Raw genomic sequence first — 81,774 nt, forward strand, 5'->3', positions numbered from 1 at the left:
TTCGTGTACTTCACGGCTTTGCTCATGTACGACTGCCAGGTCTTACCGGAGATCGTCGCACCGTAGATCTGGCCGCGGACCTTGCCCTTGCTGTTCTTGCGCCAGTCGCGGGTGCCGCTGGGGTCACCGGTCCACACGGCCGTCGACAGGGTCTTCGTGAAGCCGAGCAGCCAGGTGTGGCCGACCTCGAAGTTCGTCGTACCGGTCTTCGCGCCGGCGGGAACCCCGATGCCGAGGCTGCTCGTCGTACCGCCGTTGAATGTCTGCGACAGTGCATAGGCGACGCCGCGGGCGACGTCCTTGTCGAGCACCTGTTTGCAGCCCTCTCCGGGGACGTCCATGTTCTTGCCGTTGCGGTCCTTGATCTCGAGGATCGGCTTCGGGCCGCAGAACTCTCCGTCGTTGGCAAACGTCGCGAACGCGGCCGCCATCGCAATCGGCGTCGTCTCGGTCGTACCGAGGATCGACGAGGGCGAGAGCGCCTGGATGAATCCGGAGTCGTCTGCCTGATCGAGCGGTGCGCCGCTGCCGTAGCGGATGCCGAGATCCATCGCGGTGTTCATGATCTCGCACATGTTGAGCTGGTTGCCGATGGCGGCGTATCCGGTGTTGACGGACTTCTTGGTCGCCTCGAGCACGGTCATCGAGCCGTTGCCGCCGCCGTCACCGGCGTTGTTCGGATCCCAGTCGCCGCCCATCGCCGGACAGCCGCTGTACTTCCACGAGCTCGCCGGGAAGTTGCGCTTCGTCGCATTCACCGTCGCGTTGAGGCTCTTGCCCGACTTCAGCCAGGTCGCGAGCACGAACGGCTTCCACGTCGATCCGACTTGGAACCCACCACCGCCGTTGTGCTTCTTGTCGACGGTGTAGTTGATGCTCGTCTTGGTGTTCTTGTCCTTCTCCTCCACTTCCCCGACCGTGTACTCACGGTTCTCGGCCATGGCGATGACCTCGCCGGTGCCGGGTTCGACCGTCACCAGTGCATGGCCGGCACCCGAGGGGTCACCGACGGGGACGCGCTTCTTGACCTCTTTGTCCGCGATCTTCTGGATGTCGGGGTTGAGGCTCGTCGTGATCGTCAGACCGCCGCGCTGGAGGAGCGCCAGACGGTCCTCGACAGTCTCGCCGAAGGACTCGTCGTTCTTGATGACATTGGTGACGTAGTCACAGAAGAACTCCGCGTTGTTCTCAGCAGCGACACAGCCGTTCGGGGTCTCCTGGAGGTTGAGGTCGAGGCCGGTCTTGACCGCTTCGTCGTACTCCGCCTGCGTGATGTGACCGTACTTGAGCATCTGTCCGAGCACGACGTTGCGCCGTTCGAGCACAGCGTCGGGGAACCGCTGCGGGTTGAACGCCGACGGGTTCTGGACGATGCCGGCGAGCATCGCCGACTGCTGGATGTTGAGGTCCTTCGCGTCGATGCCCCAGTACCGGTAGGCCGCGGCCTGGACGCCGTAGACGTTGGGCGAACCCGAGTAGTTGTTGATGTTGAGGTAGCGGTTGAGGATCTCCTCTTTGCTGTACTTGTTCTCGACCGCCACGGCGAGTTTGGCCTCACGGAGCTTGCGTGCGTAGCCGGCGGTGCCCTCCGACTCCTTCGCGGCTGCGACGCCTTCCTCGTTCGACTCCGCGTTGGCGTTCTCCGCCAGCACGTTCTTCACGTACTGCTGAGTCAGCGTCGAACCGCCCTGCGTCGTCGAGGAGACCATGTTGTGCACGGCCGCGCGGGCGATGCCCTCGAGATCGATGCCGCCGTGGTCGAAGAACCGGTAGTCCTCCACGGAGATCGTCGCGTCCTGCATCGGCTGCGAGATCTCGTCGAGAGGCACCTCGACGCGGTTCTGCCAGTAGAAGTCGGCGATCTTCGAGCCGTCGGCGGCGAGCATCGTCGACTTCTCGCCGAGGTCGCGCTCCTCGAGGGTCGCGGGAAGGGCGTTGAAGATCTCGACCGCGCTGTTCGCGCTGGCGGTGGCGACACCGACTCCGGGAATGGCAAGACCGGCGGCTACGATTCCAGCCACCGCGCTCACCGCGACGAACTGGAGGAAGGCCGCCATCTTGGTCGGTTCAGCATTTGACTCAGGAGACACCATGAAACCAAGTTTAACCAACCGCAGATGAGCGCTCACTCAAAGAACGGTGAAAACCCTAGGGTCGGGGCACCAGGGTGAGCAGTGCGACTTCCGGTGGTGAGGCGAAACGCACCGGTGAGAACGGTGAGAACCCGAGACCGGCGGAGATCTCGACGGTTGCATCACGATATGGGAACACTCCGCGCGCCCGTGTCCGATCGAGGTCGCAGTTCGTCACCGGCGCGCCCCAGAACGGGACCCGGATCTGGCCGCCGTGGGTGTGTCCGGCCATGATGAGGTCGGCTCCCGCCGAGGCGAACGCTTCCAAGGTTCGGGAATAGGGGGCGTGCGTGACGCCGATCGTCAGCTCTGCGGCCGGATCGAAGCGGGGGAAGACCAGTTCGCCGTCGGCGTCGATGCGGATCCGGTCACGATCGATGTGGGCATCGCCGAGCCCCGCGAAGCCGATGCGGGTCCCCCGGATCTCCAGGACCGCCTCGGCGTTGTCGAGGAACACCCACCCGTGGTCCTCGAACCCGCGGACCAAGGACCTGACGTCGAGGTCGGGCTCGGTGCGGTGCTTGACCTCCGAGGGCGAGCGCAGGTACTTCGCGGGATTCTTCGCCTGCGGGGAGAAGAAGTCGTTGGATCCGAGGACGAAGACGCCGGGCACGTCGAGCAGGCCGTCGAAGACGTCGAGGACGGTCGGCACGATGTCGGCGGAGAGGTTGTCTCCGGTGTTGACGACGAGGTCGGGCTCGAGTCTCGTCAGACCCGCCACCCACGCGGCCCGATGCCTCTGCCACGAGGTGAGGTGGAGGTCGGCGACGTGGAGGATGCGGATCGGCTCGGCACCGGCCGGCAGGAGCGGCAGGGTGTGGCGGCGGACGGTGAAGAGGTGGGGTTCGATGCCCGCTCCCCAGATGCCGGCGGCCGCGGGGACGGCGAGGGCGCCGGCGACAAGTGCGCGTTTCTTCATTCGCCCCAGTCTAGGCGCTCGCCGCGGGCTCAGCCGACGGCTGACCCCGTCCCGCCCGGGCGACCCGCCGGCGGTGCAGCGACGTGAGGCGCCGGTGGCCGATGACCCGGCAGACGAGGTAGATGAGGAAGGAGATCGTCGTGACGAACGGGCTGATCGGGACCACGGGTGAGCCGAGGGCGATGAGGATGCCGCCCACCGAGGCGGTGACCGCGAAGATCACACTGAGCACCGGGACCCACACCGGCGACGCCGAGACCTGGGTGGCCGCGGCGGCCGGGGTGATGAGGAGGGCGAGGACGAGGAGGACCCCGACGATCTGGACGCTCAGGGCCACGGCGAGCCCGAGGGTGAGCATGAAGACGATCGTGAGCACGGAGACGGGCACCCCCTTCGCCCGCGCGACCTCGGGGTCGAGGCTGGCGAAGAGGAGCGGGCGCCAGACGAATGCGAGGACGGCGAGGACGATGAGCGCACAGACGACGAGCGTGGTGATCTGGCCCGGGGTGATCGCGACGATCTGCCCGGTGAGCAGCCCGAACTTGCTCGCCGAGCGGCCGTCGTAGAGGGCGAGGAAGAGGATCGCCAGGCCGAGTCCGAAGGGCATGAGCACACCGATGATCGCGTTCTTCTCCGAGGCTCTGGCCCCGCCGACGCCGATGATGAGCGCCGCGAGGATCGACCCGACGATCGACCCGGTGACGACGTCGAAGCCGACGAGGAGGGCGAACGCAGCGCCGGCGAAGGAGAGCTCGGAGATCCCGTGGACGGCGAAGGGGATGTCACGGGCCATGACGAAGACGCTGATGAGGCCGCCGACGACGCCGAGGAGGCCGGCGGCGATGAGCGAATTGGCGAGGAGGGCGACGAGTTCGCCGTAGTCCTCGAAGGAGAACAGGCTGCCGACGATCTCGGTGACGGTCATCGGTGCGCTCCTCGGCTCGCGCCGGCACCCGTGTGCGCCGCAGCACCCGTGTCCACGGTCTCGCCACCGGCATGGTGGCCGGGGTGGACGTGGTGGTCGATGCACTCGTCTTCGCCGCCGACGACGATGAGGCGTCCGCCGACGCGGACGACCTCGACGGGTGAGCCGTAGAGCCGGGTGAGCGATTCGGTGGTCATCACCTCGGCGGGGGTGCCGATGAGGAAATGCCCGCCGACGATGTAGAGGACCCGGTCGACGTACGACAGGATCGGGTTGATCTCATGGGTGACGAAGAGGACGGCGGCATTGCGCGTCTCACGCTGTTCGTTGATGAGACCGGCGACGACCTGCTGATGGTGCATGTCGAGGGAGAGCAGGGGTTCGTCGCACAGAAGCACCGAGGGATTGCTCGCCAGCGCCTGTGCGACGCGCAGCCGCTGCAGCTCTCCCCCGGACAGCGTGCCCGCCGGGGCGTCGGCGTAGGCGGTCGCGCCGACGGCGGCGAGGAGTTCGTCGACGTGCTTCCGCCGCTTCCTCGATGGCCACCCCGGCCCCCAGCGGTAGCCGTCGATGCCCATCCGCACGATGTCGCGGCCGCGCATCGGGGTGTGCGGGTCGATCCCCCGCTGCTGCGGGATGTAGCCGATCGCCGGGTTGCCCGCGTGGATCGGCCGCCCGTCGATCTCCGCGCTGCCGTGGTGGAGCTGATGTTCGCCGAGGAGGACCTTGAGCAGCGTCGTCTTCCCCGTCCCGTTGGGGCCGAGGACGGCGAGGAACTCTCCCGGCGCGACCTCGAGGTTGAGGTCGTGCCAGAGCACCCGGTCGCCGAAGCGCAGCTCGGCATCGTGGAGTTCGATGACCGGTGCCTGCTTGACCTCCGCACCGTCCCCGCCGGCCGGAGGCGCGCCCGGTGCGGTGAAGATGCTCTGCGGCAGGGCAGCCGTGTTCGTCTCAGGGTTCATCAGTGATCGTGTCCTTCGAGTGCCTGGGAGATCCCGTCGATGCTCTCCCCGATCCAATCGGTGTACTGAACGCCTGCGGGCATCGTCTCGGCGAGGTCGACGACGGGGACGTCCGACGCTTCGGCTGTGGCCTTGAGCTGTTCGGCCTGCGGCCCCGCTGCCTGCGTGTTGTAGCCGAGGAGGACCGCTTCCCGCGAGGAGATCTGCGCCTCGGCGTCTTTGAGCACGAGCGGCGGCACATCGTTGCCCTCCTCGACGGCGGCGAGGAACTCCGGACTCGTGATGTTGACCAGTCCCATGTCGTCGAAGAGCCACAGCGGGACGGGTTCGGTCGTCGCGACCTTCTCGCCCCCGTGAGCGGTCCTGACCGCGTCGATCGTCGTCTCGAGACCGCCGAGCTGCTCCTTGTAGGACTCCGCGTTCGCGGCGATGTCGTCCTTGCTCTCCGGCAGGGCCTCACCGAGGTGGACGGCGACATCGTCGACGAGCCTGACCATCGTCGGCACCGAGTACCAGAGATGCTCATTGAACTCGCCGTGGTCGTGGCCCTCGTGGCCGGCCTCGGGGTCGCCTTCGTGGCTGTGGCCGTCGGCATCATGACCCTCTGCTTCGGTGTGCCCGGCGTGCTCGCCGCCCGCAGATCCATCCTCACCGTCACCGTGCGAGTGGGGTGCGCTGCCGACGTCCTCGGAGCCGGGCAGACCGGAGATCGCGACGACGTCGATGATCTCCGGTGTCGCGTCGGAGGCCTCGAGCATCGTCGTCATGAAGCTGTCGTAGCCGCCGCCGTTGATGACGACGAGGTCGGCCTTGGAGAGTCTGAGCCGATCCCTGGTCGTCGCCTCATAGGAATGCGGATCCTGGTTGGGGTCGTCGATGATCGCGGTCACGGTCGCCGCATCGCCGGCGACTTGGGAGACGATGTCGGCGTAGACGTTCGTCGAGGTGACGATCGAGAGTTCGCTCGATCCCGTGGCTGATCCGCCGCCGCACCCGGCGAGCAGCAGCCCGGTGGAGAGCAGGATCGCCCCGCTGCGGAGGGGAAGACGGGACAAGCGCATGGCGGGCCTTTCGGTTGCAGATGAGCGTTGCTGTCGCTCACACTACTCAGCCGAAGGGCCCGCCACTAATATAAATATTTATATATAGCAACCTGTTTATGCGTCAGCTCAGGTTGCCGCCAGCGCCCGCCGGGCGCTCTGCGCTCAGGCCGCCTGGGACGCGAGCTTCTCGGCGAGGAGCGCCGCGATCTGCACGGTGTTGAGCGCCGCGCCCTTGCGCAGGTTGTCGTTGGAGACGAAGAGCACGAGCCCTTTGCCCGCGGGCGCGGACTGGTCGGCGCGGATGCGCCCGACGTAGCTCGGGTCGTTCCCGGCCGCCTTGAGCGGGGTGGGCACCTCGTCGAGGACGACACCGGGGGCGCTGCTGAGGATCTCCGTCGCGCGTTCGGGGGTGATGTCCCCGTCGAACTCCGCGTGGATGCTCAGGCTGTGCCCGGTGAACACGGGAACGCGCACGCACGTGCCGGCGACGAGGAGGTCGGGAAGGTCGAGGATCTTCCGGCTCTCGTTGCGCAGCTTCTTCTCCTCGTCGGTCTCGAGCTCACCGTCGTCGACGATGCTGCCCGCCAGCGGCAGGACGTTGAAGGCGATGGGCTCGACGTAGTTGTTCGGCGCGGGAAGGTCGACGGCACTGCCGTCGCGGGTGAGCTTGCGGGCATCGGCGACGCCGGCTTCGAGCTGACCGGCGAGCTCCTCGACACCGCTGAGACCCGAACCGGACACCGCCTGGTAGGTCGCGACGATGAGGCGCTTGAGCCCCGCCTCGGTGTCGAGGGCCTTGAGCACGGGCATCGCGGCCATCGTCGTGCAGTTGGGGTTCGCGATGATCCCCTTGGGCACGGTATCGAGGGCGCCGGGGTTGACCTCGCTGACGACGAGGGGAACCTCGGGGTCCGACCGCCACGCCGAGGAGTTGTCGACGACGATGACCCCGGCCGCGGCGAAGCGCTCGGCCTGGGCCCGGGAGGTCGCTCCGCCGGCGGAGAACAGGGCGATGTCAAGACCGGTCGGGTCCGCCTCGGCGGCGTCCTCGACGACGATCTCACGGCCCTGGAATTCGACGACCTTGCCGGCCGAACGCGCCGAGGCGAAGAGGCGCAGGGTGTCGATCTCGAACCCGGGATCATCGGCGAGGAGGTCGAGCATGACCCCGCCCACCTGGCCGGTTGCCCCGACCACTCCGATTGAAACGCTCATCGTCCTGTCCCTCCGTAGACCACTGCTTCGTCTTCGTCACTGTCGAGTCCGTACGCCGCGTGGGCGGCACGGACGGCGTCGTCGAGCAGGTCGGCCCTGGTGACGACGCTGATGCGGATCTCCGAGGTGGAGATCATGTCGATGTTGACCTGGGCGTCGCTGAGCGCCTCGAAGAGCGTCGCGGTCACGCCCGGGTGGGAGCGCATGCCGGCGCCGACGACGGAGAGCTTGCCGATCTGGTCGTCGTAGCGGACCTGGTCGAAGCCGATCTTCGCCTTGGCGGCATCGAGGGCCTCGATCGCCTTCGACCCGTCCGTCTTCGGCAGGGTGAAGGAGATGTCGGTCTTGCCGGGCTCCCGGGTGGAGATGTTCTGGACGATCATGTCGATGTCGATCTCCTGGCCGGCGATCGTCTTGAAGATCTCCGCCGCCTTGCCGGGGATGTCGGGCACACCGACGATCGTGACCTTGGCCTCCGAGCGATCGTGGGCGACACCGGAGATGATTGCCTGTTCCATGGTGGACTCCGTTTCTGATTCCGCTGCCTTCGCACTGCGTGCCGGCAGAAATGCTTCGGGGACGGGCGAGTCGGTGACCCAGGTGCCCTGTTTGCGGGAGAACGACGAGCGGACGTGGACGGGCACGTCGTAGCGGCGAGCGTATTCGACGCAGCGGAGCATGAGGACCTTGGCGCCCGAGGCGGCCATCTCCATCATCTCCTCGAACCCGATCTCGTCGATCTTGCGCGCTGTCGAGACGATGCGCGGGTCGGCGGTGAAGACGCCGTCGACGTCGGTGTAGATCTCGCAGACATCGGCGCCGAGCGCGGCTGCGAGTGCGACGGCGGTCGTGTCCGAGCCGCCGCGACCGAGTGTCGTGATGTTCTTCGCCGTCTGGCTCACTCCTTGGAAGCCCGCGACAATGGCGATGTTGCCGTCGTCGAGGGCGGAGCGGATGCGGCCGGGCGTGACGTCGATGATCCGCGCCTTGCCGAACTGCTCATCGGTGATGACTCCGGCCTGCGATCCGGTGAACGACTGCGCCTCGAAGCCGAGGTTCGCGATCGCCATCGCGAGCACGGCCATGGAGATCCGCTCACCGGCGGTGAGCAGCATGTCGAGCTCGCGGGCCGGCGGCAGCGGAGAGACCTGCTGGGCGAGGTCGATGAGGTCGTCCGTGCTGTCCCCCATCGCCGACACCACGACGACCACCTCGTGGCCGGCTTGTCGGTATTCGACGATGCGTTGGGCCACCCGCTTGACCGACTCGGCGTCGGCAACGGAGGACCCGCCAAACTTCTGGACGACAATGCTCACTGAAAGTCTCTTCCTGTTCGCGTATGCGGACTGCGCCGGTCGTTGCTGTCGCGGTGCCGATGCCCGCGATGATGCTCGTACGTGCAGGCGGCGTCGGCGAACCGGCGTCCCCACCATTGTAGGAGGTGGGTCCCACCGACAGCGGGGGTGCCCGTCATACAGACAGTCGTCTCAACTTTCGGGGTGACCGATTCCGCGGAGTCGGTGGCTTCTGGAGACGGGTGCCCGACGCTCTCGATCAAGCGCGAACGCACTTCTGGGGTGTTCCTCCGGCCGACAAGTGCTCGCCGGCTTGATCGAGGCATCGATCCGGTGGGTCAGTCCCCCGCCGAGGTGACGGTGAAGAGATCGCCGGGCTGGCAGTCGAGCGCGGTCTCGCGGACGTCGCCGCGGCGGGATCTGCTCAGTCGATCTCGCGGCGGCCGGAGAAGGCGCGGCCGAGGGTGACCTCGTCGGCGTACTCGAGGTCGCCGCCGACGGGAAGGCCGGAAGCCAAGCGGGTGACGGTGACGCCGAGGGTGCCGAGCAGACGCACAAGGTAGGTGGCCGTCGCCTCGCCCTCGAGGTTCGGGTCGGTGGCGATGACGACTTCGTCGACCTCACTGTCCTGAAGGCGGGGCATGAGCTCCTTGATCCGCAGGTTGTCGGGTCCGATGCCCGCCATCGGATCGATCGCTCCACCGAGGACGTGGTAGAGGCCACGGTACTCGCGCGTGCGCTCGATGGCGACGACGTCCTTGGGCTCTTCGACGACGCAGATCATCGTGCGGTCGCGGCGCGGATCCTGGCAGACCGTGCACTCGGCCTCCTCGGAGACGTTGCCGCAGATCTCACAGAAGCGCACACGCTTCTTCACCGCGCTCAGCGCCTGAGCGAGCGCGTTCACATCGCCGGAGTCGGCTTGGAGGATGTGGAACGCCAGCCGCTGGGCCGACTTGGGCCCGATGCCCGGGAGCTTGCCGAATTCCTCGACGAGGTCCTGGAGGGCACCTTCATACACTGCGCTCATACGTCTCTCTCATCGATGATCTCTCCGCCGAGGACCTTGGCGATCACCGAGACCCCGACCTGCGGGGCGTCGGAGATGTCGAGGTCCGTCTCCGGATCATACTCGTCCTCCATCGACCTGGAGGACGGGGGTTCCGGGGCGGTGTCGCGTTGCGGAGCGAAGCCGCCTGGCGACCCGCTGGTGGGCGCGCCGCCATCGCCGCGCGAATTCTGCGCGACCGCACCGCCGGTGTCCATGCCATGGCGTTCGGCGATCGCGGCGAAGCGGGATTTGAAGGGCTTCGCCGCAGCAGACGTTCCAGTCGCTCCTGTCGGGGCCGGCTCGGGAATCGAACTCGGTGCCGATTGGCCCGCGCTGCCCTGACCGCTGAAGTCGACATCGGGATCGGCGTACGCGCCGAGGTAGTCGAGGTCGTCGTCCTCGGGAGGAGGCACGACGACAGCCCCGACGTCGACGGCACCGCTGCCGGCACTCGTCGAGTCGACGTCCGCCGCTGCTGGACCCGACTGCTGCGGAGCATCGTGCCAGACGGGTTCTTCCCAGCGCGGTTGGACGTACTCCATCGGTTCGTCGCCCGACTCGTCGTCGGCAGACGTCGAGGCACCGATCCCTTGTCCGGTCCCTTGTCCGGACACGGCAGAGTGAGTCCAACCCGCGGTGCTGCTCTCATCGGCTCGCGAATCCGTCGCGGCGTTCGTCTCGACCTCTGACGACGCTGCTTCTCCGACAGCTGAGTCGCCGCCGTCCGGGGCGCCGGTACCGGTTCCCGTCGAGGACGGTCCGAAGAAGTCCTCATCGGACAGGTCTGGGACGACGATGTCGGAGTCGGCCGGGGCAATGTCGGTGTCGACGGGAGCGGCACCGGCGTCAGGGTCAGTCGGAGCGGAATCAGACTGATCGGACACGGAGTCGACGCTTCCGGTCGACCCGTCAGCGGAGGGTGCCGCGGGGGCCGAATCGGCGGCGTCCTCTGCCTCGGCAGAGTTCTCCGAGGCACCCGGTTGGGCCGGTGATTCCCCCTCCTCGTCGTCGGAGGACCAGGGGCCCTGCGGCGAGTCGCCGGTCTCCCAGAACTTCTCGTGGTCGACCTGGGGTTTGTCGACCTCACGGGTGCCGACGACGGCGGCGACCTCCTGCGGGCTCGGCCGCCGGAAGTCAGCGCTCGGCCCGCGATTGCCGCCGGTCGGATTCTGGCCCGGTCCGGACGGGTCATGTCCGCCCGAGCTGCCACCCTGGTTGCCGCCGATGCGTCCGACGTCGCCGATGTCGATGCGCGCCTCGATGCCGAGGACATCGTTGATCGCCATGGCGAGCTTCGCCGCGTGATCGCGCTGCTGGAACCCCTGAACCGAGCCAGCGTTGTTGAAGCCGAGGTAGACGACGCCGTCGGCGAACGACTGCGGGATCGCATTCGCGGCGATGATCGCGCGCGTCAGGCGGCTGCGCTTCTCCACCGCTGCGAGGATGCTCGGCCACGCACGACGGATCGCTTCGATCTCTCCGCCGATGCCGCCGGCTCCGGCACCTGATGCCGCCGGTGCCGAAGTCGCTGAGCTCTCGTCAGCGGCCGGGTCGGGACACTGGGCATCAGGGTGCGACGGACGATCGGCAGACGGCGACGTGGGCCGAGGATCGGACGAACGTTGCTCGCCGGCGTCGCCCTGTCGAGTGGACTCCGACGAATCAGAGCGCTGACCGTGGCCGGGACCCTGCGGACCCGGGTGTGCATGCATCGGCTGCGAGTCCTGCGGTCGCTGTCCAGCCGACTGCTGCGGTTGTCCCTGTCGCGGGTCCGCAGATCGCGAGTCGACAGGTCGCGAATCCGTGGGCCGAACGTCAGTAGGCCGCGCGTCGGCAGGCCCGCGCTCGGTCGGCCCATGCCCGGTCGGCCCATGTTCGGCAGGCCCATACTCGGACCGCCCGTGCTCAGACGGCTCATTCGGCCCGGGACGCGGTGAAACGCGATGATCCGCATCCGCCCGGCTGTCCGCCCCGGCACCGCTCGAGTTGCGAGCCTCTTCCGCTCCCGGAGCAGGACTCTCGGACGCGAAGCGTTCAGGAGCCGAGTTTCCGGCAGGACCAGAATTCCCGGCAGGAACCGAGTTCCCGGTAGGACCAGAGTTCCCGGCAGGGACCGACCCCGGTGCAGGACCGGACCCACCGCGAGGAGCGTAGTCCCCCGCCGGGGCGTCATTGAGCATCGATTCGGCCGCCGCAGCGATCGCAGTGAGCTCGTCGAAATCGTCAGGGGCGGAATCCGTGACCGATCCAGCGCCCTGCGCCGACCCGCCACCACCGGCGCCGGCCGGTGCACCACCCCGGCCGCCATCGACCGGCGCACCGCCCTGACCACCAGGACCGCTCTGGCCACCGCCGACCGGTGCACCAGCACCCTGACCGGCAGCCCCGGCACCCGGACCGACCGCCTCGGCGGGGATCTGCGGAACAGCTTGCGGCACCGCCCCACCCGACCCGGAGGCGGACATGCCGATCCGGCGCTCCATCCGCTCGACGCGGCTGAGCACAGCGTCGCGGCTGCGGGTGGTGGCGGGAAGAAGGATACGAGCGCAGATGAGTTCGAGCTGGAGCCGCGGCGAGGTCGCCCCCGACATCTCCGTCAGCCCCTGGTTGAGGATGTCCGCGGCACGGGAGAGCTCGGCCTGGCCGAACCCGCGCGCCTGCAGAGTGAGGCGCTCAAGACGGTCCGGGGGCACCTCGGGCAGGAACGCATGCGCGGCCTCAGGAGCGGCATGGATGACGATGAGATCGCGCATCCGCTCAAGCAGATCCTCGACGAACCGCCGCGGATCCTGCCCCGATTCGATGACGCGCTCGATCGCCCGGTAGACGCCCGCACCGTCACCGGCGGAGAACGCGTCGACGATGTCGCTGAGCAGGGAGTCCGGCGTGTAGCCGAGCAGCGCCACCGCCGTCGCATAGTCGACGCCGTTGGGCCCCGACCCCGCGATGAGCTGGTCGAGCACGGACAGGGTGTCACGCACCGACCCACCGCCGGCACGCACGACGAGCGGCAGCACGCCCTTGTCCACCTGGACGTTCTCCCGCGCGCAGAGCTCTTCGAGATAGTTCCCCAGCGCTTCGGGCGGCACGAGCCGGAACGGGTAGTGGTGGGTGCGCGACCGGATGGTCCCGATGACCTTCTCGGGTTCGGTCGTCGCGAAGATGAACTTGATGTGCGGCGGCGGCTCCTCGACGATCTTGAGCAGAGCGTTGAAGCCCTGTGAGGTCACCATGTGCGCCTCGTCGAGGATGAACACCTTGTACCGGTCGCGGGCCGGCGCGTAGATCGCGCGTTCGCGCAGGTCACGGGCATCATCGACGCCGTTGTGGCTGGCTGCGTCGATCTCGACGACATCGAGCGACCCGGGTCCGCCGTTGGCGAGGTCGCGGCAGCTCGGGCACTCACCGCACGGAGTCGGGGTCGGCCCCTTCTCACAGTTGAGACAGCGCGCGAGGATCCGCGCCGAGGTGGTCTTTCCGCAGCCGCGCGGCCCCGAGAACAGGTAGGCATGATTGATGCGACCGCGTTCGATCGCGGCCTTGAGCGGCTCGGTCACATGCTCCTGACCGATGACCTCGTCGAAGGTCTCTGGGCGGTAACGTCTGTACAGTGCGGTGGACACAGGACAAGCCTAATGCCACCCCCTGACACAGGACACGGCCGTCATCGTCGACCGGTCACCCGCCCCGGTCCCCGTTGTGACCCTGGCCCCATGTCGGGCACGATAGTGCGTATGACCGACGCCGTCTCCCCGCCCGAGGACTCCGATCCCGCCCGCACCTTCCGGATCGGGCACAAGGAGCGCGACGAGGCGATCGAGATGCTCCGCGAAGCCGCCGGGGACGGTCGGATCACCGTCGATGAGCTCGACGAGAGGATGGAACTCGTCCAGCGCGCGAAGTTCCCCATCGACCTCGATGAGGTCCTCTCCGACCTCACGACCCAGTTGCCCTCGGAGCGCTATCGCCCCCGCACCGAGGTGGCCCGCCGGACCCTGCCCTCCGCACCGGCCCGCCGGACCTCGCCGCATCAGCAGACCCGCGGCTGGGACCCGTCCGATCCGCTCGTCGTCAAGGCGACGTGGGAGTCCGAGCACCGCCGCGGCCGCTGGCAGGTCCCGCCCTACATCCGAGCCGAACCGTCGATGTCGAACATCGAACTCAACTTCCTCGAAGCCGACACGACACTGGAGGCGATCGACATCGAGGTCGTCGCCGGGATGGGCTCGCTCATCGTCGTCGTGCCCGAGGACTGGGCCGTCAACGTCGAGGACCTCTCGAAGTCGTGGGGTTCGGTCAAGACTCTCGTCGACGCGGTGCCCACCGGACGGGCCCCGACCGTCGTCGTCGGCGGGTCGATCGGGATGGGCAGCTTCCGCGCCCGGTACGCGAACTTCTTCGACCGCCGGCGATTGGCCAAGTGATGCCTCCGGGACTCGGCGCCATCATCTTCCTCACGATCGCCATCGTCATCGTCTTCAGCGTGGGCTTCTTCCTCGTCCACCGGGTGATGACGAAGCCGGGCATGCACATCGGCTCCCGCCTGCCCAAGGACGGTCACGACGGCGAGCAGCGCCCCGGAACGGGCCCCCAGCACCCAGGTCCCCAGCACCCGGGCCCGAGGAGTCGCTGACACGGCAAGGACATTTGCCCGAACACCCCATCTGACCGGGGATGACCCTTGCAATGGCACGCGTCACATGATGCACTCATTGCATGGCTGAGCTCATCGTGACCCGCCTCGACGCCGACGACGCCGACGGTCTCAGGCAGTGGCTGACGATCATGCGCGAGGGCTACACGGACGACCGGAGCGCCGTGTGGTGGCAGAGCGAGGAGTCGATGCTCCTCCAGTTCTCTCAGCCGCGCACCGACAGGACGGACATCGCCCTCACCGCCCGCCTCGGCGAGGAACTCATCGGCGGGGCGGAGATCACCCTTGTCGCCGACTCCCCCGCCCTTGTCGAACTCACCGTGCTCCCCGCTCACCGGCGCCAGGGTCACGGCACGACGATCGCCGATGCGGTCGATGAGATCCTCCGCGACTCCGCGGCGACGGTCGTCCAGACGGAGACCTACACCCCGGCCGGCATCGCCTTCGCCGAATCCCGCGGCATGCACGTCGGCAATGCCGAGCAGCGTCTGCTCCTCGACCTGCCCGCCTATCTCGACGCCGACGCCAACCGCTACAAGTCCCCCACGAGATCGACTCCCGACATCGGTCCCGCCGACCCCACCGAGGTCCACCCCGACCCCGACTGGTCGATCGTCTCGTGGATCGGCATGTGCCCCGAGGAGCTCGTCGAGGCGTGGGCGACCCTGCGCAAGCAGATGGACGAGGACGTCCCCCTCGGCGATCTCACCCGCACCGACCACCATGCCGACGTCGCCGCGATCCGCAGCCACGAGGAGCGGATGGACGAACAGGGCTGGGTCCTCGTCAGCTCGATGGCGGAGATGACCGGTGACGAGCCCCTGGCCGTCGGGTACACGGAGATCATGGTCTCGCGCCACGCCCCGGAGATCGCCGTCCAGGAGGACACCCTCGTCGACCGCGCGTACCGCGGCCGCGGCATCGGTCGGGCGCTGAAGATCGCGAACCTGCGCCAGCTCCACGACCTCCCGGAGGCCGCCGCGGTCCGCTGGCTGCAGACGTACACGGCCACGGACAATGAGGCGATGCTCGCGCTCAACGACGAGCTCGGTTTCGTCGTCGCCGACACGATGACCGCTCTCGAAAGCCCGGTTGTCGATTAGACTGAACCTGACCGCACCGGCTATCGAAGCGAAGCAGGCTACCGTGTCCTCCTCCAACGTCATCATCATGATCGTCGTCTTCATCATCGTCGTCATCGTCACGATCCTCATCGTGCGGTCGCGGGCGAAGAAGGCGCAGAGGGAGCGCGAGGCGCGGAACTCTGCCCCGAGCACCCCGCGCGACCCCTTCGCCGCCGACCAGAACACCGGCGGTGACCCCGCCCAGATCAAAGCCGGCGACCTCCTCGAGTTCGGCAACGAGAAGTACTTCGTGCGCGGCACCCTGCGGATCTCCGAGGGCGGCTACGACTGGGCCGAGCACTTCTTCCAGTCCGACGACTCCGCGACCCGCCTGTGGCTGACCGTCGAGCACGACCCCGACCTCCAGGTCTCGCGCTGGCGCGACCGTCCCGACCTCGACATCGAACCGACGTCGAAGTCGATCACGATCGACGGCACGGACTACAGCCTCGTCGAACACGGCACCGCCTCCTACCGTTCGGAGGGCACGACGGGTCTCAACGAGAAGGGCGGCCTCGACTACGTCGACTACGAATCCCCCGACGGGAAGCTGCTGGCGTTCGAGCGCTTCGACCACGGCCGCTGGGAGGTCAGCACCGGCGAACCCGTCCCCGTCGGCTCCTTCACGATCTACTCGAGCAGCTGATGAGCCCGACCGCCCCGCACGTCACCGTCGACGTTCCCTTCGCCGACACGAGCGCCGACGACCTCCGGTTCTCCCTCACCCGTCCGCGGATCGCGCCGCTGGCCAGTGAGATCGTCGACCTCGAGCCAGCGGGCGTCACCGGTGCGGGGCTGCGGCTCGAGCTCCACGTCATCGGCTCCTCGCATCAGGTCGTCCTCGCCACCGCGGACCGTGACCTCCTCATCGAAACCTTCGCGTGCCCGCCGGCCCAGGTGCCGGCTCAGGCGCCGACCACCGCGACGACCCCGCCGACGTGGGATGCCCCCGTGCGGACCCGTGGTGCGTGGGCCGGGCTGACCCGCCATGAGTTCCGGTGCACGCGCACCGCGCATCCGGCGGAGTTCCGCACCTCCGTCGCCGAGGTGCTCGACCGTGTCCGCGCCCACGACCGTCACGTCATCGCCCGGTTCCCCGGCGACCGCGATGCGCTCACCGCACTCGCGCTCACGACCGCCGACTCCAGACACCTCGCGTGGGAGACGTGGCACGTCTACCCGCAGCACTCGGAGATCGTCCGCACGACGACCGCGCTCACGGGCGCACCCGAGCCGGCGACTGCCTCGGCGGGAGGTGGACGGTGATGTCGAACAATCCGAACATCTCCACCGGCGGCGGCTCCTTCGACTTCGACGCCGAGCACAACCGCGGCAACCGGTTCGACAACGGGCCCGGCGGCAACGGGCCCGGCGGACGGTACGGCAACGGCCCCGGCGGCAACGGGCAGTTCGGCAACGGCCCTGGCGCCAGCGGCCCTGGCGGCGGGAACTCCGGTGGGGGCTCGGGGAGGAAGCCGCGCCGTTTCGGCTGCGGCGCCGTCATCGGACTCGTCGTCGTCCTCCTCCTCGTCGCGATGATGTTCCAGAGCTGCGGAAGCAGTTCGGGCGGCGGCAACTGCGGGGACTACGACCGCGTCGACAACCAGTACGTGGAGAACCCCGGCGAGGGCGACTACGTGAAGAACGGCGACAACTACGAGTACGTCGGATGCGACGCCTCCCGCTCCGGCGGCGGCGGATTCTTCTTCTTCCCGTTCTTCTTCGGCGGTGGAGGCTCGGGCGGAACTGGGTCGAACTACGGGGACGGCTCGAACTTCCGCGGCGGCGGACCGGGGTCGGGCAAATGAGCGGCCCGACGCCGAGGAGCAGCATGACGCCGGTCCGCCCCGGCAGCTGGAACTGCCCCGGCCGGTGGAACCGCCTCGGCCAGATGATCAGACAGCGACCGAACCAGCGACGACAGCACCAGGAAAGGCAGCCATGATCCTCGACATGCTCCTCTACGAGACCGGGGTCGTCCTCGCGTATGCCGCGAGCGGAATCCTCCTCATGTTCGTCGGCTACTTCGTCGTCGACCTCCTCACCCCGGGCAAGCTCCACGTCGTGCTCTGGGAGCAGAAGTCGCCGAACGCCGCCGTCCTCGTCGCCTCCGACCTCCTCGGTGTCGCGATCATCGTCATCGCCGCGATCCGCGCGAGCGCTGACGACCTCGGCGCCGGCATCGTGACGACGCTGCTCTTCGGCATCATCGGCATCATCCTCATGGCCGCGAGCTTCCTCCTCATCGACGCCCTCACCCCGGGCAAGCGCGGGGAGATCGTCAACGCGAGCACCCTCCACCCCGAGGTGTGGGTCAACGCCTCGGCGCACATCGGCATCGCCGGCATCATGGCCGCCGCACTCCTGTGACCTCGGGCTCGCCGACTGCCGAGCCCGGCACGGGCACTCCCCGCAGGACACAACCGCGTTGAGCACGACCGCACCGGCACCGCTGACACTCCCGCTGCAACCGGGGCCTGCCCGCTTCTTCGTCCTCCTCGCCGTCTTCATCTGCGCGAGCTGCGGGATGGTCTACGAGCTCGCGCTCGTCGCACTCGGGTCCTACCTGCTCGGCGACACGATCGTCCAGGCCTCGATCGTGCTCGCCGTCATGGTCTTCGCAATGGGCATCGGCTCGCTCGCGACGAAGCGCCTCACCCGCTTCGCCGCGGTCGCGTTCGCCCTCATCGAAGCCGCACTCGGCATCATCGGCGGCCTCTCCGTCATCCTCCTCTACCTCGCGTTCGCCTTCGCCGACGTCTACACGGTGGCGATGGTCGGGCTCGCGTTCCTCATCGGAGCGCTCATCGGCGCGGAGATCCCGCTGCTCATGGAACTCGTCCAGCGCATCCGGGCGCAGCGGGCCTCGAGCGCGGTCGCGGATCTCTTCGCCGCCGACTACGTCGGCGGCCTCGTTGGCGGACTTGCCTTCCCGTTCGTCCTCCTCCCCCTCTTCGGGCTGACGAAGGGGGCGCTCGCGGTGGGCATCACGAACACCGTCGTCGGCATCCTCATCGTCCTCTGGCTCTTCCGCGCCGAGGTGGCCCGCCGCACCCGGGTCCTGCTCGCCGGCCTCCTCGTCTTCATCGTCGGCGGCCTCACCGTCGTGTGGGTCTTCACCGACGACATCGAGGTGACGGCCCGGCAGCGCCTCTACCGCGACCCCATCGTCGTCTCCGAGCGCACCGACTACCAGGAGATCGTCGTCACCGAGTCCCTGCGCACCGGTGACACCCGCCTCTACCTCAACGGCGACCTGCAGTTCGCCTCGGTCGACGAGTACCGCTACCACGAGTCTCTCGTCCATCCGCTGATGAACGGGCCCCGCGGCAATGTCCTCGTCCTCGGCGGCGGCGACGGACTCGCCGTGCGGGAGATCCTCAAGTACCCCGACGTCGAGACCGTCACCCTCGTCGACCTCGATCCCCGCGTCGTCGAGCTCGCCCGCACCTCGCCCCACTTCACGGCCTCGAATAAGAACTCGCTCGACGATCCGCGGGTGACGACGGTCGCCGCCGATGCGTTCACGTGGCTGCGGGAGACCGAGCACCCGGCCTACGACGCCGTCATCGCCGATCTGCCCGACCCCGACGACGTCGCCACCTCGAAGCTCTACAGCGTCGAGTTCTACGGGCTCATCAAGCAGGTCATGGCTCCCGGAGCCCGCCTCGTCGTCCAGGCAGGGTCCCCGTACTTCGCCCCGGAGGCGTACTGGGGAATCGGGCAGGCCGTCACCGAGGCGGGACTGGCGACGACGCCGTACCACGTCGATGTGCCGAGCTTCGGCGACTGGGGCTACTTCCTCGCCGCGGCTCCCGGGGATGCCGGCAGCAGCGGCAGCCTGGCGGGGACCGACAGCGGCACCGGGCCGACCGTCGCCCTGCCGGCGGATGCGCCGCCGGGCCTGAGGTTCGCCACGCCAGAGGTGCTCAGCGCTTCGACGACGTTCCCTCCCGACCGCGACCGCTCCTCGGTGAAGAACGTCGAAGCCTCGACCCTCCTCCACCCGAAGGTCCTCGACCAGGAGCGTGGAGCGTGGGTCGGGTACTGAGTGCAAGGTCGGGTGCTGCGCGCGGGGTCGGGTGCTGTGCGCGGGGGGGGCTGAGACGTGGCCGGGTCCTGAGCACGTGGTCAGGTGCTGAGCACGAGAGAGGGCCCGCGCCCGGTCGTGGTGACCGGGCGCGGGCCCTCTGCTGCGGTCGCGGCTGCGACATCATCGCAGCTACGACATCATCGCAACGATCATGCTGATTGAGACGCCGAGGACAGCGCCGACGACGGCGATGCCGATGAAGACGAGTCCGAGGATGAAGCCCCACTTGCCGAACTCGTTGTCGCCGAAGCCCGCCTCCTTCGAGGCGCGGCGGGCCATGTACCCGGTGACGATGCCGATGGCCGGGCCGATGAAGTTGAAGCCGATGAACGTCGACAGGGTCGCGACGAGCGAGATGATGCCGAGCACCTTGCCCGGATCCTCTGCCGCCCGCTGGGCCGGGTAGAGCCGATCGGCGTAGGGCTGATCGGGATGCGCGTATGACCCCTGGGCGTATGACCCCTGGGCGTATGACTGGGGTGCGTCGGGCTGCTGCGGGTAGGCCGACTGCCGGTCGGGATCGGTCTCGTCAGGCCGGACTCCCAGCCGGCCGGCTCCGGTCGGGTCGAATCGATTGTCGGGTTGGGGTGCGACCGGTGTGCTCATCGCGGGTGCCTCTCTCGTGTGGTCCGAACTCCAGGCTGATGACTTCAGCCTAGGAACGACCCGCGACGACGGGAATGGACATACCCGCCGACCTCGGCGGGGGTTTTCCCCCGGTCGAATCCAGCGGGCGCATCCGACAAGCTCATCCAGCGGGTGCCCGGCCGGCGGATCCGGCAGGCGCCCGGCATCTACCTCTTCGGGCGGCACACCACCGGCACCGCACCCGCGGTTCGCCCCGCCTCGGCGAGCCTCAGCGCACGTCGACGAGGGCGTGGTCGGTGCGGCCGAGGAGCCAGAGGAGAATCTCGACGGGCTCGCCGGTCACCGTCGTCGTCTCTCCGCGGCCGGCGGCGTGGGTGCCGAAACCGGGACTGACGATGACGGTGCGGCCCTTCGCCTTCGCCGCGTACGGCAGGGGCGCGAACCGGGCCTGGGCCCACACCGTCGCGTTGTCCTTCCGGGAGAGGCGGCGGGGGAACCATTCGAGTTCGGCGCGACGGATGTCCTCATGGTGGACGAGGTACTCGGTCGTGTTCATCACCGAGCCGACGCCGGGCCAGGCTCCCGGGGTCCACTTCGGCGGGGCGGCGACGAGACCGAGCAGCTCCGAGTACGGCATCGACGCGTAGTCGCGCTCCTTGTCCTCGAGCCTGCCTTCGAACGCGGGCACCATGATTCCCATGGCGGCGACGGGTTCGCGTTCGCGGATGACGAGGTGGGTGGCGAGGTCTCTGGTCGTCCACCCCTCACAGAGGGTGGGCGCGTCCTCACCGGCGGCGCGGGCAGCGGCAACGAGGCGCAGTCGTTCTGCGCGAGCAAGACTGGTCATGGTGGCAGTCTGTCACTGACTCATTGGATTTCTCTGGACGCCCACTCTCTGACGAAGTCGGTGACCCGGGAGATCGAACGATAATCGGCAAGGTCGTCTCCCCTGGTGGGGCCGTCGGTGACGATGACGACCGGCTTGCCCTCCTTCGCCGCCGACCGCACGAAGCGCAGCCCCGAGAGCACCGCGAGCGACGATCCGAGGACAAGGAGACCCGCCGCCGAATCAGAGATCCGGTTCGCCTCCGCGACGCGATCGGGCGGGACCGCGTCGCCGAAGTAGACGACATCGGGTTTGAGCAGGCCGCCGCAGATCGGACAGTCGAGGACCCGGAAGTGCGCGGTCTCCTCGAGGTCGACGTCACCGTCGGGCGCGGTCTCGACGTCGATCGGGTCGATGCCGGTGAGCGCGATGAAATCGCGGTTGAGCGCGGTGAGCTCGTCCTGCACCCAGTCGCGGTCGAAGGTGTGGCCGGTCTTCAGACACACGACTCGGTCGAGGCTGCCGTGGAGGTCGATGACGGGACTCCGACTGCCGACCTCCCGCGCCGCAGTCTGGTGGAGACCGTCGACGTTCTGGGTGATGATGCCGGCGACCGGCAGGCGGGCGAGCGCGAGATGGCCGGGGTTGGGATCCGCCCACTCCATCCGCGGCCAGCCCACCCAGGACCGCGCCCAGTAGCGGGCGCGCTGCTCGGGTGAGGAGAGGAAGTTCTGGATCGTCATCGGCCGGCGGGGCGCGGCATCGGGGCCGCGGTAGTCGGGGATACCCGAATCCGTGCTCATTCCCGCCCCGGTGAGCACCGCCCAGTCGCCCGGGTCGTACCCGGTGGTGAGGACGTCGATGATCTCGGAATCGGTGTGGCTGGCCACCGGACGGGTGCGCCCGCGCAGCGGATCGACGATGACTGCCATGGTCTCCTCGGTCTCCTTGCTCATTCTCTCTCCCCAGTCCCCGCTGACTGCGTCTATCGTGGCCGTATGGTCAGCGTACTGCTCGTTCATCACTCACCGTCACCATCGACGCAGAGAATCGCCGAGGCGGCCGAGGCCGGACTGCGCCTGCCCGAGCTCGGCGACATCGCCGTCACCGTCAGACCCGCCCTCGAGGCCACCGTCGACGACGTGCTCGCCGCCGACGCCTATGTGCTCGGGACGACGGCGAACTTCGGCTACATCTCCGGGGCGCTCAAGCACTTCTTCGACACCACGTATGACGCGGTGCGCGAGCCCACGGCCGGTCGGCCCTTCTCCTACTGGATACACGGCGGCTATGACACGACCGGCGCGGAGACCGCGATGACGCAGATCACGACCGGGCTCGGCTGGGCGCTCGTCTTCGATCCGCTCGTCCTCACCGGCGCGGTCGACGAGGGGCATCTCGAGACCGCGACGGAGCTCGCCGCGACGGTGGCCGCCTCGGCGCTCTGAGATTGTTTCGAGAAACTACTTTCCAATATGGAAAGTAGTTGGTAGGGTGAAATCACTTCCACCGGAAGTCGACGGTCATCCCGTTGGATCAGGATCAGTGATCGCACCGAAGGAGTTGCCATGACCACGCCCACCCCGCAGCAAGCCACCGACCTCCTCGCCCAGATCGACTCGACGCAGAAGCAGGCCCGCAGCACCGATGCGTGGCCGCTCGTCCTCTTCCTCCTCGTCATCAGTGCCGCGGCCTCGATCGGGCTCGTCGGGATGGCGCTCATCGACGATTCGACGACCCAGCTCACCTTCCTCGGGGCGAGCGCCGCGTGGCTCGCCGCCGCGCTCGTCGTCTACCTCGTCGCGGCCCTGAGCTGGAGCCGCCGGTCGACGCTCCTGCTGGTGACGTGGCTGCCCGTCATCATCCTCGCCTTCATCGCCGGGGTGATCGCCGACAGCTTCACTGCGGGATCGTGGGTGACGGTCGCGGCCGCCGGAGTCGTCTGGGTCGCCGGCATCCTCGGGGCTCTCATCGGACTGCGCCGGTGAGGCGCGCAGAGACGAATGAGGAGACCACGATGACTCCCTCCACCGCCCCAGCCGACGGCACCGGAGCCGATTCGGAGTCCGCGACCGAGGAGACGATCCCCCACCTCGGCGAGACCCTCTCCCGGATCGATCCGGACCTCGGGAACCCGACCCGGCTCGGACTCGTCGCCAGCCTGAAGAACCGGGATCGCGCGGAGTTCAAGCTGCTGCGCGATTCGCTCGGGGTCTCGGACTCGGTGCTCTCCCGGCACATCACGGCACTGGAGAAGGCCGGCCTCGTCGAGGTCGCGAAGGGCTACGTCGGCAAACGGCCGCGGACCTGGGTCTCGATCACGCAGGACGGCGCGGCCCGCCTCGACGGTCACGTCGAAGCGCTGCGCGAACTCGCCGGCGGACGCTGAGCGCGCACCTGTCAGCGTCACTTCCCCTCAGTGCGGCGGCGGACGATCTCCGTGATCCAGATCGGGGCGAACGGCGAGGTGCAGTTCGGCGGTGTCGGATAGTCCTTGAGCACTTCGAGGCGCTCGCCGATCTCGAGCGCGCGGTCCCTGAGCTCGGGGTTCTCGATGCCGATCGACGCCAGCGTCTCGTTCATCGCCCACTGCAGGCGCTCGGGCGCCTCCTTCATCTCGGCGTCGATGACGTCGAGGAGGCCCGGCAGGTCGAGGCCCTCGGGATCCTTCGCCACCCGCTCCGAGGTCAGAGCCCATCCGGCCGACGCCAACACCGGATCGGAGTCGGCCATCCACGTCGTCCGCAGCGCCTCGGCGTGCTTCGACTTCTTGACGATGTAGTTGACGAGCCACCCGTGGACCTTCGGGACCCGCGACTCACGGAGCATCCCGTCGAGCTCGGCCTCGTCCCAGCTGCGCGGACGCATGATGAGGATCGCGACGAGGCGGGCGGCGGTGTCCCCGGTCGCCCACAGCTCGGCGGCGAGGTCGTCGTTCTTCTTCAGCTCCTTCGCGATGCCGCGCAGTTTGGTGAGGTTGACCCCGTGGTCGTCGCCGTGCCGCTCGTTGATCGCCCGCGCCTTGGGGTCCTCGAGCTCGGCGAGCTCCGCCCTCACCCCTGCCACCGTCGCCTCGACCATGTCGTCCCCTCACTGTCGTTCCCCTTGCCGCGCACACTCATTCTGCCCCACACCGCGATCGCTGTTCTTTCCCGCACCGCGGTGACCGCGCGTGTTCGTACTTCGTCGGCGATCCGTCAGTGCGCGTCGTCGCCGAGGTAGGGCCGGACTTCGAGCCATTCGTTGATCGGGGCACCCTGGAAGCCGGGGGCCGCGGAGAGTTCGGCGGCGAGCGCGAGCGCGCGGTCCCAGTCGGCGACGTCGATGATCATCCACCCAGCGACGAGGTCCTTCGACTCGGGGAACGGGGACCTGACCTCCGGGGTGAGGTCCGGCCCCGAAGCCCGGACGAAGGCGCCCTCCGGCGACAGCGCCGCCGAGTCGACGAATTCGCCGGATTCACACAGCCGATCGGCGAAATCGTTCATGTACTGGACGTGGGCATCGACCTCGGCGGGCGTCCACTCGTCCATGGGAACGAAGTCGATGTACTCCGGCGTCCCCCGGTAGTGCTTGAAGATCTGGTACCTGGCCATCGCTGGCGCCTCCTCCGGTCACGGGAGCGCCGGACCACCTCGGCGAGCCCGATCTGCGCCTTCCCACCTCCCAGGGTAGGCCCGCGTCCCGGGAATGCGCTTCGGGCATGCGTCGTTGAGGACAGTGCAGGGCTCAGCCTGCGCCACGGTCCCGACCGCGAGCGATTCCCACCACTTGAGGAGTGCAGCATGACCAAGCGCGTCCAGTACGACAATCACGGCACGACCGACGAACTCTCGGTCGTCGACGTCGAGTCCCCCACGGTCGGCCCGGGACAGGTGAGCGTCCACGTCCGCTTCGCCGGCCTCAACCCCGTCGACCTCGCGATCCTCTCGGGCAGCTTCGGATCCGGCAGCGGCACGCGGGGCCTCGGCATGGACTTCTCCGGTGTCGTCGCCGAGGTGGGTGAGGGCGTCGAGGACTACTCCCCCGGCGACCTCGTCTTCGGCGGCGTCCCCAACCAGTCGGAGGCCGACTACGTCCTCGTCAAGGATCCCGGCAAGCATCTCAATAAGATCCCCAAGGGTCTGGGCACCGATGTCGCCGGCGGCCTCAACGTCGCCGGGAACACCGCGGTCGCCGGCATCCGCGCGATCGCCCCGCAGGCCGGCGAGACGATCGTCGTCTCCGGCGCCTCGGGCGGGGTCGGCATCATCGCCGCCCAGCTCGCCCTCGGCCTCGGCGCCCGTGTCATCGGCACGACGAGTCCCGGCAACGTCGAGCTGCTCGACGGACTCGGCATCGACGCCGTCGAGTACGGTCCCGGGCTCGAGGAGCGCCTGCGGGAAGCCGCCCCGAACGGCATCCAGGCCGCGTATTCGACGCGCGGCGAGGATGAGATCGAGATGCTGCTCGGCCTCGGCGTTCCCGCCGCGCGGATCAACTCGATCGCCGCCGGCCCGCAGGTCGCCGACAAGTTCGGCGTCCACACCGACGGCCAGGCGAAGGCCCGCCGCGAGGATCTGCCCTGGCTGGCGATGGCGATCGCCTACGGCCACGTCGTCGTGCCCATCGGCGGGGTCTTCGGCCTCGACGACGTCCGCGCCGCCTACGGGTTCCTCACCGACGGCCACCCCGTCGGCAAGGTGCTGCTGCGGATGGAGCCCAAGCCCTTCACCGCAGAGCAGACGGACTACCTCACGCAGTGACGTCCGACGCCGGGGCGCGGTCCGCGGGCACACGCGCGGACCGGACCCCGAGTCGTCTGCGCCCATAGCCGATGAGCGCGACCGCGATCGCGACGGGCCAGACGAAGAACGGGATGTAGCAGGCCAGCAGAACGGCCCGCTCCCCCGCGCTCATCCCCTCATCGGGCGTCCACCCGGGGACGATCCCGGTCCAGGCGAGGACGAACTTCACGAGCACCGACCCGATGAGCCCGAGCAGGACCACGGTGCCGATGCCGCCGACGATGAGCGGCACCAGCGGTGGGATCGTCCTCCCGCCGAGGCGGGGCACCCACCGCGGGACGACCTCGCCCCACGGCCGGATGAGTCCGAAGCCGGCCACGGCGACGAGCAGCGTGAGCACCTCGAGGCCGAGGACGTAGACGACGGCGCCGGCGGAGAACCGCACCTCATCTGCGAGGCCGAACCCCACATCGACGCCGGCGAGCAGCGCGATGCGCCAGGCCACGCTCGGCAGCGGGAGCACGAGCGCGCCCCAGCCGGCGATGCGTGCCCAGCGCGGTATGCCGCGGTTCTGTGGCTCCCAGGTCCGTGGCTCTCGGTTCCGTGGCTCCCAGGCCCGTGGCTCGCGGGCCTGTGGCTCGCGGTTCGCCAGTTTTAAATTCCTCGTTCTAAAACCCATGCTCTAAAACTAGCTATGATCGGATGCCATGGCAAGACCCGCGCGCTTCTCCGATGACGACATCCTCGACGGAGCCGCCCATGCGCTCTCCGTCCACGGCCCCCGGGCGACGATCGCCGACGTCGCCCGGAGCATCGGCGGCCCCACAGGCTCGATCTATCACCGCTTCCCCTCGCGTGACGATGTCTTCGCCCGCCTTTGGCTGCGGTCGATCGGCCGCTTCCACGTCGGCCTCCTCGCCGCGTACGACCTCGAGGATCCGCACGAGGCCGTGCGGGCCGCGGCACGGCACATCCCGGCCTTCTGCCGTGCCCACCCCGAAGAGGCGCGCTCGATGCTGCTCTTCCGTCAGTCGGCACTCGCCGCCGACGGTCCGCTCGGCGTCCGCGACGACGCCGCGCACATCAACGACGACATCGACGTGGCAATGGACGGCCTCCTCACCCGGCGCTTCGCCGACCCGACACCCCACCGGCGCGAACTCCTCTCGACGGGAACGCGCCTGGCCCCCTACGGCATCGTCCGCCCCTTCATCGGCACAGCGATCCCCGACTGGGTCGACGACGCCGTCGCCGCCTCCGCTGAGGCGATCGTCCGCCTCGGCGATCCCACACCCTGACCGGGCCGCCGCGGATCGCGCGCTCTGCCCGACCGCGCAGATCACGCACCCTGGCCCAGCTGCCGCCGTTCGGAATGTTCTCTCAGGGTCAGGCGGTTGAATGGGGACAACCCGAGTTGCGTCAAAGAGCAGCGATCGGGTCGACCGGCACCGAGCCGGCCCGTGTCCGACAGCAATGCATGAGAGAAGGAGAGCCACCATGGCCGTGTCCGACAAGAAGATCGCATTTCTGCTCACCAACGGCGTGGAGCAGGTCGAGCTGACGAGTCCGCGGACGGCACTCGATGAGGCGGGTGCGACGACCGTGATCATCTCGCCCGCGGAGAACACCCTGCAGGCGATGGAGAACGATTGGGACCACGGCGACACGTTCACCGTCGACGTGCCCGTCGCCGAGGCGAACGCCGATGACTACGACGCGCTCGTCCTGCCCGGCGGCACGATCAACGCCGACACCCTGCGCACCGATGACGACGCCGTCGCCCTCGTCAAGGCGTTCTTCGCCGCCGACAAGCCGGTGGCCGCGATCTGCCACGCCCCGTGGATCCTCGCGCAGGCCGGCCTCGCGAAGGACCGGAAGCTCACGTCGTTCGAGTCGACGAAGGTCGATCTGGAGAATGCGGGAGCCGACTGGAGCGACTCCGAGGTCATCGTCGACGGCAACCTCATCACCTCCCGCAACCCCGGCGATCTCGACGCGTTCAACGCCGCGATCGCCGATGCCCTCAAGTGAGTCGGCTGGCGGATTGAGTTGAGGATTGGGCTGAGGCGTCTGCCTCGGCGCGCGAACTCCCCGGGACCGCGGTTCCGGGGAGTTCGTCTGCGTTTCACCTCGGTGTGTCCGTGGCCGCGCCACCTGCGCATATGATCATCACATGCGTGCTTCCTCCACCGGGCGTATGCCGTCCGGCGTCCTCTCCTGTCTGCTCACTGTTCTCCTCGTCGCCGTCTCCGGTGCGCTCACCATTGGGGTGCCCGAACCGGCCGCGGCGGCCTACCCCACCGGCGGCGGCATCGGTGCGATGCACCGCTCGCTCGGCGGGGACACCGGACGGCTGGGCCCGGCGGTCGGTCCCGAGCGCTGCACGCTCAGGGACGGCGGGTGCTACCAGACCTTCAGGGCGGGCACGATCCATTGGACGAAGGCGACCGGGGCCCACGCGACGTGGGGCGCGATCCGCACGGCGTGGCAGCAGTCGGGCTGGGAGAACGGACCACTCGGCTACCCGACGAGCAACGAGTACCGGGCGGGATCCGTGACCCGGCAGGACTTCGAGAACGGGCGCATCACGTGGACGAGCGCCGCCGGGGCGAAGATCGAACTGACCACGGCGCCGTCGTCGTTCACCCTCAAGGGTGCCGGCTTCGGCCACGGGGTCGGGATGAGCCAGTACGGGGCCCGCGGGATGGCCGCCGCCGGCAAGAGCGCGACGCAGATCCTCGAGCACTACTACAACCCGGCGACGGTCACGCAGACCTCGGCGAACGCGAACTCCGACATCACCGTCCAGCTGCTCGCCGGGGAGAAGTCGGTGACGCTGACCCCGTCCGCGGGCCGTCTGCGGGTCAAGGTCGGGCGCACGACGGTCGAGTCGGGGTCGGCGATCACCGTTGAGCGGACGTCGTCGGGCACGGTCAGGGCGAAGGTCGGGGGTCAGTCCTACGAGGGTTCGTGGCTGACCGTCGAGTGGCAGAACACGCGGTACTGGTCGGGGTCGCAGGCGACGACGGTCGCGGTCAGCCGCGCCCAGTCGGGGTCGACGGGGACCTATCGGCACGGGAAGATCGAGGTCCGGCAGCTGAAGGGCGCGCTCAACGTCCTCGGCGTCATGCGGACGAACTCCGAGTACCTGCCGGGCATCGCCGAGGTCCCCGCGTCATGGCAGTCCCCCGCGCTCGAGGCGCAGGCGATCGCCGCCCGGACGTATGCCTACCGCAATCTGGGGCCGCTCAAGGCCGAGTGCGCGTGCAATGTCTACGACGAAGTCACCTCGCAGCACTTCAAGGGCTGGGCGCACGAGAACGCCCGTGACAGCGGACCGTGGCGCAGGGCCGTCCAGGCCACGCAGTCGGGGTCGGGGGCGAACGTGAGGAACGCGAAGGTCGTCATGTACAAGGGCGCGCTCATCGATGCCGTGTACTCCTCGTCCTCGGCGGGGACGACGAACTCCGCCGCCGAGGTGTGGGGCAGCGATGTCCCCTACCTGCAGTCCCGTGACGATGCGGCGTCGAAGGCGAAAGCCGCCGGCAACCCGAATGCCTCATGGACCGTGACGCCCTCGCAGGCGGCGATGGCGAAGGCCTTCGGGCTGCCCGACGTTGCGACGGTGTCGCTGACCCGGACGAAGGCGGGGCTTGTCACCTCCGCAAAGGCGACCTCGACGAAGGGAGCGACAGCGACCCGCACCGGCGCCGAGCTGCGCAGCGCGCTCAAGCTCAAGTCAGCGTCGTTCACCATGGGGTGAGCAGAGGGCTGCAGCAATCCCGGTGCCTGGCGGCCCGCAGAGTCCGCTCCGGAGCGCTCACGCTCCCGAGCGAACGCTAATGTGCACGCCTCCCTGCGGGCCAAAAGTTGAAACGCAGGCGACCAGTCGTGGGGCAATCTCACTTCTGCCCGACATCTGCCCCGTGTCGCGCAATCGCCCCACCACTCGCAGCGTGTCGCCGCACCGACATCGCGTGCCGCTGCAACGATGCCCCGTGTCGCGCATCCGCCCCGGCACGCAGAAGCCCCTCACCCGAAACTTCCCAGGTGAGGGGCTTGCGCTTGCTGGCGGAGGATAGGGGATTCGAACCCCTGAGGGCGTTAACCCAACCCGCGTTCCAGGCGAGCGCCATAGGCCACTAGGCGAATCCTCCGCGGATCAGCTTATCGGAGTCGTGACCGCAATGCGAAATCGCCGAGGCCCAGTGTGAACCATCACACGACCCGCAGGTGAACAGGCCAGTCAGTCGGCGACGACCCGCAGGTGAACGGGCCCGTCAGTCCGCGACGGCACGCAGGTGACGGCCGCGCACATCACCGTGCGCACCACCGCGAACAGGCTCATCAGCCGCGGCAGCGCGTGCCCGCTCGTGTTCGGCGACGACCTCGGCGCGCTTCTTCTCGATGCTGCCGTCCCGGATCCACCCGTGCAGCGTCTCCAGCCGCGCCCGGGTCACGGAGTCGACCGGCAGGTACACCGACAGCGTCAGCCGCTGGTTCTCCTGCGCGATGAGCGTGGCCATCGTGAGGTTGAGCGTGCCGACGTAGGGATTCTCGACGACCTTCGTCCGACCCAGCCGCCGCCCGACATTGCCGGAATCCCACAGCGCCCGGAAGTCGGGGTACCGGCTCAGCCGCTCGAGCAGCGGACCCCACTCGGGGTCCTCGAGCGACTCGGCGTAGGCCGCCCGCATCTTCGCCACGAGCAGTCGCTTGTGCTCGTCGAGCGGCTGGAAGATCGAGGCCCACTCGGGGTTCTCGTACGCTTGGATGACGCAGTTGCGGTCGGCGGGGGCCACCTCGGCGAGATCGGTCGTGAGATACCGTTCGACCTCGTTGTACGCCCGGATCGTGTACGTCGGATCGGTGACCATCGCCGGCAGCGGAAGCACCTCGTCGAGCATCATCCGCAGCTGTTCGCCGACCTCCGAGTCGCCGGGATTCGTCGCCCGATCCGGGTATCCGCCGAGGAGGAAGAGATGCGCGCGCTCCTCCCTGTCGAGCAGCAGCGCCTCGGCGATCGCTTCGAGCACCGACTCGGAGGGGTGGACCTCCCGCCCCTGCTCGAGCCACGTGTACCAACTCGTGCCGATGTTCGCGAGCACCGCGACCTCTTCGCGCCGCAGACCCGGCACCCGCCGCCTCGTCCCCTTCGCCAGCCCCACATCGCAGGGCCGCACCCGATCGCGCCGCGACCGCAGGAACCGCCCCAGCTCACTTGTCCTCTCCTGTGCCATGCCCTCATTCTCCGCCCACTCCCCCGCCCGCATCCAGGTGGCGCGACCACCACCATGACCACGCCCTCCCACCCTGGTCACCACGACCGAACAATGGGAGCATGAGAATCTCTCCCGGTGCCGCCACGGCAGAATCGAGTGCTCCCGTCCACAACGACAACCCCGCCGAGGCGACCGCCCCGACCGCATCAACGGCGCAGCCGCCGTCGCGCCCCCACCCGACCGCGACCTCCGAGACCGAGGCGACTCTGTGGCCGCTGCACGTCGGCGCGTTCCTCGCGACCTACATGTTCTCCGTCTCGAACATCGCGATCCCCGCCGTCAAGACCGACCTCGGCGCCGGGGACTCCGCCTCCGCTCTCGTCGTCGGCCTGTTCTCCGCGTCGTTCGCCGCCGGGCTCATCCTCAGCGGCCGCATCGGCGACCGCTTCGGCCGGCGTCGCCTCTTCACGATCGGCACCGCCGCCCTCGTCATCGTCTCCCTCGCTGTGGGGCTCGCGCCGGGGACGGCCGCGCTGCTCGTCGCCCGCACCGGGCAGGGCCTGGCCGCGGCCCTGATGATGCCGCAGATCCTCGCAAGCATCCAGCACGCCCTGGCCGGTGCGGCCCGGCTGCGGGCGATCAGCCTCTTCGGGGCGTTCTCCGGGGTCGGCACCGTCAGTGGTCAGGTCATCGGCGGCGGCCTCATCTCCCTCTTCGGCGCGGCGTGGGGCTGGCGCGCGGCATTCCTCAGCTGCGCCGTCGTCGCCCTCGCCGCGTTCCTCGGCTCGCTGAGGCTCACCGAGTCCCGGACACCTCATCCGGTGCCGCTCGACGTCCTCGGCGCCGGACTGCTCGGCATCGGCATGCTCTGCCTCGTCATCGGCCTCGCCCTCGGTCCGGTGACCGGGTGGCTGCCGCTGCCCGCGATCCTCCTCGTCACGGCCGTCCTCGCCCTCGTCGCCTTCGTCGCCTGGCAGGCCCGCGCCGAGGCGACCGACCGCCATCCGCTCATCCCCCCGCAGGTCGTGCGCATGCCTGCGGCATGGGTCGGCATGATCATGTCGTTCGTCTTCTTCGGCGGGTTCGGCACCTTCTTGTACAACTTCGCGCAGACGAGCCAGACCGGTCACCACGACCCCGCCTACATCTCCGGGCTCACCCTGGGCCTCTTCGCCGCGGCCTTCCTCCTCACCTCGCTCGCCGTCCCCCGCGTCGTCCGGCGGCTCACCGGCCCGGGCACGATGCTGCTCGGCACGCTGCTCCAGGTCATCGGCCTGCTCGGGGTGGCCTGGGTGGCCGCGACTGCCGGCGAGGCATTCAATCTGTGGATCCAGCTCCCCTCGCTCTTCCTCGGCGTCGGTCAGGCGCTGCAGTTCGGTCCGCTCGTCGGCACGGTCGTCAGCGCCGTGCCCGACCGGGTGGCGGGCCTGAGCGGCGGGCTCATCGCGACGATGCAGCAGGCGGGCATCGCCGTGGGAGTCGCCCTCCTCGGTGCGCTCTTCCATGCGGTGGCTGCCGGCTTCGGCTTCGACACGGCCTTCGCGGTCGCGAGCCTCGCCCAGGTCGGGATGAGCGTGATCTTCGGCTTCGGCGCCCTCGTCCTGCTCCGCGAGGCGCGGCGCTCGCTCGCGGTCTGAGCGTTGCGGCCGGACTGCTGGAGGCCGGACTGCAGGAGGCCCGGCAACTCGGGCTGGACACAGAAGACGCCGCGAGCCCGGACCGATCGTCTCGGTCCGGGCTCGCTGAGCTCATCCGGCGCATGCCTCCAGTCACCGGGCGCATGGCTCCAGTCACCGGGCGCCTGGCTCCCGCCGCCCGCTACGCCCTGATCGCGTCGATGATGCGCACTCGCATCGCCACGAGCGCGGGGACGAGTCCGGCGAGCGCCCCGATCCCGATCGACACGAGCATGCCGACGACGACGGCGGAGAACGGCACCTGCGGGGTGACCACGCCGTCGAAGAGCAGCTGCCCGATGATCGGGGCCTTGAGCACGAGGACGGCGATGAGCACGCCGATCGCCCCAGCCACCGTCGTCGCGACGACGCTCTCCATCATCACGGAGAAGAAGATCCGCCGGCTCGTCGCGCCGAAGGACCGGCGGATGCCGATCTCCCTGATCCGCTGCTGGATCGTCACCATCGAGATGTTGATGAGCCCGAGCATGCCCATGAAGAGGATGAGGATGCTGATGGCGAGCAGGACGTTCTGCACAGGGCCGAGGGCACCGGCGGCATCCTCGGCGAAATCGCTGCGATAGCTGTCGATGGTGTACCCGGGAAGCTGCCGCTTGAGGTCGGAGGTGACCTGCTTGCTCAGTTGCTGCGCGACGTCCGGGGGCAGCCACATCTCGAACTCGGTGGGACGGGAGACCGACGGTCCGAACTTGTCGGCCTGCGCGCTGAGGGCGTAGAAGGTGCCGATCTCCGCATAGCTCGGGCTGGCGACCGACCCGATGACGGTGGCCACTCCGGCCTGATGCCCGGGCAGGTCGACGGTCGCGGGAAGCGCACCGGCGTCGAGCCCGTACTGGTCGAGGAACTCCTGATCGGCGACGATCGCCGGGGCCATGTTCTCGGCGTCGGCGGCGGTGAACCATCTGCCGTGCTCGACCTGCACCCTGTGCATGACCTCGTAGTCGGCATCGACGATGGTCAGCGTCGCGTCGATGCTGCCCGTCGGGCTCTGCAGCCGCAGATCCGACTGCCCGGTGGCCGACACGTAGTCGATGCCGAACCGGCTCTGGGTCTTTTCGATCGCCTCGGAGATCTTCTCCGCGTCGGCCGCGCTCGTCTCGCCGCTGGGACTGATCACCGAGAACATGTACGTCGAATCACGTCCGCCCGAGCGCTCGAAGTCGTCGACGAGCCCCTTCTGCATCATGTTGCCGAAGCCGACGACGAGGGTGAGGCCGCAGACGGCCACCCCGATGCCGATGAGCGACATGAGGACGCGGACCTTGTGGACGCGCAGCTCCTGCCAGGCCTCGACGATCGAGGCGAGGAATGCTGAGATCATCGGGCACCTCCTGTCGCGGACGCACCGGAGAGCGTCTGCGCCGTCGCCCCGTCGAGGATCGCCTGGAGTTCGCCCCGGTGGAGGGCGAAGCGGCGGGAGGCCATGTTCGCGATGCTGAGGTCGTGGGTGATCGTGATGAGCGCGGCTCCCGACTCGCGGGTGATGCCGTCGAGGAGGCCCATGACGGTCTTGCCGGTCTCGACGTCGAGGGCGCCGGTCGGCTCATCGGCGAGGACGAGCTTGGGCTGACGCACCAGGGCGCGCGCGATCGCAACCCTCTGCTGCTCACCGCCGGAGAGCCGGTTCGGCTTCGACTCGATCCGGTCGCCGAGTCCGAGCCGCTCGAGCATCTCGGCAGCGATCCTCCGCCGGTTCCGGAATTCGCTGCCGGTGCCGTACATGAGCGGCGCCTCGACGTTCTCGACGGCGGTGCGGCCGGGCAGGAGGTTGAACTGCTGGAAGACGAAGCCGATGTCCCGGCCTCGCATCTTCGCCGCCCGGTTGCGGGGAATCGACTGCACCGGCTCCCCGTTGAAGTCCATCTCCCCTGCCGTCGGCAGGTCGAGGAGGCCGAGGATGTTGAGCAGCGTCGATTTGCCGGTGCCCGAGCGTCCGACGATGCCGATGTGCTCACCCGGCCGGACGTCGAGGTTGATGTCGGAGAGGATCGTCAGCAGCTTGCCCTCACCGATGGGCACGGTGCGGGCGACGTGGCGCAGGGAGAGCAGGGGCGCCGAGGCGGCCGTGGCCTCCTCTGGTCCTGGTGCGGTTCCGGGCGGGGCTGGGATGTCTGGCGTCGTCCCCATCAGAAGGCGAACTCTTCGCCGCCGGACATGTCGTCCTCGTCCTCGGGTTCGGTGCCGGGAACGAATTCCTCGATCTCCTCACCCTCCTCGAGTCCGGACTTGACCTCGACCATCGCGCCGTCGTTGAGGCCGAGCTCGACCTGGCGCTCCTCCTGGCCGCCGTCCTCGGTGACGACCCAGACCGTGCCGGAGTCGGTGACTCCGCGCACCGCGGTGACGGGGACGACGAGGACGTCGTCGGCGCTGCCCGCCTCGACGGTCATCGTCAGGGCGAGTCCGTTGTAGACCGTCTGCTTGTCCGGGATGCCGCAGATGAGCTTCGGTCCGTCTCCCGAACCGGCGGCTCCGGTCCCGCCGTCCTCGGGCATGGTGCCGTCCTCGGCACCGGCGTCCTCAGGCTTGGGCGCGCTCTTGACCGAGGCTCCCTGATCGAGGCGCAGTGCCGTGCAGTCGAAGGGCTCGGGGCCGTCGGTGATCGCGATCGACGCGGTCTCCGGGAGCTTCGGCACCCGGTAGAGGTCGACGGCGGGGATGTCGGCCTGGGCGGTGAAGGAGTCCTTGAGCAGCTGCGTGACCTCGGTCTCCGAAGTCACGGTGTCGTTCTTCTCCACCGCGAAATCGCCGACGGTGCCGTCGTCGGGAGCGACGACCGTGTGATAGCTCGGCTTCGGTGCCGGGGCTGCGGGAGCCTCCTGCCCGTCACCGGCGTCGGCACCGTCACCGGCGCCCGCCTCGGCGGGCTGGCCTTCGCTTCTCACCTGGAACAGCTGGGCGCCCTTGAGCACCTCGTCGCCGGGCTGGACGAAGAAATGATTGACGGTGCCCTCGCGTCCGGCCTTGACGGCGGTCGGCTTGTCGACGGCGATGGAGCCCTTGAGCTCGAGGGTGTTGGCGATCGATCCGCGTTCGGCGAAGACCGAGGAGCCGACCGGCTCACCTGTCGCTGAGGCGGCGTCAAAGCCGTCCTCGGGCGCAGGCTTGAACGCGATCCAGGCGAGGATCGCGGCGATGACGACGAGGACGAAGAGGAAGGCGCTGGGCAGGATGACGCGGCGGAAGATCTGCATGGTTCCTTAAACGGAGGGGATCGAGGATGGGGATCGACGGGAGGGACACTCCACCCTAAGCAGAGGTCACACCATCTGCAGTCGCGGCGGGGTCACGAGGTGATAACACTGTGGTCTCGGCCGGTGACGTCGCCCACATGTGGGGCGGCGGAAAAGTTTCCCGAAGTTTTCTCCGCCACCCTGTCGATCCGCCCTAGGCTTGTTCGACGTAGTGCATGAGAGGGTCTCGACCGGGACTCTCCGAGGTTCATCTGACTGCAAGGAGTCATCATGAAGTACATGCTCATCATGCGGGCCGTCGACCAGGCCGCCGTCGACGCCTTCGAACAGGCCGACTTCGACGAGGTCATCGCCGCCATGGGACGGTACAACGAATCGATGATCGAGGCCGGTGTCCTCGCCGACGGCGCCGGACTCACCGATGCCTCGGAGGGCGCGGTCGTCGACTTCAGCGAGGACGATCCCGTCGTCACCGACGGACCCTACGGGGAGCTGCGGGAGCTCTTCAACGGGTTCTGGATGGTCGAGGTCTCCTCGCAGGAGGAGGCCGTCGAATGGGCCAAGCGCGCACCGTTGGGCGCCGGCTCCCAGATCGAGGTCCGCCGCGTCACCGGTCCCGACGACTTCCCCCAGGACAACGAATGGGTGCAGAAGGAACAGGAGTGGATCGCCGAGGGCCGGCTCGCCGGGAACTGATGTCCCCACCGGAGTCCACGGCGCCGACTGCCGGCGGTGCCGACCGCGACCACCGGAGAACCGCCGAGGCGGTGGCTCGGGTGGTCGCGGCGACGTGGCGGATCGAGGCGGCGAAGATCATCGCGTCCCTGACCCGCCATGTCGGCGACTTCGGGTTCGCCGAGGATCTCGCACAGGAGGCCGTGGCCGAGGCGCTGAGCGCGTGGCCGGATGCGGGGATCCCCGCGAACCCCGCCGGCTGGCTGATGACCGTGGCCAAACGGCGGGCGATCGACACGTGGCGGCGGCAGGAGCGCTTCGCCGAGCGGATCACCGCCCTCGGAGAGGATCTCGAGGACGAGCAGGAGACGGCGACCACCGCCCTGCCGTGGGATCCCGACGCCATCGACGACGACGTCCTGCGCCTCATCTTCATCTCGTGCCATCCCGTGCTCTCCCGTGAGGCGCAGCTCGCGCTCACCCTCCGGGTCGTCGGCGGCCTGACGAGCGAGGAGATCGCCCGGGCGTTCCTCCTGCCCGTTCCGACGGTCCAGCAGCGCATCGTCCGCGCGAAGAAGGCGCTGGCCGCCGCCGAGGTCCCCTTCGAACTGCCGCCGGCGAATGCCTGGCCGAGCCGGATCACCGCGGTGCTCGCCGTCCTCTATCTGATGTTCTCCGAAGGCCACGTGGCGACCGCGGGACCGGACTGGATGAAGCCGGCGCTGTCGCTCGATGCCCTGCGACTGACCCGCATCACCGCGGGCCTCCTGCCGCGGGAGGCCGAGGTCCACGGACTCGTCGCCCTCATGGCGCTGACGGCCGCGCGCTTCCCCGCCCGGATCGGGCCCGACCGCGAACCCGTCCTCCTGGCCGACCAGGACCGCACGCGCTGGGATCGGTCGCTCATCCGCCTCGGCGAGGCCTCGCTGACGACGGCCCTGACGCTGCGCGAGACCCGCGGGACGTACACGCTGCAGGCGGAGATCGCCGCCGTCCACGCGCGGTCGCCGACGCTCGCGGACACGGACTGGGAGCGCATCGTCGCCCTCTACGGCGACCTCGAACTGGCCGCCCCTTCGGCGATCACGACGCTCAACCGGGCGATCGCCCTCGCTGAGGCCCACGGCCCCGAGGCGGGGCTCGAGTACATCGACGACAGGGGCGTGACATCGGCCCTCCCGCGGTTCCACCATGTGCCGAGCGTGCGCGGTGAGCTCCTCGCCCGGGCCGGACGCAGCGCCGAGGCGGTGGCCGAGTTCGAGCGGGCCGCCGCGCTGACGACGAACGACCGGGAGCGGGAGGTGCTGCTGGCGAAGGCGCGCCGGTGGCAGTGATCGACCTCGCACGCGCTCATTTTGTCCGCAGCCCGCGCTCTCGCCTAGACTGGTCGGTGGCTCCCCGTGCGGCGTCATCTTGTGAACTCCCCCAGGGCCGGAAGGCAGCAAGGGTAAGCGAGCTCTGGCGGGTGCACGGGGAGTCCTTCGATTCCCCTCCACATCACGATTCCACAACTCCCTGACACACCGATTCCCCAGGTGAGAGGCGATAAGCGGAATTCCGCGCGGGCTTTGTCACGCATTCTCAATACTTTCGTGATTTCGCATCAATAGCATTGATCGCACTCCCCTTTCTCCTGTCGAACGAGGTTCCCTGTTTTGTCACGCACGAAGATCTCCGGGGCGATCGCCACCGTCTCCGCTCTGGCCCTCCTCGCCGCCTGCACCCCATCGAGTTCCGACCCCTCGGACACCCGCGACGACGCGACGTCCGCTGAGGTCTCCCCCGCACCGGAGTTCCGCATCGGCACCGTCGCCGATGATGCCGGAGAGGCGGATGACTCCGCCGAGGCGTCCGCCTCCCCGACCGCGACCGACGGTCCCGTCGGCGAGACCGCGCCGACGGGTGGCGACATCGACGTCGACGCCGGCAAGCGCCTCGTCCTCAGCGTCGACGGTGCGGTGCTCAAGGACGTCAGCCTCGTCGATCCCGACCACCCGAAGATCGCCGTCGACCCCGGCACGTTCGTCGACGCCGCCGGCGCGGAACTCGAGACCGATGACCAGCCGACCGCCGGCGGGCTCACCTCGACCGAGGAGGACACGGACGCGCCGTCCCCGGCGGCCACCTCGGCGCCGGAATCGTCGGAGAGCCCCACCGCTGACTCCGGAGGCGACGCCGAGAACACCGTGACGGCCCCGGACAGCGCGGCGGGGTGGACCTCGGACTTCGATCTCGTCGCCGACAGCACGTACGAGGTGAGCGCGACGGCGACGACGCCCGACGGCAAGGACCACGACTTCGAGGCCACGGCCACGGTCGCCGCGTCCGACGCTGAGCCGATGACGATGCGCACCGTGCTCTCCGACGACCAGACCGTCGGGGTCGCGGCGCCCATCATCCTCACCTTCGGGTCGACGGTCGCGAAGGAGTACCGGGACGATGTCGAGCATCGACTCTCCGTCGACGTCACCGACGAGGACGGGAAGAAGCGCGAGGTCGAAGGGTCGTGGGCGTGGCTGCCGAACGATCCGGAGTCGCGTCTCCACTTCCGTCCGAAGGAGTACTGGCCCGCGTATTCGAAGGTCTCCGTCGACGCGCCGGTGAAGAACGTGCCGATGGCCGACGGCCGCGTCGGTGCCAACGATCTCACCCTCGATGTCGAGATCGGCCGTGAGCAGGTCACCGAGGCGAGCGCGAAGACCCACCGCATGACGGTCACCCGCGACGGCAAGGAGGTCATGGACTTCCCGACGTCGCTCGGCTCGGCGAAGGCGCCGTCGTACAACGGCACGCATGTCGTCATGTCGAAGCACGCGAACTACACGATGACCTCGGCGCGCTGGGGCTACACGACCCCGGTGCAGTGGGCCGTGCGGATCCACAACAACGGCGAGTTCGTCCATGCCGCCCCGTGGTCGGCCGGCGTCCAGGGCTCGCAGAACGTCTCCCACGGGTGCATCAATCTCACGACGCAGCGGGCGAAGGAGTACTACGACTCGGCGATCTACGGGGATCCCGTCATCATCAAGGACTCCTCGGTCGATCTGTCGACCGAGGACAGTGACATCTCGGACTGGGTGTACTCCTGGGACGAATGGAAGAAGCTGAGCGCGCTGAACTGATGTCCGACGACAGCACCGCAGACCGCGCGTTCCGACTCGAGTTCAGCACCCGTTTCGGCACGATGTGGGCGATGTCGGGAGCCTCGGTCCTCGAGGGCCGGATCGCCGGCTACCTTCTCCTCGACTCCTCCGGCGGCGTGACTGCGGCCGAGCTGACCGAGGCCCTCGGCATCAGTGCGGGCACCGTGTCGACGGCGACCCGCCGCCTCGTCGACTCCGGCTTCGTCCGCAGGGCGCGCCGTCCGGGGACCCGGGCGGACCGGTTCATCATGGACGAGGATGTGTGGGCGGGCTTCCTCGAGCGTGAGTACACCTACCTGCGCGCCCAGCGCAGCCTTGCCGCCTCGGCGCTCGAGCGCGTCACCCCGGGCACGGACGCCCATGCCCGGGTGACGAACATGCACGACTACATGTCATGGCTCATCGACGACGTCGATCTCGCCGCGGCGTGGGAGACGCACAAAGCCGCGCTCACGCAAGCGCGATCCCCTCGAGCTCGACGAGCTGGCCGGGCACCGCAAGCCGACTGACCTCGAGCATCGTCGTCGTGGGCGCGACGCCTGCCGCGGCGAGGCGCCCGGCGAGCTCTCCGTAGTGCGGGAAGAGTCCGTCGATGTCGGTCGTGTGGACATTGAGCTGCACAAGATCGCGCAGCCCCATGCCCGCCGCGGCCAGGACGGCTTCGACATTGTCGAGGCTGAGGCGCAGCTGTGCGGCGATGTCGCCTTCGTGCTGGGGTCTGCCCTCAGCGTCCATGGCCGTCTGGCCGGAGATGAAGAGGGTGCGGGCGGGTCCGGTGACGAGTTCGCCCTGGTTGAAGCCGAGCTCGGTCGACCAGGTGACGGGATTGACTGCCGTGCGGTCCATCGTTCCTCCTTGACGTGGGTGTGAGGACGCCGTGGTCGACGCCCCGTCCCTCAAGGCTGTCGGACAATCACGACATCTCCTGTCAGGTATTCGCATAGAGTGACGACATGCGCGCGGACCGGCTCGTCTCCCTCGTCCTCCTGCTGCGGCAGCGGGGCCGACTGTCCGCGCAGACACTCGCCCGCGAACTCGAGGTCTCGACGCGCACGGTGCTGCGTGACATCGACGCGCTCTCCGCCGCGGGCGTGCCTGTCTATGCCGAGCGGGGTCGGCACGGCGGCTTCTCCCTCCTGCCCGGCTTCCGCACCGAGCTCACCGGCCTGCGCCACGACGAGGCGCTCGCGCTGCTCGCTGCCGGACTCCCCCGCGGCGAAGAGCTGTTCGGACTCGCTCAAGCACTCGGGTCGGGGATGCGCAAACTCGTCGACGCGCTGCCGGAGAGCCACCGCTCGCAGGCGACCACGGTGACCGAGCGGATCCTCATCGACCCCGACATCGACCTCCTCGCCAGACCCCGCGCATCGGAGGAGGTGCCGGCCGAGGTGCTCGAGTCCGTGCGCCTCGGGGTGCTCCGCGGCCGCAGGCTCCGGATTCTCTATCGGCCGTCGGGGCGCTCCCCCACCAGACCACCGAGGTGGCGCATCGTCGATCCGGTCGGACTCGTCTCCGCCCGGGGTCGGGGCTATCTCCTCGCCCTGACCGGCGGTGAGGATCGGACGTACCGACTCTCGCGGATCGAGGCCGCCGAACTCCTCGCCGAGGCGGCCGACCGTCCTGAGACCGTCGATCTGCCGGCGCTGTGGCGCGAGCGCAGTGAGCGCTTCCGCACGTCCGGCGACATCGTCGACGTGACGGTGCGGACGACCGGTGCCGGCGCCGCGGCCCTGCGTGCAACGGCGATCGACCTCGGCGACGTGCGACCGGTCGAGCAGAGCACGGTCGCAGGCGGCGAACTCGACCTCGACGTGACCTTCCAGGATGCCGAGCACGCGATCTGGGCGCTGTGGCAACTCGGGCCCGACGCCGAGGTCATCGCCCCGGACGAACTCCGGGACCACCTCGGCGATCGGGCCCGAGCGATGGCGGCGCGCTACCCTACTTCTGCACCTTCTCCACGGCGGCGTCGATCATCGGGACGTAGCGCTCGAGCGCCCAGGGCACGGTGAGCGGGTTGATGATCGAGGACGCGGTGACGAACGACTGGTCCTCCGGGGCGACGACCGCACCGGCCTTGATCGCGGGAATGTTCGCGTACACGCTCTGCGCCTCGATCTCCTTGCGGCTCGCGGGATCCGAGTAGAACGTGAAGATGAGGTCGGAGTTGTTGAGCTTGTCGGCGTTCTCCAGACCGATGAGCGCGGAGTCGGTGCCCGGCGCATCGTAGTCGGCGCGCAGCTCCTCGGCGACGGGATCGGGGGTGAGCCCGAGCGCCGAGACCATGGCCACGCGCTGCTCCTGCGGGTAGAAGACGCCGAGGGTGCCCGGGCCGTCGTTGTAGATGAAGGAGAACGTCAGATCCTTGTACTCGTCGCGCTTGGCGCTGTCGAGCTGGCTCTGCACGTCCTCGACGAGCTGCTGCGACTCCTCTTCCTGCCCGAGCGCCTTGCCGATCGTCGTGATCTGGTCGTCCCATTCGATCGTCCACGGCTGCTCGGGGTAGGCGACCGTCGGGGCGATCGCGTCGAGCTGCTCGTACTGGTCGGCGGTGATGCCCGACCACGGGGCGAGGATGACATCGGGTTCGAGCGAGGCGATCTTCTCGACGTCGAGCTCGGTCGCGCCCTGGAACTGCTCGGGCAGTTCGTCCCCGCGCTCCTGGACGGCCTCGTAGATCCACGGCATGTAGCCGGTGTCATCGCTGCCCCACGCGTACTCCTCCATGCCGACCGGTGTCTTGCCGAGAGCGATCGCGGTCTCCGTCGACCCCTGTCCGAGCGTGACAACGCGCTGCGGCTCCTCCTCGATGACGGCTTGGCCGAGTGCGTGCTCGATCGTCACCGGGGTGAAGTCCGAGGACGCGGTGGCCTCGGACGCCGAGGAGTCTGTGCTGCATGCGCTCGCGGTGAACGCGAGTGCGACGATGGTGCCCGCGGCGAGTGCCCGGCGCGCAAATGGAATCGACATCCCTGCCCTTTCGACAGTGGTGGACCGCGACGCGGTCCGCGTGTTTGACAAGGACAGCCTAACTTAAGTTTTCAAGAGAATTGAAACCCCAGCCGCCATCGACTCAGCTTTTTGCCAGCTGACCCCCGGATAATCGTGCTCAGCCGTTGCCACAGTCTCTTTCGGAAGGAACATGGACGACTATCGAAGTCCCGGCTGGGACATCACTTCGCACCACACACGACAACTTCATCCTGCAGAGGCAGGTGGCCGACGATGACCTGGCTGCTCTCTCTGCTCATCGGCCTCCTCGTCGTTCTCCTCATCACAGTGGCCACCGGCTACTTCGTGGCCCAGGAGTTCGCCTACATGGCCGTCGACCGCTCCCGCCTCGCGGCCCGATCCGCTGGAGGCGACCGCGCCGCTGATCGCGCGCTGGGCATCACTCGCCGGACCTCCTTCATGCTCTCGGGCGCACAGCTCGGCATCACCGTGACGGGTCTGCTCGTCGGCTACGTCGCCGAGCCGCTCATCGGCACCGCCGTCGGCGAAGCCCTCGGCGGCACCCCGATCCCGACCGGCACCGGCGTCCTCATCGGCACCGTGCTCGCGCTCCTCGTCTCGACGATCATCCAGATGCTCTTCGGCGAGCTCTTACCGAAGAACCTCGCGATCGCCCGCCCCGAGGCACTCGCCCTGTGGCTGGCTCGCTCGACCTCGATCTATCTGGCGGTCTTCGGGTGGCTCATCAAGATCTTCGACGCCTCCTCGAACGCTCTGCTCAAGGTGCTCGGGATCGAACCCGTCCACGACGTCGATCACGCCGTCAACCGGCGCGATCTCAAGCACATCGTGGCGGAGTCGCGGGAGAGTGGCGACCTCGTCGACGAGGACTCCCTCGTCCTCGACCGCATCCTCGACTTCCCGCAGCAGACCGTCGACCATGCGGTCGTGCCACGCTCCCGCGTCGACGTCATCGACGAGGGCACCCCGCTGCGCGAGATCCGTGCGCTCATGCAGACCGGGCACTCCCGCTATCCGGTGCTCTCCGACGACGACGAGGTCATCGGCACGATCGACCTCCTCGACGTCATCGCCGCCGACCCGGACGCGGACCTCTCCTCGCTGATGAAGGATCCCGTGTTCGTGCCCGAGTCGCTGCCGCTGCCCGACGCCGTCCGGGTGCTCACCGACAACCACGCCCAGATGGCGTGCGTCGTCGACGAGTTCGGCGGCTTCGCCGGCGTCATCACGATGGAGGACCTCGGTGAGGAGATCGTCGGCGACATCGTCGACGAGCACGACGCCGTCGTCGAGGAGATCGTCGAGACCGTGCCCGGCCGCTGGTCGGCACCCGGCGTCATCCCGCTCGACGAGGTGGAGCGTGCCCTGCAGCGCGAACTGCCGGAGACGAGTGCGCAGACCCTGTCCGGCCTCGTCGTCGAACACGCCAAGGGCTTCCCGGAGGTCGGAGACCGCTTCGAGATCCCCCTGCCGATCGATCCCGGTGACCTCGCCGGTGCCGAACCGCCTGTCGCCGAGGTGCTCGCCGCCGAAGTCGTTGAGGTCGATTCGCACGTGCCCTCCCGCCTGACCGTGACCATCGAGGAGGCCTCATGATGAGCAACCCGTGGGTCGTCGCGGCCCTGACCATCCTCATCATCGGGCTCAGCGCGTTCTTCGTCGCCGTCGAGTTCGCCCTCATCGCGGCCAAACGCCACCGTCTCGAGGACGCCGCCCCGACGAGTCGGTCGGCCCGGGCGGCCCTGCGCAGCTCGACCGAGCTCTCGGTGCTGCTCGCCGGCTCCCAGCTCGGCATCACGGCGTGCACCCTCGCCCTCGGTGCGATCACGAAACCGGCTGTCCACTACTGGATCACCCCGATCGCCGAGGCGGCCGGCCTGCCCCTGTGGCTCGCCGACGTCATCGGGTTCGTCCTCGCGCTCGTCATCGTCACGTTCCTTCACCTCGTCGTTGGTGAGATGGCGCCGAAGTCGTGGGCCGTGGCCCACCCGGAGCGGTCGGCGATCATGCTCGCCCTGCCGATGCGGGCGTTCATGTTCGTCACCCGGCCGCTGCTCATCGCGCTCAACAACGCGGCGAACTGGTGTCTCAAGCGCGTCGGCGTCGAACCCGTCGACGAGGTCGACCAGACCCACAACCCGGACGATCTGCGGCAGCTGCTCCAGCATTCGGCGCAGGCCGGGACCCTCGAGAAGGACGATTCGGACTCCCTGCTCAGCGCTCTGGCGCTGTCGAAGCTCACGCTCGACGACCTCGTCGCCGGGCACGGGGCACCGACGGTCGTCGGTCCCGGAGCCACCGCCGGGGACGTGCGCAGCGCCTCGCACGAGAAGCGGCACCGCCGCATCCTCGTGCGATCGGAGGAGAACGGACCCCCGACCCACATGGTCCACGTGCGCGACGTCCTCATGCTCGACGACGCCGATCCCGTCACCGAGGCGCTGCGCCCGGTCACCGTGCTGCCGGGCACGATGACCGTCATCCAGGCGTTCGCCGTGATGAAGGAGGAGGGCTCGCAGCTCGCCCTCGTCGAGCGCGCCGACGGTTCGCTCGGTGTCGTCACCGCCACCGACGTGCTCCGCTACCTGCTCTCCGCGGGCGCCGACTCGACCGTCGCTGATGCGCCGACGAAGTGAGCCGGGCTCGACGAAACGAGTCGGCCGTGGTGCCGTGAGTCGGCCGCGGTGACGTGAGCTGAGTGGTGGATTCCGCTCGAGATCGACGTGATTGTCGAGCGGAATCCACCTCGGGGCGCCTCCCGCGATCCCGCCCCGGTCGTCTGCTCACAGCGGAAAGCCTCGCGAGCGGTCGATCGTCGGCCTAGGCTCACAGCATGGACGACCATCGCGCCCCCGTGACCCCGCCCCGGCTCTGGCGTGAGACCCTCGGCCGCGTGCTGCGGGTGCGGCGCACAGAGCTCGCGCTCACCCTCGCCGCCGTCTCGAAGCTGTCGGGAGTCTCCACGCAGTATCTCTCCGAGATCGAACGCGGCCTCAAGGATCCGTCCTCGGAGGTCATCGAGGCGATCGCCGCCGTCCTCGGCCTCTCCCTCCCTCAGGTACTCGTGCTCGCTGCCGCCGATCTCCAGGCCGGCTCGCTCCAGCTCGCCCGCCTCACCCTCGCCCAGACTCCCACGCGTCACGCTCCCGCACCCGCGCGCAGCTCCGGCCAGGCGCAGCTCTCACTCGCAGCCTGAGGTCGTGAATCACGGCGAACCTCCAGCACGCCGACCCCGCCCCGCGACCAACCTGCACGGCCCGCCGCGCCCCCTCACACGATCTGGTCGACGATCCCGAACGCCTTCGCCGCGGTCGCGTCGAGGACGAGGTCACGGTCGAGATCGGCGTGGATCTGCTCGGGGCTGCGCCCAGTGTCGGCGGCGAGCATCGCCTCGACCTCCCGGCGCTGCCGCACGATCTCGTCGGCGGCGACGATGAGGTCGGGGATCGTCCCCCGCGCCCCGTCCGCGTGCGGCTGGCGCAGGACGACCCGGGCGTGGGCGAGCATCGACCGCTGCCCCGCCTCTCCTCCGGCGAGCAGCACCGCGGCGTCGGCGACCGCCTGCCCGACGCACGTCGTCGCGACCGGCGCGGACACGTGCGACATCGCGTCATAGACCGCCGTCATCGCGGTGAGCGAACCGCCCGGTGAGTTGATGTAGAGATGGATCGGCAGCTCCTGACTGGCCGCCTCGAGGTGGAGGAGCTGAGCGATGACGGTGTTGGCGACGCCGTCGTCGATCGGCACGCCGAGGTAGATGATCCGATTGCCGAGCAGGTGCGAGTAGACGTCGACGATCTTCTCGGAGTTCCCCGACCGGTCGACGACATGGGGGATCGTGTACTGGCTCATCACCGGACCCCGTCCGCTGCGAGTCCGCGCGTGCGCCCTGGTCCCAGCGGCGCGAAGAGCTCGGACGAGGCGGACACGACCCGGTCGATGAACCCGTACTCGACGGCCGCCTCGGCGGAGAACCATTTGTCGCGCAGGGAATCATGGAACACCTGGTCGAAGGTCTGCCCGGTCGCCTCGCTGATGCGGGTGAGGACGGAATCGCGGACGTCGCGCAGGTCCCCGCCCTGGAGTTCGATGTCGGCGGCCGCACCCCCGATCCCCGCCGACCCCTGGTGGAGGAGGATCTTCGCGTGCGGGAGCGCCAGGCGCTTGCCGGGCGTGCCCATCGTGAGGATGAACTGCCCCGCCGAGGCGGCCCACCCGAACGCGATCGTCACGACATCGTTCGGCACGGCGGCGATGACATCAGCGATCGCGTGCATCATCGGCACCGACCCGCCCGGGGAGTTGATCCAGAGGAAGATGTCGGCGCTCGGGTCCTCGGCCGAGAGGAGGATGAGGCGGGAGGCGATCTCCATGCCGTTGTCGTCGCGCAGTTCGCCGTTGAAGACGACCGAGCGATGGGCGAAGAGCATGCGCTGGGATTCGGGGACGGGGGTCACGGTGGGGACGTCGTCGTTCTCGTCCCAGACCGGTGGAGCGGTGAGTGTGAACATGTCCCCACGATGACAGCGCCGAGGCGGTCGCCGACAAGGATTCTGCCGGGAGCGGATCGTGCCTGCCGTGGGCAGACGCGCATGCTATCGTCGACAGCGCAGGAACTGATGTGGGAGGCGGGTGCGATGCTGAGTCTGTGGATGGCGATCCAGCTCATCGTCGTCGTGCTCAGCGCCGATGTCGACGCGGTGCTTCCGCAGTCGCCGGCGCATCTCCTCGTCCTCGTCCTCCTCGGAGCCGCGTTCCTCACTCCCGTCGGGGTGTGGGCGGCGAGTGCGCTCGTGCGCGTGCTCTCCCTGGCCCCGCACGGTCCGTGGACGCGCCGTGAGCCCTCGGCGGTCCGCGACTTCCGCATGCCGGCCGAGCCCGGCACCCCGGGCACCGTGATGGCCAGAGCGCCGTCCTTCGTCGTCTCAGCCCACGCCTGAACGACGGATGCTCTGACGGGACGGCCCTGCCAGCGTTGCCCTGTTGGCACGGCCCCGTTGCCCCACCTCGGCGCTGTCTCCTACTCCCGCCTCCGCGCGGGAGGGCAGCAGATCCATTCCTCGTTCAGGTGACGACCCCACCCCTGTGCCCGAGCACTGTCGCAGTGCTCGTGCACGCCGCGTGAGCTCGGTTCCGTGCCCACGCGGACGAACGAAGGACACCGTCTGTGAACATCTACGAATTCCCACCCATCAAACTCCTCGTCTCCGGCGCGTACTGGCTCGTCACCGCGCTCAGCGATCTCCTCGCCCCACTCGCCGGTGAGAGCAGTGCGGCGATCGCCGTCATCGTCCTCACCCTCGCCGTGCGCACCCTCCTCATCCCCGTCGGCCTCTCCCAGGTCAGGGCCGGCATCACGCGCAAGCGCCTGGCCCCGAAGATCGCCGAGCTGCAGAAGCGGCACAAGGGCAACCAGCAGGTCATGCAGGAGAAGCTCATGGAGCTCTACCGGGAGGAGAACGCCTCACCGTTCGCCGGCTGCCTGCCGGTGCTCCTGCAGATTCCCGTGCTCATGGCCGTCTACGGCCTCTTCGTCCAGCCGACGATCGGCGGTCAGGCCAACGAGCTGCTCGGGCACACGCTCTTCGGGATTCCGCTGAGCTCGAGTCTCGTCGGACTCATCGGCGCAGGCGAGCTCACCTGGGTCGCGGGCGTGCTCTATGCCGGGCTCATCGTCGCGATCGCCGTCGTCGCCGCGCTCTCCCGCCATCTGCTCATGCCGCAGCCGACCGCCTCGGCGACCGACTCCGCGAACCAGCTGCCCGGCGGGGTCGACCTGTCGGGGATGACGCGGATGCTCAGCTTCATGCCGTTCCTCACCGCCGTCTTCGCCGCGTTCGTGCCGCTCGCCGCGACCCTCTACCTCATGACGACGACCGCGTGGACACTCGTCGAGCGGATCACCATCAACCGCGCCCTCGGCGTCGACCACACGGGCGCCCCACGTGAATAGAAGCTGAACCGGAGGGTTCAGCAACGGTCAACCTGCCGGACAGCTGGGCTCCGTCGGGTCAACCTATCCTGTCGCCATGGTCAATCGACGCACACTCATCACGAGGGCCGGGATCGGTGCCCTCGGGGCCTCGCTCGGCGCGTCCCTCGGCGCCGTTCCGGCGGCCGCGAAGCCCAACGGCAAAGGACAGGGCAACAGCACAACGTTCAACGTCATCTCCGACATCCAGGGCGATCTCAACGATCTCGGGGTCGCCCTCGACGATATGGCGACGACCAATCCGGGCAGTGCCGGACTCGCGATCGCCGGAGACATCACGCCGCGCGGATACGACTTCGAATACGCCGATGTGCAGAAGCGCATGGACAAGCACTCCCACCCGGACACGGTGGCGTGGGCGATCGGCAATCACGAGTTCTACGTGCCGAAGTACAAGGATCCGAACACGCTGTCTCAGGACACGTGGCCCAACGGCGTCGTCGAAGACTCGCTGTTCAAGAGCTTCTACAACTTCGCCGGACGCAACTCGATCTTCGAGGAGTTCAGCTTCGGCGGGATTCCCGTCCTCGCGATCGGCACGGAACGCTACATGCGGTACCACGACGAGAAGCTCTGGGACGAAGTGTGGATGAGCGACGCCCAGTTCAACTGGCTCGACGATCGGCTGAAGTATTGGAACCAGCGCAGCAAGCCGATCATGATCATCACTCACCATCCGCTGCCGAACACGGTCTCAGGGACGAGGAACTCCCTCTACCTGTCCGACTATCTGCAGTCCGATCGCCTTCTCGACGTGCTCGGTCCGTACCGGAACGTCTTCCTGTTCTCCGGACACACGCACTGGGACCTCGACCTCTCCGACTGGTACACCCGCCGGGTCGTCGCCTCCTCGGGCAACCTCCAGGGGTTCAATGTCTTCAACACGGGAGCGATCGAGACCGGTTACACCGACAACGGCAAGGGCGGCGAGCAGACGGTCGCCGGTGGGTTCAATCAGGGGCTGCAGGTCGAGGTGACGAACAAGACCGTGACGGTGCGGGCTCGCGACTTCGGGAAGAAGGCGTGGCTCAAGGAGATCACGGTCCCCCTCGACTGACCGGGTGCCGCGCCCCACGGTCCCAGCCAGCGCCCTCAAGGCCCTGCTCAAGGCCTGCGCAGACACAACAACGCGGTGATCCGACATATACGCTGTTAGCAGAGGGCGTATATGTCGGATCACCGCGTCGAAGAGGGCGGCGCCCCGCGCCGGCGGCCGGTCAGGCCGCCAGCGGAGCCGCCTCGGTGCGAGGAGTCACCGTGAGCTGTCCGTCGACGACGGTGACGTCGACGGTGCCGCCTTCGGCGACGGCTTCGGTGACGAGGATGTCGGCGATCCGGTCATCGAGCTCGCGCTGGATGACGCGGCGCAGCGGACGCGCACCGAACTCGGGCTCGTAGCCCGCCTCGGCGAGCCAGTCCATGGCGTCCCCGGACACCTCGAGCGCGATGCCCTGCCGCGAGAGCCGATCGATCGACTGCTCGAGCTGGAGCCCGACGATCTCCCGCAGCTGCACCCGATCGAGCCGGGTGAACATCACGGTGTCGTCGATCCGGTTGAGGAACTCCGGCCGCATGACCTCCTTGAGCCGACCCATGACCTTCGCCTTGAGGTCCCGCTCGGTCACCGTGGCGTCAGCCGAGGTGAAGCCCAGCGGCGTCGACGCTCCGATGAACTCGGAACCGAGGTTGGACGTCATGATGATGACGGTGTTGCGGAAGTCGACCGTGCGTCCCTGACCATCGGTGAGCCGACCGTCGTCGAGAACCTGGAGGAGCAGGTTGAACGCGTCCGGGTGCGCCTTCTCGACCTCGTCGAGGAGGATGACCGAGTACGGACGGCGCCTGACCTGCTCGGTGAGCTGACCGGCCTCGTCGTAGCCGACGTACCCGGGAGGGGCGCCGACGAGACGGGACACGGTGTGCCGCTCCCCGAACTCGCTCATGTCGAACCGGATCATCGCCGACTCGTCGTCGAACAGCGTCGACGCGAGCGCCTTCGCCAGCTCCGTCTTGCCCACGCCGGTGGGGCCGAGGAAGAGGAAGCTGCCGATCGGGCGTGCCGGATCGCCCATCCCGGTCTGCGACCGGCGGATGGCCTTCGACACTGCGGACACGGCGTCGTCCTGACCGACCACGCGAGCGTGGAGCATGTCCTCGAGTCCCGCGAGCCGGATCTTCGTCTCCTGCGTCATCGACGAGGCCGGGATCCCGGTGGCCCGGGAGACGACCTGGGCGATCTGCTCGGCGTCGACGACGCCGTCCTCCCCGTCATTCGCCGAGGCGGTCCTCGAGCTGAGGATCTCCTCGAGCCGATCGGTGAGGTGGGAGATCTCGTCGCGGATCTCGCCGGCCCGCTCGAAGTTCTCGGCCGCTATCGCCGAGTTCTTCTCCGCCTCGAGCTCGCCGAGCTCGGAGCGCATCGCGGCCGTGTCGACGACGGGACCCCGCTTGAGCGAGAGCCTGGCGCCGGCCTGGTCGATGAGGTCGATGGCCTTGTCCGGCAGGTACCGGTCGGTGATGTAGCGGTGCGAGAGCTCGACGGCGGCGCGGATCGCCTCGGCGTCGTAGGTGACACCGTGGTGCTCGGCGTACCGATCGGCGAGTCCGGCGAGGATCGTCACCGCGTCCTCGATGTTCGGTTCGCCGACCATGACCGGCTGGAAACGGCGAGCGAGCGCCGAATCCTTCTCGATCGTGCGGAACTCACGCAGCGTCGTCGCGCCGAGGAGGTGGAGATCCCCTCGGGCCAGGCGCGGCTTGAGGATGTTGCCGGCGTCCATCGAATTCGATTCGCCGCTGCCGCCGGCCCCCACGAGGGTGTGGAGCTCGTCGACGAAGACGATCGTGTCGCCGTCCTCGGCGATCTCGTCGAGCGTCTTCGTCAGACGCTCTTCGAAGTCACCGCGGTAGCGGGTGCCAGCGAGCATGCCGGGCAGGTCGAGGGCGATGACCCGCTTGCCGAGAAGCTGCGCGGGGATGTCACCGGATTCGATGGCCTGTGCCAGTCCTTCGGCGATCGCCGTCTTGCCGACGCCGGCCTCGCCGATGAGCACGGGGTTGTTCTTCGTCCGGCGGGCGAGGATCTCGATGGTCTCCTCGATCTCCGTGGCGCGGCCGATGACGGGGTCGAGCCGGCCTTCGGCGGCGAGCGCCGTGAGATCGGTGCCGAACTTCTCGAGCATCGACTCCCCCTCACCGGACTCGGGAGACCCGCCCTGCGTCTGCTTGGCCTCAGCCGCCTGGGCGCCGGCCTGCAGGGTTGCCTGCGTGACCCCGGCCTGGGCGAGGATCCGCCCGGCGGGCATCTCCTGGTTGAGGACGAAGGCGAAGAAGAGGTGTTCGGGGTCGATGTAGGTCGAGCCGAACGCACGGGCGACCTGGTAGGCGTCGAGCAGCGACTTCTGGGCGGCGCCGGTCAGTGTCGGGGCGCCGTCGGTCTCGCGTGCCTCGGCGGATTCGGGCAGGCGCTCGTCGATGGCCCGGGCGATCGCCTCGGGGTCCGCGCCGACCTGGCGCAGGGACGCCGAGCCGTGCTCGGACTCGACCATCACGCGCAGCAGGTGGAGGGCGTCGACCTCCTCCTGCCCGCGACGGCGGGAGTACTCGGCAGCGCCATCGACGACTTCGCGCGTGCGCTTGGACAGCAAACGATTGATGTCGACGGAACGGCCCTGCCGTGGTGTGTTCTGACCCTGCAGGTAGCGGGCGAGGAACTCGTCGAAAGAGCCTTCGCCACCACTGGAAGGTCCGAAGAAGTTAGCCAAAACGGTCTCCTTTGGAAGTTGAGCCAGGGTGACTCATGTACGTCTGTTTGACTCAATCAACGAGAATCCTCCCGGGGTTATTCCCCGCCCCTCCCCGGCGTGACGGACGTCTCGATTACCCACGGGAACCAAAGCTCTGACCAGGGGTTTCACCGGTCGCGGCGAGCCTGCCGGTCGGCCGCGCGATGGCTGCGACCGGTGACCGGCCGGGATCCGACCACCTCGGCGAGGCCGATCGGAGGCATGCCCACGTAGATCGACTCCGCGCCGGCCACCGGGTAGGTCTCATGCCACACGCCGACGGCCCGCGGCGCATTCCGCGCGCGGCGGTTGAACGCCGACCATGCGGGCCGATGGGACGACTGCGGATCGGAGGCGTACGCATAGAGCTTCTCGAGCGAACTCCAGTACTGCACCGTCCACGGACCGCGCGGGTCGGCGATCAACTGGAATCCGAGCAGTCCGGAGTCGGGGTCCTGCGAGAGTTCGCGGAGCATCGGGGGCATCGCGCGGAACACGGGCAGCCAGAGATCGGGGCGCCACCACTGGCGGATGCGCATGCCGATGTGGAAGACGACGAGCTCGTCGTCATAGTCATGGGTGAGTCGAGTCGTCGTCATCGTGAACTCCTGAGCTATTGGATACTTTCACTCTCCAATTTTGGATAGTTATACTTTCCAATGTCAAGGGGTCGAAGGCCCGAATCATTCGGAAGAAGAATCGGACGAGAGAAGGAGGACTCTGTGCGGATCTCCGAGCTGTCACGGCGCAGCGACGTGCCGGTGGCGACGATCAAGTACTACCTGCGGGAGGGACTGCTGGCGGCCGGCGAGCGGACGTCGGCGACGCAGGCGGTCTACTCCGAGGCGCACGTCGACCGTCTCGAGCTCATCCGCGCCCTCCTCGGCCCGGCCCGACTGAGCATCGAGGCGGCCAGACGCGTGCTCGGCGTCATCGACGACCCGCCGGAGACGTTCTCCGAGGTGCTCGGCGCGGCACAGCACGCGACGATGCCCGCGGAGTCCCACCGTCCGACCGGCTCGTCCCGTGAGACAGACTCATCCCGTCAGACTGGTTCGTCCCGTCAGACACGCTCGTCCCGTCAGGGGCCTGAGGGAACCGCCACCGAGGCGGCCCTCGACCTCATCGCCGAACTCGGGTGGACGATCGACCCCGACAGCGTCGAAGTCGACCAGCTCGCCACGGCGCTGCGGGCTCTCGATGCGGCGGGCATCGACCTCATCGACGGCGGCCTCGCCCGCTACGGGCGCACCATCCACGACCTCGCCGAGGCGGAGGTCGACACCGTGCCCACCGCCGAGATCGACAGCGCCGTCCGGCAGGCCGTGCTCGGCACACTGCTCCTCGAGCCGGTGCTCCTGGCTCTGCGCCGCCTCGCCCAACAGGACGTCGCGATCAGACGGTTCAGGGAGGGGTGACCGCGACTCCCCACTCGCTGTCGATCACGGCCAAACCCACTACCCCTGCGACGGCCAGCCGTTGGGCGTGCAGCCCGACAGACCTTTCGTCTGCTGCTGCATGAGCGGGGCGGTCTCCCCCGAACCCGGGCACGATTCGTGGCCGTGACCGAGCGCGTGCCCGACCTCGTGGTTGATGAGGTACTGCCGGTACTGCGTGATGTCGTCGAACTCCGGGGTCGCGCTCACCCAGCGCTTGGCGTTGAGGATGACGTTCGGGCCGTTGCGGCACGAGAGCTTCCCGAGCGTCTTGAGCGGCAGGCACATCTCATCGACGGTGTTCGGGCTCGCGATGCTGATCATCGCGTCCTGCCCCGAATCGACGAGTTCGATCGACACGTCGTCGATGTCCTGCCAGCCGCGCTCGTCCTGGAGGGTCGCGATGATGAAGTCGGACGCGCCGTCGACGTCGATGGGCAGATTGTCCTCGACGCGGACGGCGACCGCGAACGCCTTGCCGCCCTGGCGATTGGGCCCGACCTCACCGGCCGGGCGCGCCCATTTCCCACTGCCCTGCATCTCGATGTCGCCTTCCGTCACGCCGACGGCACCGGCCGAATCCCCGCCGGGTCCCGTGGCCGTCGGTCCCGGGAGATCGGCCGGATCGGTCACCGACGGGGCCGCGATCGTCTCGACCGCCTGCGGCGTCGGCCGGGTCTCGTCGGCCTCCTCGGGCGCGCATGCGCTCATCGCCGTGAGCAGGACAGCGACGACCATCGCCGAGGCGGCGCGACCGATCCGTGCAGCGCGCGGTCTGCGGCCGGTGGGGGTGAGGGGCGGAATCACACCTGCGAGTCTAGCCGCGGGTCCCCCGTCTCCGCCCGATCGCGCAGTGATCGGAGACGTCGCGGTGACGTGGGACCACGCGCTCAGAACCTCAGCTCCACGCCGGGCCCGCGCAGCCGCGCCCGCAGACGACGCTCGGGCCCGGCGACCACCTCGGTGTCACCGGTGCCGAGGACCTCGAGCAGCGCCCGCGTCGCACCGACGTCGGGCGACTCGACGACGAACTCGAGGAGGTCGAGCGAGGGCAGAGCCGCCTCGGCGGGATGGATCGAGTCACCCCAGTCGATGAGGAACGGCTGGATCCCCTCCTGCGGGAGCGGGGACCGGGTCGTCAGCTGCCAGGCGAGGAGGTTGCCCTCGGCGGTCTCGCGTGACATGTCCCTGACCTCGCCGACGTCGATGCCCGCGGCGCGCGCGGCGGCGAGCGTCGCGGCCATCGCCGGCGGGTGGATCGCCCACGTGCGCAGGGTCGGGACGGTCGCGAGATGCGCGTCGAGCGGCAGCGTGCCGTCGGCCGGAGCCTCCTGCTCGGGATCGGGTCCGAGGATCTCGAGATACGTGTGCGCCCCGCCCGTCCAGCCGACCGGCGCCAGCCCGATGAGGAAGTTCGCGGTCCCGCGCCCCGGATGTCGACCGCCGGGCACGGCCCGCACTCCGGTGGCCCGTTCGATCTCCGCGACCGCCGCGGGCAGGTCGGGGACGGTGACGACGAGGTGGTCGAGGTGGGCGGGGATCAGAGCAGCCATGTGCCACCGGGTCCTTCCAGTCGGGCGTGGAGAGCATCGGCCTCCCCCGCTTCGACCTCGATTCTCGCATCGAGGGCAGCGAGCACGGCGCGGGTGTCCGCGAGCTGAGGACTCGTCGCCCAGAACTGGGCGAGGGCGACGGTCGGCAGCGCCCGGCTCGCCGGGTGCGGGGAGTCCAGCCAGTCGATGAGGAAGGGCTGGATCCCGCCGAGCGCGAGCGGAGTCCGTCGCGTCAGCCGCCACCGCAGCGTCTCACCGTCCGGTGTCCGGCGGGACATGTCGACGACCGCGCCGAGGTCGACGGGCGGATCCGTCGCCTCCGCGGCGACCGCGACGGCCCGGTCGAATCCCCGCGGGTGGATCGCCCACCGCTGCACGAACGGTGCGGTGACTCCCGCGAGAGCCGAGGGCAGGGCGGGTGCCGTCGGGTCCGGTGCCGTCGGGTCCGCGTCGGCAGCAGGATCGGGGCTCTGCTCGGGGTCGGGCCCGAGGAGCTCGAGGTAGCTGCGCGCGGCCCGGGTCCCGGCGATGTCGAGGCCGAGGAGCGCGTTCGCGGTGCCGCGCCCGGGGTGGACACCGCCCATCACGGGCCTCACTCCCAGAACAGCCTCACATTGCTCAACACTTTGCACGAGATCCGGGACGGCGATGACGAGGTGATCGAAGGTCGCAGGCAGAAGCATGTCTCAATGTTAAGCCACGAATTGACAGCCGTGACGGGGATGGGATTGACTTCAGGGCATGGAGACGACCACCTGGGGCGCGCCGTGTCGAATGCCGATGTGCGCCGACGCGGAATCGATTCACCGCGTCGATTGTTGAGCTAAACAGCTCGTGCCTGGCCGCGGTGCCCGCTCTCGCCGCAGCCCCGTTGAAACCGTCCCACCTGCTCGAAGGATCCCACCACCATGACGGACCTCCGTCCCCCGCACCGCGCGACCGGTGTGCCTGGCGCCCGCCTCGGCGCAACCACCCGGCGCAGCGTGCTCGGCGTCGGCCTCGGCCTCGGGGCGCTCGCCGCACTGAGCGCCTGCACCCCGACCGACACCGATCCGCTCACCGACGGTCCGCCCGTGAACGGCGGGGTGCTCACGTACTTCGAGCCGCAGACGTGGACGCTCCTCTACCCGCCGTCCGTCGGGTTCTACCCCAACGGCGGGATCATGAACAACATCTCCGCCCGCCTGCTCTGGCAGGATCCCGAGACTCTCGAGCTCTTCCCGTGGCTGGCGACCGCACTGCCGGAGATCAGCGCCGACGCCACACAGTTCACGTTCACCCTGCGGCAGGGCGTCACGTACTCCGACGGGTCGCCGCTGACGGCGGCGAACGTCGCGAAGAACTTCGACCTCTTCGGCCGCGGCGACGAATCGCGCACCCTGCCGGTGTCCGAGCAGATCTCGAACTACGACCGCGCCGAGGTCCTCGACGACCGTCGCGTGCGCTTCCACTTCACCGCCCCCTCCCCCGGCTTCGCGCAGGCGACGTCGACGATGAACGCCGGCCTCCTCGCCGATTCCACCCTCGACCTCGACGCCGAGGGCTTCGGACCGGGAAGTGCGACGAAGATCCACACGGCCGGCCCCTTCCGCATCACCGCCGAGACGATCGGGACGAAGCTCTCCATCCGCGCCCGGGAGGACTACGACTGGGCGCCGCCGCACCTCGAGCACCAGGGACGGCCGTACCTCGACGGCATCGACTACCTCGTCAACAATGAATACTCGGTGCGCATCGGCGCGGTGCTCTCCGGTCAGGCCGACGGCGTCCGCGACGTCCAGGCCCCCGACGAACCGCGCGTGACCGAGCAGGGGCTGCGCCTCTATGCGAAGGCGACGAACGGGATCAACAACAGCATCAACTTCCGCTTCCGCCACCCGCTGCTCGCCGACATCCGCGTCCGGCGGGCCCTCATCGCAGCGATCGACCGCCAGGAGATCGTCGACAAGCTCTTCACCCCGAACTACCCGCTCGCCACGGGACTGCTCGCGCAGGGCGCGATGGGCTACACGGACCAGACCGGAGCCTGGGTCTACGACCCCGCCGCCGCGAACCGCCTCCTCGACGAGGCGGGCTGGGCCGAGCGCGGAGCCGGCGGCTACCGCGTCAAGGACGGACAGGTCCTCGCACTCACCGTCAACACGGCGCTGCCGCAGCCGCGGTCGAACGAGGTGCAGACGCTCGTCCAGCAGCAGCTGCGCCGCGTCGGGGTGCGCCTGTCGATCAATCCCGGCGACCAGGCGAAGCAGACGCTCGACGCCCTCGACCTCGACTCGATCCAGATCTACCACTCGATGGTCGCCCGGGCCGACTACGACAACCTGCGATCGAACTACGCCTCGGTCAATCGGGACGTCTTCCTCAACGCCGTCGGCCGTGACGACGCCGCGGACGATACCGTCGACCCGGAGATCGACCGCCTCCTCGACGCCCTGGCCTCCGAACCGGAGACCGAGCGTCGCCAGGCCGCCGCCGAGGCGGTCCAGACCTACCTCGTCGACCAGGCCTACGTCCTCCCGTTCTTCGAGGAGCCGCAGGTCTTCGCCTTCCGCCGCCGCGTCCGCGGCTTCACCACCGAACCCGTGGGCCGCCCCGACTTCTACAGCACCTGGATTGCGAGCTGATGATGATCGACGTGAGATATCTCTGGCTGCGGCTCGGGCAGGCCGTCCTCGTCCTGCTCCTTGCCTTCACCGCGGCGTTCGTCCTCCTCTCCGTCATCCCCGGGGACGGGGTGACCGCCCGCTTCGCCGATCCCGCACTCGGGCTCTCCGCCGACCAGGTCGCGGCGATCCGCGCGGAGACCGGGGCGGACGAACCGCTGCTCACCCGCTACCTCATCACTCTCGGCGGGTTCCTCACCGGGAACTTCGGCTTCTCCGTGCAGACGGGAGCCGCCGTGTCGACGATCGTCGCGGCCGCCCTGCCCTCGACGCTCGCACTCGCCGTCTCCGGCTTCCTCACCGCGGTCGTCCTCGGCGTGCTCATCGCGGTGTTCGCGACCTTCGGCCCGACGACCGGCCCCCGGGCGTGGGTGCGCCGGGTCCTCGACTCCGTGCCGAGCCTCTTCATCTCGATCCCCGTGTTCTGGCTGGGGATCCTCCTCATCCAGGTGTTCTCGTTCCAGCTCGGCCTCGTCTCCGTCGTCTCCCCCGGCCCCGCCGAGGCGCTCGTCCTCCCCACGCTCACCGTCGCCGTCCCGCTGTCGGCCCCGATCGCGCAGGTCCTCATCCGCTCGATCACCGAGGTCAAGGCCGCGGGCTTCGTCAAGGTGACGGCCGCGAAGGGGGCCTCCGAGCTGTGGATCCTCGTCCACGCCGTCGCCCGCAACGCACTGCTGCCGGGGCTGACGATCGTCGGTCTGATCTTCGGCGAACTCGTCGCCGGTGCCGTCGTCACGGAGACCGTGTTCGGCCGCAACGGCATCGGCCAGATCACCGCGCAGGCGGTGACGAACCGGGACAATCCGATCCTGCTCGCCGTCGTCGTCCTCGCCACGCTCGGCTACGTCGTCATCAACCTCATCGTCGACCTCCTCTACCCCGTCGTCGACGTCCGCCTCCGACGCGGCCGGACAGCCGCCTCGGCGCGGGGGCTGCGGAGACCATCGCAGGCGGCATCGCAGGCAGCACCGCAGACGATGACACGACAACGGACACCCGACGACCGGACGAAGCAGGCCCTGGCGGCGAGCGCGAGCAGCGTCGGCGTCGACCTGGACTGGGGTACTGACGATCACGGAACACGGAAGGCGAGGCCATGAGCTTCATCTCGAGTCTCACCCGCACGAGCCTCAACCGACCGACCGGTGACGGCGCCGGTCCTGACGGCACCGGACCCGACCGGTCCCGCAGCACGCGGCTCCGGAACAGTCGGTTCCGGACTGCGGGCACGGTCATCGGGCCGGCGACCGCGGTCTCGGCCCTCGTGCTCCTCATCGCCGTCGCCTGGGCGCTCGTGCCCGGTCTCTTCACGCAGTACGACCCCAACGACGGCGGGGACACCGCCGCCCTGCTCGCGCCGAGCGCCGACCACTGGTTCGGCACCGATCAGACGGGCCGCGACGTCTTCGCCCGAGTCGTCTACGGCGCCTCCCAGTCGCTGCTGGCGGCCCTCATCGCCGTCGGCGTCGGGCTCATCGTCGGCACCGGGATCGGGCTCATCGCCGGCACACGCCGCGGCTGGGTCGATGACGTGCTCATGCGCGCCGTCGACGTCCTCCTCTCGATCCCCGCGATCCTGCTCAGCCTCTCGATCGTCATCGTCCTCGGCTTCGGCACGATCAACGCGGCGATCGCGGTCGGCGTCACCGCGATCGCGCAGTTCGCGCGTCTGACGAGGTCGGAGGCGGTGCGGATCAACACGAGTGACTACGTCGCCGCGGCCTACGGGTCCGGCGGCACGTACTGGTCGGTGCTCGGGCGCCACATCCTCCCGAACTCGATCTCCCCGGTCCTCACGCTCGCCGTCCTCCAGATCGGCTCGGCGATCCTCCAGATCTCGACGCTCGGCTTCCTCGGCTACGGCACCCCGCCGCCGACCCCGGAATGGGGTCTCATCATCGCCGAGGGCCGCAACTTCGTCGCCACCGCCTGGTGGCTGACGGTCCTGCCCGGCCTCGTCGTCATGGCCGTCGTGCTCGCCACCCACCAGATCGGCACCACCCTGCGAAAGGTCACCTCATGACCCTCTCGACCGCTCCCGCTGCGGCCTTGCCGGCTCCCGCCGGAACCGCTGCGCTGCTCGCCGTCCGCGGCCTCACCGTCGACTACTCCCGCCGAAGCGGTCCCGCCGATCCCGCGGTCGACGGCGTCGATCTCGTCGTCCTTCCCGGTGAGACGACGGCGGTCGTCGGCGAGTCCGGGTCGGGCAAATCGACGACGGCGAACGCCGTCCTCGGACTCCTCCCGGAGACCGCGCGGGTGACCTCAGGAGGGATCCGCCTCGGCGACATCGATCTCACGACGCTGTCCCGGCAGGGCTGGCGCGGGGTGCGCGGGGCGCAGATCGGGTATGTGCCGCAGGACCCCGGGAACTCACTCAACCCGCTGCAGACCGTGGGGACCTCCGTCGCCGAGGCGCTGCGCATCCACAAGCGGGCAGACCGCCGTGCCGCCCGCGCCCAGGTCATCGACCTCCTCGAGCGTGTCGGCATCGACCGGCCCATGATGCGCGCCGATCAGTATCCGCACGAGCTCTCCGGGGGCATGCGCCAGCGGGTGCTCATCGCGGCGGCGATCGCGCTGCGGCCCCGGCTGCTCATCGCCGACGAACCGACCTCGGCGCTCGATGTCACGGTGCAGAAGCGCATCCTCGACCTCCTCGACGAGCTGCGCGCGGAGACGGGCATGGGTGTCCTCCTCATCACCCACGATCTCGCGGTCGCCGGTGAGCGGGCCGACGAGGTCGTCGTCATGCGCGCAGGCCGCGTCGTCGAGACCGGCACGGCTGCCGACCTCTTCTCCCGCCCCGCGGCCGACTACACCGCCCGACTCCTCGCCGACGCCCCTGCGCTGCAGGCACGGACCGGACTCCGGGACCGGGTGGCCCGCGCTGTCGGTGAGCCTGGGGATGCCGGTGCGGTTGTGGGCGCGGATGCGGATGCTGACACGAGCACGGGAGGCGAGAGCCCCTTCGTCGCGGTCGAGGGACTCACACAGATCTACGCCCGCGGGGACGACGCTCCTGGGGAGAACGGGGCTGCTGTGGAGAACGGGTCTGCTGGTGAGAGCGGGAGTGCCGGGGAGAGCGGGACTGCCGGCCGCCTCGGCGAGGTCATCGGGGTCGAGGACGTCTCGCTCACGGTCGCGCGCGGGACGACGCACGGCATCGTCGGGGAGTCCGGGTCGGGGAAGACGACGACGGGCCGGGCGCTCGCCGGGTTCCTCACTCCGCAGGCCGGGACGGTGCGGATCGGGCAGATCGATGCCGCTGACCTCGGCGTCGGCCGGGACCGCCGGGCGAATCTGCGGAGCCTGCGGCGGACCGTCCAGCTCGTCCACCAGAACCCGTACTCGGCGCTCGACCCGCAGCAGTCGATCGGGGCGATCCTCACCGAGCCGCTGCGGAACTTCCGGATCGGAACCCGGGCCGAGCGCGGTGCACGCGTTGCCGCGATGCTCGAGCGGGTCGCACTGCCGTCGTCGTTCCTCGATCGGCGGCCGCGGGAGCTCTCGGGCGGGCAGCTGCAGCGCGTCGCGATCGCCCGTGCGCTCATCGCCGGACCCGAGCTCGTCGTCCTCGACGAGGCGGTCTCCGCCCTCGACGTCACGGTGCAGGCGCAGATCCTCGACCTCCTCGGACAGCTGCAGACCGAGCTGGGACTGACGTACGTCTTCATCTCACACGACCTCTCAATCGTGCGCCAGATCGCTGATACCGTGTCGGTCATGTCGCGCGGACACCTCGTCGAGAGCGGTCGGACGGAGGACCTCTTCACCCGACCGCAGACCGCCTACACGCGCTCGCTCCTCGACGCGATCCCTCGACCGCTGGGCGTGCCGACCCCTGCCGCCGCAACGTCCACTGCACCGGTCACTGCAGCGTCCACTGCGCCGGTCACTGCACCGGCCACCGCCACGACAGAAAGCTGAGACACCGATGACTGAGAACTCTGCGACTGAGAGCCCTGCGACTGAGAGCTCTGCGACTGAAAACCCTGCGATCACCGACGCCGGTCCGACGCTGGGATTCTTCACCCGCCTCCTCGAGGACGCCCCCGCTGACCAGCGGTATCGCTTCGCGCTCGAGCAGATCGAGCAGGCCGAGCGCTTCGGGTTCGGCACGGCGTGGGTCGCCCAGCACCACTTCTCCGCCGCCGAGGGCGGGCTGCCCTCCCCGCTCGTCTTCCTCTCCCACGCCGCTGCGCGGACGGACCGGATCCGGTTGGGCACGGCGATCATCACCCTGCCGATGGAGAACGCGGTGCGCGTGGCCGAGGACGCCGCGGTCGTCGACGTGCTCGCCGGCGGACGGCTGGAGATCGGCCTCGGCTCGGGCGGCAATCCCCGATCGTTCCCGGCCTTCGGGACGACGTTCGATGACCGGCGCGAGGTCTTCGCCGGCAACCTCGCGGCCCTGCGCACGCTGCTCGCCGGCGACGCGCTCGAGACCGGACATCTCCTCTATCCAGGACCGGACCATGTTGGGTCTGCGGGTGGATCGTCCGAGTCGGCGGGCAGGTCTGCCTTGGATGGGTCACCGACCCGGCGCAGGCTCAGCGATCGGCTCTGGCAGGCGACGTTCTCCGCCGGAGGGGCCGGTGCTGCGGGAGCGGCCGGCGACGGTCTCATGCTCTCGCGCACGCAGCCGCGGCCGGGCGACAACCTCGGGGCGAGCCTCGATGAGATCCAGCTGCCCGTCATCGACACGTACCTCGAGGCGCTGCCGGCAGGTGTCGCACCGCGGATCCTCGCGTCGCGGACCGCTGTCGTCGCCGATGCCGAGGACCTGCCCCGCCTCCGCGAGCTCACCGAACCCGCGCTGCGAGCCGAGGCGGACCGGCTCGTCGGATACGACACCTCGGGGCTCACCCTCGACGAGCTGCTCACCGCGACCGACACCTACCTCGGCACGCCCGAGCAGGTCATCGAGCGGCTCGCTGCCGACCGGGTGCTCGGGCGGGTGTCGGATGTCAGCTTCCAGGTCCATTCGGTGCCCGCGACGAACGCGCACACCCTGCGCTCGATCGAGCTGCTCGCCACCGAGGTGGCCCCCGCCCTCGGGTTGCGGGTCGACGGGGCGGATCCGGCGGAGTCCGCGGGGGTCGCACAGGCTGTGGGAATCGCAGAGTCTGCTGGGGTCGCGCCATGACCGACATCATCAACACGCTCGCCGGCATCGCCCCCGGTGACCCGCTCGATCTCGTCCGCGACCACCGTGCGCAGGCGAAGGAGAATGCGCAGCTGAGCTTCGAGGCGCTGCTCGAACCCGAGGACCCCGGCGACTTCTCCCACCGCGATCGCTACGTCGTCGCCGCGTTCACCGCGGGGCTGATCGGGTCGAGCACAGGTGAGGAGTTCTACCGCGATCTGCTCCGCGACGAGGACGAGGCCGCCTCGTGGGCCGTGGCGGAGCTCCTCGACGAGGTCGTCGTCGACCTCGATGCCAGCGGTCCCGTGCGCGGTCCCTTCGGGTCCTACGGTTCTGCGGCCCTGGCCGGGGAGAGCGTCCCCGGACCGGAGCTCGTCGTCGACGCGAAGTCACGGGAGACGCTCGGACCGGTCACCTCGGCGGCGCTCGAGTTCGCCCACCTGCTCGTCCTCCATCCCCGCGATGCCGGGCCGGAGGATCTCGTGCGGCTGCTCGCGGCCGGCTGGGATGAGGACGGGATCGTCACGCTCGCGCAGCTCGTGTCGTTCCTCAACTTCCAGATCCGGCTGAGCGTCGGACTGACCGCGCTCTCGCACGCGCCGGCGGCGGCCGAGGAGCAGGTTCCACTGCGGCCGCTGACCGCCGCGGAGGTCCCGGATCGGGGCACCGCCTCGGCGCCTGATCGGAGCTCTGCCACCGGGAAGGAATCCCCGGACATCGCCGAGGCGCGCGCCCGGGTGAACACGTATCCCGGCCTCAAGCGGCCCGAGGTGTTCCAGCAGGCGGGGCTCGGGTGGGTGCCGTGGATCGCGCCGGTCGCCGAGGCGGATCTCACCGAGACTCAGCGCGATGCCCTCATCGAGGCGGGACGGGCGAAGAATCCGTACTTCCGTCTGCTCGCGCGGGATCCGGCGGCGCTGCGGGCGCGGACGCTGACGGATCTCGACATCTTCTTCAACGTCAGCGACGGGGTCGGGCGGGCGGAGCGGGAGCTCGCGGCGACGGCGGCCTCGCGACTCAACGGGTGCCTGTTCTGCGCGTCGATCCATGCTGATCGCGCGACCGAGGAGTCGGGGCGGCGGGACCTCGTGCAGGCGCTGCTCGATGAAGGGACGGGGACGGCGTCGCGCCTCGGCGATCCGGTGTGGGATGCCGTCGTCGATGCCTCGGTCGCGCTCAGCCTCACGCCGTCGGCGTTCGGACCCGAGCGCGTCGGTGCGCTGCGCGCGGCGGGCCTCGACGATGCGGAGATCGTCGATGTGCTCGGCGGTGCGGCGTTCTTCAACTGGGCGAACCGGCTGATGCTCTCCCTCGGCGAGCCCGAGCTCATCGCGCCGGGGAAGTAGGGCGCGAGGGCAGGGCGCGCGAGACCGGCGCGTGTCAGGCGTTGGGCTGGCAGCTCACGCGACGTCCATGAGCGTCGAGCGAATGAGGAAGCGGTTGCCGGTCGGCGATTCGACGCTGAATCCGCTGCCGCGGCCGGGGACGACGTCGACGGTGAGGTGGGTGTGCTTCCAGTACTCGAACTGCTCGGTCGACATCCAGAAGTCGATGCCCGAGGTCGTCGCCCCGTTCGCGTCGGGTGCGGGCAGGGGCAGGTCGAAGTGGCCGAGGAGGACGTCGGCGTCAGAGGTGATGAAGTCGCCTTCGGGGAAGCACATCGGCGAGGACCCGTCGCAGCAGCCGCCGGACTGATGGAACATCAGCTGGCCGTGCTTGGCGACGAGGTCGCCGAGGAGGTCGACGGCGGCCTGCGTCATCGCGACCCGCGACTTCGACTCCCCTTCGATCGTCGGCGCGGAGTCGAGGACCGCGGCGGACGTCTGCTCGGGCGTCGTCGACGTCTGTTCGGGGGTATCGGTCATGGCACTCCTTCGTGCTTGGGCTGCCCGGGCGGTGCGGCCCCGCAATTCTTCCAGTGGGCTGCTCACTCTGACGTGGGCTGCTTGCCGTTCTGCCTGAACCTCTTCGGCCCGCGCGGCATTCGACAGGCTTCATTCCACACTATGCCGCTGAGCGCTGCGGAACAACAGGACTCGTTCGACAGCTGAATATCGTGCGGCGCAGCTGGATGCCGTGCGGCGCAGGGTGCAGTGGAGAATCTGCGCTCGCAGCTGCGCCGACCTCCGGCACGAAACTGAGACATCCCGGGGTCGGTGAGGGCCTGCGGGCGAGCGCCCAGTTTGCTTCCGATTGCACAATTACCAGGCTCGCTTGAGGGGCCTGATAATTCCGCCACAGCCCCCGGGTTCGACGGCACGCCCGCGCGCACCCAGACCGCCCCACACGACCTCTGGACACCCCGTCACCACACCCCTCCAGGGCGATCTTCCACCGACCGAGAATCACTGAGCTATTCGAAATGAATGAATTCTCTGTTCTAACTGGTTTCGAACTAACCGTTGACTTCAGATGTGATGTGAACTACACTGTTGTCATCAGCCTCGCTGAGGTGGGAAGACAGGTGACCAGCCGTGGAAGACACAACCGAATCCGCTCTTTCCGCGGACGAACCTGGCCGCACACCGTCACGCATCGACATCGATCCCTCGTCTCCGTACGCCGAGGCCGTCGCCTTCTACACCGCCAGCGATCGGGCCCAGATCACGGCATTCGAGGTCACAGCGAAGCTCTTCCTCGCCGATGTCATCGCACACCTCAACCTGCTCAATCCCGACCCCGACCGGCCGTACGAGCACGCGAGCTTCTCCGAGACCGTGCGTCGATTCGCCAAGAGCGCCGGCTGTACCGCCGACTGGGACACTGCCGACGACACCGAGGATGCTTCCGCAGGGAAGCCTGGGACCGCCTCGGCGACCCTGCCCGGATTTCCCCGTTTCCGGCCCACGCAGACCTTCAACGGCTGGGTCCACATGCATTCCCACTCCGAAGACATCGCCGAGCTCACCTCGATCCTCGGAACCACCATCGGCAGCACGTACGCTCACGTCACACACGCGATGACGCTCGTCCACGGGCTCCCCAAGTTCCATACCCGCTGCCTGGCCGGAGAATTCACCATCGAACACGTCATCGCCGCGACCCGTCAGTGCGAGAACGTGCACTTCTCACTGCTGCCCGTCATCGACGAATACCTGTGCCAGCGGCGCCCGGATGTCACGATCCAGACCTTCAAGAAGTCACTGAGCATGAAGATCGGCATCCTGCAGCCGCCCGAGGACCGCACGCAAACGGCACACGAGCGGCGGCGCGTATCTCTCACGACGAACCCCGACGGCAGCGCGTGCATGATGCTCACCGGATCCTCTGCCGAACTGCAGGCCTGCTACCTGCGCATCGAGGCATTCGCGAAGGCGATTCGCAATGGCAATACCGCCGCTTTCGCCGATCAGCTGCCCGAGGGTGCCTGCCTCGACGATCTGCGCGGCATCGACGCACTGATGTTCGACATTCTCACCAGCAGCGTTCCCCAGCTGCGCATTCAAGTGCGGGCCCGGGACACCGAAACAGGGTCGACGACGACTCGTGACATCCCGCTCGACCTCGAGAACGTGCAGACAGTCGATGACATGGCTGCCGCGATCCACACGGCGATCGGCATCGACTCTGCGGACGGAATCGACTCTTCGAACGGCATGAGTCCTGCGGCCAGCACTGTCTCCGCGGCAGGCAATGAGGGGTTGTCCGGCGAACCGGAGAAGAACGGCACCGCCGAAACCGTCGGCTCCGGCGATTCTGCCGCCCCACTCACCATTGGGGACAACGGGACCGCCGCCCACCTCGACCCGACGTCGAACGATCGGAAACGCGAGTCCTCGACCGGAATCCGGATGACGCGCCTGGACGGCATCGAGTGCGACGAGCAGGGGCGAGTTGCGTTCTCCCTCGTCCTCGTCAGCCCGACGGCCCCGTACTGGTTGGCAGGGCAGGCGCGCATGATGATCACCGTCCCGTGCATGAGCCTCATGGGCGATTCCGATCTGCCCGGCACCTTCTCCGACGGCACACCCGTCCCCGCCGACACCGCCCGAATGATCGCAGGGAACTGCTCATCGTGGATGCGGATCCTCACCGACCCTGCCACCGGCACTCCGATCGATGCGAAAGCCACGTCGTACTACATTCCCGAAGGCGTCCGGAACACACTGGTCTCCCAATGGCAGTGGTGTTCCATGCCCGGATGCCGCAGGCGCGCCGAGTCCTCCCAGATCGACCACATCATTCCGTTCAACCACGACGATCCCGCCGCCGGCGGGCTCACAGTCTTCGGCAATCTCCACCCGATGTGCGAGCAGCATCATCAGGGCAAAACGGATGGCAGGTACTCGGTTCGGATGAACCGCCCCGGAGTGTTGGAGTTCACGTTCGCCCACGGGACACGTGTGACCACAGTCCCCGGGGAGAACCCTGTCAACGCCGAGAACGCCCGCCTCATCGAGACTCATGGGGACGCTGTTTCCTCCGATCATGCAGCCTCCTTCGACCATGCCGGCACTTCCGAACGTGAAGCTCCTGACCCCAGCCCGCCTCAGGCGGACTCGACTGCCCCAGAGCCCGGGGAGGTGCGGATCTCCAGGGATTGCCCGGGACCGGCCGCAGACAGAGGATCGCCGGGATGGACGAAGCGCACGAGTTCGATTCAAAGGAAGAACCCCGCGAAACAGGAGTGGGTCTGGGACAACGGCGAACCTCCGCCGTTCTGAACCACCGTCATTCGGAACCACCGTCATTCGGAACCACTGTCGTTCCGAACCACTGTCGTTCTGGATCACTGCCGTTCTGGATCACCGCTGTTCTGGATCACCGCTGTTCTGGATCACCGCTGTTGTGAACATCCGCCCCGAATCCGAACCCCCTCGAGTCCCAGCCTGCTCACGTCCGGAATGATCGAACAATTCAGGCCCGCAGCGTCGCGACGACAGAGATCTTGACCGATTCAGTTCGGCCCGGACCCGGCAAGGCGTCGGCGCGGACCCGGCAATGCGTCAACCCGACCCCGCCGACGAACATGCACCCGGCGCGGCACGGACCCGACCCGACCCGGCAGATTAGCGTGGACCCACCCCACCGATAGGCAGGGTCCTGCCCGGCCGACAGATGACTCCCGATCTCACGAATACCGCAGCCCTCCGCTATCGCGCGTCGGTTCGATCCTCCAGCACCCCCTTCGCACCGAACCGCTGCCGGTAACCGGTCGGAGTCAGACCGGTCTCGCGGTGGATGAGCCGACGCAGCGTCGTCGGATCGTCGTAGCCGACCGACCGCGCGATCGCCTCGAAGGTGTCACCGGTCGTCGCGAGGGCATGGTTGGCCCGCTCAACCCTCAGCCTCTGAACGTACTGCGTCACGGTCATCCCCGTCGCCTGCTTGAAGCGACGCTGCAGGGTCCGCGGGTGCGTCGACGTGACCGCAGCAAGGCGACTCAGCGTCAACGACGACCCGAGCTCTCGATCGATCGTCTCCTGCGCGAGCAGAACCACCTCGTCCTGATGCGCCGTCGACGGCAGCTGGGCCATGTACGGCAGCTGCTCGGTCCGCGGCGCATCGGCGAGCATGAACCGCGACGTCCGGATCATCATGCTCGGCCCGAAGAGCGCCTCGACCAACGACAGTGCGAAGTCGAGCCACGCCATGATCCCCGCGGCCGTGATGACATCGCTTTCGTCGATGACCATCCGGCTGGCATCAAGGCGCACGCGCGGAAACCGCCGCGCGAACTCATCGACGAATGCCCAATGCGTCGTCGCCCGTCGATGATCGAGAAGTCCCGTCTCGGCCAGCACGAACACCCCCGCACACAGACCGCACAGCACCGCCCCGTCGGCCCGCTGCGCCAGCGCCCAATCGCGCAGAATCCCGGACTCCCCCATGAGCTCAGGCGCCACGAGACTCGGTGGGAAGATGACATGGGTCGGAGCATGCGGCGTCCCCGGATGCGAATCGAACGTGCACGTCACCGCGTCACCGGTCCACTCCCAATGACTCACCCGCACGCGCCGCTCATCACCGCCGAGCAGCTCGAGCTGCTCATTCGTCACCCGGAACACATCGGTCAGCCCATAGACCGCCGCCAACTGGCAGTCACCGTAGCGGACAACAGCGATCTCCGGACTCCGCCTGTCGCGATCTCCCTGGTACATGTCGTTTGTGACCATAGCGGAATGATATCCCCGTCCATAGGCTGAATGCACAGGTCGGCTTGCAGCATCCACCCGCCGACCCCGTCGCCCACGTGGACCCGGCACTGACGACCACGATGACCCGGCGCCGTCGATGACAACGAAGGAGCATGATTCCCATGACCGAGATCCCCCAGCCCGTCACCCCGTATCTCGAACCTGAAGCCAAGGACCTCGCCGAGGCGACCGCACCGCATCCGCGCATCTACGAAGTCCCGCCGGAGGAAGGCCGCAAGATCCTCCTCGACCTCCAGAGCGGCGAGGGCGTCGAACGCCCGGATGTCGACGAGGAGTGGGTCGACGTCGACGCCGACGAATGGGGCACCGTCAAGACCCGGATCATCCGCCCCAAGGGCGCGACCGGCGACCTCCCCGTCCTCTTCTACATCCACGGCGCCGGCTGGGTCTTCGGCGACGACAAGACCCATGACCGCCTGTTCCGCGAGCTCACCGTCGGCGCGAACGCCGTCGGTGTCTTCCCGGTCTACGACCGCGCCCCGGAGAAGAAGTACCCGACCCAGGTCGAGCAGAACTACGCCGTCGGCCAGTGGGTCGCCGCCAACGGCGCCGACCACGGCATGGACACCTCGCGCATCGCCGTCACCGGCGAATCCGTCGGCGGTGACATGTCCGCCGTCTTCGCCCTGATGAACAAGGATCGCGGCGGCCTCGAGCTCAAGGCACAGGCCCTGCTCTACCCGGTGACGAACGCCGACTTCGACACCCCGTCCTACATCCAGTTCGCCGACGACTACTACCTCACCCGCGACGGCATGAAGTGGTTCTGGGACGCCTACACCACCGACGAGGCACAGCGGAAGGAGAAGTACGCCTCACCGCTGCAGGCCTCACTCGAGGACCTCAGGGGACTGCCCGAGGCTCTCGTCATCACTGACGAGGCCGACGTGCTCCGCGACGAGGGCGAGCAGTACGCGAACAAGCTGCGTGAGGCCGGCGTCCCCGTCACCTCGATGCGGGTGGCCGGCATGGTCCACGACTTCCTGCTCCTCGACAGCCTGCGCGATACGAAGGCCGCGAACCTCGCCCGGGCCGTCGCCATCGACTTCCTCCACAACGCCCTCCACGAGGAGGCGAAGCCCTTCACGAGCTGACCCGCGAGCACGCCAGTCGCGAGCTGAGGGATGAGCCTCTGTCTCCGACGAACGAGCACGAGGGCGGGCCGCCGGCCCGCCCTCGTTGCTAGGCTCGTGTCATGAGCAGCGAACTGAGCCCCGTCCTCCGGCTCATCCCCTATCTCCTGGCCATCACGGCGATCGTCGTCGTCGGGATTCCGGTGGGCCGCGACGTCGACTGGGTGTTCCGGATCCTCATCGGCGCCGTCGCGTACTTCGCGACCTTCTACCTCAGCCGGTTCGTCATCGAGCGTCTCGTCTCACGGGGGAACAGCCTCGGCGAGGATGACGATGACACCCCGACCGGGCACTGACCGCCGACTGAGCCCTGACCTCAGTTCACGAGCCCTGACCTCAGTTCACGAACCCTGACCGTCTACCGACCCCGACACCAGCAGAGTCAGCCGCCCCCTATTTCCTGTCCTGGGCGGGGATGACGACCTTGCGGATGACGATGAGGAACGACGCGGCCACGGGCACGGCGACCACCGCGCCGAGCACCCCGCCGAGCGTGCCGCCGGCGATCGCGGCGATGATGACGAGCGCGCCGGGCACATCGACTGCGGCCTTCATGATGCGGGGGCTGAGCAGGTACGCCTCGACCTGCATGTAGATGAGGTAGTAGATGCCCGCCGCGATGCCGAGTCCGGGCGAGACCATGAGGCACGACGCGGTGATGACGATCGCACCGGAGATCGGACCGATGAGCGGGATGAGCGAGGCGAGGAACGCGACGAACGCGAGCAGCGCCGGCAGCGGTGCCCCGATGATCGTGAGGAAGATCGCCGAGCACACGCCGTTGATGACGCCGAGGGACAGCTGCCCGAGGACGTAGCGTCCGATCGATCGGGTGACCTCCTCGGTGACGGAATCGACGGTGTCGCGCGAGCTCTTCGCCACGAGCGAGAGCATCGCCGACTTGATCGTCGGCAGGGTCACGGCGAAGTAGATCGTGAGGATGACGACGATGATGACGCCGGTGAGGAAGCTGAGGATCCCCGCCCCCACGGATACGACGCCGCCGCCCACGGACAGGACGTTCTTGGGATCGGAGACCCACGAGCTCACGCTCGCGAAGATCGCGTCGAGATCGACCGAGCCGGTGAACCGCCTCTCGAGTTCGTTGACCCACTCCGTCGTCGACAGTCGGGAGATGATTCCCGGCAGATCCCCGATGAACTGCTGGATCTGCGCGATGAGCGTCGGCGCGATGAGGAGGATGATCCCGGCGACGACGAGGATGAAGGCGAGCACCACGGCGATGACCGATAAGGTCCGCGAGAGCTTGCGCGCCACGAGCCACTGCACGATCGGATCGAGCCCGAGCGCGAGGAACAGCGCCAGCCCGATGTAGATGATCACCGTGCCCACCGACTGCAGTGCAGTGATGAGCGCAATGGCCAGACCGACGCCGAGCGTGCCGGTGAACCCGACGCGGAAGGCGCTGGTGATGGGGAGAGATGCGCTGGTCATGCGCCCCAGTCTAGCCAGGAGCCATGCGCTCAGCCGCCGCCACGCGTTAGGATCGGAGGCGAAACCTGAGAAGACCATCAAGAAAGCGAAACGTCGACGATGAGTTCCGAATCCACCGCCATCGATGTCTGGGACTCCCTCCTCGACCCACAAGGCGACTTCTCACTTCCCGACTTCACCGCGGTGACCGCGGAGTCCCTCCTCACCGCCGCCGAGGCGGCCACCTCCTTCGCGCTGTCCGAGGTCGACACGATCGTCGCCGACGAGGCGGACCCGACGTTCGCGACGACGACCGTCCGCTTCGAATCCGCGACCGTGCCGATGGCCCGGCTCGCCGCCCTCGTCCGCACCGTCGAATCCAACCACCTCACCCCCGACCTCACCGACGCCGTCGCCGAGGTGTGGGCTCGGCTGTCGGCGACCCGGACCGCGATCCTGCTCAGCGTCGACCTCTTCCACCGCATCGAGCAGGTCCCGACCACCGACCTCAACCCCGAGGACAAGCGCCAGCAGGAGCTGACGATCGAGAACTTCGTCCGCGCCGGAGCTCGCCTCGGCGACGAGGAGCGCGAGCAGATGGCGACGATCGAGGCCGAGCTCACCGCGCTCTCGACGTCCTTCTCCCGCGCGCTCGGCACCGACACCCGCGAGCTCGCCGTCCACCTCGGCGAGGCCGCCCAGCTCACCGGCCTGAGCGAGGACCAGATCGCGGCCGCCGCCGCCCGTGCCGGCGAGCGCGAGGTCGACGGCTTCCTCCTGCCGCTCAACAACTTCACCCAGCAGCTCGTCCTCGGATCCCTCGACGACCCCGCCACCCGAGAGCACGTCCTGACGAACTCGATGGCCCGCGGCTCCCGCGGCGGCGACGGGGACACCCGCACCCAGGTCGCCGACATCACGGCCCTGCGCGCCCTGCAGGCGAAGCTGCTCGGCTACCCGTCGTACTCCTCGTACGCGATCGACAACCAGACCGCGGGCGGTCCCGACGCCGCCGCGGACATCGTCTCCTCCCTCATCGCCCCCGCGAACGCCCAGCTCACCGCGGAACTCGACACGGTCAAGGACCGCTACGGACTCACCGAGGTGGCCCCTGCCGACGTCATGCACTACCTCGCGAAGTACCGGGCCGACGAATTCGGGGTCGACCCCGACGAGGTCGCGCAGTACTTCGAATTCGACTCAGTGCTCACCGACGGCGTCTTCCGCGCCGCCACCGGTCTCTACGGCATCACGTTCACCCGGCGCGACGGGATCGTCGGCTGGCACGACGACGTCATCGCCGTCGAGGTCACCGATCTCGGCGGACGCACCCTCGGCCTCATCCTCATCGACCCCTTCGCCCGTGACACGAAGCGCGGCGGCGCCTGGATGGACCAGCTCGTCCCCGCGTCCCGGCTGACTGGCCATCTGCCGGTCGTCACCCTCTCCCTCAACCTCGCCAAGCCCGGTCCCGGTCGACCCACGCTGCTCTCCCCCACCGAGCTGACGACCCTCTTCCACGAGTTCGGCCACGTCCTCCACGGTCTCTTCGCGAACTCGACGTACCCGTCGACGGCCGGCACCTCGGTGCCCCGCGACTACGTCGAGTTCCCCTCGCAGTTCAACGAGATGTGGCGCTTCCACCCGCAGGTCCTCCCCCACTACGCGAAGCACGTCAACACGGGCGAGCCGATGCCGCAGGACCTGGTCCAGGCGCTCATCGACAGCGAATCGTTCGGGCAGGGATTCTCGACGATCGAATACCTCGCCGCGGCGATGCTCGACCTCTCCTGGCATTCGCTCGAGGCCGGCGAGCACATCACCGACGTCCTCTCCTTCGAATCCGAGGTCCTCGCGGCATCCGGGTTCTCCCCGCTCGTCCCGCCGCGCTACCGCACGACGTACTTCGGCCACATCTTCGCCTCCGGCTATGCCGCCGGCTACTACTCGTACCTCTACTCCGAGGTCATCGCCGCATGGGTGAGCGAATGGTTCGAATCCCAGGGCGGACTCAATCGGGAGGCCGGTGAGGCGTTCCGCGAGGCGATCCTCGCCCCCGGCTACTCGGTCGACCCGATGACGGCGATCGAGCAGTTCTTCGGCGTCCGCCCCGACGTCGCCCCGGTCCTGCGCCGCCGCGGACTCGCCGAACCGGTGACCGCGGACGAACGCGACTCCGCGGCGGACGCTGAGGCGCACGCAACGGCCCCAGCCGCCGACACTGCCTCTGGCGCCGACACTGCCGACCCTGGCGCAGCTCCGGCCGCCTCCGACACTGCTGCGCCCCCGGATCCGAAGCACCATGCGAACAACACCCGCATCGCCGAGATCCTTGAAACCCACGGCATCGTTCCCCGCGTCCGACTCTTCGATGAGGCCACGCCCACGGCCGCCTCGGCGGCGGAGAAGGTCGGGGTCGAGGTCGGGGCGATCGCCAACAGCCTGATCTTCTCCGCCGGAGGCGACCCGGTGCTCATCATGACCTCGGGCGCGCACCGCGTCGACACCGACCACGTCGCCCGCCTCATCGGCGTCGACGCGCTCGACCGGGCGGACAAGGACCTCGTCCGGGCCGCCACCGGGCAGGTCATCGGCGGTGTCGCCCCGGTCGGCCACCCCGCCCCGATTCCCACGTACATCGACGTCGCCCTGCGCGGCTACCCGGAGCTCTGGGCCGCCGCGGGCACCCCGAACTCGATGATGCCCCTGACCTACGCTCAGCTCGTCGACCTCACCGGCGGGAAGGAGATCGACGTTGTCGCAGACGAATCCTGAGCAGGATCATCTCGACCAGCCGAGCCACCGCCTCGCCGCCTTCGCCTCGTCCCGGGGTCGCTACTATGCGATCTTCCTCGCGGTCTTCTGCGCGGTCCTCATCATCTCGAACATCTCGGCGACGAAGGTCATCGGCTTCGGCCCCATCGTCACCGACGGCGGAGCGTTCCTCTTCCCCATCGCCTACATCCTCGGCGACGTCATCAGCGAGGTCTACGGCTTCAGAGCCGCCCGCAAGGCCGTCATCACCGGTTTCGCCCTGCAGATCCTCGCGACCTTCGTCTTCTGGCTCGTCCTCATCTCCCCGCCGGGACCCGGCTACGAGAACCAGGACGCCTTCGCCGCCGTCCTCGGCTTCTACCCGCGCATCGTCGCAGCCTCACTCGCCGGGTACTTCGTCGGCCAGCTGCTCAACTCCTACGTCCTCGTCGCGGTGAAGAAGCGGATGGGCGAATCGAAGCTGTGGGTCCGGCTGCTCACCTCGACCGGCGTCGGCGAGTTCGTCGACACGCTCCTCTTCTGCACGATCGCCTTCGCCGGGGTCATCCCCGGCTGGGACTTCGTCAACTACGTCGTCGTCGGCTTCGTCTACAAGGTCGCCGTCGAGGTCATCCTCCTGCCGGTCACCTACCGGGTGATCACGGTCGTCAAACGCCACGAACCGAGCTACGGGCAGCCGGGTGACGGGTCACCGGGTCACGCGTAGTAGCGGCCGAGCACCTCGGACTCGAGCTCGGCGAAGCGGCCGTCCTCGATCGCCTGCCGGATCTCGGCGACGAGGCTGACGACGAAGTGCTCGTTGTGGATCGTGCACAGCGTCGAGAAGAGCATCTCCTTGGCCTTGTAGAGATGCCGAAGGTACGCGCGGGAGTAGTTCTCGCACGTGTAGCACGTGCACTCGGGGTCGAGCGGCCCGAAGTCCCGGCGGTACTTCGCCCCGGTGAGGTTGTAGCGTCCGTCGCGGGTGTAGATCGCGGCATTGCGCGCCACCCGTGACGGTGAGACGCAGTCGAAGGTGTCCGCACCGGTGCGGATCGCTTCGAAGAGGTCGTCGGGCTCGGAGATGCCGAGGAGGTGCCGCGGCTTGTCCTCCGGCAGCTCCTCGCACACCCAGCGGATGATCGTGCCGAGGTTCTCCTTCTCCAGGGCCCCGCCGATGCCGAACCCGTCGAAGTCCATCGCACCGAGGTCACGCGCGGCCTTGCGCCGCAGATCCTCGTACTGCGCTCCCTGGAGCACGCCGAAGAGCGCCTGGTAGGGCCGGTGGGTCCGCTCGGCGGTGAGCCTCCGGTGCTCCTCGATGCAGCGGATCGCCCACAACCGGGTCCGCTCGAGCGAGGTCTCCTGGTAGCCGCGGGTGTTGACGAGCGTCGTCAGCTCGTCGAAGGCGAACATGATGTCGGCGCCGAGCTCATGCTGGACGCGCATCGAGACCTCCGGGGTGAAGCGGTGCATCGTCCCGTCGAGGTGCGACTTGAATGTCACCCCGTCGTCGTCGACGTTCGACAGCCGCTCCTTGCCCACGGCGATCGCATCGTCGTTCTGCTCGCCGGTGACCTCCATCGAGATGACCTTCTTGAATCCCGCACCGAGGCTCATCACCTGGAAGCCGCCGGAATCCGTGAACGTCGGGCCGGGCCAGTTCATGAATCGGCCGAGACCGCCGGCCTCGTCGACGATGTCCGAACCGGGCTGGAGGTAGAGGTGGTAGGCGTTGGCGAGGACGGCCTGCCCGCCGAGGGCCGCGACGTCCTCGGGCTTGACGGCCTTGACCGTGGCCTTCGTGCCGACCGGGATGAAGGCGGGGGTGCGGATCTGCCCGTGCGGGGTCGTGATGACGCCGGTGCGCCCGCCCGTCTCGAGCCGAGTGCCGACCTCGAAGCCGAACTGCGAACGGTCGTTGATGGGCGCTGTCTCAGATGCTGCGGGCGATTCGATTTCGGTCACCCGCCAAGTTTAACTGGGTGGATGGCCCCGACCGTCAGCGCCGTCCTCGACGGCTCCTCCCCTCCCACCGTCCTCGACGGCGGGCTCGGCACCGCCCTCGAGGCGCGCGGGCTCGACCTCGACCACGACCTGTGGTCGGCGGCCCTGCTGCGTGAGAGACCGGAGATCCTCGCCGAGGTGCACGCCGCCTTCGCCGCTGCCGGTGCCCAGGTGCTCACGACCGCGAGCTATCAGATCAGCCCGCTCGGCCTCGCCCGCGCGGGTCTCTCACCGGCCGCGGGGCGGGCGCTCATCACCGACAGCGTCGCTGTGGCCAGGGAGGCAGCGGCGAGGGAGGCCGCGGCAAGGAAGGCCGCGGCCGGCGCGGCGCTCATCGCCGGCTCGGTCGGACCGTACGGGGCCGCCCTCGGCGACGGCTCGGAGTACACCGGCGACTACCGGCTCACCGCCGGCGAGTTCGCCGCCTTCCACCGTCCCCGTATCGACGCTCTCGTCGACTCCGGGGTCGACGTCCTCGCGCTCGAGACGCAGCCGTGCCTGCCGGAGATCCGGGTCCTCGCCGAGCTCGTCGACGCCCACGCCGTGCCCGCCTGGCTCACGGTCACCCTGTCCGATGACGGCACTCACCTGCCCGACGGCACCCCGCTGTCGGCCGTCGCCGAGGCGGTCGCGGGCACCCCGCTGATCCGGGGCCTCGGCGTCAACTGCGTCCGCCCGTCTCTCGTCGCCCCCGCGCTCGCGGCGCTGGCCGCGGCCACCGACCTGCCGCTCATCGCCTATCCGAACTCGGGTGAGACCTATGACGCCGCGACGATGAGGTGGACGACCGGGGCCGCGACTCCGGCCGCGTGGCCCGTCGCGACGTGGACCCGCCTCGGCGCCCGCCTCATCGGCGGCTGCTGCCGGACGACCCCGGACGACATCGCCGTCCTCGCCGGCCGGCTCAGAGCATCTTCCCCGGGTTGAGGATGCCGAGCGGGTCGAGCGCGTCCTTGATCGCGCGGTGCATCCGCACCGCCCCGGCATCGAGCTCCCGGCCCAGCCACTCGCGTTTCAGGTAGCCGACCCCGTGCTCGCCGGTGATCGTCCCCCCGAGGTCGAGGCCGAGCTGCATGATCTCGGCGAACGCCGCCTGCGCCTGCGCGACCATCGCCTCGTCCCGGGCGTCGAAGACGACGCTCGGATGCATGTTCCCGTCCCCGGCATGACCGGCGGTGGCGACCTCGACGTCGTACGTCTCGTCGATGAGCCGCAGCCGCCGGAAGAACTCGCCGAGGCGGGACCGGGGCACGCAGACGTCGTCGACGAGCTCCCCGCCGCCGATCCCAGTGGCGTACTGCTCCATCGCCGGTGCCACGGCCCGCCGGGCGGCGACGAGGAGGTCGCTGTCGGCGGGATCGTCGGAGACGACGACCTCGGTGGCCCCGTGCGCGGTCGCGATCTCCGCGAACCGGGCGAGCTCGGCCCGGCCGTCAGCGCCCGGGGCATCGGATTGGACGAGGAGGAGCGCACCGGCGTCGGCGGGCAGACCGAAGTCGCCGTAGGCGTTGATCATCGCCATCGTCGCCCCGTCGAGGAACTCGAGCATCGACGGCGCCGCCCCGGCCGCCATGAACGCCGAGACCGTGGCCCCGGCCGCCTCGGTGTCGGGGAAGATCCCGACCCCCGTCACCGGTGCCGGCAGTGCCGGGGTGAGTCCGAGGGTGATCTCGACGATGACGCCGAGGCTGCCCTCGGAACCAGTGAAGAGCGCGGCGAGGTCGAGGCCGGCGACCCCCTTCGCCGTCTCCCGGCCGAGGCGGGTGAGCGTGCCGTCGGCGAGGACGACGGTGAGTGCGCGCACGTAGTCCTTCGTCACCCCGTACTTGACACAGCACATGCCCCCGGCGTTCGTCGCGACGTTGCCGCCGATCGTCGAGATCGCCACCGATCCGGGGTCCGGCGGGTAGGCGAGCCCTTCGGCGGCAAGCGCCACTTTGAGGTCGGCGTTGATGACCCCGGGCTGGACCCGGCAGAGCTGGTTGACGGAATCGATCTCGAGGATCTCCGTCAGCCCCGCGACATTGAGCAGGAGCGCCCCGTCGACGGCGTTGGCACCGCCGGACAGACCGGTCCGCGCTCCCTGGGTGACGACGGGGATGCGGTGCGCGGTGGCGAAGCGCATGACCGCGACGACGTCGTCGACGGTGCGGGCGCGGACGAGGGCGAGCGCCTCCCCCGCCGGACAGAAGAGGGCCCGATCGGAGCGGTAGCCGTCGACGACATCGCGGTCGGTGACGAGCGCCCCTGGGCTCAGCTGCGCGGCGAGGTCGGCGAGCTCGGGCATCAGCGGGCGGCGAAGTCCGCGGCGACGGCACGCACCCGGTCGAGCGCCTCGTCGGCGCCGATGCTCACGCGCACCCCGCCGGCCAGACGGCGGATCGCCACGGCCTGGGCGCCGCACGCCTCTTCGAACGCCTCGGCATCCTCATCGCTGAGCGCGATCCACACGTAGTTGCCCTGCGCATCGGGGACGTCGAACCCGAGGGCACGCAGGTCGGCGGCGAACTGGTCGCGGGTGGCCGCGACCTCCTTGGCCCGGACGAGGACCTCATCGGTGCGGGCCAGCGACTCCGCGGCCGCGGCCTGGGCGGCGGCGGTGACGCTGAACGGAGCGACGACCTGACGCAGCGCGGTCGCGATCTCCGGGTCGGCGACCCCGTAGCCGACGCGCAGGCCCGCGAGCCCGTGCGCCTTCGAGAACGTGCGGGCGAGGACGAGGTTGGGGTACTCGCGGAAGGCCGCGAGCCCGTCGACCGCCTCCGCGTCGGTGGCGAACTCCCAGTACGCCTCGTCGAGGGCGACGATGACGTCGCCCGGGACCTCGGCCATGAAGCCCTCGAGCTCCGCGGTGCGCACGGACGGTCCGGTGGGATTGTTCGGCGAGCAGAGGAGGACGAGACGGGTCGTCTCGTCGATCTCCGCGAGCATCCCGGCGAAGTCGTGCCGACCGTCGGGCAGGAGGGGCACGGCCCGCTTCTCCGCCCCGCGGGCGGCGGCGAGGATCGGGTACATCTCGAACGACGGCCACGGGTAGACGACGGAGGTGCCGGCCTCGAGGGTGATGTTCGTCAGCGCCGAGAGGATCTCCGAGGCCCCCGCCCCGGTGACGACCTCGGACGGGTCGACGTCGAGGTAGGCGGCGAGATCGGCGACGAGACCCGTCGACTTCGGATCGGGGTAGGCCGCCGGAGTCTGCGTGGCCGCGACGACGGCGTCATGGACGCCCGGCAGCGGTGAGAGGTGATTCTCGTTCGACGACAGCTTGTACGGGGTCAGTCCCGGGGCGTCGGCCGGGGGCTTGCCCGGCTTGTAGGGCGGGAACTGGGACAGCGCATCACGAAGGAGGAATCGTTTCGACATGGTCTTATCGTGACACACGCAACAGGCGCAGGGCACGGCGGGGACGAAGATGGCCCTGCAGTCACGTGATTCTGCAGGGCCACCGGGGATGAGTCGCGGACTCGAGGGGCATCCGGACTCGGTGGGTGGTCGCCGCCGGATGCGAAGCGGCCGTGGGTGGCGGCCCCTTCTGCAGAAGTAGACCCGCGGGAGGCGCCCTTCGTTCGCGAGATCGGGTGAATTCTTCGTCACAGCCGCAGCTGCCGGCGATCACTGGCGTCCTGCCGACGGCTCCAGACATCCTGCCGACGATCGCACGTGAGCGATTGTGGGATGGCAGTGGGGAAACTAGAATATTCAATCAGCGCTTCCCCGCTTTCCGCGCCCGCCGCCGACGCTGCGCCCTCCCCGTGAGCAGCGACGCCCTGATCCCCACCCGAGGCAGAGAACCGATGTCCGACCCCAGGATTCCCGACTCCGCTTCCGACGACCCGGAATCTGCGGCACGCAAGGCCGAACACGACGCCGAATACGACTCAGAATCCGCCGCATCCGCCGCGGAGGACCCCGAGGCCGCGGAGCGCGAGGCCGCCGACGCCGAGCTCTGCACGGTCATCGTCGACCGCGGTCCCGATTCCGAAGCCGGTCGCCGCGCATTCGCGCAGCTCTACGCCCGCCACCGCCTGCCGGCCCTCCACTTCGCTCTGCGGCTGACGGGCGACTACACCCGCGCCGAGGATGCCGTGGCCGAGGCGTTCGCGAAGATCTGGCGCGCGTGGGGCAACGGCGCCGGTCCGCAGGAGTCCTTCAAGTCCTACCTCATGACCGCGGTGCGCTCGGAGTCGTTCCGGCTCACCGCGATGACGGGGGCGACGACGACCGTCGAACCCGACGTGCTGGCGTTCCTCGCCGGCGGCACGAGCCGGGACCATGCGAGCGAGGTCTCCGAACGCGACCAGCTGGGCCGCGCCTTCCGGACTCTGCCGGCGACGTGGCAGACGGCGATCACGCTCATCGACATCGACGGCACCCCGACCGCTGCCGCCGCGGAGTCGCTGGGACTGTCGGTCAACTCGTTCCATTCGCTCCTCCACCGCGCCCGGGAGGGTCTGCGGACGGCGTACCTGCAGGAGCATGTCGAACCGGCGAAGCCGTCGTGTGCGGAGTACTCCTCGGAGCTCGCGCGCTACGTCCGCAATCAGCTCGGCATCAAACGCGGAAAGTCGGTCGAGACGCACCTGCGCCACTGCCGCTACTGTCGCCGCCAGTCCGTGCTGCTGACGAAGATCAACACGAAGCTCGGGGCGTGGCTCACCCCCGCCGTCCTCGCCGGCGCTCTCATCGAGTCCGAGCAGTTCCCGGAGGCTCTCGCTGGAGCCGCCGGCGGTGCCACCGCGCCCGACGCCTCTGCCGCGCAGAACTCCGAGACCGTGTTCTTCAGTCCGGAGTCGGCCGGCGGTCAGGGAGGCTCGTCGGGCACAGGATCCGGGTTCGCCCTCGGCCTCAAGATCGCCGCGGCCGTCGTCATCGCGACGGCGGCGATCGCCGCGGGCGTCTGGGCACTCAACCCGAACCGGGGCACCCCGGAGGCCGAAGGGCCGACGTCGTCACCGGTGCAGCCGGAGACCGGCCTGACCGACGACGACCTCGGCGATGATGTGCGCTCGCCGGCGGCACCGCCGGAGGCCGGGTCTCCCGACGCCGAGGATCCCGCGGGCCCCGACGACGAGGGCCCCCGCAACGCGGCTCCGGTTCCGGCGCAGCCGCGGGTCCCGGCGCCCCCGGCCCCGGGAGAGCCCGGCGGGCCGAACGCGGAACCGCCGGCACCGCGCGACCCCGGCCCCGGCAACCCGGGTCCTGGAGATCCCGGTCCCGGCGATCCAGGCCCAGGAGACCCCGGCCCCGGGGAG

75 protein-coding genes, 1 tRNA gene and 1 other RNA gene are annotated in these 81,774 nt (G+C 68.9%); 42 read left to right on the plus strand and 35 right to left on the minus strand.

The window, feature by feature from the left end; genetic code table 11:
* The 9 genes from FFS20_RS06240 to FFS20_RS06280 all read right to left on the minus strand — a co-directional run.
* Nucleotides 1–2,093: transglycosylase domain-containing protein (locus FFS20_RS06240; RefSeq protein WP_249356704.1), on the minus strand; the 2,093-nt coding region annotated here is incomplete at its 3' end.
* A 55-nt stretch (nucleotides 2,094–2,148) separates the two neighbouring features.
* Complete coding sequence (locus FFS20_RS06245) at nucleotides 2,149–3,051, minus strand: metallophosphoesterase (protein ID WP_137825059.1); 903 nt, start codon at nucleotides 3,049–3,051, stop codon at nucleotides 2,149–2,151.
* Between the two features lie 10 nt (nucleotides 3,052–3,061).
* Nucleotides 3,062–3,976, minus strand: coding sequence for a metal ABC transporter permease (locus tag FFS20_RS06250; RefSeq protein ID WP_137825060.1), 915 nt, complete (start codon nucleotides 3,974–3,976; stop codon nucleotides 3,062–3,064).
* The gene (locus FFS20_RS06255) at nucleotides 3,973–4,938 is read right to left on the minus strand and encodes an ABC transporter ATP-binding protein (protein ID WP_249356705.1); all 966 of its coding nucleotides are present in this window, start codon (nucleotides 4,936–4,938) and stop codon (nucleotides 3,973–3,975) included. Before FFS20_RS06255 ends, FFS20_RS06250 begins: the two co-directional genes overlap by 4 nt.
* The gene (locus FFS20_RS06260; protein WP_137825061.1) at nucleotides 4,938–5,999 is read right to left on the minus strand and encodes a zinc ABC transporter substrate-binding protein; all 1,062 of its coding nucleotides are present in this window, start codon (nucleotides 5,997–5,999) and stop codon (nucleotides 4,938–4,940) included. The genes FFS20_RS06255 and FFS20_RS06260 overlap by 1 nt, the downstream gene beginning before the upstream one ends.
* A 144-nt stretch (nucleotides 6,000–6,143) precedes the next feature.
* The gene (locus FFS20_RS06265; protein ID WP_137825062.1) at nucleotides 6,144–7,196 is read right to left on the minus strand and encodes an aspartate-semialdehyde dehydrogenase; all 1,053 of its coding nucleotides are present in this window, start codon (nucleotides 7,194–7,196) and stop codon (nucleotides 6,144–6,146) included.
* Nucleotides 7,193–8,512, minus strand: a complete 1,320-nt coding sequence (locus FFS20_RS06270) for an aspartate kinase (protein WP_137825063.1) — start codon at nucleotides 8,510–8,512, stop codon at nucleotides 7,193–7,195. Before FFS20_RS06270 ends, FFS20_RS06265 begins: the two co-directional genes overlap by 4 nt.
* 403 nt (nucleotides 8,513–8,915) lie before the next feature.
* Nucleotides 8,916–9,512: a recombination mediator RecR gene (gene recR, locus FFS20_RS06275; protein ID WP_137825126.1), complete on the minus strand. Its 597-nt coding sequence runs from the start codon at nucleotides 9,510–9,512 to the stop codon at nucleotides 8,916–8,918.
* A gap of 5 nt (nucleotides 9,513–9,517) precedes the next feature.
* Nucleotides 9,518–13,165, minus strand: a complete 3,648-nt coding sequence (locus tag FFS20_RS06280) for a DNA polymerase III subunit gamma and tau (protein ID WP_137825064.1) — start codon at nucleotides 13,163–13,165, stop codon at nucleotides 9,518–9,520.
* A 111-nt stretch (nucleotides 13,166–13,276) separates the two neighbouring features.
* On the opposite strand from FFS20_RS06280, the gene FFS20_RS06285 reads away from it, so the two are divergent.
* The 8 genes from FFS20_RS06285 (at nucleotide 13,277) to FFS20_RS06320 (ending at nucleotide 19,371) form a co-directional block, all read left to right on the plus strand.
* Nucleotides 13,277–13,966 carry a DUF1707 domain-containing protein gene (locus tag FFS20_RS06285; RefSeq protein WP_137825065.1) on the plus strand — a complete coding sequence of 230 codons (690 nt, stop codon included), beginning with the start codon at nucleotides 13,277–13,279 and terminating at the stop codon, nucleotides 13,964–13,966.
* The gene (locus FFS20_RS06290; protein WP_137825066.1) at nucleotides 13,966–14,175 is read left to right on the plus strand and encodes a hypothetical protein; all 210 of its coding nucleotides are present in this window, start codon (nucleotides 13,966–13,968) and stop codon (nucleotides 14,173–14,175) included. Before FFS20_RS06285 ends, FFS20_RS06290 begins: the two co-directional genes overlap by 1 nt.
* Nucleotides 14,176–14,258: 83 nt before the next feature.
* Nucleotides 14,259–15,299: a GNAT family N-acetyltransferase gene (locus FFS20_RS06295; RefSeq protein WP_137825067.1), complete on the plus strand. Its 1,041-nt coding sequence runs from the start codon at nucleotides 14,259–14,261 to the stop codon at nucleotides 15,297–15,299.
* A 43-nt stretch (nucleotides 15,300–15,342) separates the two neighbouring features.
* Nucleotides 15,343–15,966: a DUF4178 domain-containing protein gene (locus FFS20_RS06300; protein WP_249356706.1), complete on the plus strand. Its 624-nt coding sequence runs from the start codon at nucleotides 15,343–15,345 to the stop codon at nucleotides 15,964–15,966.
* Nucleotides 15,966–16,586 carry a DUF2617 family protein gene (locus FFS20_RS06305; protein WP_137825068.1) on the plus strand — a complete coding sequence of 207 codons (621 nt, stop codon included), beginning with the start codon at nucleotides 15,966–15,968 and terminating at the stop codon, nucleotides 16,584–16,586. The genes FFS20_RS06300 and FFS20_RS06305 overlap by 1 nt, the downstream gene beginning before the upstream one ends.
* Nucleotides 16,586–17,128 carry a hypothetical protein gene (locus FFS20_RS06310; protein ID WP_137825069.1) on the plus strand — a complete coding sequence of 181 codons (543 nt, stop codon included), beginning with the start codon at nucleotides 16,586–16,588 and terminating at the stop codon, nucleotides 17,126–17,128. Before FFS20_RS06305 ends, FFS20_RS06310 begins: the two co-directional genes overlap by 1 nt.
* A 133-nt stretch (nucleotides 17,129–17,261) precedes the next feature.
* Nucleotides 17,262–17,690: a DUF350 domain-containing protein gene (locus FFS20_RS06315; protein WP_137825070.1), complete on the plus strand. Its 429-nt coding sequence runs from the start codon at nucleotides 17,262–17,264 to the stop codon at nucleotides 17,688–17,690.
* Nucleotides 17,691–17,748: 58 nt separating this feature from the next.
* Nucleotides 17,749–19,371 (plus strand): polyamine aminopropyltransferase, encoded by a 1,623-nt coding sequence (locus FFS20_RS06320; protein ID WP_137825071.1) that lies wholly within the window; start codon nucleotides 17,749–17,751, stop codon nucleotides 19,369–19,371.
* Nucleotides 19,372–19,542: 171 nt separating this feature from the next.
* Here the strand turns inward: FFS20_RS06320 and FFS20_RS06325 are convergent, their stop codons facing one another.
* The 3 genes from FFS20_RS06325 to FFS20_RS06335 all read right to left on the minus strand — a co-directional run bounded on the left by FFS20_RS06325 (nucleotide 19,543) and on the right by FFS20_RS06335 (nucleotide 21,783).
* Nucleotides 19,543–20,019, minus strand: coding sequence for a DUF4190 domain-containing protein (locus FFS20_RS06325; protein ID WP_137825072.1), 477 nt, complete (start codon nucleotides 20,017–20,019; stop codon nucleotides 19,543–19,545).
* A gap of 250 nt (nucleotides 20,020–20,269) precedes the next feature.
* Complete coding sequence (locus FFS20_RS06330) at nucleotides 20,270–20,848, minus strand: TIGR03085 family metal-binding protein (RefSeq protein ID WP_137825073.1); 579 nt, start codon at nucleotides 20,846–20,848, stop codon at nucleotides 20,270–20,272.
* Nucleotides 20,849–20,868: 20 nt separating this feature from the next.
* Complete coding sequence (locus FFS20_RS06335; RefSeq protein ID WP_249356707.1) at nucleotides 20,869–21,783, minus strand: Sir2 family NAD-dependent protein deacetylase; 915 nt, start codon at nucleotides 21,781–21,783, stop codon at nucleotides 20,869–20,871.
* A gap of 42 nt (nucleotides 21,784–21,825) precedes the next feature.
* On the opposite strand from FFS20_RS06335, the gene FFS20_RS06340 reads away from it, so the two are divergent.
* The 3 genes from FFS20_RS06340 (at nucleotide 21,826) to FFS20_RS06350 (ending at nucleotide 23,216) form a co-directional block, all read left to right on the plus strand.
* The gene (locus FFS20_RS06340; protein ID WP_137825074.1) at nucleotides 21,826–22,275 is read left to right on the plus strand and encodes an NAD(P)H-dependent oxidoreductase; all 450 of its coding nucleotides are present in this window, start codon (nucleotides 21,826–21,828) and stop codon (nucleotides 22,273–22,275) included.
* 120 nt (nucleotides 22,276–22,395) lie between these two features.
* Nucleotides 22,396–22,815 carry a hypothetical protein gene (locus tag FFS20_RS06345; protein WP_137825075.1) on the plus strand — a complete coding sequence of 140 codons (420 nt, stop codon included), beginning with the start codon at nucleotides 22,396–22,398 and terminating at the stop codon, nucleotides 22,813–22,815.
* Between the two features lie 29 nt (nucleotides 22,816–22,844).
* Nucleotides 22,845–23,216 carry a transcriptional regulator gene (locus tag FFS20_RS06350; protein ID WP_137825076.1) on the plus strand — a complete coding sequence of 124 codons (372 nt, stop codon included), beginning with the start codon at nucleotides 22,845–22,847 and terminating at the stop codon, nucleotides 23,214–23,216.
* 17 nt (nucleotides 23,217–23,233) lie between these two features.
* Here the strand turns inward: FFS20_RS06350 and FFS20_RS06355 are convergent, their stop codons facing one another.
* Together FFS20_RS06355 and FFS20_RS06360 are read right to left on the minus strand one after the other, a co-directional pair.
* The gene (locus tag FFS20_RS06355) at nucleotides 23,234–23,908 is read right to left on the minus strand and encodes a DNA alkylation repair protein (RefSeq protein WP_137825077.1); all 675 of its coding nucleotides are present in this window, start codon (nucleotides 23,906–23,908) and stop codon (nucleotides 23,234–23,236) included.
* 116 nt (nucleotides 23,909–24,024) lie between these two features.
* Nucleotides 24,025–24,423: a YciI family protein gene (locus tag FFS20_RS06360; protein ID WP_137825078.1), complete on the minus strand. Its 399-nt coding sequence runs from the start codon at nucleotides 24,421–24,423 to the stop codon at nucleotides 24,025–24,027.
* A gap of 189 nt (nucleotides 24,424–24,612) precedes the next feature.
* Between FFS20_RS06360 and FFS20_RS06365 the strand changes: the two genes are divergently transcribed.
* Nucleotides 24,613–25,572, plus strand: coding sequence for an NADP-dependent oxidoreductase (locus FFS20_RS06365; protein WP_137825079.1), 960 nt, complete (start codon nucleotides 24,613–24,615; stop codon nucleotides 25,570–25,572).
* Here the strand turns inward: FFS20_RS06365 and FFS20_RS06370 are convergent.
* A complete protein-coding gene (locus tag FFS20_RS06370; protein WP_212743297.1) occupies nucleotides 25,562–26,059 on the minus strand; it encodes a hypothetical protein in 498 nt (165 codons plus the stop codon). The genes FFS20_RS06365 and FFS20_RS06370 overlap by 11 nt on opposite strands.
* A 202-nt stretch (nucleotides 26,060–26,261) precedes the next feature.
* On the opposite strand from FFS20_RS06370, the gene FFS20_RS06375 reads away from it, so the two are divergent.
* The 3 genes from FFS20_RS06375 to FFS20_RS06385 all read left to right on the plus strand — a co-directional run bounded on the left by FFS20_RS06375 (nucleotide 26,262) and on the right by FFS20_RS06385 (nucleotide 29,317).
* A complete protein-coding gene (locus FFS20_RS06375; RefSeq protein ID WP_137825080.1) occupies nucleotides 26,262–26,852 on the plus strand; it encodes a TetR/AcrR family transcriptional regulator in 591 nt (196 codons plus the stop codon).
* A 199-nt stretch (nucleotides 26,853–27,051) separates the two neighbouring features.
* Nucleotides 27,052–27,585 carry a type 1 glutamine amidotransferase domain-containing protein gene (locus tag FFS20_RS06380; RefSeq protein ID WP_137825081.1) on the plus strand — a complete coding sequence of 178 codons (534 nt, stop codon included), beginning with the start codon at nucleotides 27,052–27,054 and terminating at the stop codon, nucleotides 27,583–27,585.
* 142 nt (nucleotides 27,586–27,727) lie between these two features.
* Nucleotides 27,728–29,317 (plus strand): SpoIID/LytB domain-containing protein, encoded by a 1,590-nt coding sequence (locus FFS20_RS06385; protein ID WP_137825082.1) that lies wholly within the window; start codon nucleotides 27,728–27,730, stop codon nucleotides 29,315–29,317.
* 306 nt (nucleotides 29,318–29,623) lie between these two features.
* On the opposite strand, the gene FFS20_RS06390 is transcribed toward FFS20_RS06385, so the two are convergent.
* Nucleotides 29,624–29,711, minus strand: a tRNA-Ser gene (locus FFS20_RS06390).
* A gap of 123 nt (nucleotides 29,712–29,834) precedes the next feature.
* A complete protein-coding gene (locus tag FFS20_RS06395) occupies nucleotides 29,835–30,794 on the minus strand; it encodes a helix-turn-helix transcriptional regulator (protein ID WP_171007016.1) in 960 nt (319 codons plus the stop codon).
* Nucleotides 30,795–30,895: 101 nt separating this feature from the next.
* Here FFS20_RS06395 and FFS20_RS06400 point away from each other — a divergent pair, with 101 nt between their 5' ends.
* The gene (locus FFS20_RS06400) at nucleotides 30,896–32,413 is read left to right on the plus strand and encodes an MFS transporter (protein WP_137825084.1); all 1,518 of its coding nucleotides are present in this window, start codon (nucleotides 30,896–30,898) and stop codon (nucleotides 32,411–32,413) included.
* 181 nt (nucleotides 32,414–32,594) lie between these two features.
* On the opposite strand, the gene FFS20_RS06405 is transcribed toward FFS20_RS06400, so the two are convergent.
* Genes FFS20_RS06405 through FFS20_RS06415 form a run of 3 tightly spaced genes read right to left on the minus strand, consistent with a single transcriptional unit; the run spans nucleotide 32,595 to nucleotide 35,667 of the window.
* Entirely contained in the window at nucleotides 32,595–33,794 is a 1,200-nt protein-coding gene (locus FFS20_RS06405; RefSeq protein ID WP_137825085.1) for an ABC transporter permease, read from the minus strand.
* Nucleotides 33,791–34,600, minus strand: a complete 810-nt coding sequence (locus FFS20_RS06410; RefSeq protein ID WP_137825086.1) for an ABC transporter ATP-binding protein — start codon at nucleotides 34,598–34,600, stop codon at nucleotides 33,791–33,793. Before FFS20_RS06410 ends, FFS20_RS06405 begins: the two co-directional genes overlap by 4 nt.
* Nucleotides 34,600–35,667 (minus strand): hypothetical protein, encoded by a 1,068-nt coding sequence (locus tag FFS20_RS06415; protein WP_137825087.1) that lies wholly within the window; start codon nucleotides 35,665–35,667, stop codon nucleotides 34,600–34,602. The genes FFS20_RS06410 and FFS20_RS06415 overlap by 1 nt, the downstream gene beginning before the upstream one ends.
* Before the next feature lie 270 nt (nucleotides 35,668–35,937).
* On the opposite strand from FFS20_RS06415, the gene FFS20_RS06420 reads away from it, so the two are divergent.
* The 5 genes from FFS20_RS06420 to FFS20_RS06440 all read left to right on the plus strand — a co-directional run bounded on the left by FFS20_RS06420 (nucleotide 35,938) and on the right by FFS20_RS06440 (nucleotide 39,994).
* Nucleotides 35,938–36,363: a YciI family protein gene (locus FFS20_RS06420; protein WP_137825088.1), complete on the plus strand. Its 426-nt coding sequence runs from the start codon at nucleotides 35,938–35,940 to the stop codon at nucleotides 36,361–36,363.
* A complete protein-coding gene (locus tag FFS20_RS06425) occupies nucleotides 36,363–37,676 on the plus strand; it encodes a sigma-70 family RNA polymerase sigma factor (RefSeq protein ID WP_137825089.1) in 1,314 nt (437 codons plus the stop codon). Before FFS20_RS06420 ends, FFS20_RS06425 begins: the two co-directional genes overlap by 1 nt.
* A 55-nt stretch (nucleotides 37,677–37,731) precedes the next feature.
* Nucleotides 37,732–37,827, plus strand: an RNA gene (ffs, locus tag FFS20_RS06430) — signal recognition particle sRNA small type.
* Nucleotides 37,828–37,997: 170 nt separating this feature from the next.
* A complete protein-coding gene (locus tag FFS20_RS06435) occupies nucleotides 37,998–39,464 on the plus strand; it encodes an Ig-like domain-containing protein (protein WP_137825090.1) in 1,467 nt (488 codons plus the stop codon).
* Complete coding sequence (locus tag FFS20_RS06440) at nucleotides 39,464–39,994, plus strand: MarR family transcriptional regulator (RefSeq protein ID WP_137825091.1); 531 nt, start codon at nucleotides 39,464–39,466, stop codon at nucleotides 39,992–39,994. The genes FFS20_RS06435 and FFS20_RS06440 overlap by 1 nt, the downstream gene beginning before the upstream one ends.
* Here the strand turns inward: FFS20_RS06440 and FFS20_RS06445 are convergent.
* Complete coding sequence (locus tag FFS20_RS06445) at nucleotides 39,936–40,331, minus strand: RidA family protein (RefSeq protein WP_137825092.1); 396 nt, start codon at nucleotides 40,329–40,331, stop codon at nucleotides 39,936–39,938. The two genes, FFS20_RS06440 and FFS20_RS06445, sit on opposite strands and share 59 nt — an antisense overlap.
* A 107-nt stretch (nucleotides 40,332–40,438) precedes the next feature.
* On the opposite strand from FFS20_RS06445, the gene FFS20_RS06450 reads away from it, so the two are divergent.
* Nucleotides 40,439–41,497, plus strand: a complete 1,059-nt coding sequence (locus tag FFS20_RS06450; RefSeq protein ID WP_137825093.1) for a WYL domain-containing protein — start codon at nucleotides 40,439–40,441, stop codon at nucleotides 41,495–41,497.
* On the opposite strand, the gene FFS20_RS06455 is transcribed toward FFS20_RS06450, so the two are convergent.
* Nucleotides 41,427–42,455 (minus strand): iron-siderophore ABC transporter substrate-binding protein, encoded by a 1,029-nt coding sequence (locus FFS20_RS06455; RefSeq protein ID WP_137825094.1) that lies wholly within the window; start codon nucleotides 42,453–42,455, stop codon nucleotides 41,427–41,429. The genes FFS20_RS06450 and FFS20_RS06455 overlap by 71 nt on opposite strands.
* 255 nt (nucleotides 42,456–42,710) lie before the next feature.
* On the opposite strand from FFS20_RS06455, the gene FFS20_RS06460 reads away from it, so the two are divergent.
* The 3 genes from FFS20_RS06460 (at nucleotide 42,711) to FFS20_RS06470 (ending at nucleotide 45,654) form a co-directional block, all read left to right on the plus strand.
* Nucleotides 42,711–44,054 carry a hemolysin family protein gene (locus FFS20_RS06460; protein ID WP_137825095.1) on the plus strand — a complete coding sequence of 448 codons (1,344 nt, stop codon included), beginning with the start codon at nucleotides 42,711–42,713 and terminating at the stop codon, nucleotides 44,052–44,054.
* Entirely contained in the window at nucleotides 44,051–45,094 is a 1,044-nt protein-coding gene (locus FFS20_RS06465; protein ID WP_349290514.1) for a CNNM domain-containing protein, read from the plus strand. Before FFS20_RS06460 ends, FFS20_RS06465 begins: the two co-directional genes overlap by 4 nt.
* Nucleotides 45,095–45,291: 197 nt before the next feature.
* Nucleotides 45,292–45,654, plus strand: a complete 363-nt coding sequence (locus tag FFS20_RS06470) for a helix-turn-helix transcriptional regulator (RefSeq protein ID WP_137825096.1) — start codon at nucleotides 45,292–45,294, stop codon at nucleotides 45,652–45,654.
* A 74-nt stretch (nucleotides 45,655–45,728) separates the two neighbouring features.
* Here the strand turns inward: FFS20_RS06470 and FFS20_RS06475 are convergent, their stop codons facing one another.
* Nucleotides 45,729–46,310 carry an ATP-dependent Clp protease proteolytic subunit gene (locus tag FFS20_RS06475; protein WP_137825097.1) on the minus strand — a complete coding sequence of 194 codons (582 nt, stop codon included), beginning with the start codon at nucleotides 46,308–46,310 and terminating at the stop codon, nucleotides 45,729–45,731.
* A complete protein-coding gene (locus tag FFS20_RS06480; RefSeq protein WP_137825098.1) occupies nucleotides 46,310–46,969 on the minus strand; it encodes an ATP-dependent Clp protease proteolytic subunit in 660 nt (219 codons plus the stop codon). The genes FFS20_RS06475 and FFS20_RS06480 overlap by 1 nt, the downstream gene beginning before the upstream one ends.
* A gap of 126 nt (nucleotides 46,970–47,095) precedes the next feature.
* Here FFS20_RS06480 and FFS20_RS06485 point away from each other — a divergent pair, with 126 nt between their 5' ends.
* The 3 genes from FFS20_RS06485 (at nucleotide 47,096) to FFS20_RS06495 (ending at nucleotide 49,507) form a co-directional block, all read left to right on the plus strand.
* Nucleotides 47,096–47,398, plus strand: a complete 303-nt coding sequence (locus tag FFS20_RS06485; RefSeq protein WP_137825099.1) for a hypothetical protein — start codon at nucleotides 47,096–47,098, stop codon at nucleotides 47,396–47,398.
* A gap of 227 nt (nucleotides 47,399–47,625) precedes the next feature.
* The gene (locus tag FFS20_RS06490; protein WP_137825100.1) at nucleotides 47,626–48,411 is read left to right on the plus strand and encodes a YidC/Oxa1 family membrane protein insertase; all 786 of its coding nucleotides are present in this window, start codon (nucleotides 47,626–47,628) and stop codon (nucleotides 48,409–48,411) included.
* A 76-nt stretch (nucleotides 48,412–48,487) separates the two neighbouring features.
* Entirely contained in the window at nucleotides 48,488–49,507 is a 1,020-nt protein-coding gene (locus tag FFS20_RS06495) for a DUF4073 domain-containing protein (protein ID WP_137825101.1), read from the plus strand.
* Nucleotides 49,508–49,667: 160 nt separating this feature from the next.
* Here FFS20_RS06495 and FFS20_RS06500 read toward each other — a convergent pair whose 3' ends face one another.
* A complete protein-coding gene (locus FFS20_RS06500) occupies nucleotides 49,668–52,214 on the minus strand; it encodes an ATP-dependent Clp protease ATP-binding subunit (RefSeq protein WP_137825102.1) in 2,547 nt (848 codons plus the stop codon).
* 149 nt (nucleotides 52,215–52,363) lie between these two features.
* On the minus strand, nucleotides 52,364–52,834 hold the full coding sequence (locus FFS20_RS06505) for a DUF4188 domain-containing protein (protein WP_137825103.1): 471 nt from the start codon (nucleotides 52,832–52,834) through the stop codon (nucleotides 52,364–52,366).
* A 123-nt stretch (nucleotides 52,835–52,957) separates the two neighbouring features.
* Here FFS20_RS06505 and FFS20_RS06510 point away from each other — a divergent pair, with 123 nt between their 5' ends.
* Nucleotides 52,958–53,653, plus strand: coding sequence for a MerR family transcriptional regulator (locus FFS20_RS06510; RefSeq protein ID WP_137825104.1), 696 nt, complete (start codon nucleotides 52,958–52,960; stop codon nucleotides 53,651–53,653).
* A gap of 39 nt (nucleotides 53,654–53,692) precedes the next feature.
* On the opposite strand, the gene FFS20_RS06515 is transcribed toward FFS20_RS06510, so the two are convergent.
* The 3 genes from FFS20_RS06515 to FFS20_RS06525 form a co-directional block, all read right to left on the minus strand.
* Entirely contained in the window at nucleotides 53,693–54,478 is a 786-nt protein-coding gene (locus FFS20_RS06515) for a DUF3152 domain-containing protein (RefSeq protein ID WP_249356708.1), read from the minus strand.
* An 83-nt stretch (nucleotides 54,479–54,561) separates the two neighbouring features.
* Nucleotides 54,562–55,224 carry a VOC family protein gene (locus tag FFS20_RS06520; RefSeq protein WP_137825105.1) on the minus strand — a complete coding sequence of 221 codons (663 nt, stop codon included), beginning with the start codon at nucleotides 55,222–55,224 and terminating at the stop codon, nucleotides 54,562–54,564.
* Nucleotides 55,212–55,907, minus strand: coding sequence for a VOC family protein (locus FFS20_RS06525; protein WP_137825106.1), 696 nt, complete (start codon nucleotides 55,905–55,907; stop codon nucleotides 55,212–55,214). Before FFS20_RS06525 ends, FFS20_RS06520 begins: the two co-directional genes overlap by 13 nt.
* Before the next feature lie 225 nt (nucleotides 55,908–56,132).
* Here FFS20_RS06525 and FFS20_RS06530 point away from each other — a divergent pair, with 225 nt between their 5' ends.
* The 6 genes from FFS20_RS06530 to FFS20_RS06555 are packed head-to-tail and all read left to right on the plus strand — an operon-like array spanning nucleotide 56,133 to nucleotide 64,382.
* Nucleotides 56,133–57,848 (plus strand): TIGR04028 family ABC transporter substrate-binding protein, encoded by a 1,716-nt coding sequence (locus FFS20_RS06530; protein ID WP_137825107.1) that lies wholly within the window; start codon nucleotides 56,133–56,135, stop codon nucleotides 57,846–57,848.
* Between the two features lie 2 nt (nucleotides 57,849–57,850).
* Nucleotides 57,851–58,987 (plus strand): ABC transporter permease, encoded by a 1,137-nt coding sequence (locus FFS20_RS06535; RefSeq protein ID WP_249356709.1) that lies wholly within the window; start codon nucleotides 57,851–57,853, stop codon nucleotides 58,985–58,987.
* Nucleotides 58,984–59,910: an ABC transporter permease gene (locus tag FFS20_RS06540; protein ID WP_137825109.1), complete on the plus strand. Its 927-nt coding sequence runs from the start codon at nucleotides 58,984–58,986 to the stop codon at nucleotides 59,908–59,910. The genes FFS20_RS06535 and FFS20_RS06540 overlap by 4 nt, the downstream gene beginning before the upstream one ends.
* Nucleotides 59,907–61,817 (plus strand): ABC transporter ATP-binding protein, encoded by a 1,911-nt coding sequence (locus FFS20_RS06545; RefSeq protein ID WP_137825110.1) that lies wholly within the window; start codon nucleotides 59,907–59,909, stop codon nucleotides 61,815–61,817. Before FFS20_RS06540 ends, FFS20_RS06545 begins: the two co-directional genes overlap by 4 nt.
* 7 nt (nucleotides 61,818–61,824) lie before the next feature.
* Nucleotides 61,825–63,036 (plus strand): LLM class flavin-dependent oxidoreductase, encoded by a 1,212-nt coding sequence (locus FFS20_RS06550; RefSeq protein WP_137825111.1) that lies wholly within the window; start codon nucleotides 61,825–61,827, stop codon nucleotides 63,034–63,036.
* Nucleotides 63,033–64,382 carry an alkylhydroperoxidase domain protein gene (locus FFS20_RS06555; RefSeq protein ID WP_137825112.1) on the plus strand — a complete coding sequence of 450 codons (1,350 nt, stop codon included), beginning with the start codon at nucleotides 63,033–63,035 and terminating at the stop codon, nucleotides 64,380–64,382. Before FFS20_RS06550 ends, FFS20_RS06555 begins: the two co-directional genes overlap by 4 nt.
* A 54-nt stretch (nucleotides 64,383–64,436) precedes the next feature.
* On the opposite strand, the gene FFS20_RS06560 is transcribed toward FFS20_RS06555, so the two are convergent.
* Nucleotides 64,437–64,901, minus strand: a complete 465-nt coding sequence (locus FFS20_RS06560) for a DUF779 domain-containing protein (RefSeq protein WP_137825113.1) — start codon at nucleotides 64,899–64,901, stop codon at nucleotides 64,437–64,439.
* A 609-nt stretch (nucleotides 64,902–65,510) separates the two neighbouring features.
* On the opposite strand from FFS20_RS06560, the gene FFS20_RS06565 reads away from it, so the two are divergent.
* Nucleotides 65,511–67,700 (plus strand): HNH endonuclease signature motif containing protein, encoded by a 2,190-nt coding sequence (locus tag FFS20_RS06565; protein ID WP_137825114.1) that lies wholly within the window; start codon nucleotides 65,511–65,513, stop codon nucleotides 67,698–67,700.
* Nucleotides 67,701–68,129: 429 nt separating this feature from the next.
* Here FFS20_RS06565 and FFS20_RS06570 read toward each other — a convergent pair whose 3' ends face one another.
* A complete protein-coding gene (locus tag FFS20_RS06570) occupies nucleotides 68,130–69,152 on the minus strand; it encodes a helix-turn-helix domain-containing protein (protein WP_137825115.1) in 1,023 nt (340 codons plus the stop codon).
* Between the two features lie 143 nt (nucleotides 69,153–69,295).
* Here FFS20_RS06570 and FFS20_RS06575 point away from each other — a divergent pair, with 143 nt between their 5' ends.
* Nucleotides 69,296–70,288 carry an alpha/beta hydrolase gene (locus tag FFS20_RS06575; RefSeq protein ID WP_137825116.1) on the plus strand — a complete coding sequence of 331 codons (993 nt, stop codon included), beginning with the start codon at nucleotides 69,296–69,298 and terminating at the stop codon, nucleotides 70,286–70,288.
* A 101-nt stretch (nucleotides 70,289–70,389) separates the two neighbouring features.
* The gene (locus FFS20_RS06580; RefSeq protein ID WP_137825117.1) at nucleotides 70,390–70,623 is read left to right on the plus strand and encodes a hypothetical protein; all 234 of its coding nucleotides are present in this window, start codon (nucleotides 70,390–70,392) and stop codon (nucleotides 70,621–70,623) included.
* Nucleotides 70,624–70,720: 97 nt separating this feature from the next.
* Here FFS20_RS06580 and FFS20_RS06585 read toward each other — a convergent pair whose 3' ends face one another.
* Entirely contained in the window at nucleotides 70,721–71,782 is a 1,062-nt protein-coding gene (locus FFS20_RS06585) for an AI-2E family transporter (protein ID WP_137825118.1), read from the minus strand.
* Nucleotides 71,783–71,881: 99 nt separating this feature from the next.
* On the opposite strand from FFS20_RS06585, the gene FFS20_RS06590 reads away from it, so the two are divergent.
* Complete coding sequence (locus FFS20_RS06590; protein ID WP_137825119.1) at nucleotides 71,882–74,536, plus strand: M3 family metallopeptidase; 2,655 nt, start codon at nucleotides 71,882–71,884, stop codon at nucleotides 74,534–74,536.
* A complete protein-coding gene (locus tag FFS20_RS06595; protein ID WP_171007017.1) occupies nucleotides 74,517–75,242 on the plus strand; it encodes a queuosine precursor transporter in 726 nt (241 codons plus the stop codon). The genes FFS20_RS06590 and FFS20_RS06595 overlap by 20 nt, the downstream gene beginning before the upstream one ends.
* On the opposite strand, the gene tgt is transcribed toward FFS20_RS06595, so the two are convergent.
* Nucleotides 75,233–76,483: a tRNA guanosine(34) transglycosylase Tgt gene (gene tgt, locus FFS20_RS06600; RefSeq protein WP_137825120.1), complete on the minus strand. Its 1,251-nt coding sequence runs from the start codon at nucleotides 76,481–76,483 to the stop codon at nucleotides 75,233–75,235. The genes FFS20_RS06595 and tgt overlap by 10 nt on opposite strands.
* A gap of 21 nt (nucleotides 76,484–76,504) precedes the next feature.
* On the opposite strand from tgt, the gene mmuM reads away from it, so the two are divergent.
* The gene (gene mmuM / locus FFS20_RS06605; RefSeq protein ID WP_137825121.1) at nucleotides 76,505–77,449 is read left to right on the plus strand and encodes a homocysteine S-methyltransferase; all 945 of its coding nucleotides are present in this window, start codon (nucleotides 76,505–76,507) and stop codon (nucleotides 77,447–77,449) included.
* Here the strand turns inward: mmuM and FFS20_RS06610 are convergent.
* Together FFS20_RS06610 and FFS20_RS06615 are read right to left on the minus strand one after the other, a co-directional pair.
* Nucleotides 77,427–78,809 carry an FAD-linked oxidase C-terminal domain-containing protein gene (locus tag FFS20_RS06610; protein WP_137825122.1) on the minus strand — a complete coding sequence of 461 codons (1,383 nt, stop codon included), beginning with the start codon at nucleotides 78,807–78,809 and terminating at the stop codon, nucleotides 77,427–77,429. The genes mmuM and FFS20_RS06610 overlap by 23 nt on opposite strands.
* Complete coding sequence (locus FFS20_RS06615; protein ID WP_137825123.1) at nucleotides 78,809–79,885, minus strand: histidinol-phosphate transaminase; 1,077 nt, start codon at nucleotides 79,883–79,885, stop codon at nucleotides 78,809–78,811. Before FFS20_RS06615 ends, FFS20_RS06610 begins: the two co-directional genes overlap by 1 nt.
* Before the next feature lie 431 nt (nucleotides 79,886–80,316).
* On the opposite strand from FFS20_RS06615, the gene FFS20_RS06620 reads away from it, so the two are divergent.
* A partial coding sequence (locus tag FFS20_RS06620) for a sigma-70 family RNA polymerase sigma factor (RefSeq protein ID WP_137825124.1) occupies nucleotides 80,317–81,774 on the plus strand: 1,458 nt, incomplete at its 3' end.

The organism is Brevibacterium sp. 2SA, from assembly GCF_005502845.1.
Lineage (GTDB): Bacteria > Actinomycetota > Actinomycetes > Actinomycetales > Brevibacteriaceae > Brevibacterium.

Excerpts from the sequence above, each read along its gene's own strand:
- FFS20_RS06245 (WP_137825059.1), bottom strand. The coding sequence starts at position 3,051 with ATGAAGAAACGCGCACTTGTCGCCGGCGCCCTCGCCGTCCCCGCGGCC.
- FFS20_RS06250 (WP_137825060.1), bottom strand. The coding sequence starts at position 3,976 with ATGACCGTCACCGAGATCGTCGGCAGCCTGTTCTCCTTCGAGGACTAC.
- FFS20_RS06255 (WP_249356705.1), bottom strand. The coding sequence starts at position 4,938 with ATGAACCCTGAGACGAACACGGCTGCCCTGCCGCAGAGCATCTTCACC.
- FFS20_RS06260 (WP_137825061.1), bottom strand. The coding sequence starts at position 5,999 with ATGCGCTTGTCCCGTCTTCCCCTCCGCAGCGGGGCGATCCTGCTCTCC.
- FFS20_RS06265 (WP_137825062.1), bottom strand. The coding sequence starts at position 7,196 with ATGAGCGTTTCAATCGGAGTGGTCGGGGCAACCGGCCAGGTGGGCGGG.
- FFS20_RS06285 (WP_137825065.1), top strand. The coding sequence starts at position 13,277 with ATGACCGACGCCGTCTCCCCGCCCGAGGACTCCGATCCCGCCCGCACC.
- FFS20_RS06290 (WP_137825066.1), top strand. The coding sequence starts at position 13,966 with ATGCCTCCGGGACTCGGCGCCATCATCTTCCTCACGATCGCCATCGTC.
- FFS20_RS06295 (WP_137825067.1), top strand. The coding sequence starts at position 14,259 with ATGGCTGAGCTCATCGTGACCCGCCTCGACGCCGACGACGCCGACGGT.
- FFS20_RS06305 (WP_137825068.1), top strand. The coding sequence starts at position 15,966 with ATGAGCCCGACCGCCCCGCACGTCACCGTCGACGTTCCCTTCGCCGAC.
- FFS20_RS06310 (WP_137825069.1), top strand. The coding sequence starts at position 16,586 with ATGTCGAACAATCCGAACATCTCCACCGGCGGCGGCTCCTTCGACTTC.
- FFS20_RS06315 (WP_137825070.1), top strand. The coding sequence starts at position 17,262 with ATGATCCTCGACATGCTCCTCTACGAGACCGGGGTCGTCCTCGCGTAT.
- FFS20_RS06325 (WP_137825072.1), bottom strand. The coding sequence starts at position 20,019 with ATGAGCACACCGGTCGCACCCCAACCCGACAATCGATTCGACCCGACC.
- FFS20_RS06330 (WP_137825073.1), bottom strand. The coding sequence starts at position 20,848 with ATGACCAGTCTTGCTCGCGCAGAACGACTGCGCCTCGTTGCCGCTGCC.
- FFS20_RS06335 (WP_249356707.1), bottom strand. The coding sequence starts at position 21,783 with ATGAGCAAGGAGACCGAGGAGACCATGGCAGTCATCGTCGATCCGCTG.
- FFS20_RS06340 (WP_137825074.1), top strand. The coding sequence starts at position 21,826 with ATGGTCAGCGTACTGCTCGTTCATCACTCACCGTCACCATCGACGCAG.
- FFS20_RS06345 (WP_137825075.1), top strand. The coding sequence starts at position 22,396 with ATGACCACGCCCACCCCGCAGCAAGCCACCGACCTCCTCGCCCAGATC.
- FFS20_RS06350 (WP_137825076.1), top strand. The coding sequence starts at position 22,845 with ATGACTCCCTCCACCGCCCCAGCCGACGGCACCGGAGCCGATTCGGAG.
- FFS20_RS06355 (WP_137825077.1), bottom strand. The coding sequence starts at position 23,908 with ATGGTCGAGGCGACGGTGGCAGGGGTGAGGGCGGAGCTCGCCGAGCTC.
- FFS20_RS06360 (WP_137825078.1), bottom strand. The coding sequence starts at position 24,423 with ATGGCCAGGTACCAGATCTTCAAGCACTACCGGGGGACGCCGGAGTAC.
- FFS20_RS06365 (WP_137825079.1), top strand. The coding sequence starts at position 24,613 with ATGACCAAGCGCGTCCAGTACGACAATCACGGCACGACCGACGAACTC.
- FFS20_RS06375 (WP_137825080.1), top strand. The coding sequence starts at position 26,262 with ATGGCAAGACCCGCGCGCTTCTCCGATGACGACATCCTCGACGGAGCC.
- FFS20_RS06380 (WP_137825081.1), top strand. The coding sequence starts at position 27,052 with ATGGCCGTGTCCGACAAGAAGATCGCATTTCTGCTCACCAACGGCGTG.
- FFS20_RS06385 (WP_137825082.1), top strand. The coding sequence starts at position 27,728 with ATGCGTGCTTCCTCCACCGGGCGTATGCCGTCCGGCGTCCTCTCCTGT.
- FFS20_RS06395 (WP_171007016.1), bottom strand. The coding sequence starts at position 30,794 with ATGGCACAGGAGAGGACAAGTGAGCTGGGGCGGTTCCTGCGGTCGCGG.
- FFS20_RS06400 (WP_137825084.1), top strand. The coding sequence starts at position 30,896 with ATGAGAATCTCTCCCGGTGCCGCCACGGCAGAATCGAGTGCTCCCGTC.
- FFS20_RS06405 (WP_137825085.1), bottom strand. The coding sequence starts at position 33,794 with ATGATCTCAGCATTCCTCGCCTCGATCGTCGAGGCCTGGCAGGAGCTG.
- FFS20_RS06410 (WP_137825086.1), bottom strand. The coding sequence starts at position 34,600 with ATGGGGACGACGCCAGACATCCCAGCCCCGCCCGGAACCGCACCAGGA.
- FFS20_RS06415 (WP_137825087.1), bottom strand. The coding sequence starts at position 35,667 with ATGCAGATCTTCCGCCGCGTCATCCTGCCCAGCGCCTTCCTCTTCGTC.
- FFS20_RS06420 (WP_137825088.1), top strand. The coding sequence starts at position 35,938 with ATGAAGTACATGCTCATCATGCGGGCCGTCGACCAGGCCGCCGTCGAC.
- FFS20_RS06425 (WP_137825089.1), top strand. The coding sequence starts at position 36,363 with ATGTCCCCACCGGAGTCCACGGCGCCGACTGCCGGCGGTGCCGACCGC.
- FFS20_RS06440 (WP_137825091.1), top strand. The coding sequence starts at position 39,464 with ATGTCCGACGACAGCACCGCAGACCGCGCGTTCCGACTCGAGTTCAGC.
- FFS20_RS06445 (WP_137825092.1), bottom strand. The coding sequence starts at position 40,331 with ATGGACCGCACGGCAGTCAATCCCGTCACCTGGTCGACCGAGCTCGGC.
- FFS20_RS06450 (WP_137825093.1), top strand. The coding sequence starts at position 40,439 with ATGCGCGCGGACCGGCTCGTCTCCCTCGTCCTCCTGCTGCGGCAGCGG.
- FFS20_RS06455 (WP_137825094.1), bottom strand. The coding sequence starts at position 42,455 with ATGTCGATTCCATTTGCGCGCCGGGCACTCGCCGCGGGCACCATCGTC.
- FFS20_RS06460 (WP_137825095.1), top strand. The coding sequence starts at position 42,711 with ATGACCTGGCTGCTCTCTCTGCTCATCGGCCTCCTCGTCGTTCTCCTC.
- FFS20_RS06465 (WP_349290514.1), top strand. The coding sequence starts at position 44,051 with ATGATGAGCAACCCGTGGGTCGTCGCGGCCCTGACCATCCTCATCATC.
- FFS20_RS06470 (WP_137825096.1), top strand. The coding sequence starts at position 45,292 with ATGGACGACCATCGCGCCCCCGTGACCCCGCCCCGGCTCTGGCGTGAG.
- FFS20_RS06475 (WP_137825097.1), bottom strand. The coding sequence starts at position 46,310 with ATGAGCCAGTACACGATCCCCCATGTCGTCGACCGGTCGGGGAACTCC.
- FFS20_RS06480 (WP_137825098.1), bottom strand. The coding sequence starts at position 46,969 with ATGTTCACACTCACCGCTCCACCGGTCTGGGACGAGAACGACGACGTC.
- FFS20_RS06485 (WP_137825099.1), top strand. The coding sequence starts at position 47,096 with ATGCTGAGTCTGTGGATGGCGATCCAGCTCATCGTCGTCGTGCTCAGC.
- FFS20_RS06495 (WP_137825101.1), top strand. The coding sequence starts at position 48,488 with ATGGTCAATCGACGCACACTCATCACGAGGGCCGGGATCGGTGCCCTC.
- FFS20_RS06505 (WP_137825103.1), bottom strand. The coding sequence starts at position 52,834 with ATGACGACGACTCGACTCACCCATGACTATGACGACGAGCTCGTCGTC.
- FFS20_RS06520 (WP_137825105.1), bottom strand. The coding sequence starts at position 55,224 with ATGGCTGCTCTGATCCCCGCCCACCTCGACCACCTCGTCGTCACCGTC.
- FFS20_RS06525 (WP_137825106.1), bottom strand. The coding sequence starts at position 55,907 with ATGCTTCTGCCTGCGACCTTCGATCACCTCGTCATCGCCGTCCCGGAT.
- FFS20_RS06530 (WP_137825107.1), top strand. The coding sequence starts at position 56,133 with ATGACGGACCTCCGTCCCCCGCACCGCGCGACCGGTGTGCCTGGCGCC.
- FFS20_RS06535 (WP_249356709.1), top strand. The coding sequence starts at position 57,851 with ATGATCGACGTGAGATATCTCTGGCTGCGGCTCGGGCAGGCCGTCCTC.
- FFS20_RS06540 (WP_137825109.1), top strand. The coding sequence starts at position 58,984 with ATGAGCTTCATCTCGAGTCTCACCCGCACGAGCCTCAACCGACCGACC.
- FFS20_RS06545 (WP_137825110.1), top strand. The coding sequence starts at position 59,907 with ATGACCCTCTCGACCGCTCCCGCTGCGGCCTTGCCGGCTCCCGCCGGA.
- FFS20_RS06550 (WP_137825111.1), top strand. The coding sequence starts at position 61,825 with ATGACTGAGAACTCTGCGACTGAGAGCCCTGCGACTGAGAGCTCTGCG.
- FFS20_RS06555 (WP_137825112.1), top strand. The coding sequence starts at position 63,033 with ATGACCGACATCATCAACACGCTCGCCGGCATCGCCCCCGGTGACCCG.
- FFS20_RS06560 (WP_137825113.1), bottom strand. The coding sequence starts at position 64,901 with ATGACCGATACCCCCGAACAGACGTCGACGACGCCCGAGCAGACGTCC.
- FFS20_RS06570 (WP_137825115.1), bottom strand. The coding sequence starts at position 69,152 with ATGGTCACAAACGACATGTACCAGGGAGATCGCGACAGGCGGAGTCCG.
- FFS20_RS06575 (WP_137825116.1), top strand. The coding sequence starts at position 69,296 with ATGACCGAGATCCCCCAGCCCGTCACCCCGTATCTCGAACCTGAAGCC.
- FFS20_RS06580 (WP_137825117.1), top strand. The coding sequence starts at position 70,390 with ATGAGCAGCGAACTGAGCCCCGTCCTCCGGCTCATCCCCTATCTCCTG.
- FFS20_RS06585 (WP_137825118.1), bottom strand. The coding sequence starts at position 71,782 with ATGACCAGCGCATCTCTCCCCATCACCAGCGCCTTCCGCGTCGGGTTC.
- FFS20_RS06590 (WP_137825119.1), top strand. The coding sequence starts at position 71,882 with ATGAGTTCCGAATCCACCGCCATCGATGTCTGGGACTCCCTCCTCGAC.
- mmuM (WP_137825121.1), top strand. The coding sequence starts at position 76,505 with ATGGCCCCGACCGTCAGCGCCGTCCTCGACGGCTCCTCCCCTCCCACC.
- FFS20_RS06610 (WP_137825122.1), bottom strand. The coding sequence starts at position 78,809 with ATGCCCGAGCTCGCCGACCTCGCCGCGCAGCTGAGCCCAGGGGCGCTC.
- FFS20_RS06615 (WP_137825123.1), bottom strand. The coding sequence starts at position 79,885 with ATGTCGAAACGATTCCTCCTTCGTGATGCGCTGTCCCAGTTCCCGCCC.